Annotated in this window: 100 protein-coding genes (1 of these 100 cut by a window edge); 51 read left to right on the forward strand and 49 right to left on the reverse strand. The window is 49.5% G+C overall.

Annotation, left to right across the window (positions count from 1 at the left end; genetic code table 11):
• On the reverse strand, window positions 1–37 hold the 5' portion of the coding sequence (gene rne / locus AC6R03_RS04860) for a ribonuclease E (RefSeq protein ID WP_500630308.1). The gene continues 3008 nt to the left of window position 1, outside the view; only the first 37 of its 3045 coding nucleotides appear in the window; the start codon lies at window positions 35–37; its stop codon lies beyond the left edge, outside the window.
• Window positions 38–608: 571 nt separating this feature from the next.
• Between rne and rluC the strand changes: the two genes are divergently transcribed.
• Window positions 609–1550: a 23S rRNA pseudouridine(955/2504/2580) synthase RluC gene (gene rluC / locus AC6R03_RS04865; protein ID WP_500630307.1), complete on the forward strand. Its 942-nt coding sequence runs from the start codon at window positions 609–611 to the stop codon at window positions 1548–1550.
• A 46-nt stretch (window positions 1551–1596) separates the two neighbouring features.
• On the opposite strand, the gene AC6R03_RS04870 is transcribed toward rluC, so the two are convergent.
• A complete protein-coding gene (locus AC6R03_RS04870; RefSeq protein WP_500630306.1) occupies window positions 1597–2178 on the reverse strand; it encodes a Maf family protein in 582 nt (193 codons plus the stop codon).
• Window positions 2179–2327: 149 nt separating this feature from the next.
• On the opposite strand from AC6R03_RS04870, the gene yceD reads away from it, so the two are divergent.
• The 14 genes from yceD (at window position 2328) to ptsG (ending at window position 14922) form a co-directional block, all read left to right on the forward strand.
• Window positions 2328–2852 (forward strand): 23S rRNA accumulation protein YceD, encoded by a 525-nt coding sequence (gene yceD, locus AC6R03_RS04875; protein WP_500630305.1) that lies wholly within the window; start codon window positions 2328–2330, stop codon window positions 2850–2852.
• A gap of 48 nt (window positions 2853–2900) precedes the next feature.
• Window positions 2901–3071 carry a 50S ribosomal protein L32 gene (gene rpmF / locus AC6R03_RS04880; protein ID WP_014232495.1) on the forward strand — a complete coding sequence of 57 codons (171 nt, stop codon included), beginning with the start codon at window positions 2901–2903 and terminating at the stop codon, window positions 3069–3071.
• A 9-nt stretch (window positions 3072–3080) separates the two neighbouring features.
• Window positions 3081–4121 carry a phosphate acyltransferase PlsX gene (gene plsX / locus AC6R03_RS04885; RefSeq protein WP_334552536.1) on the forward strand — a complete coding sequence of 347 codons (1041 nt, stop codon included), beginning with the start codon at window positions 3081–3083 and terminating at the stop codon, window positions 4119–4121.
• Between the two features lie 5 nt (window positions 4122–4126).
• On the forward strand, window positions 4127–5107 hold the full coding sequence (locus tag AC6R03_RS04890) for a beta-ketoacyl-ACP synthase III (protein WP_500630304.1): 981 nt from the start codon (window positions 4127–4129) through the stop codon (window positions 5105–5107).
• Between the two features lie 107 nt (window positions 5108–5214).
• Window positions 5215–6141: an ACP S-malonyltransferase gene (fabD, locus tag AC6R03_RS04895; RefSeq protein WP_487901115.1), complete on the forward strand. Its 927-nt coding sequence runs from the start codon at window positions 5215–5217 to the stop codon at window positions 6139–6141.
• Between the two features lie 26 nt (window positions 6142–6167).
• Window positions 6168–6902 carry a 3-oxoacyl-ACP reductase FabG gene (gene fabG / locus AC6R03_RS04900; protein WP_334552782.1) on the forward strand — a complete coding sequence of 245 codons (735 nt, stop codon included), beginning with the start codon at window positions 6168–6170 and terminating at the stop codon, window positions 6900–6902.
• 305 nt (window positions 6903–7207) lie between these two features.
• The gene (acpP, locus tag AC6R03_RS04905) at window positions 7208–7441 is read left to right on the forward strand and encodes an acyl carrier protein (protein ID WP_004406112.1); all 234 of its coding nucleotides are present in this window, start codon (window positions 7208–7210) and stop codon (window positions 7439–7441) included.
• A gap of 91 nt (window positions 7442–7532) precedes the next feature.
• Window positions 7533–8777 (forward strand): beta-ketoacyl-ACP synthase II, encoded by a 1245-nt coding sequence (gene fabF / locus AC6R03_RS04910; RefSeq protein WP_500630303.1) that lies wholly within the window; start codon window positions 7533–7535, stop codon window positions 8775–8777.
• Window positions 8778–8861: 84 nt separating this feature from the next.
• Window positions 8862–9665, forward strand: coding sequence for an aminodeoxychorismate lyase (gene pabC, locus AC6R03_RS04915; protein WP_500630302.1), 804 nt, complete (start codon window positions 8862–8864; stop codon window positions 9663–9665).
• Window positions 9662–10678, forward strand: coding sequence for an endolytic transglycosylase MltG (mltG, locus tag AC6R03_RS04920; protein WP_500630301.1), 1017 nt, complete (start codon window positions 9662–9664; stop codon window positions 10676–10678). Before pabC ends, mltG begins: the two co-directional genes overlap by 4 nt.
• Window positions 10675–11325 (forward strand): dTMP kinase, encoded by a 651-nt coding sequence (gene tmk / locus AC6R03_RS04925; RefSeq protein ID WP_500626108.1) that lies wholly within the window; start codon window positions 10675–10677, stop codon window positions 11323–11325. Before mltG ends, tmk begins: the two co-directional genes overlap by 4 nt.
• A gap of 1 nt (window position 11326) precedes the next feature.
• Complete coding sequence (gene holB, locus AC6R03_RS04930) at window positions 11327–12289, forward strand: DNA polymerase III subunit delta' (RefSeq protein WP_500630300.1); 963 nt, start codon at window positions 11327–11329, stop codon at window positions 12287–12289.
• Window positions 12280–13047, forward strand: coding sequence for a TatD family hydrolase (locus AC6R03_RS04935; RefSeq protein ID WP_500630299.1), 768 nt, complete (start codon window positions 12280–12282; stop codon window positions 13045–13047). Before holB ends, AC6R03_RS04935 begins: the two co-directional genes overlap by 10 nt.
• A gap of 444 nt (window positions 13048–13491) precedes the next feature.
• Window positions 13492–14922 carry a PTS glucose transporter subunit IIBC gene (gene ptsG, locus AC6R03_RS04940; RefSeq protein WP_500630298.1) on the forward strand — a complete coding sequence of 477 codons (1431 nt, stop codon included), beginning with the start codon at window positions 13492–13494 and terminating at the stop codon, window positions 14920–14922.
• 88 nt (window positions 14923–15010) lie between these two features.
• Here the strand turns inward: ptsG and AC6R03_RS04945 are convergent, their stop codons facing one another.
• Window positions 15011–15796 carry a hypothetical protein gene (locus AC6R03_RS04945; RefSeq protein ID WP_500630297.1) on the reverse strand — a complete coding sequence of 262 codons (786 nt, stop codon included), beginning with the start codon at window positions 15794–15796 and terminating at the stop codon, window positions 15011–15013.
• A gap of 409 nt (window positions 15797–16205) precedes the next feature.
• On the opposite strand from AC6R03_RS04945, the gene AC6R03_RS04950 reads away from it, so the two are divergent.
• Together AC6R03_RS04950 and AC6R03_RS04955 are read left to right on the forward strand one after the other, a co-directional pair.
• Window positions 16206–17156: a glutathione S-transferase family protein gene (locus AC6R03_RS04950; protein WP_500630296.1), complete on the forward strand. Its 951-nt coding sequence runs from the start codon at window positions 16206–16208 to the stop codon at window positions 17154–17156.
• A gap of 101 nt (window positions 17157–17257) precedes the next feature.
• Window positions 17258–18529, forward strand: coding sequence for an MgtC/SapB family protein (locus AC6R03_RS04955; protein ID WP_500630295.1), 1272 nt, complete (start codon window positions 17258–17260; stop codon window positions 18527–18529).
• 62 nt (window positions 18530–18591) lie between these two features.
• Here AC6R03_RS04955 and pta read toward each other — a convergent pair whose 3' ends face one another.
• Window positions 18592–20736 carry a phosphate acetyltransferase gene (pta, locus tag AC6R03_RS04960; RefSeq protein WP_500630294.1) on the reverse strand — a complete coding sequence of 715 codons (2145 nt, stop codon included), beginning with the start codon at window positions 20734–20736 and terminating at the stop codon, window positions 18592–18594.
• A 157-nt stretch (window positions 20737–20893) separates the two neighbouring features.
• Window positions 20894–22090, reverse strand: a complete 1197-nt coding sequence (locus tag AC6R03_RS04965) for an acetate kinase (RefSeq protein ID WP_334552522.1) — start codon at window positions 22088–22090, stop codon at window positions 20894–20896.
• Window positions 22091–22435: 345 nt separating this feature from the next.
• On the opposite strand from AC6R03_RS04965, the gene yfbV reads away from it, so the two are divergent.
• The gene (gene yfbV, locus AC6R03_RS04970; protein ID WP_500626114.1) at window positions 22436–22888 is read left to right on the forward strand and encodes a terminus macrodomain insulation protein YfbV; all 453 of its coding nucleotides are present in this window, start codon (window positions 22436–22438) and stop codon (window positions 22886–22888) included.
• A gap of 114 nt (window positions 22889–23002) precedes the next feature.
• Here the strand turns inward: yfbV and ald are convergent, their stop codons facing one another.
• Window positions 23003–24127: an alanine dehydrogenase gene (gene ald, locus AC6R03_RS04975; RefSeq protein ID WP_500630293.1), complete on the reverse strand. Its 1125-nt coding sequence runs from the start codon at window positions 24125–24127 to the stop codon at window positions 23003–23005.
• A 156-nt stretch (window positions 24128–24283) separates the two neighbouring features.
• On the opposite strand from ald, the gene lrp reads away from it, so the two are divergent.
• Both lrp and AC6R03_RS04985 read left to right on the forward strand, forming a co-directional pair.
• Window positions 24284–24778: a leucine-responsive transcriptional regulator Lrp gene (gene lrp / locus AC6R03_RS04980; RefSeq protein ID WP_284190498.1), complete on the forward strand. Its 495-nt coding sequence runs from the start codon at window positions 24284–24286 to the stop codon at window positions 24776–24778.
• Between the two features lie 170 nt (window positions 24779–24948).
• Window positions 24949–27822, forward strand: a complete 2874-nt coding sequence (locus tag AC6R03_RS04985; RefSeq protein ID WP_500630292.1) for a DNA translocase FtsK — start codon at window positions 24949–24951, stop codon at window positions 27820–27822.
• 185 nt (window positions 27823–28007) lie between these two features.
• On the opposite strand, the gene dsbB is transcribed toward AC6R03_RS04985, so the two are convergent.
• Window positions 28008–28520, reverse strand: a complete 513-nt coding sequence (gene dsbB / locus AC6R03_RS04990) for a disulfide bond formation protein DsbB (RefSeq protein ID WP_500630291.1) — start codon at window positions 28518–28520, stop codon at window positions 28008–28010.
• Window positions 28521–28630: 110 nt separating this feature from the next.
• Entirely contained in the window at window positions 28631–30220 is a 1590-nt protein-coding gene (gene nhaB / locus AC6R03_RS04995) for a Na(+)/H(+) antiporter NhaB (protein ID WP_500630290.1), read from the reverse strand.
• A 674-nt stretch (window positions 30221–30894) separates the two neighbouring features.
• Here nhaB and fadR point away from each other — a divergent pair.
• Window positions 30895–31734 carry a fatty acid metabolism transcriptional regulator FadR gene (gene fadR, locus AC6R03_RS05000; protein ID WP_334552516.1) on the forward strand — a complete coding sequence of 280 codons (840 nt, stop codon included), beginning with the start codon at window positions 30895–30897 and terminating at the stop codon, window positions 31732–31734.
• 78 nt (window positions 31735–31812) lie between these two features.
• Here the strand turns inward: fadR and AC6R03_RS05005 are convergent, their stop codons facing one another.
• Together AC6R03_RS05005 and AC6R03_RS05010 are read right to left on the reverse strand one after the other, a co-directional pair.
• Entirely contained in the window at window positions 31813–33009 is a 1197-nt protein-coding gene (locus AC6R03_RS05005; protein ID WP_500630289.1) for a DUF1887 family protein, read from the reverse strand.
• 139 nt (window positions 33010–33148) lie between these two features.
• On the reverse strand, window positions 33149–35140 hold the full coding sequence (locus AC6R03_RS05010; RefSeq protein ID WP_500626118.1) for a HAMP domain-containing methyl-accepting chemotaxis protein: 1992 nt from the start codon (window positions 35138–35140) through the stop codon (window positions 33149–33151).
• Window positions 35141–35372: 232 nt separating this feature from the next.
• Here AC6R03_RS05010 and hinT point away from each other — a divergent pair, with 232 nt between their 5' ends.
• The 7 genes from hinT (at window position 35373) to AC6R03_RS05045 (ending at window position 41468) form a co-directional block, all read left to right on the forward strand.
• Window positions 35373–35723, forward strand: a complete 351-nt coding sequence (gene hinT / locus AC6R03_RS05015; protein WP_500626119.1) for a purine nucleoside phosphoramidase — start codon at window positions 35373–35375, stop codon at window positions 35721–35723.
• Between the two features lie 204 nt (window positions 35724–35927).
• Complete coding sequence (locus tag AC6R03_RS05020) at window positions 35928–37256, forward strand: COG3014 family protein (protein WP_500630362.1); 1329 nt, start codon at window positions 35928–35930, stop codon at window positions 37254–37256.
• Window positions 37253–37642: a YcfL family putative periplasmic lipoprotein gene (locus AC6R03_RS05025; RefSeq protein WP_334552512.1), complete on the forward strand. Its 390-nt coding sequence runs from the start codon at window positions 37253–37255 to the stop codon at window positions 37640–37642. Before AC6R03_RS05020 ends, AC6R03_RS05025 begins: the two co-directional genes overlap by 4 nt.
• Window positions 37643–37678: 36 nt before the next feature.
• Entirely contained in the window at window positions 37679–38269 is a 591-nt protein-coding gene (gene lpoB, locus AC6R03_RS05030) for a penicillin-binding protein activator LpoB (protein ID WP_334552511.1), read from the forward strand.
• 21 nt (window positions 38270–38290) lie between these two features.
• Complete coding sequence (locus AC6R03_RS05035) at window positions 38291–39142, forward strand: phosphotransferase (RefSeq protein WP_500630288.1); 852 nt, start codon at window positions 38291–38293, stop codon at window positions 39140–39142.
• Between the two features lie 106 nt (window positions 39143–39248).
• Window positions 39249–39788 carry an alpha/beta hydrolase YcfP gene (gene ycfP, locus AC6R03_RS05040; RefSeq protein ID WP_500626121.1) on the forward strand — a complete coding sequence of 180 codons (540 nt, stop codon included), beginning with the start codon at window positions 39249–39251 and terminating at the stop codon, window positions 39786–39788.
• A 390-nt stretch (window positions 39789–40178) separates the two neighbouring features.
• Window positions 40179–41468: an NAD(P)/FAD-dependent oxidoreductase gene (locus tag AC6R03_RS05045; protein WP_334552508.1), complete on the forward strand. Its 1290-nt coding sequence runs from the start codon at window positions 40179–40181 to the stop codon at window positions 41466–41468.
• Window positions 41469–41533: 65 nt separating this feature from the next.
• On the opposite strand, the gene AC6R03_RS05050 is transcribed toward AC6R03_RS05045, so the two are convergent.
• The 5 genes from AC6R03_RS05050 to AC6R03_RS05070 form a co-directional block, all read right to left on the reverse strand.
• The gene (locus AC6R03_RS05050; protein WP_500630287.1) at window positions 41534–41806 is read right to left on the reverse strand and encodes a DUF4282 domain-containing protein; all 273 of its coding nucleotides are present in this window, start codon (window positions 41804–41806) and stop codon (window positions 41534–41536) included.
• Between the two features lie 144 nt (window positions 41807–41950).
• The gene (locus AC6R03_RS05055; protein WP_500630286.1) at window positions 41951–42490 is read right to left on the reverse strand and encodes a GNAT family N-acetyltransferase; all 540 of its coding nucleotides are present in this window, start codon (window positions 42488–42490) and stop codon (window positions 41951–41953) included.
• Window positions 42491–42523: 33 nt separating this feature from the next.
• Window positions 42524–43324: a peptidoglycan binding protein CsiV gene (locus AC6R03_RS05060; protein ID WP_500630285.1), complete on the reverse strand. Its 801-nt coding sequence runs from the start codon at window positions 43322–43324 to the stop codon at window positions 42524–42526.
• Between the two features lie 99 nt (window positions 43325–43423).
• Window positions 43424–46879 (reverse strand): transcription-repair coupling factor, encoded by a 3456-nt coding sequence (gene mfd / locus AC6R03_RS05065; protein ID WP_500630284.1) that lies wholly within the window; start codon window positions 46877–46879, stop codon window positions 43424–43426.
• 8 nt (window positions 46880–46887) lie between these two features.
• A complete protein-coding gene (locus AC6R03_RS05070; RefSeq protein ID WP_500630283.1) occupies window positions 46888–47454 on the reverse strand; it encodes a PilZ domain-containing protein in 567 nt (188 codons plus the stop codon).
• A 163-nt stretch (window positions 47455–47617) separates the two neighbouring features.
• Here AC6R03_RS05070 and lolC point away from each other — a divergent pair, with 163 nt between their 5' ends.
• Genes lolC through lolE form a run of 3 tightly spaced genes read left to right on the forward strand, consistent with a single transcriptional unit; the run spans window position 47618 to window position 50750 of the window.
• Window positions 47618–48826, forward strand: a complete 1209-nt coding sequence (gene lolC / locus AC6R03_RS05075) for a lipoprotein-releasing ABC transporter permease subunit LolC (protein ID WP_500630282.1) — start codon at window positions 47618–47620, stop codon at window positions 48824–48826.
• A complete protein-coding gene (lolD, locus tag AC6R03_RS05080) occupies window positions 48819–49505 on the forward strand; it encodes a lipoprotein-releasing ABC transporter ATP-binding protein LolD (protein ID WP_500630281.1) in 687 nt (228 codons plus the stop codon). The genes lolC and lolD overlap by 8 nt, the downstream gene beginning before the upstream one ends.
• Window positions 49506–50750, forward strand: a complete 1245-nt coding sequence (gene lolE, locus AC6R03_RS05085) for a lipoprotein-releasing ABC transporter permease subunit LolE (RefSeq protein WP_500630280.1) — start codon at window positions 49506–49508, stop codon at window positions 50748–50750.
• A gap of 135 nt (window positions 50751–50885) precedes the next feature.
• Here lolE and AC6R03_RS05090 read toward each other — a convergent pair whose 3' ends face one another.
• Window positions 50886–51416, reverse strand: coding sequence for a DUF2062 domain-containing protein (locus tag AC6R03_RS05090; RefSeq protein ID WP_334552499.1), 531 nt, complete (start codon window positions 51414–51416; stop codon window positions 50886–50888).
• Window positions 51417–51478: 62 nt separating this feature from the next.
• Between AC6R03_RS05090 and AC6R03_RS05095 the strand changes: the two genes are divergently transcribed.
• From AC6R03_RS05095 to kdsB, 5 genes are read left to right on the forward strand one after another with little or no spacing between them, the layout of a single operon-like run.
• A complete protein-coding gene (locus tag AC6R03_RS05095) occupies window positions 51479–53653 on the forward strand; it encodes a DNA internalization-related competence protein ComEC/Rec2 (protein ID WP_500630279.1) in 2175 nt (724 codons plus the stop codon).
• A 32-nt stretch (window positions 53654–53685) separates the two neighbouring features.
• Complete coding sequence (gene msbA, locus AC6R03_RS05100; protein WP_500630278.1) at window positions 53686–55434, forward strand: lipid A ABC transporter ATP-binding protein/permease MsbA; 1749 nt, start codon at window positions 53686–53688, stop codon at window positions 55432–55434.
• Window positions 55435–55437: 3 nt separating this feature from the next.
• Window positions 55438–56445 (forward strand): tetraacyldisaccharide 4'-kinase, encoded by a 1008-nt coding sequence (lpxK, locus tag AC6R03_RS05105; RefSeq protein ID WP_500630277.1) that lies wholly within the window; start codon window positions 55438–55440, stop codon window positions 56443–56445.
• On the forward strand, window positions 56426–56605 hold the full coding sequence (locus AC6R03_RS05110) for a Trm112 family protein (protein WP_005474972.1): 180 nt from the start codon (window positions 56426–56428) through the stop codon (window positions 56603–56605). Before lpxK ends, AC6R03_RS05110 begins: the two co-directional genes overlap by 20 nt.
• Entirely contained in the window at window positions 56605–57354 is a 750-nt protein-coding gene (kdsB, locus tag AC6R03_RS05115) for a 3-deoxy-manno-octulosonate cytidylyltransferase (RefSeq protein ID WP_487901149.1), read from the forward strand. The genes AC6R03_RS05110 and kdsB overlap by 1 nt, the downstream gene beginning before the upstream one ends.
• A gap of 118 nt (window positions 57355–57472) precedes the next feature.
• On the opposite strand, the gene AC6R03_RS05120 is transcribed toward kdsB, so the two are convergent.
• The 3 genes from AC6R03_RS05120 to AC6R03_RS05130 all read right to left on the reverse strand — a co-directional run bounded on the left by AC6R03_RS05120 (window position 57473) and on the right by AC6R03_RS05130 (window position 62302).
• Window positions 57473–59017 (reverse strand): SpoVR family protein, encoded by a 1545-nt coding sequence (locus AC6R03_RS05120; RefSeq protein WP_500630276.1) that lies wholly within the window; start codon window positions 59015–59017, stop codon window positions 57473–57475.
• A gap of 9 nt (window positions 59018–59026) precedes the next feature.
• Window positions 59027–60298, reverse strand: coding sequence for a YeaH/YhbH family protein (locus AC6R03_RS05125; RefSeq protein ID WP_500630275.1), 1272 nt, complete (start codon window positions 60296–60298; stop codon window positions 59027–59029).
• Between the two features lie 69 nt (window positions 60299–60367).
• Window positions 60368–62302 carry a PrkA family serine protein kinase gene (locus AC6R03_RS05130; protein ID WP_334552492.1) on the reverse strand — a complete coding sequence of 645 codons (1935 nt, stop codon included), beginning with the start codon at window positions 62300–62302 and terminating at the stop codon, window positions 60368–60370.
• 460 nt (window positions 62303–62762) lie between these two features.
• On the opposite strand from AC6R03_RS05130, the gene AC6R03_RS05135 reads away from it, so the two are divergent.
• Window positions 62763–64649, forward strand: coding sequence for a methyl-accepting chemotaxis protein (locus AC6R03_RS05135; protein ID WP_500627972.1), 1887 nt, complete (start codon window positions 62763–62765; stop codon window positions 64647–64649).
• Between the two features lie 110 nt (window positions 64650–64759).
• On the opposite strand, the gene AC6R03_RS05140 is transcribed toward AC6R03_RS05135, so the two are convergent.
• The 3 genes from AC6R03_RS05140 to pflA all read right to left on the reverse strand — a co-directional run bounded on the left by AC6R03_RS05140 (window position 64760) and on the right by pflA (window position 66877).
• Window positions 64760–65260, reverse strand: a complete 501-nt coding sequence (locus AC6R03_RS05140; protein WP_500626135.1) for a YfbU family protein — start codon at window positions 65258–65260, stop codon at window positions 64760–64762.
• A 137-nt stretch (window positions 65261–65397) separates the two neighbouring features.
• Window positions 65398–66063, reverse strand: coding sequence for a hypothetical protein (locus AC6R03_RS05145; protein ID WP_500630274.1), 666 nt, complete (start codon window positions 66061–66063; stop codon window positions 65398–65400).
• A 73-nt stretch (window positions 66064–66136) separates the two neighbouring features.
• Window positions 66137–66877, reverse strand: coding sequence for a pyruvate formate lyase 1-activating protein (pflA, locus tag AC6R03_RS05150; protein WP_500630273.1), 741 nt, complete (start codon window positions 66875–66877; stop codon window positions 66137–66139).
• Window positions 66878–67102: 225 nt separating this feature from the next.
• On the opposite strand from pflA, the gene AC6R03_RS05155 reads away from it, so the two are divergent.
• A complete protein-coding gene (locus AC6R03_RS05155) occupies window positions 67103–68983 on the forward strand; it encodes a methyl-accepting chemotaxis protein (protein WP_500630272.1) in 1881 nt (626 codons plus the stop codon).
• 2 nt (window positions 68984–68985) lie between these two features.
• Here the strand turns inward: AC6R03_RS05155 and AC6R03_RS05160 are convergent, their stop codons facing one another.
• From AC6R03_RS05160 to AC6R03_RS05170, 3 genes are all read right to left on the reverse strand, one after another.
• Entirely contained in the window at window positions 68986–69987 is a 1002-nt protein-coding gene (locus AC6R03_RS05160; RefSeq protein ID WP_500630271.1) for a lipid A deacylase LpxR family protein, read from the reverse strand.
• Between the two features lie 180 nt (window positions 69988–70167).
• Entirely contained in the window at window positions 70168–72444 is a 2277-nt protein-coding gene (gene pflB / locus AC6R03_RS05165) for a formate C-acetyltransferase (protein WP_500630270.1), read from the reverse strand.
• A gap of 313 nt (window positions 72445–72757) precedes the next feature.
• Window positions 72758–74305: a DUF3360 family protein gene (locus AC6R03_RS05170; protein ID WP_334552484.1), complete on the reverse strand. Its 1548-nt coding sequence runs from the start codon at window positions 74303–74305 to the stop codon at window positions 72758–72760.
• A gap of 780 nt (window positions 74306–75085) precedes the next feature.
• On the opposite strand from AC6R03_RS05170, the gene AC6R03_RS05175 reads away from it, so the two are divergent.
• From AC6R03_RS05175 to AC6R03_RS05190, 4 genes are all read left to right on the forward strand, one after another.
• Window positions 75086–75856 (forward strand): ABC transporter ATP-binding protein, encoded by a 771-nt coding sequence (locus tag AC6R03_RS05175; protein ID WP_500626141.1) that lies wholly within the window; start codon window positions 75086–75088, stop codon window positions 75854–75856.
• A gap of 77 nt (window positions 75857–75933) precedes the next feature.
• Entirely contained in the window at window positions 75934–76704 is a 771-nt protein-coding gene (locus tag AC6R03_RS05180; RefSeq protein WP_334552482.1) for an ABC transporter substrate-binding protein, read from the forward strand.
• Between the two features lie 118 nt (window positions 76705–76822).
• Entirely contained in the window at window positions 76823–77563 is a 741-nt protein-coding gene (locus AC6R03_RS05185; protein ID WP_334552481.1) for an ABC transporter permease, read from the forward strand.
• Window positions 77564–77566: 3 nt separating this feature from the next.
• Complete coding sequence (locus tag AC6R03_RS05190) at window positions 77567–78244, forward strand: ABC transporter permease (RefSeq protein WP_334552480.1); 678 nt, start codon at window positions 77567–77569, stop codon at window positions 78242–78244.
• Window positions 78245–78319: 75 nt separating this feature from the next.
• Here the strand turns inward: AC6R03_RS05190 and AC6R03_RS05195 are convergent, their stop codons facing one another.
• Both AC6R03_RS05195 and AC6R03_RS05200 read right to left on the reverse strand, forming a co-directional pair.
• On the reverse strand, window positions 78320–80002 hold the full coding sequence (locus AC6R03_RS05195; protein ID WP_334552479.1) for an aspartate:alanine antiporter: 1683 nt from the start codon (window positions 80000–80002) through the stop codon (window positions 78320–78322).
• Between the two features lie 185 nt (window positions 80003–80187).
• Window positions 80188–80454, reverse strand: a complete 267-nt coding sequence (locus AC6R03_RS05200; RefSeq protein WP_334552478.1) for a GrxA family glutaredoxin — start codon at window positions 80452–80454, stop codon at window positions 80188–80190.
• Between the two features lie 263 nt (window positions 80455–80717).
• On the opposite strand from AC6R03_RS05200, the gene AC6R03_RS05205 reads away from it, so the two are divergent.
• A complete protein-coding gene (locus AC6R03_RS05205; RefSeq protein WP_334552477.1) occupies window positions 80718–81968 on the forward strand; it encodes an iron-containing alcohol dehydrogenase in 1251 nt (416 codons plus the stop codon).
• 52 nt (window positions 81969–82020) lie between these two features.
• On the opposite strand, the gene AC6R03_RS05210 is transcribed toward AC6R03_RS05205, so the two are convergent.
• The 5 genes from AC6R03_RS05210 to AC6R03_RS05230 all read right to left on the reverse strand — a co-directional run bounded on the left by AC6R03_RS05210 (window position 82021) and on the right by AC6R03_RS05230 (window position 87477).
• Window positions 82021–82875 (reverse strand): MurR/RpiR family transcriptional regulator, encoded by an 855-nt coding sequence (locus AC6R03_RS05210; RefSeq protein WP_334552476.1) that lies wholly within the window; start codon window positions 82873–82875, stop codon window positions 82021–82023.
• 282 nt (window positions 82876–83157) lie between these two features.
• Entirely contained in the window at window positions 83158–84804 is a 1647-nt protein-coding gene (panP, locus tag AC6R03_RS05215) for a pyridoxal-dependent aspartate 1-decarboxylase PanP (RefSeq protein WP_500653642.1), read from the reverse strand.
• A gap of 160 nt (window positions 84805–84964) precedes the next feature.
• Window positions 84965–85477, reverse strand: a complete 513-nt coding sequence (locus AC6R03_RS05220; protein ID WP_334552474.1) for a hypothetical protein — start codon at window positions 85475–85477, stop codon at window positions 84965–84967.
• 153 nt (window positions 85478–85630) lie between these two features.
• Complete coding sequence (locus tag AC6R03_RS05225) at window positions 85631–86536, reverse strand: LysO family transporter (RefSeq protein WP_500630379.1); 906 nt, start codon at window positions 86534–86536, stop codon at window positions 85631–85633.
• A 20-nt stretch (window positions 86537–86556) separates the two neighbouring features.
• Window positions 86557–87477, reverse strand: a complete 921-nt coding sequence (locus AC6R03_RS05230; protein ID WP_500626146.1) for an HDOD domain-containing protein — start codon at window positions 87475–87477, stop codon at window positions 86557–86559.
• Window positions 87478–87851: 374 nt separating this feature from the next.
• Between AC6R03_RS05230 and AC6R03_RS05235 the strand changes: the two genes are divergently transcribed.
• Window positions 87852–88439, forward strand: coding sequence for a TfoX/Sxy family DNA transformation protein (locus AC6R03_RS05235; RefSeq protein WP_487901165.1), 588 nt, complete (start codon window positions 87852–87854; stop codon window positions 88437–88439).
• Window positions 88440–88561: 122 nt separating this feature from the next.
• Here AC6R03_RS05235 and AC6R03_RS05240 read toward each other — a convergent pair whose 3' ends face one another.
• Entirely contained in the window at window positions 88562–89008 is a 447-nt protein-coding gene (locus AC6R03_RS05240) for an META domain-containing protein (protein WP_500630380.1), read from the reverse strand.
• A gap of 171 nt (window positions 89009–89179) precedes the next feature.
• Between AC6R03_RS05240 and AC6R03_RS05245 the strand changes: the two genes are divergently transcribed.
• A complete protein-coding gene (locus AC6R03_RS05245) occupies window positions 89180–89428 on the forward strand; it encodes a DUF1289 domain-containing protein (RefSeq protein ID WP_500628533.1) in 249 nt (82 codons plus the stop codon).
• Here AC6R03_RS05245 and AC6R03_RS05250 read toward each other — a convergent pair.
• From AC6R03_RS05250 to AC6R03_RS05295, 10 genes are all read right to left on the reverse strand, one after another.
• On the reverse strand, window positions 89420–89641 hold the full coding sequence (locus tag AC6R03_RS05250; protein WP_500626149.1) for a hypothetical protein: 222 nt from the start codon (window positions 89639–89641) through the stop codon (window positions 89420–89422). The genes AC6R03_RS05245 and AC6R03_RS05250 overlap by 9 nt on opposite strands.
• Window positions 89642–89939: 298 nt before the next feature.
• Window positions 89940–90338: a GspS/AspS pilotin family protein gene (locus AC6R03_RS05255; protein ID WP_487901245.1), complete on the reverse strand. Its 399-nt coding sequence runs from the start codon at window positions 90336–90338 to the stop codon at window positions 89940–89942.
• A 5-nt stretch (window positions 90339–90343) separates the two neighbouring features.
• A complete protein-coding gene (locus AC6R03_RS05260) occupies window positions 90344–90640 on the reverse strand; it encodes a YciI family protein (protein WP_500628535.1) in 297 nt (98 codons plus the stop codon).
• A gap of 90 nt (window positions 90641–90730) precedes the next feature.
• On the reverse strand, window positions 90731–91126 hold the full coding sequence (gene yciA / locus AC6R03_RS05265; protein WP_334552465.1) for an acyl-CoA thioester hydrolase YciA: 396 nt from the start codon (window positions 91124–91126) through the stop codon (window positions 90731–90733).
• A gap of 95 nt (window positions 91127–91221) precedes the next feature.
• Window positions 91222–91770: a septation protein A gene (locus AC6R03_RS05270; RefSeq protein ID WP_487901170.1), complete on the reverse strand. Its 549-nt coding sequence runs from the start codon at window positions 91768–91770 to the stop codon at window positions 91222–91224.
• An 87-nt stretch (window positions 91771–91857) separates the two neighbouring features.
• Entirely contained in the window at window positions 91858–92085 is a 228-nt protein-coding gene (locus AC6R03_RS05275) for a hypothetical protein (protein WP_334552463.1), read from the reverse strand.
• 188 nt (window positions 92086–92273) lie between these two features.
• Window positions 92274–92960, reverse strand: coding sequence for a DNA-3-methyladenine glycosylase I (locus AC6R03_RS05280; protein WP_500630381.1), 687 nt, complete (start codon window positions 92958–92960; stop codon window positions 92274–92276).
• A gap of 45 nt (window positions 92961–93005) precedes the next feature.
• Window positions 93006–95825 (reverse strand): Hsp70 family protein, encoded by a 2820-nt coding sequence (locus AC6R03_RS05285; RefSeq protein WP_500630382.1) that lies wholly within the window; start codon window positions 95823–95825, stop codon window positions 93006–93008.
• 74 nt (window positions 95826–95899) lie between these two features.
• Window positions 95900–97771 (reverse strand): Hsp70 family protein, encoded by a 1872-nt coding sequence (locus AC6R03_RS05290; protein WP_500630383.1) that lies wholly within the window; start codon window positions 97769–97771, stop codon window positions 95900–95902.
• On the reverse strand, window positions 97771–98403 hold the full coding sequence (locus AC6R03_RS05295) for a DUF2760 domain-containing protein (protein WP_500630384.1): 633 nt from the start codon (window positions 98401–98403) through the stop codon (window positions 97771–97773). Before AC6R03_RS05295 ends, AC6R03_RS05290 begins: the two co-directional genes overlap by 1 nt.
• 349 nt (window positions 98404–98752) lie before the next feature.
• On the opposite strand from AC6R03_RS05295, the gene AC6R03_RS05300 reads away from it, so the two are divergent.
• Window positions 98753–99283, forward strand: coding sequence for a 3'-5' exonuclease (locus AC6R03_RS05300; protein ID WP_500630385.1), 531 nt, complete (start codon window positions 98753–98755; stop codon window positions 99281–99283).
• Between the two features lie 80 nt (window positions 99284–99363).
• Here the strand turns inward: AC6R03_RS05300 and AC6R03_RS05305 are convergent, their stop codons facing one another.
• From AC6R03_RS05305 to dctP, 3 genes are all read right to left on the reverse strand, one after another.
• Window positions 99364–100773, reverse strand: coding sequence for a TRAP transporter large permease (locus tag AC6R03_RS05305; RefSeq protein WP_334552457.1), 1410 nt, complete (start codon window positions 100771–100773; stop codon window positions 99364–99366).
• Window positions 100774–100783: 10 nt separating this feature from the next.
• The gene (locus AC6R03_RS05310; protein WP_500630386.1) at window positions 100784–101398 is read right to left on the reverse strand and encodes a TRAP transporter small permease subunit; all 615 of its coding nucleotides are present in this window, start codon (window positions 101396–101398) and stop codon (window positions 100784–100786) included.
• Window positions 101399–101514: 116 nt separating this feature from the next.
• A complete protein-coding gene (gene dctP, locus AC6R03_RS05315) occupies window positions 101515–102522 on the reverse strand; it encodes a TRAP transporter substrate-binding protein DctP (RefSeq protein ID WP_500630387.1) in 1008 nt (335 codons plus the stop codon).
• Between the two features lie 460 nt (window positions 102523–102982).
• Between dctP and AC6R03_RS05320 the strand changes: the two genes are divergently transcribed.
• Entirely contained in the window at window positions 102983–104869 is a 1887-nt protein-coding gene (locus AC6R03_RS05320) for a sensor histidine kinase (RefSeq protein ID WP_500630388.1), read from the forward strand.
• Window positions 104866–106275, forward strand: coding sequence for a sigma-54-dependent transcriptional regulator (locus AC6R03_RS05325; RefSeq protein ID WP_500630389.1), 1410 nt, complete (start codon window positions 104866–104868; stop codon window positions 106273–106275). The genes AC6R03_RS05320 and AC6R03_RS05325 overlap by 4 nt, the downstream gene beginning before the upstream one ends.
• Window positions 106276–106290: 15 nt before the next feature.
• On the opposite strand, the gene AC6R03_RS05330 is transcribed toward AC6R03_RS05325, so the two are convergent.
• The 3 genes from AC6R03_RS05330 to AC6R03_RS05340 all read right to left on the reverse strand — a co-directional run bounded on the left by AC6R03_RS05330 (window position 106291) and on the right by AC6R03_RS05340 (window position 109153).
• Window positions 106291–106749, reverse strand: a complete 459-nt coding sequence (locus AC6R03_RS05330; RefSeq protein WP_500630390.1) for a tellurite resistance TerB family protein — start codon at window positions 106747–106749, stop codon at window positions 106291–106293.
• 123 nt (window positions 106750–106872) lie between these two features.
• A complete protein-coding gene (locus tag AC6R03_RS05335; RefSeq protein WP_500630391.1) occupies window positions 106873–108777 on the reverse strand; it encodes a metallophosphoesterase family protein in 1905 nt (634 codons plus the stop codon).
• Window positions 108770–109153 (reverse strand): VC1380 family protein, encoded by a 384-nt coding sequence (locus AC6R03_RS05340; RefSeq protein WP_500630392.1) that lies wholly within the window; start codon window positions 109151–109153, stop codon window positions 108770–108772. The genes AC6R03_RS05335 and AC6R03_RS05340 overlap by 8 nt, the downstream gene beginning before the upstream one ends.
• Window positions 109154–109269: 116 nt before the next feature.
• Here AC6R03_RS05340 and AC6R03_RS05345 point away from each other — a divergent pair, with 116 nt between their 5' ends.
• From AC6R03_RS05345 to AC6R03_RS05355, 3 genes are all read left to right on the forward strand, one after another.
• On the forward strand, window positions 109270–110613 hold the full coding sequence (locus tag AC6R03_RS05345; protein WP_500630393.1) for a MipA/OmpV family protein: 1344 nt from the start codon (window positions 109270–109272) through the stop codon (window positions 110611–110613).
• Window positions 110614–110738: 125 nt separating this feature from the next.
• Window positions 110739–114662 (forward strand): ATP-dependent RNA helicase HrpA, encoded by a 3924-nt coding sequence (gene hrpA / locus AC6R03_RS05350; RefSeq protein ID WP_500630394.1) that lies wholly within the window; start codon window positions 110739–110741, stop codon window positions 114660–114662.
• A 147-nt stretch (window positions 114663–114809) separates the two neighbouring features.
• Window positions 114810–115292, forward strand: coding sequence for an outer membrane beta-barrel protein (locus AC6R03_RS05355; RefSeq protein ID WP_487901182.1), 483 nt, complete (start codon window positions 114810–114812; stop codon window positions 115290–115292).
• Window positions 115293–115343 lie beyond the last annotated feature (51 nt).

A 115343-nucleotide genomic window follows, 5' to 3' on the forward strand; every position in this document is an offset into this window, starting at 1 on the left:
CTTCTTTTTGAGTTGCGTTAATTAACATTCTTTTCATTGATAAATCTCGTTGTCATTCTTTTGTATATTGTTGCCTTTTTTCTCTATCACGGTGCCTGATCCCATGGCTTATGTCGTTGCAGCCTCCCGGCTGGAGGGATGCTCTCAGGGCACTTCAGTCTTACACGCGCTGGCGTGTAAGCCGCTATCATTAGCGGTCGATACTCAAACATGATGGAGCAGTAAGCAGGGCAACAATTTTACTAATGTCGAAAATGTCTTACGCCGTATGCTGCATTTTGCTAAATTAGCTGGCTACTTACCGTCTTGCGCTAAGATGATTGGGTTTGTGTAAAATGCAACCAAATCATTTATTGCAGGTGTGAACTATAGCAGTACCCAGTAAACACAGCAATCTGCTTTATAATAAAACGCTAAAAAATCAAATTTTGTTTTTTATAAAACCTTGTATTTAAAGTTATTAGTTTGGTTTTAATACAGATTTGCAAATGCCACGGTTAAAAAGTATCCGTAGCAGAACTGAGACTCATTGTTTGAGATAAAACCGCGTTTAAATTGCAGAGGAAATGTGATTTCAAGCACGGTTATGAGAGTGTTAGAATAGCCCGATGAGCGAAATTAGAACGAAAGTCCAATTCGTCGATATAGATGACGACATGGCTGGTCAGCGCATTGATAACTTTTTGCGCAACCAACTCAAAAGCCTGCCGAAAAGTGTGGTTTACCGCATTTTGCGCAAAGGCGAAGTACGAGTGAACAAAAAACGCGTCAAAGCTGAGTACAAACTGCAAGCGGGTGACTTGGTTCGAATTCCGCCGGTGACGGTCGAAGAAAAAACCGACGATATTGCCCCAAGCACAAAGCTGAGTAAGGTGGCGGAGCTAGAGCAGATGATCATTTTCGAAGATGATCACTTACTCATTCTCAATAAACCCTCGGGTACCGCAGTCCATGGTGGCAGTGGCTTGAAGTTCGGTGCGATTGAAGCGTTGAGAGCATTGAGGCCCCAAGCTCGATTTTTGGAATTGGTGCACCGTATCGACCGCGACACATCTGGGATTTTACTTGTGGCTAAAAAACGCTCAGCACTGCGTCACCTGCAAGCGCAATTTAGAGAGAAAACCGTCAAAAAGCGTTACTTTGCTCTCGTGATGGGGAAATGGAAGCGCAGTTGCAAAGTGGTCAATGCGCCACTGTTGAAAAACGAAGTAAACAGCATTGTGCGCGTCAACCCCAATGGCAAAGCGTCTGAGACGCGCTTTAAAATAATCGAAGAGTTTGAACAGGCGACCTTAATTCAGGCCAGTCCAATTACAGGGCGCACTCACCAGATCCGTGTGCACACCCAATATGCAGGTCATCCTATCGCATGGGATGACCGATATGGAGATCGCCGGTTTGATGCCTATACCGGGCAAGTCGGTTTGGATCGCCTGTTTTTACATGCGGCGACGATCCAATTTGTCCATCCGCAGACGCAAGATTGGATGGAGATTAGCGCGCCGATGGAGCCAAAGCTTGAAAAGGCGTTAGCCGGGCTAAGGTCCTAACCCCAGTGGTTCCTGCGTGTGATGAGTAACAAGAGTGCGTGTCAGTCTAAAGGACGGATACGCCCTCTTGCTCAAGCATGTCAACCAAATCAATCAAGGGTAATCCGACCAAGGTGTTGGGGTCCTTGCCTTCTAAGCGCTCAAACAGCGCAATACCTAACCCTTCACTTTTAAAGCTCCCTGCGCAATAAAAGGGCTGCTCTTTATCGACATAGCGTTCAATTTGCTGCTCGGTGAGCGTGCGAAAATGTACGGTAAACGTATCGACGCGGGTGTGCAGCGCTTGGGTGGCACTGTTGAATAAGGCAACGCCTGTGTAAAAACAGATCGCACGGCCGCTTTGCCGACGCAATTGTTCAATGGCGCGCTCACGTGTATGGGGCTTACCAACAATTTCGCCGTCAATCACACACACTTGATCGCTACCGATGACAAGGCTCGGCTGCGATAGTGAACAACCTTGCGCTTTACCCACTGCGAGACGTTCCACTAACGCTTGAGGTGATTCGTTTCTTAGTGGCGTTTCGTCACAGTCTGGTGCGATGGCGCTAAACGTGAGACCGAGTTTTTCCAACAATAGTTTACGGTAGGGAGAGGTGGACGCTAAGACGAGTGGGTAAGAGTACATTTTAAATCATCAGTGTTTTGTTTGATTTAGGTGAGCTTAAAGGATCTTTTTGCTAAGATCATTGCTCTGGTGGAGCAAAGGAAAAAAAGTCCAACTTTTTCTCCTTTTTCTTTGACTCAAAATGAATTGGAAGATAGAATTCGCGCCCTATGCAAAAGGTAAAAATACCGCGAACGGTTGATCCCGCAAGAGCGGCTCAAAAGCGTCTTGATTATGATGGTATCATTCAAGAAAGTCTTTTTAAGCGCTTAAGCGAATCAGTCGAAGGCGTTAAACGCGACGCTCAAGTGTCATTGTCATTTGAGTTGGATGAACAGCGACTTGTTGTTATCTCTGGTAAAGCTAACATCGAAGTCGATTTAGAGTGTCAACGCTGTAATGAGGTTTTCGCACATGAGTGCGAAGTCGAATTCACTTACACGCCATACTATAGCGAGAAGAGTGAAGAAGACGCACCGGAAGAGTACGATTTGGTAGATCTGAACGAGTACGGTGAAGTCGACCTAATACAGTTAGTTGAAGACGAGTTCATTCTCAACTTGCCTCAAGTAGCAATGCATGATGAAGCGGATTGTAGCGTTGATTCAGATAGCATGGTGTTTGGTGACCTTCCAGAAGAGGTAGTGGAAGAGAAGCCGAATCCATTCGATGTTTTGAAAAGCTTAAAGCGTTAACTTTTTAGTAAGCAAGACACTTTAAGAACTAACATAGGAGTAGGGTCAATGGCCGTACAAAAAAACCGTAAAACACGTTCTAAGCGTGGTATGCGTCGTTCACACGATGCCCTAACTACAGCTGCACTTTCTGTTGACGCAACTTCAGGTGAAACTCACCTACGTCACAACGTGACTGCTGAAGGTTACTACCGCGGCAAGAAGGTTATCAACAAGTAAGGTTGACCTTTGCAAAATATAACCGTTGCACTTGATGCAATGGGCGGGGATTTCGGTCCTCGCGTTACAGTGCCTGCCGCCGTGCAGGCACTGTCGCATTTCCCAGAGCTAAAAGTGATCATCTTGGGTGATCAGCACATGATCACAACCCAACTCTCCCAACTTGGTGTTCAGTCCAACGCACGGTTACGCGTTGTGCACAGTGACCGAGTCATTTCTAACTCAGAAAAACCTTCTCTAGCGCTGCGCAATAGTGCGAATACGTCCATGGCGATGGCAATCGATGCGGTATCCAACGCTGAAGCGGATGCGTGTGTCAGCGGTGGCAACACCGGCGCGTTAATGGCATTGTCACGCTTCAAGCTTAAGCTTTTACCGGGTATTGAACGTCCTGCATTAATTTCTGCGTTGCCAACGGCATCCGGCGGTAAAACCTGGATGTTGGATTTAGGGGCCAATGTCTCGAGTGACGCCGATTCGCTGTTTCAATTTGCGGTAATGGGCAGTGCGTTAGTCGAACAATACTTGGGTAAACCGCCACGAGTCGCTATTCTCAATATCGGCGCTGAAGAGATCAAAGGTAATGATCTCGTTAAACGCTGCGCTGAAATGCTTTCTCAGACTCAGTCGGTCAATTTTGTCGGCTATATTGAAGGCAACCAATTGTTACGCGATGCCGCTGATGTCGTCGTTTGTGATGGTTTTGTGGGCAATATCTGCCTCAAAACCTGTGAAGGGACAGCGCAACTCTTTATCGATAAGTTGAAATCACACATGATGGCCTCATCTATAAAGGGTTGGATTGCAAGAAAATTATTTTCTGGCTTATTTAATGAGCTAAAAACCCTGAACCCCGACCAGTATAACGGCGCAAGTTTGCTAGGATTGCGCGGCATTGTCATAAAAAGCCATGGAAGTGCTGATGTAGACGCGGTCATCAATGCCATTGGTGAAGCACTACACGAGGTCAAACGACAAGTACCAAGCCGTATTAGTGATCGTTTGGAAACGGTTCTGTTCGATCAGCAACCCCAAGAGAGGCATTACTAGTCTTCATGTATAGCAAAATTTTAGGTACTGGCAGCTACCTGCCATCTCAGGTGCGTTCAAACGCAGACTTAGAGAAAATGGTAGATACAAGTGATGAGTGGATTGTTGCTCGCACGGGTATTAAAGAGCGTCGTATTGCTGCGGAAAATGAAACCGTTGCAGATATGGGTTACCAAGCGGCGAAAAATGCTATCGAGATGGCAGGCATTGACAAGAACGACATCGACATGATTCTTGTTGCGACCACCAGTGGTTCACATGCATTTCCATCAGCGGCCTGTCAGGTGCAAGCCTTGCTTGGCATTAAACACTGCCCAGCGTTTGACATGGCTGCGGCGTGTTCCGGCTTTGTTTACGCACTGTCGGTGGCCGATCAGTACATCAAAACCGGTCATTGCAAACACATCTTGGTGATCGGCGCTGATGCGTTATCAAAAACCTGTGACCCGAGTGATCGCTCGACCGTGATCTTGTTTGGTGATGCCGCTGGTGCGGTTATTGTAGGCGCGAGTAATGAGCCGGGTATTTTGTCGACCACCATTAATGCCGACGGTCGCTTTGGCGACCTACTGAGCTTGAAATACCCTAATCGCCGTGAAGAAATCAGCAGTGACTTTGAGCACAGTGATGACATCAATAGCTGGTTGCACATGGCGGGTAATGAAGTCTTCAAAGTAGCGGTGACTCAGTTGTCTCGCCTTGTGACGGAAACTCTCAAGCAAAACGGCATGGATAAAACCGAGCTGGATTGGTTGGTGCCACATCAGGCAAACCTTCGCATTATTTCTGCGACCGCGAAGAAGTTGGCGATGTCAATGGATCAAGTCGTGGTCACACTGGATAGGCACGGTAACACCTCTGCGGCGACAGTACCGACTGCACTTGATGAAGCCGTACGTGATGGGCGTATTCAGCGTGGGCAAACCTTGCTGCTTGAAGCCTTTGGCGGTGGCTTCACATGGGGTTCAGCCCTAGTGAAGTTTTAATCACGCAAGAATTCAAATTGAAGATGCCGCAGTGGCATCTTTTCTTTCTGACAGCAGAAAGAGCAACCGAATCAAGTCTTAAAAGAAATTGAGTTAAGGAAAAGAGTATGAGCAAGTTTGCTATCGTATTTCCAGGTCAAGGATCGCAAGCCGTTGGCATGTTGGCTGAACTTGGCGAGCAATACCCAGTAGTGAAAGCGACGTTTGCTGAGGCTTCAGAAGCACTCGGTTACGATCTTTGGGCGTTGGTGCAAGATGGGCCAGTGGAAGATCTTAACCAGACATTTCGCACCCAGCCTGCGCTGCTAGCGTCTTCGGTTGCGGTATGGCGTGTGTGGCAAGAGCTAGGACAAGAGCTGCCAGCCAACCTAGCGGGTCACAGCTTAGGTGAGTACTCTGCACTTGTGTGTGCAGGTGTGATTGATTTCCAGCAGGCGATCAAGCTAGTTGAATTGCGCGGCCGCTTAATGCAAGAAGCGGTACCAGCGGGCACGGGCGCTATGTATGCAATTATCGGTCTTGACGATGCCGCGATTGCTCAAGCGTGTGAAGACGCAGCGCAAGGCGAGGTTGTCTCTCCTGTTAACTTTAACTCGCCAGGTCAAGTTGTTATCGCCGGCAGTAAAGCGGCGGTGGAACGTGCGGGCGCCTTATGTAAAGAAGCGGGCGCAAAGCGCGCGTTGCCTTTACCTGTCTCTGTGCCTTCTCACTGCGCTCTGATGAAGCCTGCGGCGGATAAACTGGCGGTTGCACTAGAAGAGATCGAGTTCAACACGCCTTCTTTACCCGTCATCAACAACGTGGACGTCGTGGCAGAGACCGATCCTGCGAAAATCAAAGAAGCACTGGTGCGTCAGCTTTACAGCCCGGTGCGTTGGACGGAAAGTGTTCAGCTCATGAGCGAGCAAGGCGTCGAATCACTGTTAGAATTTGGCCCAGGTAAAGTATTGACTGGCTTGACGAAACGTATTGTAAAAACGCTTAGCGGCGCAGCCGTTAACGATGTCGCTTCACTCGAAGCAGCTAAGTCATAAGCGACTCAAAGGAAACAACAAACATGATGAATCTTGAAGGTAAAATCGCACTGGTTACCGGTGCTAGCCGTGGTATCGGCCGTGCTATCGCTGAACTATTGGTTGAGCGTGGTGCGACAGTGATCGGTACTGCAACCTCTGAAGGCGGTGCGGCAGCGATCAGCGAATACCTAGGGGACAAAGGTAAAGGACTCGCGTTAAACGTCACAGACGTGAACTCCATCGAGTCAACCCTGAAAACCATTAATGACGAGTTTGGTGCGATTGACATCCTAGTGAATAACGCAGGTATCACACGTGACAACTTGCTGATGCGTATGAAAGACGATGAGTGGAACGACATCATCGATACCAACCTCACGCCGATTTTCCGTATGTCAAAAGCGGTATTGCGCGGCATGATGAAAAAGCGTCATGGCCGTATCATCAACGTAGGTTCTGTGGTTGGCACTATGGGTAACGCAGGTCAGGCTAACTACGCGGCAGCGAAAGCTGGCGTGATTGGTTTTACTAAATCAATGGCACGTGAAGTTGCGTCTCGCGGCATCACAGTGAATACTGTGGCGCCTGGCTTTATTGAGACAGACATGACCAAAGCATTGAACGACGATCAGCGTGCGGCAACACTATCGAACGTCCCAGCGGGTCGTCTTGGTGACCCACGTGAGATTGCGTCGGCAGTGGTATTTCTGGCTTCCCCAGAAGCGGCATACATCACCGGCGAAACTTTGCACGTAAATGGCGGGATGTACATGGTTTAAATTGGGCTTTAGCAAGTGAAAGTGAACTTTTACATCAAATATCACTCGAAACTTTGCTGAATCTTCAATTTGTACCCAATGTCGCCAAATTGGCTATTTAATGTCATAAAAATAGCCTATAGTCAGTGTTTATTGGCAGTGAAGTGCACAAGATTTGTGCATGATTTAAGTCAAAAATGTATTGAATTTCGGTTAAAATCGCTAAAATTGTGGTTTGACCAGCAAGGTCCCACTTGCAACTTTCAATAGTTCGAATAAACTACGGAATCATCGCATTGAGCGAAATCTGTAAAGGAAAAGAAAAAATGAGCAACATCGAAGAACGCGTAAAGAAAATCATTGTTGAACAGCTAGGTGTAGACGAAGCAGAAGTGAAAAACGAAGCTTCTTTCGTTGATGACCTAGGTGCCGATTCTCTAGACACTGTTGAACTAGTAATGGCTCTAGAAGAAGAATTCGACACTGAGATTCCAGACGAAGAAGCTGAGAAGATCACTACTGTTCAAGCTGCAATCGACTACGTAAACAGCGCTCAGTAAACCCCTCTCTCAGGCGGCCAACTGGCCGCCTGTGTTTTACCAACTCTTCTATACCTCCCATAGAATCATTTCAAACCCGGAGAATAAAATCGTGTCCAAGCGTCGTGTTGTTGTCACTGGCATGGGTATGTTGTCACCGGTAGGCAACACTGTAGAATCCTCTTGGAAAGCCCTGCTAGCTGGTCAAAGTGGTATCGTCAATATCGAGCACTTTGATACTGAAAATTTCTCAACTCGTTTTGCAGGCCTAGTCAAAGATTTTGATTGCACAGAATACATGTCAAAGAAAGATGCACGTAAGATGGACTTGTTCATCCAGTACGGTATCGCAGCGGGTATTCAGGCTCTTGATGACTCTGGCTTAGAAATTAACGAAGAAAACGCCGCACGAGTGGGCGTCGCTATCGGTTCAGGCATTGGTGGCCTTGACTTGATTGAAGCGGGTCACTCAGCATTGGTCGAGAAAGGTCCACGTAAAGTGAGTCCGTTCTTCGTCCCATCGACCATTGTTAACATGGTGGCGGGTAACTTATCAATTATGCGTGGTCTACGTGGTCCAAATATTGCGATCTCGACGGCGTGTACAACTGGTCTGCACAACATCGGCCATGCAGCGCGTATGATCGCGTATGGCGATTGCGAAGCGATGGTGGCGGGTGGCTCAGAAAAAGCGTCCACCCCACTTGGTATGGCAGGTTTTGGTGCAGCGAAAGCACTGTCTACTCGTAATGATGCGCCTCAAAAAGCCTCTCGCCCTTGGGACAAAGACCGTGACGGTTTTGTTCTTGGTGATGGCGCAGGCATGATGGTGCTAGAAGAGTACGAACACGCGAAAGCGCGTGGCGCGAAAATTTACGCTGAAGTGGTTGGCTTTGGTATGTCAGGTGACGCTTACCACATGACTTCGCCAAGTGAAGATGGCTCAGGCGGTGCATTGGCAATGGAAGCGGCCATGCGTGACGCGGATATCGAAGGCACACAAGTTGGCTACGTGAATGCACACGGTACATCGACGCCAGCAGGCGACGTCGCGGAAGTGAAAGGCATCCGCCGTGCACTGGGTGAATCGGGCGCGAAACAAGTCAAAGTGTCATCAACCAAGTCGATGACAGGTCACTTGTTGGGTGCTGCGGGCTCAGTAGAAGCCATCATTACCGTACTCTCTTTGCGCGATCAAATTGTGCCGCCGACGATCAACCTTGATAACCCGGAAGAAGGGTTAGAGGATATCGATCTTGTGCCGCACACTGCGAAAGAAGTATCGATGGATTACGCGATTTGTAACTCATTCGGCTTTGGTGGTACGAACGGCTCGTTGGTGTTCAAAAAGATCTAAACCGTGCTACGTGTAGTGGGATGATTTGTGTTAAAACGGCTTAATGCTTCGGTATTAAGCCGTTTTGTTTTCTAAGGTGGATGGATGTTTTGGGTCAATGGACAGAGAGCGGACTCAATCGCGCTAAGTGATCGATCGTTTCAATATGGTGATGGCTGCTTTACGACCATACTGACTCGCCATGGTCAGATTGAGGGGTGGTCAGCCCATGTGTCGAGAATGGAAGCGTGCTTGCGTTTGCTGGGTATTGAGTTCCCAGATTGGCAGCAAGTGCGCCAATGGCTAGAGACGGCGTCACTGCCTGCAGCGAATGCCGGTCTCAAGCTGCATGTCAGCCGAGGAGAAGGTGGGCGCGGATATAGCCCTGCGCACGTCACGACACCCAATGTTACTATTAGCCACTTTGCATTTCCCGCCCATTATGAACAATGGCAACAGAATGGCGTAGCACTTGGCGTGTGCGAGCGGCGTTTAGGCCACAACCCACTCCTTGCCGGTCACAAACACAACAACCGACTTGAGCAAGTGTTGCTCAAACAAGAGTTAGACGAGCAAGGCTATGCAGATGGCTTGGCACTCGACATTGATGGCTTCGTGATAGAAACCACGATGGCGAACCTGTTTTGGTGTCGCGAAGACACGCTATTTACCCCCGACCTTACTCTTGCGGGGGTCGCGGGGACAATGAGAGAGCGCGTGCTTCAATGCGCATTGACAATGGGATTGCACATTGAAGTGGGGCAATTCACGCTCTGCGATATTGAACAGGCCGACGAGGTCTTCATCTGCAACGCTTTGTTAGGTGTCGCACCGGTCAGCGCTATTTCGCATAAAATGTTCACCATTGGACCACAAACTCGACGATTTCAGGAGAACCTTTCCTCGTGATTAAGAAAATCACCTATTTATTGATTGCTATATTGTTGATTGCTTTTGCGGGTTACCGCTACATCACTAACCAAGTGAATGAGTACGTCAATCAACCCCTATCGATGACACAAGAACTCATTTTTACCCTTAAAACCGGTACCAGCTTTCAGCGAGTGTTAAGTGACCTTACTCAGAGCGACCTTATCGAACCGAGCGATTTAACGCCGCTGGTTCGACGCTTTTATCCCGAGCTTACTCAAGTAAAAGCGGGTACCTATCTGTTGGAACCTGGCCTGACGCTACGTCAGGCGTTGCTGCTTTTTAAGTCGGGTAAAGAGCACCAGTTTTCGATCACCTTTGTTGAAGGGTCGACGTTCAAAGAGTGGCGTGAAGCGCTGTCTCAAGCGCCGCATCTGACGCATGATACGACAGAGATGACGGAAGCGGAGATTGCCCGAGCGCTAGAGCTCGATGTGGAGAAGTTAGAAGGCATGTTCTTAGCCGAAACCTACCACTATACCTTCGGAGCGTCAGAGTTGGATATTCTTGAGCGAGCATCGCGTAAGCTCACTCAGGTGCTCGATTATCACTGGGCAGAACGTCAGCGTGATTTACCATTGAAATCGTCGTATGAAGCCCTCATTCTTGCTTCTATCATTGAAAAAGAGACCTCAGTGGAAGAAGAGCGAGAGCGAGTCGCGTCAGTGTTTGTTAATCGCCTCAACAAAGGTATGCGTTTGCAAACCGATCCGACGGTTATTTATGGTATGGGCGACAGCTACGACGGCAACATACGTAAGAAAGACCTTCGTACGCCCACGCCTTATAACACCTATGTCATTTTTGGTCTGCCACCTACGCCGATCGCGATGCCGGGTGAAGCCTCTATTGCAGCGGCGACCAACCCTGAGAATGGGGATTACTACTACTTTGTCGCCAGTGGAACCGGCGGTCATGTGTTTTCAAAAACATTGGCTGAGCACAACCGCGCGGTCCGAGCCTATTTAAAACAGTTAAGAAGTAAACAATGACACAAGCAAAATTTATTGTTATCGAAGGATTAGAAGGCGCGGGTAAAAGCACCGCGATTCAAGCCGTATTGACCACGTTACAAGCGGCGGGCATCACTTCGATTCAACAAACTCGCGAACCCGGTGGCACCACGTTGGCTGAAAAGTTACGTGACTTGGTCAAGCAAGAGCATGAGGGTGAAGTGCTGCAAGACATGACGGAGCTACTGTTGATGTATGCCGCGCGTGTCCAACTGGTGGAAAATGTCATTAAGCCTGCCTTGGAAAAAGGTGAGTGGGTGGTGGGCGATCGTCATGATATGTCCTCGCAAGCCTATCAGGGTGGCGGCCGACAGATTACCGCTGAGACGATGTCAACACTCAAACAGACGACGCTTGGCGACTTTAAGCCCGACTTGACCTTGTACTTAGACATCGACCCTCGAGTTGGCCTTGAGCGAGCGCGTGGTCGAGGTGAACTCGACAGAATTGAAAAAATGGACATGAGTTTTTTCGATCGTACTCGCGCACGCTATCTTGAGATCGCGCGCCATGATGCAACGGTTCTGATCATCAATGCTGAGCAATCTATAGAGCAAGTGGCTGCCGATATCTCTGCGGCGTTGAAAGGCTGGCTAGAGGCTCAGACTGAGCAAGGCGTCGCCTAGTATGAATGAGCTGTACCCTTGGTTAACACCGCTTTGGGCGGAGTGGAAATCGAGCCTCGAACACCAGCGTTTTGCCAACGCCTCGATGTTGATTGCACAGAGTGGCATGGGGGCAGAGCAGTTGGTGGACAGACTCTCAAGAGCAGTGATGTGCCAACACGACCACTCTGAGCCGTGTGGGTTTTGTCATGGTTGCCAGTTGATGCAATCGCAAAGCCATCCCGATTTTCATCGAGTGGTGCCTGAAAAAGAGGGCAAAGCGATCACTGTTGAACAGGTGCGGCAGTGCAACCGGTTAGCACAAGAATCGTCCCAACTTGGTGGCTATCGACTGTTTGTGATTGAGCCGGCTGAGGCAATGAACACGTCCGCCTCGAACGCTTTGCTCAAAACCTTGGAAGAGCCAGGGGAAAACTGTCTGTTCCTTTTGGTGACGCACCGTCAGAATCATCTGCTTGCCACCATCACCAGTCGCTGCCAGCAATGGTATCTCAATACGCCGAGTGCCACCGACGTCGCAGAGTGGTTGTCACATCACACACAAAAGGCGGTGCCGGCCTTTGCCGCCCATATTCATGCGAACTCCCCGCTCGATACGTTGGCGTTTATTGAACAGGGGGGGGAATCTCAGTATCAGCAGCTAGAGTCCGCCTTGCTTGCGTTTTTGGTCAGCCAAGACGATGGGGTGAAGCTTGCTAAGGAATTGGCGAAAGCGCCCGATGAGTCTATACCCTGGTTATGGACCTTGCTGACTGATGCACAAAAAGTTCATTTTTCAGTGAGGGATGAGGCGATGACACCTGGCTGTCAGCGTGTAGCTGAGACAGTGTCTTACGCGCAGCTCTACCAACATACACAATCACTGACTAAACTTATTAATCAACTGAGTGACCACCCAGGGCTCAACGCAGAGTTACTGATCATGAGTTGGTTGTTCTCATTAAAAGAGGAATTATGTTCGTAGATTCGCACTGTCATCTAGATAAACTTGATTACCAAGAGCGACATAATGATGTGGCTGATGTCATAAAGAAAGCCACCGCTGCTAATGTCACCGAGTTGCTTTCGGTGGGGGTCACGCTTGATTCGTTTCCCGATATGTTGGCTATGATTGAGCCTTATGACAACGTACACGCGTCGTGTGGGGTTCATCCATTGGACGTCGAAAGTGACTTTGCCCTTGATCGCTTACATGAATACGCAAGTCATCCGAAAGTGGTCGCGATTGGTGAAACGGGCCTGGATTATCACTATCAGCCTGAAACCGCTGACCTGCAAAAACTGCGCTTTGAGCAGCAGGTCGAGCTCGCGGTCAATGTGAATAAGCCGCTGATCATTCATACGCGCAACGCACGAGAAGATACTCTGGCTATTTTAAGAGCAGGACAGGCAGAGAAATGCGGTGGTGTCATCCACTGTTTTACGGAAGATCTTACCTTTGCTAAGCAAGCGATGGAGTTAGGCTTTTACATTTCCATCTCTGGTATCGTGACGTTTCGACAAGCAACGGAGTTGAAAGACGTGGTCAAAGCGTTGCCACTTGATCGCTTGTTGATTGAGACCGATTCTCCCTATTTGGCCCCGGTCCCTCATCGCGGCCAACAGAATGAACCTGCTTATGTGGTTGAAGTCGCCGCATACATTGCGAAGCTTAAGTCTTGCGGCCTACATGAGGTGGCCGCAGCCACAACGACGAACTTCAAAAAACTTTTTTTAAGATAGAAATTAATGGCGGTATAAAAAAGGGGCGCTCGCCCTTTTTTTTTGTTACAAGCGTCACGTATCTGACTCATCAAACCAGTGTTCACCAAATCTGTTGAAGATGCGAGACAAAATTTGTTCAAATGTAATTTTGTTACATAAAATAACAATCTATTCTATTTTATTTACGCCATAAAATTAATGTTGTGCAATAAAAACTTCATATTTTTCATGGGGATAAGTTGGTATGAGGGCCTTGTTTGGCGCTTCGTTACTGTGATCTATCTAGTAGTTTGAAACTTATTTTCGTAACGCGCTAGAAAGTTTGTTCACCATCAAGATATATTTAGAGGCAGAAAATATACTGTCATATGTGGTTACATTTTCTTTGGGTGCTAACATTTAAGGCTGCGGGGGTGTGCCGTTAGTGCCCGATAATTCTTATAACTTTTCAGGAGCATAAACATGTTTAAGAATCTTTTTGCTAACCTGCAAAAAGTAGGTAAATCACTGATGCTACCAGTATCAGTATTGCCTGTTGCAGGTATCCTACTTGGTGTTGGTGCTGCCAACCTTGGTTTCATTCCAGAGATTGTATCAAACCTAATGGAACAAGCGGGTGGTTCAGTATTTGGCCAGATGGCACTGCTATTTGCAGTGGGTGTCGCTCTAGGCTTCACTAACAACGACGGCGTAGCGGGCCTTGCTGCTATCGTTGGTTACGGCATCATGACGGCAACACTAAGCGTTATGGCTGGCGTGATGGGCGTTGAGAAAATCGATACGGGTGTTCTCGGTGGTATCCTAGTCGGTGGTGTGGCTGCGTGGGCGTTTAACCGCTTCTTCCGCATTCAATTGCCTGAGTACCTTGGCTTCTTCGCTGGTAAGCGTGCTGTGCCAATCATCACTGGTTTTGCAGCTATCGCACTGGGTATCGTACTGTCTATCATCTGGCCACCAATTGGTTCAGCTATCGGTGCGTTCTCTCACTGGGCTGCAGAGCAAAACCCACAACTTGCATTCGGTATCTACGGTATCGTTGAGCGTTCATTGATCCCATTCGGTCTACACCACGTGTGGAACGTACCTTTCTTCTTCGAAGCAGGTCAATGTGTGAACGCAGCAGGTGAAACTCAAAACGGCGTACTGACATGTTACCTAGTGGCAGATGAAGCGTCTCGCGCAGCAGGTAATGGCTTCGGTCAGCTTGCAGGTGGCTACATGTTCAAGATGTTCGGTCTACCAGCAGCGGCTATCGCGATTGCACACTCTGCTAAGCCAGAGAACCGCGTTAAAGTTATGGGTATCATGGCGTCAGCAGCGTTGACTTCATTCCTAACAGGTATTACTGAGCCAATCGAATTCTCATTCCTATTCGTTGCGCCACTACTTTACGGAATCCACGCTCTACTTGCTGGTTCTGCATACGTTGTTGCTAACACTATCGGCTTCGTACACGGTACATCATTCTCTCACGGCTTGATCGACTTCCTAGTACTTTCTGGCAACGCTCAGAAGATGGGTATCATGATCGCGACTGGTCTTGTTTACGCAGCAATCTACTACGTAGTATTCCGTGCAGTGATCAAAGCGATGGACCTAAAAACTCCTGGTCGTGAAGACGAAACTCAAGCTGAAGCGGCGGCGTCTGGTTCAGACATGGCTGGTGAGCTTGTTGCAGCGTTCGGCGGTAAAGCAAACATTACAGGTCTTGACGCGTGTATCACTCGTCTACGTGTTGCGGTTGCTGACACAGAAGTGGTTGACCAAGACAAACTTAAGAAATTGGGTGCAGCAGGCGTTGTAGTCGTCGCAGGTGGTGTTCAAGCTATCTTCGGTACTAAGTCTGACAACCTTAAAACAGATATGGATGAGTGGATTCGTAACAACGGATAATCCCTACCCTCATCGATAGATAGAAAATGCCAGTCAAGTGACTGGCATTTTTTATGGCTTAGCGTTACTAAATGTGCACGGCTGACACTCAGAAACGCCAATCGATCCCCAATGAAATTTTCGCATCTTCGCTGCGCTTTTTCGGGCCTAGGACTTCGGTCTCAATGTTGTGATAGCGGCCTTCCACAAAGATATTAATGTTCTGACCATTCACATAAGCTTGCATCCCTTGAACCCACATCAAATCGACAAAGTTGAGGTCATCAATACCGTCGACAGCTTGTCCAGCCATCGCTTGAATGACGGTGTAGTGGGTGTCATTCCAAGGCTGCAAGGCATAAAGGTTGACCGATGCTAAGTGGGCATCTTTCGCCCCCAAAGAGTGCAGCACAGATTGAATCTCATCAACGCTACCGCCACTGTTTTTGGCGATGCGGCCTGCCGCTTTATTGAGGTCGACATCCACATAAGTGTAATTCACTGAAGGGAAGAACTTTGTGGTGCCGTTGGCGGCTTCCAGAGGCAGCATGTAGCCTGCGGTGTAGGAGTCTGCCAGCTTAGTGCCATACAAGTCGATATAAACCCCGCCCACACGACTGTCAAAATGCGCCATGCGTGCACGCATGTTATCTGTATCCGTGAAGTATTCACCAAAGAGCACGGTTTGAGTTTTGCCTTCTGGTCCCGCATCGTAAAGGTTGGCAGCGCCATAGCCGGCAAACAGCTTTAACTCACCGCTGTCTGTGTTGACCATAGTACCAATGCGGGATTGGGTATTTCGTGGATCGAACGCGTGCAACTCATCCGAGTCCGCAGCAAAAATTGTGCTAGAAGCGAGGGCCAGAGCCACTGCACAAATCGTGGTGTTTTTCATCGTTATACCTTTTTCGTTGTTGTGCGCCAGCGAAGGGAGAGGGCGCTTACGACGTATCCTAATGAGATCAAAAAATGAGAAACATAGAGAGGGGGTTATTAAACACATAACAATCGAAGATGTATGTCTTGATTGAAATGTGATGTTCTCCGTGACGTTAGCAAGAGGTATGGAAATTGTTGCGATTTACTGGAAGGTATATCAAGTTTCAGCGCTCATAGTGGAGAGGCTAGGAATAGATGAGACAAAGGATTTCTTTCATTTATCTCTACTGGTTATGAGTAAGTTTGCTGGCAGTTATTCAAATATGTTGACCAAGTTCGTCTAATTTCCCTTACTGCCATTTTGAATCAACTCGCTATAGTAAAAGCAAGGTTTTTACAGTGAACGAGAATAACGAAGGTGAATTATGGGCAAGCTAGTTGAAGGCGTGTGGCACGATGTGTGGTACGACACTAAATCAAACGGCGGTCAATTTGTGCGCGAAGACGCCGGGTTTCGTGATTGGGTCGTCAATGAAGAGGGCGCGCGTTTTGCGCCGGAATCCGGGCGCTATCATCTTTATGTCTCGCTCGCGTGTCCTTGGGCTCACCGAACTCTAATTTTTCGCCGCCTAAAAGGGCTGGAGTCTCATATTGATGTCACTGTGGTCTGCCCAGATATGATGAGTGAAGGCTGGCAAATGGGGCTGCCTGAGCCGCTGTTTGGTCATACGCGATTGCACCAAATCTACACTCAGGCTAAGTCCGACTACACAGGGCGCGTTACGGTGCCTGTCTTGTGGGATAAAAAGCACAACACCATTGTCAGCAATGAGTCGTCAGAAATCATCCGTATGTTTAATCATGCGTTCAACGACTTGACGGGCAATACTCTCGATTACTATCCAGACCACCTCCGCGAAGTGATTGATGAGTGGAACGATTTTATCTACCCCAACGTCAATAATGGTGTCTACCGCTGCGGTTTTGCGACGACGCAAGAAGCGTACGAAGAAGCATACGATAAGCTGTTCTCTGCGTTGGATAAGCTTGATACTCATCTCGCGAGTCATCGCTACCTAGCGGGCGGTCAGGTAACGGAGGCCGATTGGCGTTTGTTTACCACCTTGATTCGTTTTGATGCGGTGTATGTGGGCCACTTTAAATGCAATAAGCAGCGTATTGAAGATTACCCGAACTTGCACGGTTATCTAAAAGAGTTGTACCAAGTGGAAGGGGTCAAAGAGACCACAGATTTTTATCATATTAAGCGCCATTACTATTTCAGTCACACCGGGATCAACCCCACACAAGTGGTACCTAAAGGACCAGAATTAGACCTCGATTCTCCCCACGGACGAGAGGTCATCAGCGCTTAACTTAATCCCCCGCACTTCGCGGGGTTTTTTATGCCCTATCACAGAATTATCTGCGTTAGTTCCTACACTTAACATTGGACAGTTAGCAAGTGGGAGGGCGTATGGAGTTACAACATCTCGTCAGCGATGAGCAGCTCTTTTGGCATCTTTTGATTGCGTTGATGCTTGGGGCGATTGTTGGGACACAGCGTGGCTGGGTGATGCGCAATAATGCGGAAGGCACGCGCGTTGCAGGGATCCGAACCTTCTCTCTCGTAGCGGTACTCGGCGCGCTGGTCGCGATTTTAGCCAAAGTCTATTCCCCTTTGCTGCTGGGTTTTGCTTTTGTCGCCTTGGTGATTCTTGCTTGTGTGGCGTTTGTCGCGCAGCAAAAAAACAGCACCAGCATCAGTATTACCGGTGTGGTCAGCTTGCTGATGACCTTTGTTCTCGGCGCGCTCACGGTCTCGGGGTACGCTGTCTTGGCTGCGTCAGCGGCGGTGATTACGGCAGTGGTGCTTGATAACAAACGCGAACTGCACCAAGCCCTGCAACGTCTACAAGAGTACGAATTGGACGCGGCACTGCGGCTATTGATGATCTCCATCGTCTTATTGCCATTGCTACCAAATCAAACCTTTGGGCCTTGGAATGCGCTCAATCCATATGAAATTTGGTGGATGGTGGTGTTGATCGCAAGCATCTCTTTTGTGGGCTATTTTGCGATCAAAATTGGCGGTACCAAACGGGGTATCTTGTTCACTTCGCTATTTGCTGGATTGAGCTCATCGACGGCGCTGACATTGCAATTTTCTCATCTATCACGGGAACAGCCGCATTTGAGCGGTTTACTCGCTACGGGCATATTAGTCAGTTGTGGCACCATGTTTCCGCGTTTACTGATTGTGCTAAGCGTGATTAACCCCTTACTGGTCGAGCAAATCGCTTACCCAGCGTTAGTGACGATGGCAGCACTCTATCTGCCCGCATGGTGGATTTGGCGCCGCTGTCATATCGAGCCTGTCGAACCCAATAGCAAGCAAAGTAACCCACTTGCGTTGCAATCGGCCTTGCTGTTTGGTTTGGTGCTCGCGGGGATCATTTTACTTTCGCATGCCTTGACTGAGTGGTTTGGTGAGTCGGGTGTGCTGATCCTAGCGGGGATCTCTGGCATGACAGATGTCGATGCAATTTCTCTCGCGCTGGGCAGACAAAGCGTGACCATATTAAGCGTAGAGGTGGCATCGCTGGCGATCTTAATTGCGGCGGCGGTGAATACGTTAGTAAAAATGTCGATGGTGGCCATCATTGGTGGCCGGGCGCTATGGCACAAAGTGGTGCCGGTTATGAGCTCCGCCGTTATGCTCGGCGCCGTTATGTATGGCTTGCAATAATAGGGAAATAAAAAAGCCCTCCAGTAGTCGGAGGGCTTAAAAGAGTCTCGCAAGAGCGGTGATTACTTCTGCTCTTGGTCTGCTTGAATCGCTGTCAGCGCGATGGTGTAGACGATGTCATCAACCAAGGCACCACGAGATAGGTCGTTCACCGGCTTGCGCATACCTTGCAGCATTGGACCGATAGAAACAAGGTCAGCACTACGCTGTACCGCTTTATACGTCGTGTTACCTGTGTTTAAGTCTGGGAAGACAAATACCGTCGCTTTACCTGCAACAGGCGAGTTCGGAGCTTTAGACGCTGCCACATTCTCCATGATCGCCGCGTCGTACTGTAGCGGACCGTCAATCACTAGATCAGGACGTTTTTCCTTAGCAATGCGTGTTGCTTCACGCACTTTATCGACGTCTGCACCTTTACCAGACTCACCGGTAGAGTAAGAGATCATCGCAACGCGAGGATCAATACCAAAGGCCGCAGCAGAGTCTGCAGATTGAATCGCGATTTCCGCCAATTGTTCCGCCGTTGGGTCTGGGTTGATCGCACAGTCGCCGTAAACCAGTACTTGGTCTGGCAGTAGCATGAAGAACACAGACGAAACGATAGACGCATTCGGCGCAGTCTTAATGATTTGGAACGGAGGAACGATGGTGTTCGCCGTAGTGTGAACCGCACCTGAAACTAGGCCATCGACTTCGTTGTTTTCAAGCATCATGGTGCCAAGGAATACGGAGTCTTCAAGCTTCTCACGCGCAACCACTTCAGTCATGCCTTTCGCACCACGAAGCTCAACTAGACGAGCAACGTAGTTTTCACGGATAGCGTCTGAGTCGATGATCTGCACACCAGCGCCAAGCTCAACACCTTGCTGCTCCGCGACGCGGCGGATTTCAGCGGGGTTACCTAGCAACACACACTCAGCAATGCCGCGCTCTGCACAGATGGCAGCCGCTTTCACTGTACGTGGTTCGTCGCCTTCTGGAAGTACGATACGCTTGCCTGCTTTACGGGCCAGTTCAGTCAACTGGTAACGGAACGCGGGTGGACTTAGGCGACGTGATTTTTGCGTGCCTTCAGTCATAGACTCAATCCAGTTACCGTCGATGTGGCCAGCAACGTGTTCATTGATGAACTCGATACGCTCTTTATCATCTGCGGGAACTTCGATGCTGAAGCTTTGCAGGTTCAATGATGTTTGCCACGTGTTACCTTGTGCTTTAAAGATAGGTAGACCAGTGTCAAACGCTGGCTGACAGAGACCTGAGATTTCCTTAGGAATGTCGTAGCCGCCGGTCAGCAAAATAGCACCGATGTCGACGCCGTTCATTGCCGCCAGTGATGCGGCAACGATAACGTCAGGACGGTCTGCTGAAGTCACAAGCAGTGAACCCGGTTTAAAGTGCTCGATCATGTTTGGCAAAGAGCGCGCACAGAAAGTGATGCTCTTAATGCGGCGAGTGTTGATGTCACCGGCGTTAATGATGTCTGCTTTTAGGTGCTCTGCCATGTCGATAGCGCGTGTCGCGATGAGATCGATGCTCCAAGGCACACAACCTAGTACACGGATAGGAGAAGTGTTGAAGATCTCCATCACTTTTAGCTCGCTTTGCTTCGCGCTGTCTGCGTCATCAAAGATCTCAGACAGATCAGGGCGAGTACGACCCGCTTCGTCAACCGGTGCGTTGAGCTTGTTGATGATCACGCCAGAGATGTTTTTGTTCTTAGTGCCACCAAAGTTTGAACACGCAACTTCAATACGCTCTTTCAGTTGCGCAGGGTTATCGGTACCCGGTGTGGCGACAAGCACGATTTCTGCGCCCAATGTGGCCGCGATTTCCGCGTTCACTTGGTTGGCAAATGGGTGCTTACGCGTTGGCACAAGACCTTCGATCAGGGTTACGTCTGCATCTTTGTTGATCTGGTTGTAACGTTCAACGACGGTTTCTAGCAACTCGTCCATGTTGTCGTTACCGATCAAGCTTTCCGCGACAGACATCGGCATTGGCTGGCCGATTTTCACATCGCTGTTACGGCCCACAATCGTCGAGGTGAGATCCGGTTGATCGCCACCGCTACGAGGTTGACAGATTGGCTTGTAGAAAGAAACTTTAACGCCTTTACGCTCCATAGCGCGAAGAACACCCATACTCACGCTGGTCAGACCGACGCCAGCACTGGTAGGGATAAGCATAATAGTACGAGACATTCGTAGAGTACCTTTAGCTATTAGGGGGAGTTAAGCACAGTGACATAAACGATAGAGAGGGAGAATGCCAGTTGTGCCCCTTGGTCATCACAGTTAGCTGTAATTGACCGACTTCAGTTAGAAAACCGGCTAGCACTTGGCTAGCCGGTGAATCTGATTAAAGACCTGCTAGGCGAGCAGTGTCTTCGGCAATGACAAGCTCTTCGTTGGTCGAAATCACCATTGCTGGGATGCGGCTGTCTGCAGTTGTGATGGTGCCTTCACCGCCAAAACGTGCTTTCAGGTTTGCTTCACCATCTACTTCGATACCGAATACGCCTAGACGGTTCAATACCATCTCACGGATTGGGCCAGAGTTTTCACCGATACCGCCAGTAAAGACGATCGCGTCTAGACGGCCTTCCAGTGTCGCAGTGTAACCCGCTACGTATTTCGCTAAGCGGTGACAGAAGACGTCCATCGCACGCGTTGCTTCTTCTTTTTGACCGTAGTTGTCTTCAACGAAACGACAGTCAGACGTCACTTCAGTTAGACCTTGTAGGCCAGACTCTTTGGTTAGCATGGTGTTGATTTGCTCAACAGAGTAACCTAGTGCGTCGTGTAGGTGGAAGATGATTGCAGGGTCGATATCACCACAGCGTGTACCCATCACCAAACCTTCAAGCGGTGTCAGACCCATAGAGGTGTCTACTGATTTACCGTTCTTGATTGCACACACAGATGCGCCGTTACCTAGGTGACAGTTGATGATGTTCAATTCGTCAGCCGGTTTACCTAGACGCTCAGCTGCTTCGCGAGCGATGAATAGGTGTGATGTGCCGTGCATGCCGTAGCGACGGATACCGTGCTCTTTGTACAGGTTGTATGGCAGTGCGTATAGGTACGCTTCTTCAGGCATAGACTGGTGGAAAGCCGTATCAAATACCGCAGACATTGGTAGGCCAGGGAACGCTTTTTGAGCCGCTTTAATACCAATGATCGCTGCTGGGTTGTGAAGAGGCGCCAATGTTGCACAGTCTTCGATACCTTTCAGTACGTCGTCAGTGATAAGCGCAGATTGCGTGAATTTCTCGCCGCCGTGTACCACACGGTGACCGATCGCTTTCAGTTGCTGTGCAAGTTCTGGCTTAGAAGCAAGAATAGTTTCAACGATGAAAGAAAGAGCTTCATCGTGCGCAGCGCCTTCACCAAGTTGTGCTTCGTGTTTGCCATCTAGCTTCCATTTGATACGCGCTTCTGGAAGATGAAGACATTCAGCAAGACCGGTTAGGTGCTCGTCGCCGTTTGCTGCATCAACAATAGCGAACTTAAGAGAAGAACTACCGCAGTTTAAAACTAAAACTAGCTTTGACATGAGTGACTACCTGTAATAATCAGTTAGGATAAAAATTAATCACAAGAATAGACGATACGAGGTTCGCTGCGTACTAATCTTGGTCAAAAAAACGTCGAATTCCGTATAAAGAGACAGTAACGTCTCCCGAACGTTACCATTGCATCCTTGCAGATAGGTCCCATAGAGTTGCGTAAATTGTAAATAACAGCAACAATGAGATTGTGGGTCCGCGAAGGATAACGATAATAGAGAATAATAACAAAAAATTTTGAAAGAATATTAACTTTTATCAATTTTTTACTTAGAAAGTTTAATTCTTCAACTAAATTTTAATTTGGTCGCCTAAACCAGTGAGAGAGTCGTATGAGTAATAAAGTCGGTTTGATTCATAGCCTACGTGACGGTCAAAAATACATGGAAATCTGGCCGATGCGCAAAGAGCTTAACATGCTGTTTCCAGAGCAACGCATCATTAAGGCGACTCGGTTTGGTGTGAAGGTCATGCCTGCGATTGCAGCCATCAGTGTGCTGACTCAAATGGCGTTCAACAACTATCAGGCTATGCCGCAGGCGGTGATCATCGCCTTGTTTGCCATCAGTATGCCCATTCAAGGCATGTGGTGGCTCGGCAATCGTTCGAACACTGTACTTCCTCCTGCGTTGGCCGGCTGGTATCGAGAAATCCATCAGAAAATTGTCGACAGTGGAGGCGCGCTAGAGCCGATGAAATCTCGTCCGCGTTATAAAGAGTTGGCGCGTCTACTTAACCGAGCGTTTAAACAGCTAGATCGTGCGTCATTAGAGCGCTGGTTTTAAGCGTTCTCGGATTGATCCTTACGGCTTGGTCAGAGCCAATTCTTAGAATCAATAGAATAAAGAAAGCGCTTGTGTTTCGGCACAAGCGCTTTTGTTTGTTGTTGCTGTTAAAGCTTAGTTGAACATCGCGATCGCTTGTTCTGGAACGACGTACTCAAGGTCAAAGCTTTCCGCCACTTCTTGGCAAGTTACTTTACCGTGAATAACGTTCAATCCTTCCAGGAAGCCTTTGTCTTCGAGTAGCGCTTGGCGATAGCCTTTATTGGCCAGTTTGACAATGTACGGCAAGGTCGCGTTGTTAAGAGCGAAGGTTGACGTGCGCGCAACCGCACCCGGCATGTTCGCCACACAGTAGTGGACAACGTCATCAACAATGTAGGTCGGATCGGCGTGCGTGGTCGCGTGAGAGGTTTCAAAACAGCCGCCTTGGTCGATAGCAACATCCACTACCGCCGCGCCCGGTTTCATCTTGGCAATGTGCTCTTTAGTGACCAGCTTCGGCGCCGCAGCACCTGGGATCAATACCGCACCGATGACCAAATCCGCTTCGAGTACGTGTTTTTCAATCGCGTCTTTGGTTGAGTAGACGACTTTTGCACGGCCTTGGAACTCTTCGTCCAAGCGGCGCAAAGTGTCGACATTTCGGTCAAGGATAGTCACATCTGCGCGCAGACCAACGGCCATGCGCGCCGCGTTTGCACCGACCACACCACCACCGATGACCACCACTTTTGCAGGCTCCACACCCGGTACGCCGCCTAGCAGAAGACCACGTCCGCCGTGCGATTTTTCCAAGGTTTGCGCACCGGCTTGGATAGACATTCGACCCGCAACCTCAGACATTGGCGCTAATAGTGGCAAGCGACCCATATTATCTGTTACAGTCTCGTAGGCTATACAGACGGCTTTGCTCTTGATTAGCTCTTCAGTTTGTGGAAAATCTGGTGCGAGGTGTAAATAAGTAAATAAAATTTGCCCTTCGCGGAGCATGGCTCGCTCGACAGCTTGAGGTTCTTTAACCTTTACAATCATCTCTGCCTTCGCAAATACGTCGGCAGCAGTAGGAAGAATGGATGCGCCTACAGCGATGTAATCATCGTCTGAAAAACCGATGCCTGCGCCGGCATTGGTTTCAACCAACACTTGGTGGCCTTGTGAGACTAACTCGCGGACGCTGGCTGGGATCATGCCCACACGGTATTCGTGGTTTTTAATTTCCTTTGGTACGCCAATGATCATCCTGACTCCTTATCGATAAATGGTTGTATCAACTGTATTTAGGGTAATTCTGTCGAATTAATGCCTAGTATAGTTAGGATGTAATAAAATTTGATACCGTATATTAAGAAGTTGTAGTATAAATTTTTGCAAGGAAGTAATAAGGTGGAATAAAAAATGGCAGACAACAATAAGAAGCCGTCCAAGGATCTAGACCGTATCGATCGCAATATTCTGAATGAGTTGCAAAAAGATGGTCGAATTTCGAATGTAGAATTGTCTAAACGAGTCGGTCTTTCGCCCACTCCGTGTTTAGAGCGTGTAAGACGCTTAGAGCGTCAGGGATACATCACTGGGTACACAGCGTTGCTCAACCCTCAGTACCTAGACGCGTCTCTATTGGTGTTTGTGGAGATCACGCTAAACCGTGGTGCTCCAGACGTGTTTGAACAGTTTAATGCAGCCGTACAGAAGCTTGACGACATCCAAGAGTGTCATCTTGTTTCTGGTGATTTCGACTATCTTTTGAAAACACGTGTTTCGGATATGAGTGCTTATCGTAAACTGCTAGGGGATACACTACTTCGTCTACCCGGTGTTAATGACACACGTACTTACGTGGTTATGGAAGAAGTGAAACAAACCAATCAATTGGTGATCAAAACTCGTTAATCCCTAAGCCTAGTATGGGAATGACTATGCAGGGCGAAGGCGAGACAAAGTGAGAATCCCTTTCGATATTCTGACTTTTCATAATTGGGTTTTGTAGGCCGATGTGGTTAAATCAATAGTCCGTGCAGCTTGGCTGTTCGGGCTATTTTTTTCAGTATGTTAGAGTGGTTATGTTCCGAGAAACCAAAAACAAAGTCGAAACCATCGTCGACACTGGGGACCATCGTCAAAAGACGCGCCTTTCCGGTTCCGAGCGTTTACAAGAATGCAGCCTAATCGTGGTTTTCCTCGCCGCTATTTTACTGTCTGTTGCTCTGCTGACCTTCAGCGCGGCCGATCCATCATGGTCGCAAACCGCCTGGGGTATGGAGATTGAAAATGCCGGTGGTATTGTCGGGGCTTGGCTCGCGGACACACTGTTTTTTACGTTTGGCTCACTGGCGTACACTATTCCAGTGGTCATCGCACTGACCGCCTGGGTTCTGTTTCGTAAACGAGGCGAAGATGAGCCGCTCGATTTTATGCTTTGGGGCACACGCTTACTCGGCTTAACTATATTGATTCTCACCAGTTGCGGTCTTGCCGACATCAACTTCGACGATATCTGGTACTTTTCATCGGGCGGCGTTATCGGTGATGTGCTGACCAGTCTCGCTCTGCCGACACTCAACGTGCTAGGCACCACGCTAGTGCTGCTGTTTTTGTGGGGCGCGGGTTTTACGCTGTTGACCGGGATTTCTTGGCTAACGATCGTGGATTGGATTGGCGAGCAGGCGATTGGTGCCATCACTTGGGTGATCAATAAGCTGCGCGGTGAGAAGGATCAGGTGTTTGCGCCGACCTTGACCGAACCGGATGCGACGCAATCTGACTCATTAGAGCATAAGTCGCGAGAAGGTATGAACACGTCGCCTGCCATCCAAGCGGATTCAGAGCGTGAGGAGCCAGTCAGCGAGGCAGTATCTCCTCAGTCCGCGACACGTCGCTACAATATTCATATGCCGGACAATAGTGCCACTCAAGCGTCCACCTCTGCGCCAGAGACGCCGCTTTATCACTACGACGAGCAAGAGGATGACGAGCAGAGTAACCTGCGTGTTAAGCAGCTTGGTGCCACTATAGAGGAGCTCGATGCGGCGGCCAATAGTGCCAACGATTACGCCCCTGAACCGATTTTGACTCAAGCGTCCAGCGAGTTGCAGTCGCAAGAGCGCGAGCAAGAGCTTACTCCGCCTTGGCAAGATGAGCCTGTTTTCCACGATCGTGATGATTCGCCACTCCCTGATATTGAAGAGGATGAGCAACCTCGTATCTCCAGTTTTGATGTGGTCGAAGACAACCCTGAGCCAAGCTTTACGCCACAGGAACCCGTCGCGTTTATTGATGAACAGGGCGGCTCAACAGATGATGACGAGGGCGACGTCGATGTAGCACAAGACGAAGATGCGGCCGCGCTGCAAAACTTGGTAGCGGAAGCGCAAGCCAAAGTGGTCGCGTCTCAGAACCCGTTTTTGGTTCAGCAAGATCAAAACTTACCGAAACCGACCGAGCCTATGCCAACGCTCGAGCTCTTATACCACCCAGAGAAGCGAGAAAACTTTATTGACCGCGATGCGTTAGAGGAGATAGCTCGTCTGGTGGAATCTAAGTTAGCGGACTATAAAATCACCGCATCGGTGGTGGATATATTCCCAGGACCAGTGATTACTCGTTTTGAATTGGATTTGGCACCAGGGGTGAAAGTAAGCCGCATCTCAAGCTTATCGATGGACTTAGCACGCTCACTCTCAGCGATGGCGGTGCGTGTGGTGGAGGTGATCCCTGGTAAGCCTTATGTTGGCCTTGAACTGCCGAATATGAGCCGCCAGACGGTCTATTTCTCCGACGTGGTCGGCAGCCAAGCGTTCGTCAATGCCAAATCACCGACGACCGTCGTCCTTGGTCAAGATATTGCGGGCGAAGCCGTGGTGGCGGATCTGTCGAAAATGCCTCACGTGCTGGTGGCGGGTACCACAGGCTCAGGTAAATCGGTCGGGGTGAACGTCATGATTTTGAGTATCCTCTATAAAGCGACCCCAGAAGATGTCCGCTTTATCATGATTGACCCGAAAATGCTTGAGCTGTCGGTGTATGAAGGGATTCCTCACTTGTTGTCTGAAGTGGTGACCGACATGAAGGATGCGTCCAATGCATTGCGTTGGTGTGTTGGCGAGATGGAGCGGCGTTACAAGCTGATGTCTGCACTGGGCGTTAGGAACATCAAAGGATTCAACGACAAGCTGAAAATGGCCGCAGATGCGGGCCACCCAATCCACGATCCGCTCTGGCAACCGGGTGACAGTATGGATGAGCATCCACCGCTGCTCGAAAAGCTGCCTTATATTGTAGTGATCGTGGATGAATTTGCCGATCTGATGATGGTGGTCGGGAAGAAAGTCGAAGAGTTGATCGCGCGTTTAGCACAAAAAGCGCGCGCCGCGGGTATCCACCTCATTTTGGCGACGCAGCGACCTTCAGTAGACGTTATTACCGGTTTGATCAAAGCGAACATTCCTACGCGGGTTGCATTTACCGTTTCAACCAAAACGGACTCTCGAACCATTCTCGATCAAGGTGGTGCAGAGTCACTGCTGGGTATGGGTGATATGTTGTATCTTCCTTCCGGATCGAGTCACACCATTCGCGTCCATGGGGCATTTGCTTCAGATGATGATGTGCATGCGGTGGTCAACAACTGGAAGGCACGCGGCAAGCCAAACTATATTGATGAGATCACTAACGGAGACCAAGGGCCAGAAGCGTTGCTACCGGGCGAGAAACCCGAAGGTGATGAAGAGATGGACCCTCTGTTTGATCAAGTGGTCGAGCACGTAGTGCAATCTCGTCGTGGTTCAGTCTCTGGCGTTCAGCGCCGATTTAAAATCGGTTACAACCGTGCGGCGCGAATTGTCGAGCAGCTTGAGGCTCAAGGTATTGTCAGCGCGCCAGGTCACAACGGTAACCGAGAGGTCTTGGCGCCAGAGCCGGGTCGAGAGATGAACTGATAGCAGGTAATATGCGTTGTTACTTTACATAGGGTCACTTTACATATTGTTACTTTACATTTGGTAACTTTGCATATTGTTTCTCGAGGCATAGTCAGCGTCGCGCCGGCAAAGACGACTCATAAAAAATGGCTTCCGTTTGGAAGCCATTTTTTTAATCGTGTACTCAGAGTGAGTGATGGGTGTTATTTATCTTTGGCAAATTGAGAGAGAACAATGACACCAAGCGCGAGCAGGTTTGCAGCAAAGATAACCACGAGCCACTGTGGCATGGAGAGCGTCAAAAACTGCCATACGATTTTGCTGCAATCCCCATAAGCTTCAAACATCCAAGGCGCCCATTGATTGAGCGGTGCCCAGTCAGGGAATTGAACAAACAGATCACAGGTGTAGAACGGCGAAGGGTTAAACTGGTAATCCACGTGTTCTAGTGACAGCATGAGTCCTTTATAAGCACTGCCGCCCCACGCTGCGAGCCCTAACCAACGCAATACAGCAACACGTGGATTGATGGCACCAATCAGCGCTGCGGCCGCGACGCCAAGCATGGCGATGCGCTCATAAATACACATCACACACGGCGCCAAGCCCATTCCGTGCTGGAAGAGCAGTGCACACAACTCTAGCGCGACAATCAAGCCAAACAGCAGTAGCCAAGCAAATCGTCCCTGAGAAAACTGTTTAATCGAAGAAAGCATAAGTAATGAAATATCCCTAACAAAGAAAAGAAAAAAGCTCTGACTAATCAGAGCTTTTTAGCGTGTAAAAGTTTCTATCGCAATAAAAAATTATTCAAACGTGATGCCGATTAGTGACCTTTGGTCACCGCATGCATGATTTCTGCTGAGTGATGCGTGATCCAGCCTGCTTCATAGAACCACGCGGTCATTGGTTCAAGCAGGAAGACAATACCGGCAAAGCCAACTAAAGCCAGCACTATCGTGTAAGGCAGTGCCATGATAACCATGCGACCGTAGGACAAACGAATCAAAGGTGCCAGCGTTGAGGTCAACAAGAACAAGAAGGCAGCTTGACCGTTCGGGGTGGCAACCGATGGCAAGTTGGTGCCCGTATTGATCGCTACTGCGAGCAGGTCAAACTGGTCACGATTGATCACGCCTTCCATCAACGCCGTACTAACCTCGGTAATGTAGACCGTGCCGACGAATACGTTATCAGATACCATCGAAAGCAGTCCATTGGCGACATAGAAGAGCGCCAATTGGGTGCCTTTATCTTCGACGTGCAATACCGCATCAATCACTGGCTTGAATAGCTCTTGGTCGATGATGACAGCAACAATTGAGAAGAACACCGTCAAAAGCGCGGTAAAGGGCAGGGCCTCTTCGAAGGCTTTACCTAGCGAGTGCTCTTCAATCACGCCCGTAAACGCAGTAGCCAGAATGATGACAGACAAGCCGATGAGGCCGACTGCCGCGAGGTGGAGCGCAAGGCCGACAATCAGCCATACCGCGATAACACCCTGAACCCAAAGCTTGGCCACATCTTGTTTGGTGCGCTTTTTACGCTCTTCGTTGTCGTAATCAACCAGAATCTGACGCACCGTGTCAGGCAGGCGGGCGCCATAGCCGAAGACTTTCATTTTTTCGACGAGCACACACGTTGCGAGACCACAAATCAATACGGGTAGAGTAACGGGTAACATGCGAACAATGAACTCACCAAACTGCCAGCCAGCCTGATCAGCAATGATCAAGTTTTGCGGCTCACCCACCATGGTCATCACGCCACCGAGTGCCGTACCCACCCCTGCGTGCATGAGCAGCGAACGCAAGAAGGCGCGGTAGTTCTCTAAGTCATCACGCGTCAGATCGTTAAGATGATCATCTGACGTATGGTCATGGGTCGCGTGACCTCCCTGACCGGAGGCAACTTTGTGGTAGATCGCGTAGAAGCCAACTGCGACACTGATGACAACAGCGATCACCGTTAATGCATCTAAGAAAGCAGATAAGAACGCTGCGGCAAAACAGAACGCCAGCGATAACATGCTTTTAGACTGAATACCGAGCAGAATTTTGGTAAAGATAAACAGCAAAAGCTGCTTCATGAAGTAGATACCTGCGACCATAAAGACCAGCAGTAGCAACACTTCGATATTCGCGACAAGCTCATGCTTGACTTGATCCGCACTGGTCATGCCAATGGCGATGGCTTCAATGGCCAATAAACCACCGGGTTGCAGCGGGTAACACTTCAGTGCCATCGCAAGGGTGAAAATAAACTCTGCGACCAACAACCAGCCTGCGACAAAAGGATCGATGAAAAAGAACACAAGCGGGTTGATGATGAGGAAGGCTATGATGGCAACTTTGTACCAATCCGGTGCCTTACCAAGAAAGTTCTTGATGAAGGCGTTTCCGAGTGACATCGGCATGACATTAATACTCTTTATTGTTGTACTGAATTAACACAGACGTGCCCGAATTCAATGTAAGCGTCGCAGCGGGTCATGCGCAGATGGCTCATGCGCAGATAGTCCAGCCGTGTAACGCCAAATCAACAGCGACTTAGAAAAACAACATCCTGAGTATCAATATGTGGTCTTGCCAAGTCACTCCCTGAGAAAGACAAGCACTCCTTACTTCGGTCGCCACTCTACCGTTGATAACTTGTTAGTCAATGATTAAGTGATATCTGATAAATGTATCCGTCCACTTTTATTCAAAAACGCGATCAAAGTTACGTAACGCTTGCATAATAGTTGTGAAAATCAGCAATTGATGGCAGTTAGCCATTTAGTTGAATTGATAAGCAACAATATGGGATTATATTGCATCAAAATAACAATGTTAGTTTCAAAAATAAAAACTCATATTGTGTGATTAATGCAGTACTCATAAGGCCTCAGAGAAAGTGAGGTTAGGTAAAGTTAAAATTTATTGGTTTTGACAATCCCCACACCACTTAAAACCGCCAAAACAAATTAGAGTTAATGCTCTATATGACATCCATGCCATGTTTACTGGTGGTTTGTTTTCGCTAGGCAAAAACTAGTGGTATGATGAGTTCCATTCGACCCAGATAAATATAAAATTGGAACAGTAATTAATGGTCATCAAGGCAAAGAGTCCCGCAGGATTTGCAGAGAAATACATTATCGAAAGTATTTGGAAAGGGCGCTTCCCTCCGGGTTCGATTCTCCCAGCCGAACGAGAGCTCTCTGAACTCATTGGTGTAACACGTACGACGTTGCGTGAGGTATTACAAAGATTGGCTCGTGATGGTTGGTTAACCATTCAGCATGGTAAGCCGACTAAAGTAAACCAGTTTATGGAAACGTCCGGGTTACACATTCTTGATACATTGATGACGCTCGATGCTGAAAACGCAACCTCTATCGTAGAAGATTTGCTTGCGGCACGTACAAACATCTCACCTATCTTCATGCGCTATGCGTTCAAAGTAAACAAAGAGAGTTCAGAGCGTACCATTCACAATGTGATCGACTCTTGTGAAGCCTTGCTCGCGGCCGACTCTTGGGATGCTTTTATTGCCTCCTCGCCGTATTCAGACAAGATTCTGCAACACGTGAAAGACGATGGTGAAAAAGATGAGCAGAAACGCCAAGCGACGTTGATTGCGAAAACGTTTAATTACTACGATTACATGCTTTTCCAGCGTCTCGCTTTCCACTCAGGTAACCAGATTTACGGCTTGATCTTTAATGGATTGAAGAAGCTTTACGATCGTGTGGGTAGCTACTACTTCTCAAGTGCTCAGGCGCGTGGTTTAGCGCTCAAGTTCTACCGTGATTTGTTGGAGGTATGCGAAACGGGCAACCGCGAACAAATTTTGGTGGTTGTGCGTCATTACGGGATGGAGAGCGCGCAGATCTGGAATCAGATGAAGCAAACCCTACCGACCAATTTTACCGAAGACGACAGCTAATCTCGCTGCCGACCTTAAGTAAGCCAAAAGCCGCGATTGTCATCGCGGCTTTTGTGTCATTGGTATCAAGAACCCTGCTTAACGAGCCGCAGGGCTGTTTGCTCCTGTCTTAAGGTCGAGTCCGTCAATGCCTCCAGCGGCTTGAAACCATGTCGTAAGATGGGTTTTCAAGTCCTTGAGCTCATCAGGGCCGATTAACGCGAGACCCAAATCTTCTGCTCGAGTGATGTCGTTGTAGCGCAGTGGTCTGAAGCTGACGAGCATGGCGCGTGCCTGTAAGCCGCCGAGCAAATCTCTTAACGATTCGAGTTTGTATAAGGTGTCATCGCCATCATCACGCATACCTTTGGTCTTACACTCAATGATATGGAGCTTGTTGTTGACCACGCAGGCGACATCCAGCTCATTGCGCACTTCACGCTCACCGAGCTCACGATACACCTGCACATTAAGTGAGTGATCTTGAATCGTTGGCATGCTGTGTTGAATCTGGCGCACCGTGCTGTGGACTAGGGTTTCCAGCCACTCCCCGTTGGAGAAGCGTCTTGCATCTTCATTGGCAAAGGTAAGCACACCGTTCTCATACGTCGCGATGTCGGCATCCACCAAATCATCGATCAGCATCTTGAGCTCACGATAGCCTTGCTGCTTCTCCGACAACTCTACACTGAGGATCTGTTCTTTGCGGCATGTCGTGGCGAGATAATTGAGTGTCGCAAGGCCTGGGCCAAGTTCTAAGGCGTTACTCGCCCAACGCTCACCCAACTCATAGAGTTTTTGGTCCAACTGAGGAGGCAACGTTTGTTGGCTAAATTCGCCGCGCGCGCCAAATACCGTAAGGTAATCGTCAATGGTGATCCAATCCTGCAGCTGCGTGTCTTCTACGCCATCAGGGTAGAGCCAGCAGACGCGATCACTGTTGGGCTCAACCACAAAAATTGGCCAATGAAAGGTGCGAAACACTTCGTAAATCGACAGGAGTCGATGACGCAGACCACAACTGGCGTTAAGGCGCACATCTTCACCACTTTGCTTAAGGCGCTCTGCCAGTTCCGCAACGATGTTCTTTATCTCAGAAGGATTAGTAACGTCAGGAATTTCATAGAACTCTGAGTGAATCTCACGCTTAGCCAAGACACGACTCAGTCTGTCGAATAGGGTGCGCTGGGCATTGACGCCAATAAAGACGATGTGGTTACTGATGCTGCGGTTATCTAATAGGGGGGTGACCAAGCGAATCGGGTCTTGGTCGATGATGCCAACATGAACTGTCATAGTTATTCCTCATGTCAGGCCCACAAAAAGGAGAGTAAAAGGGTGAGGCCTAATCACGATATAATGACAATCTGCCGAAAAAACAAGGGCAACCGTTATAATTGGTCGCCCTCTGTCAATAATTTACCGTATCTTTACGTTACAGCTTGAATCGATGCACCAGTTCGCCTTGCTGACCAGCAAGCTGACTTAAGTCATGACTGGTTTGAGCGATTTGCGCCATCGCCTGATAGCTGGTGTCGGCGATAAGGTTAATCTCTTCAATGTTTCTTGCAATGTCTGAGGTGGTTTCACTTTGCTCTGCTGCGGCTTGAGAAATGTGTCCACTCATCTGGCTGATCTCCATGATCAAGCCCTGAATTTCTTCCATTGCACTGTTGGCGTTGGACGCTTGTTCAACCGACAGCTCCATATCGTCCATGCAGCTTTGAATGACTTGGTTGGCTGAAGCAGAACTCGATTGCAAGTTACTGATCATGTTTTCAATTTCGCTGGTGGATTCAGTAGTGCGCTGCGCAAGCACGCGAACCTCGTCCGCCACCACCGCAAAGCCTCGGCCTTGGTCGCCCGCGCGCGCAGCTTCAATCGCCGCGTTGAGCGCAAGTAAGTTGGTTTGCTCAGCAATGTTGCGAATCACATCCAAAATACTGCCAATCTGGCTACTCATGGTTTGCAGATCTTTGACCGCATCAACGGATTCCGTTAGACGTGTCTCAAGCTGATTGATGGTGGTGATGTTAGTGCCCATGATTTGACGACCAGATTCCGACGCCGACTCCACTTGCTCAACCATCTTCTGCGAGCTTTGCGCACTTTGGGCCACTTCCTGAACGGAGTGGGCCATTTCAGTCATCGCGGTGGCGACGTTGGCCGTTTGTTCACGCTGCTGATTAAGCTGCGATTGCGCTTGAGAAGAGGTCTCTTGGTTGGTGCGAGCGGTATTGGTTAAGTTATCCGAGGCATCATTGAGCTTCACCAAGATATTGTGCAGGTTGTCCGCCAACGAGTTGATGTGACCGCTGACGCGGCTGAACTCATTGTTGTAACGGATTTCGATACGGTGTGTCATGTCGCCTTTGGTGAGGTATTCCAAGGTGCTAAGAATACGCGTGAGTGGCTCGCGGACACTGTGGGCGATGTGGTAACCGATGCCCAATGCCAGTGCAATCACGATGGCACCAATCAACAGTGAACGAATCTTGCCTTGATTGTAGACTTGCTCTGCTTCAACCAGTGAGGCATTGAGACCCGCTTGGGCCGCTTCGCTGTAGGTAGCCAGCAGCGCCATGGTCGCATCCACTTGCTCAGTCAGGCTCGCAATGTTGGCGTAGAGCGCGTCTTTTGCCACAAGGTAATTGCTGTGTTGATCAAGGACACCGCCTTTTTGACCGATGTCGAGCGTGAACTGCTTGACCGACTCATCAAAGGCTTTTTTCAACTCAGGCATTTGATTGGATAGGCCGTTGTAGGCGTAGTTCAAGTGCGTTACGGCTTTTTTGTTTTTCGCAACGGCTTCTGCTACGAACGCAGTGTCTGAACTTGCGAGCGCGTCAGAGGTGATCACTTCGGCGTCTTTCAGCTTAATGAAGTAGCTTTTCGCCATCACTTTGACGGAAATGCTGCTTTGGTCATCGACGTACTCTTTCATCCCGACACTTAACTCAGAGTGCAAGCGTTGGAAACGGCGAGAAGATTGTTGTACTTGCGCTTGAGATTCAAACATCGAGCGATAGTTTTCCATCGCTTGCTTGGCTTCTCCGAAGTAACTGCTCTCTTTCTCTTTAAGATCCGCCATGCTGGCGACCAATTCTGGCTTGCTTGCACTGGCCTTTTCAAGGGCAGCTAAGGTTTGATTATATTCAACACGTGCTTGATCGAATTGGCTTTCGATTTGTTCCATGCGCTCAAAGCTCTGAGTGGTCAGAAAATCTTTGAAAAGCTTATCCGCAGAAAGCAGAGAGACACTGGTTTCGTTGGCTTTGGAAACAAGAGGTAGTGAGGTGTTGGAGACACTCTCGAAATTGGATTGGATTTGCTGCATTCCGTTCAACGTCATCATGGTGGATACGATGAACATCACAATGATCAGTGCAAAGCCAGCGTACATTCTTCTTATCACTGAGCCTTTCATAGATCTCTCCCTAACTATGGCAAAAATTCAAACTATAACGCTATAAATAGCAAAAAGAGTTTGATTGTATGGAGAGTGAGACACACATTTTATGACGCACAATACAAAAATGAAAATGTGTATCAATAAAATGCTCACAACATGATGTGAACACTGTTTTTATTGTGATCTCGATTTGCTTGACGCATACTCGATGGCATTGAAAATTCAACGATACCTTCTGGAGAGTTTCATGGCTGAAGAAACCATTTTCAGTAAAATCATTCGTAAAGAGATCCCGGCCGATGTGGTTTATCAAGATGATTTGGTTACCGCGTTTCGTGATATCAACCCTCGCGCGCCGAGCCATATTTTGATCATTCCTAATACTCTTATCCCAACGGTGAACGATGTCACAGAGGCCGATGAAGCGGTCATGGGGCGCCTATTTACTGTGGCTCGCAAGTTGGCCAAAGAAGAGGGGATTGATGAAGAGGGTTACCGCCTGATCGTTAACTGTAACGCGCACGGTGGCCAAGAGGTCTACCACATTCACATGCACTTAGTCGGCGGCCGTCCACTTGGCCCGATGTTGATGGGTTAATCGACGCGATACAGTCATGACACAAAGCGAACTTTTTGCGTCGCTTTGTGTCAGAGAGCAGGTCTCACTGATATTTATGTCGGTGAGATCGGTATCTGAAATTCTGATTTGAGGCTTGGAGTGCGTTTTACGAATCAACTCACCATCCACATTCAACGTTGTGCATTACTCGCCAGTACCCTTGTTATCACGGCGTGTGCCAATATGTCGGCTGGCAATCTGTTTAGTCATTACAGCGCACAAAATGCTGATGTGTACCAAGCGGTGCAGCGAGGGGATTATCAGCGCGCACAAGAAGCGCTGCCTGACTCTGTGGCGGGCGATATTCTCGATAACCTTGAAAAGGGGCGCGTGCACTTTCTCAATCAAACCTACAGCGATAGTAAAGCGGCGTTTGAGTTGAGTGACCAAGCCGTTCGCGCTCAGCAAGATAGAGCCACGGTGTCGGTCAGTGAAACTCTGACTAGCGTTAGTTCACTCGCGGTGAACGACAATCTCAACGAATATCAGCCCGCAGATTATGAGTTGGGCTTTCTTCACCTCTATCTTGGTCTCAATTATCTACAGCAAAACCAACTGGAAGGGGCGTTGATTGAGATGCGACGCGCCAATCAAGTCCAAGAGCGTGCCAAGCAAGAGCGTGAAAAAGAGTTAGCGAAAGCGCAAAGCAATATGCAAGCGCAGGGCTTATCTCCCAATTTAGGCAGCGTGCTGTCGAACTACCCTGATGCCGGAAAAACCTTGGCGGCGGTGCAAAATGCCTATTTGTTGTATCTGTCGGCACTGCTTTATGAAGCAGACAATGACCTCAATGCCGCCTATGTGGACTATCGACGCGCGCTCGCGGTGGCGCCAGACAATCAGCAAATCATAGATGGCACCATGCGCGTTGCGACGAGCCTTAGCATGAAAGAAGACCTGATTAAATTAGAGCAGCGATACGGTAAAGCCAGTTTGTTAGAGAGCGACAAAGCGCGCGTCATCGTGCTCGATGAACAAGGCATAGTGACGGCGTTGCAAGGTTGGAAGCAATCTTTGCCTTTGTATGACAGTCGCAACAATGTGGCCTTCTATACTATCGCTCTGCCATATTACCCGCCTGCTTCGCCAGAGCGATTTACACCGCTTACATTGAATCAAGCGCCGCTCAAGGAATCGCGCTTGACCGATGTCAATGCGATGGCCCAACGTGATTTATCGGAACGTATTACTGCGATGGTGATCCGTCAAGCATTGCGGGTTTGGGCAAAAGATCAATTGCGAAAAGAGGCCACACAAGGCGATGACGTCGGCAATCTCGTATTTAATATTTGGAACACGCTCACCGAGCAACCCGATACCCGCAGTTGGTTAACGTTACCGGGTCATGTTGCGAGCAGCAGCCGTGTGGTCGAGCCCGGAACGCAGATTATTCGGGTGAATAACCAAGACTACCCGTTTGATGTCGCGGCGGGGCGCACCGCACTGGTGTGGATATCTCGTCAGGGAGAGAATGCTACAATATGGCATAAACAACTAGGAAGTATACGATGAAAAAATGGCTTATAGCGGCCCTCGCGGCCACGGCGCTGATCGGATGCGCAGACAACACAGCAGGTCTTAGAATCGATGGAGAGACACACAAAGTGCTCTTTGGCGATAACGTCTTAGCCGGCAATCTAAAAATTGAAGACATCGCCACAACAGAGGTAGAAGGGCATGCACGTGGGGTTGTGCGCATGACCAACCAGTCGAAAGGTGACCTCAATGTACTGTATCGCTTTTATTGGTATGACGACAATGGCTTGGAGGTCAACACTAAGCTTAGCCCTTGGCGTCAATCCATCTTACGCGGGACGGAAACGGTGGCCTTGTCTGAGGTGTCGGTGAACCCGAATGGCAAACATTTCCGTTTACAAATTCGTGAAAATAATCAATAAATTAATGACAATTCAAGGTTTATGAGGAACCAAGAAATGAAGAAAAGTGTAATAGCATTACTTGGCTTGGCTGTGATTCTCGGCGGTTGTTCGAACAAAGTGAGTTATGGTGACGCGCAAGCGGTTGAAACCACCACGATTGATTTTGGTTCCACTGACTTGCAAAAAATTGCCGGTGAAATGGTCGATAGCATGATGATGTCAGGCTCGGTGGCGGCCATCACGCGTGATGCGCGCCCTATTGTTTTTGTTGAGCGCATCAAAAACAAAACCAGTGAGCACATCGATACTGAATCCATTACCGATACCATCAGCACTAAGATGCTCAACTCAGGTAAATTCCGCTTTGTGGATATGGATCGCGTGGAATCGGTGCGTGAACAGTTGAACTTCCAAAACAACGACGAACTCGTTAACCAAAGTACCGCCATCCAGTTCGGTAAAATGGTTGGGGCGCAATACATGTTGTACGGTAACCTATCGAGCATCGCCAAAAATGCCGGTAGTGATAAAGACGTCTACTACAAAATGACCATGCGCCTGATGGATCTGGAAACGGGTTTGATTGAGTGGGCAGACGAGACTGAGATCCGCAAACAAGAGTCAAAAAGCTTTCTAGGTATGTAATGACAAGGGAAGAGGTGATCTATGGCCAGGATGTCTTGGCATGAAGCGTGTCAACTTGATCGCTCTTTGACTGCGCTCAATCCGTTCTTCCCTGAGCCCGCCCAATACGCTCAAACGTTGACAGGCGGGCTGACCAACCGTTGTTGGAAAGTGGTCACTAATCGCGGCGCCTACGTATGGCGCCCGAATACGCCCATCACCAAAGCGTTTTCCATTTCGCGCTTTCAAGAGTATCAAATCCTCTCTGCACTCGAACACAATCCCATCGCACCTAAGCCGCATTACATTTGCGAACAAGGGCTATTGGTGGATTGGATCGAGGGTATTCCGCTGAGAGACGGCCTGTCGTTTGATGATCTGCTCGATACCATGGTGAGCGTTCATCAAGCCAACACACAACGTATTCCCGTCGCGCCGTTTAACTATACGGCCCGGGTTGATCATTACTGGATATTGATTGACGACACGCTCAAATCGGACTCGATTCGTGGTGTGTACGAAACGTGGCGCCGTGCGCCCAGTTTGGCGGATGTCGGCCATGTACTGTGTCATTTTGATTTGGCTGGGTACAACATGGTACGCACCACGCAAGGCATCACGGTGATCGATTGGGAATACGCATGCATCGCTGATCCTAGGCTGGATCTGACACTCAGTATCGACGTGTGTCAGCACGACCCTCAAGACGCGGTTTTTCGTTACTGTCAAAAACGAGGGGTAGAAGGTATTGATGATTGGGTCGAAGGCGTCATGGCTTGGCAGCCCAGAGCAAAAATGATGGCCATGCTTTGGTATCTTCTCGCTTACCAGTTGTGGGGGGAAGAGCAATATTTGACCGAGGCGACCCGGCTTGAAGGCTTATTTTGTAGCTAAGATCACTGTTTAGTGGTTTTGCAACGATAAAGTAAAATTTAACCCTACTATTTCTGGTAGATTTGGTCGTGGTAGAGTTGGAAGTATTAGGTTCGAGGGAATTAGAATGATTATTTATTTGCATGGCTTTGACTCCACAAGCCCAGGTAACCACGAAAAAGTCTTACAGTTGCAGTTTATTGATGACGATGTTCGTTTCATTAACTACAGCACATTGCACCCGAAACACGATATGCAGCATCTACTCAAAGAAGTGCACAAAGTGATTGAACAGTCGGAGGATACCTCTCCACTGATCTGCGGTGTGGGTCTTGGTGCCTATTGGTCAGAGCGTATTGGATTTTTGTGTGGCATCAAGCAGGTGATGTTTAATCCTAATCTTCATCCTGAGCGCACCATGCAGGGCCGGATCGACCGCCCTGAAGAGTATGAAGACATTGCGACCAAATGTGTGTCAGAGTTTCGCAGTAAAAATGCGGGCCAGTGTTTGGTGATCCTCTCTAAAGAGGATGAAATTCACGACAACAGTCAAACCGCCGAGGCGTTAGCGCCGTATTACGAAATCATTTGGGACGACACCCAGAGCCACAAATTCAAAAAGATCTCTCAACACCTTCAGACGATGAAAGCGTTCAAACAACGCTAATCATCGCGAGCACTTAACCATCAAGAGCGACAGGGTTTATGCCTGTCGCTCTGTTTGTCACCACTTGTCATTAATCCCTACAAAGTTAAGTGAGATAATCACATTCTCCTGTTGCGTGGCGGATTTTGCCCTATATAATGACTTCACTATAAATTTTTTGATAAATATCAAAAAAAATTGAGAGCAAGTAAAAAACTTGCCCCAAAAAACGAGTTGAGCGGCAAAAATGCCCGCTATTGAACGCCAATAACAAGCCTCATATCCGAAAACGTCATGCCAGAGTGCGAATCACGCACCGGTTAGGGTGAGTAACCGCATGGCAAGAGAGAATTTTCTCGAGCTGAGTAATCGGCTCGAATCATGATTATTTATATTTAGAGGAACGTTATTGTGACACGAATTATCGTTGTAGGCGGTGGTGCAGGCGGCCTGGAGCTTGCTACCAAACTGGGTCGTACATTGGGCCGTAAAGGCCGTGCGCAAGTCACCTTGGTTGACCGTAAGGCAAGCCACTTGTGGAAACCCTTGCTGCATGAAGTTGCGACAGGTTCACTGGATGAAGGTGTGGACGCGCTAAGCTACCGTGCGCACGCCAAAAATCACCACTTTGATTTCCAAATGGGTGCGCTCAAAGACATTGACCGCGAGCGTAAAGTGATCACACTGCACGAGCTGAAAGATGAGCATGGCGAACTGCTGATGCCAACGCGTGAGCTTGAGTACGATCTTCTGGTGATGGCCATTGGTTCTACCTCCAATGACTTTAACACGCCGGGCGTGCGTGACAACTGCATCTTCCTCGATAGCCCAGAGCAAGCGCACCGTTTCCGCACCGAAATGAACAATGAATTCTTAAAGCTGCACGCGAAAAATGGTCAAGGCACCGTGGATATCGCGATCGTAGGTGCAGGTGCAACCGGTGTTGAACTTTCTGCTGAGCTGCACAATGCAGTGAAAGAGTTGCGCACTTATGGTTTTGGTGACTTGGACTCAAGCAAGCTCAACGTCAACCTTGTTGAAGCGGGTGAGCGTATTCTTCCGGCTCTACCGCCACGCATTTCAAGTGCTGCCCATCAAGAGTTGACTAAGCTTGGCGTCAACGTGCGCACCGCGACTATGGTGACCAAAGCGGAAAAAGATGGCCTAGTGACCAAAGAGGGCGACAAAATCCCAGCGCAAATCATGGTTTGGGCTGCGGGTATCAAAGCGCCAGATTTCATTAAAGACATTGCAGGCTTAGAGACTAACCGCATCAACCAATTGGTGGTGAAAAGCACCTTGCAAACGACGCGTGACGATGACATTTTCGTGATTGGCGATCTCGCGCAATGCACGCAAGAAGACGGCTCGTTTGTGCCACCTCGTGCCCAGGCTGCACACCAAATGGCAAGCTGTGCGTTTTCCAATATTGTGGCGAAGATGAACGGCCGAGAGCTCAAGCCTTATGTCTACAAAGACAAAGGTTCACTGGTCTCTCTCAGCCGCTTCTCGACCGTTGGTAGCCTAATGGGCAACCTAACCAAAGGCTCAATGATGGTGGAAGGCCGTATCGCTCGCGTAGTTTACATTTCGCTCTACCGCCTACACCAAATGGCACTACACGGGATGTTCAAAACCGCGCTCATCATCCTCATGGGCCGCATCAACCGCGTGTTGAGACCCAACCTTAAGCTTCATTGATCAAAACAAGAAGAGCGCCGATTGGCGCTCTTCTCTTATACGGTTTTGAACTCAACGAATCAGTGTTAGACGTTTGATTCGTCTTTTGCCTCTTTTAGTGCCTGCAAATTTTCGTTGATCTTGAAGATAACAATCATCAATTCACACCAAATGCGAGCGCCAATCGCCCCACCAACCATCGTTAGCAATCCCAGCATAAAGGTTTGAAAGGTCACACCGCCGTATCCACTAAACATGGTTCCAATGCCAGAGATAATCGCAATGAGAAGCAGCAACCAGTAAAGTCCGGTGACTAGCTTTGGAGTGAGCATAGATTTAAACGAAAATATCGATTCCATTCTTAGATTTCCTTTCATAGATAAAGGGAGTAATCATGCCACAGTTTATGGCTCAACCTAGGACAAAGAGTCTGACGCCTGACACGAATTTGGCGTAAGTTATTGGCTAATCAGTAATTAACTGCTTTTATGATGAGGTTAAACTCAACCTGGAATCATTGAAAACACCAACCCCTCTTTAGGCTGGCCTTGGAAGACAAAGCGATTTTTCGACCGAGCTTCCAGTGTTGCGCCGCATTTAATGGCGAGGTGTTGACTGGGGAGGTTGTCTGGGTCGCAGACGATTTCGACACGGGTCAGTTTGAGTTGGGCAAAGCAGAACTCCACCAGCGCATTGAGCGCTTCTTGGCCGATGCCTTTGCCTTGGAACTCATCGGCTATCCAATAACCGATACTCGCCATGTTGAAGGTGTGGTAGAGCTCATTGATGGCGACCATGCCCACCAAAGCACCGGTTGCGCGTTGGAACACGCCAAAACCGTAGGCTTGAGATTTCACCCAGTTGAGTCGGGTTTGCAACAAGAAGGCTTCTGCGTCCTCTAGGGAGAACTCGGGGTGGCACCAGTCAATCCATTGGTGCAGGCTGGCAGAGTGCACAATCAGATGTTGAAACACCTCAGCATGCTCAGCGTCAATCAAGCCAAGTCGCAGGTTCGGGGTGATGATTTGGTAATCGGGTGACATAAACAACAGCCCTCGCGAGGAGGGCTGACAAGATTACTGCGCGACGCGGCGAACTTGGATAATCACGCCCATGAGAGGGTGATCTAAGTAGTGTGTTTCGGTACTGCGCATGCGGCGCTTTTGGTCGAAACGGTAAGACTTCAAGAAAGCCTGGGTTTCGACGGTTGGCGTGATGTCTTCCATCAAGCCGGCTTGGACCACCGCATTATCTTGCATACTATCTTGTGTGGCTTCTTGTGTGGCATCTTGTGTGGCAACGTTGGTTTGGATCGGTGCATCAAGAACCACTTCACGTACGCTTGGCGCTTTTAAATCAAGCTCGACATCGGCGTAAAGGTAATGCTCAACATACACTTGAAATGTACCGTCGAGTTCAAACAGCGGCGCTGGAATGCTCTCTTCGGTTACTCCATCAATGACACTGGAGGTGGCATTACTGCCCGCAGGTGAGCCATCCACATTAAACTGATTGGAGTAATCTTTTCCTGCTTGAATGTGAAACACCGGCGCACCGAAACGGCCTTGGTCGCCTTGACGCCAAGCGGTGTGCATCAGTACATCAAAGCCCGCGTGACGTTTCAGCTTTTGCACTTGCTCACCAAGTTCATACTGTGAGTAAGGCAGTAACGTGACCTGCTTACTGGCTCTGTAACTGGCATCAGAAAATTTGCCCGCGCGCTCAAGACTGATCTCTGGCGGGTTATTCGGCCAAGATTCCGCAGTCATTTCTGGGTTGACAGCACGTTTAAAGATGATCACTTCAATATCAAATTGACGCTCGGCCCAAGAAGGCATCGCGACGAAAAAAAGCAGCAGGGTAATCAGCTTTTTCATTCCAACTCCATTGAAGAGGTAGCGTGTACCTCAAAATTGTTCATAGTCCGCAAGCGGCGCGCATTGCTGTTTCTTAATTCAAGCCCTGATGCCGAATGCTTAGGGCAGTCGATTTTGCTTGAATTCGCCTAGCATATCACTAACAAACTGAATTCGCTTGCGTCTGTCGACTAATGGTAGCGTAAACTTGAATTTGGTTGGGCCATCCATTGCGAATTTCTGCGGTTGTGATTGCAGTAGTTTAACCAGATAAACGGGGTTAATGTCAGCATCCGGATAGAACTCGATAAAACCACCTTTTTCATGCGCTTCGATCTTCTTCACTTTGAGCTGCGCTGCTTCAATTTTTAACGCGGCTACTGAAAGCAGGTTTTTGGTGGCATCGGGCAGTGGACCAAAACGGTCTATCAGCTCAACTTTTAGCTCATCTAACTCATCTTGACTGCTGACGCTGGCGATCTGTTTGTACATCGACAGGCGCGTATTAACGTCAGGCAAGTAATCATCCGGCAGCAAGGCGGGTAGACGCATTTCCACTTCGGTTTGCTCGCGCAGTAGATCATCTAACGAAGGCTCTTTACCCTCCTTGAGCGCCTCGACCGCTTGTTCGAGCATTTCCATGTAGAGAGTAAAGCCAACCGATTGAATTTGGCCACTTTGCTCATCACCCAGCAATTCACCTGCACCGCGGATCTCTAGGTCATGGGTGGCAAGGGTGAAGCCTGCGCCTAAATCTTCCAGCGAGGCGATGGCTTCAAGACGTTTGACGGCGTCCTTGGTCATGGCTTTAGGGTGAGGGGTTAGCAAGTAGGCGTACGCTTGGTGATGCGAACGTCCGACACGGCCGCGTAATTGGTGCAACTGCGCAAGACCTAGGTTGTCCGCGCGGTCCATGATGATGGTGTTGGCTGTCGGGACGTCGATACCAGTTTCAATGATGGTGGTACAGACTAAAACGTTGAAGCGCTGATGGTAGAAGTCATTCATGATGCGCTCAAGCTCGCGCTCACGCATTTGACCGTGTGCAGTAGTAATACGCGCTTCCGGGATGAGCTTTTCAAGATCCGCCGCCACTTTATCGATGGTCTCGACTTGGTTGTGCAAGAAGTACACCTGACCACCACGCATGATTTCACGCAGCACGGCCTCTCGAATCGTGGCGTCGTCGCTTTGACGGACGAAGGTTTTGATCGCTAACCGTCTAGCAGGTGGCGTGGCAATGATTGACAGATCGCGCATGCCACTCATCGCCATGTTCAAGGTGCGAGGGATAGGCGTTGCGGTCAGCGTTAGGATGTCGACATCCGCGCGCATCGCTTTCATTTTCTCTTTTTGACGCACACCAAAGCGGTGCTCTTCATCGACAATCAATAGGCCTAAATCGTTGAAGACAATATCATTTGAGAGCAATTTGTGCGTTCCGACTACAATGTCCACTTTGCCAACTTTGACATCTTGTAGCACTTGCTTTTGCTCTTTGGCGGTTTTAAAGCGCGACAGCACTTCAACGCGAATCGGCAGGTTGGCAAAGCGGTCACGGAAGTTTTCAAAATGCTGCTGCGCCAGTAGGGTGGTTGGTACGAGCACCGCAACTTGCTTGGCGTTGTCCGTGGCAACAAACGCCGCACGCATGGCGACTTCGGTTTTACCAAAGCCAACGTCACCACAGACCAAACGATCCATCGCTTTGGCTTGGCACATGTCAGACAGTACCGCGTTAATCGCCATCGCTTGATCGTCGGTTTCCTCAAATGGGAAGCCCGCTTTAAACGTTGCGTATTGTTCACGGTCAAGGGCAAACTTATGCCCGGGTTTGAGCTCGCGCTTGGCATAAACATCCAGCAATTCGGCGGCAACATCACGCACTTTCTCTGCGGCTTTACGCCGTGCTTTGCTCCAAGCATCGCCACCGAGTTTATGCAGCGGCGCTCCGTCCTCGGCACCGCCAGAGTAGCGGCTAATAAGGTTAAGCGAGGCAACGGGGACGTAAAGTTTGGCTTCGTTTTGGTACTCTAGCGTCACGTATTCAGTGACCATCCCACCTGCTTCAAGGGTTTGCAGACCGATGTAGCGGCCGATCCCGTGGTCGATGTGTACCACAGGTTGACCCTCTTTCAATTCGGCTAGGTTGCGAATGACCGCATCGCTGTTGGTGACTTTGCGATCTTTTCGGCGGCGCTGTATGACGCGATCGCCCAATAAGTCGCTTTCACAGACGAGAGCGACTTGCTCATCGCCAAACAAAAAGCCATGTTCAGAGGCGCCGATGACTAAGGTGTGTTTGTCCTTACTCTCTAGCGCGTCGGAAAAACTGTGCTTAAGTTCAGGGCGCAACTTGATACGTTGCAATAACTCAAGCAGTGCCTCGCGGCGACCTTCTGACTCCACCGAAAAGACAATCTTACCGCGATAGTGTTCGACGAAATGCCTCAATGCGGCTAAAGGTTCTTTGTGCTGATGCTGCACAAAGAGATCGGGTAAAGGCTCAATGTCTACATTGGCTCGGCCTTGCTTGGCGGTGATGGGCTCGACAGAGAGCTCGACTTGGGCAAGGGGTTTAAATTGGCTAAACAGTTCGTCTTTTTTCAGCCACAACTCTTGTGGCGGCAATAACGGACGCAAAGGATCGACTTTGCGCTGTTCATAACGGTAGTCGACATCGGTTAAGAAGGTATCGATGGCTTGCTCAATATTGCCCACCGTCAACAGTTGGCTACCCTCTGGTAGGTAGTCAAACAGGGTTTCGGTGTGATCGAAAAAGAGTGGCTGCCAATACTCTATCCCCGCTGGCCAAGTACCTTTAGAGACTTGCATGTAGACAGACTCGGGCTCGCGGCGCGCTTCAAAGCGCTGACGCCATCGGATGCGAAAATCTTCAATCGCGGCTTCGGTAGTGGGGAACTCATGCGCTGGTAGCAGGCGGATCTCTTTGCGTTCTTCAATCGAGCGTTGGTTCTCCGGATCGAAGGTGCGGATGGTGTCGATTTCATCATCAAAGAAATCAATCCGGTAAGGATCGCTTGAGCCCATTGGGAAGAGGTCTAAAATCGAACCACGACTGGCGTATTCGCCGGGGCCAAACACTTGCTCAACGTGGCGATAGCCGGACTTCTCCAGTTGCAGGCGCAGTTTGTCGAGTGAGTACAAGTCTCCAGTTTTGACCATCAAGGTGTGGGCAAGCAAAAACTCACGCGGCGATTGGCGCTGCAGCAAGGTGTTCACCGGCACTATGGTGATGCCCGCGTTCAGCGTTGGCATTTGGTACAGGTGCGCTATGCGATCCGAGATGATTTCTTGATGGGGCGAGAAGCTGTCGTAAGGCAAGGTTTCCCAATCAGGGAAGAGGGCGACCGACTCGCGAGTAAACTGCTCGATTTCTTGTAGCAGTCTCAGCGCCGTTTGTGGATCGGGCACGGCTAACAGTGTGTGGCCTGAGTGTTGATTCGCCAACTCAGCAATCGCAAGTGGTAAGCTGGCGCCCTTGAGGTTACCAATCCGTTTCTTGTCCCCAGCACCTTGTGCTGATGCTAAGTTCAATAAAGATAGTTGTGGCATAGCAGTCGTTATTTTTCTCGATTGATGGAGCGTAGGCGCAGCAGCTTTTGTTGCTGCAACAAGGCGGCTTTAATCAGCAGATCTTGGTCGCTATCACGCAATAAGTCGTATTTGACCGTAATGAGGTAGCCATTATTGTCTGCCTCGCATTGAGTGACGTGCCCGTAGCAGTAGATGGCCGCCGCTGGGCTATCTAAAAAGAGTTTCAGACGTAACTTGCTGTTGAGCGCAAGCGCGGTTTGGGCTTGATAGCTCAACTGGCTGGCACCAAATGCGCTGGTGTGAAAACGCAGTGCTTGATCATCTTGCTGAGAGAGCATAAAGGTCAACAGTAGGTTGAGCTTTGAGTTCTGCGTGTCGAGTAGTTCAATGACATGTTTGAAATCGCTGTTTTTTAGCTCACTGCGCGCGTGATCGTTGAGTAAATCCAGATGGCTAAATTCACTCGCCACTAAAAAGGGGGCGGGAATCTCGCGCTCAAACTGGTCAAAGCAAGGAAAGTCAGCACCTGCCTCTAGAGCCTCGACATTGATGGCGAGCGCGTGATTGACGGTGAAATATTCTTGTTCTGACATGCGTTTTCCTTGCGAGTTTTTTCTGATTATCGTCATACCAGAGCGTTTATCAAGGTATGCCTTTGTTTATTCCACATTTTCACCGCCATTTTGCAATTAAACACTACAACCCACGCAGATTAATGGGTAGAGTAAACGCCATCAAACATTGATGGTTGGTTTTATGTTTCATCCAGTCTCGACCTTTATCGGGCTTCGTTATTTACGTGGACGATCGGGTGACCGGTTCAGTCGCTTCGTCTCTTATATGTCAACCGCGGGCATTACTATTGGCGTGATGTCGCTGGTGACGGTGTTGTCGGTGATGAACGGTTTTGAGTCGCAGCTTAAAAGTCGCATCCTTGGTGTTCTGCCGCAAGCCATCGTCTCGAATAGTGATGGTCATACTGTTCGTTCGGATACGCCGCCTGAGTTTGTTCGTGCGCTTTCTCCGTCTTCTACGCCGACGCCGATCGTTCAGAGTGAGGCGGTGATTCAAAGCGCAGAAAGTTTGAGTGCTGGCTTGATGGTAGGCATCGACCCGAATCTTGACCGTTCGATTGCCACGCACCTGTACGCGGGTTCGGCAGGGGAGCTGCAAACCGGGGCTTACCGCATCCTGATTGGCCAAACCTTGGCGCGAGGGTTGGATGTCTCGGTGGGTGACAAAGTGCGTCTGATGGTCACTGGCGCCAGTCAGTTTACGCCGCTTGGTCGTATTCCTAGCCAGCGTCTGTTTACGGTGGCAGGGATCTTTAACACAGGATCAGACATCGATGGCCAACTGATGATGGTGCACATTGACGATGCCGCCAAACTGCTGCGCATGAAAAGTGATGAGATGTCAGGCTGGCGACTCTATTTCGACGACCCATTTATCGTCAGTGAGCTTGGGCAAAAGTCTCTACCAGAGCTGTGGCAGTGGCAAGATTGGCGTGATCAGCGTGGGGAACTGTTCCAAGCGGTACGAATGGAAAAAAACATGATGGGGCTGATGCTAGGCCTAATCGTTGGTGTGGCAGCATTTAACATTATTTCCGCCCTTATCATGGTGGTGATGGAAAAACAGTCGGAAGTGGCCATCTTAAAAACGCAAGGCATGCAAAATCATCACATTTTGGCTGTTTTCATGGTGCAAGGTGCAAGCAGCGGCATCATTGGCGCATTCATTGGTGGTGGCCTTGGTGTGCTGCTGGCGACGAATTTAAATGCGTTGCTTGATGCTGCGGGTATCGCGTTATTTGCGGTGGGCGGCGAGTTGCCGATCGTTATCTCCTGGCCGCAAATTCTCTTAGTGGTTTTGCTTGCGATCGCGCTTAGCCTAGCGGCGACCTTGTATCCTTCTTACCGAGCATCCTCGGTCAAACCTGCTGAGGCATTAAGATATGAGTAATCTCTTACGTTGTGAACATGTGTGTAAAACTTACCAAGAAGGCGAGTTAAGCACGCAGGTGTTAAAAGGGGTCAGCTTCGATATTGAGCGCGGCGAATTAGTGTCAATCATTGGCACATCGGGCTCGGGGAAAAGCACCTTGCTGCACATTCTGGGTGCGCTCGATGACGCCAGTGAAGGCCATGTGACATTTTTGGATCAGCCGCTCGCCGAGCTGAGCTCTAACAAACAAGCGAAATTACGCAACCAGCATTTAGGGTTTGTTTACCAATTTCATCATCTGTTGGCCGATTTCAGCGCATTAGAAAATGTCGCTATGCCACTGCTGATTGGCGGCATGCCCGTGTCAGAAGCCAAACAGAAAGCGGCCGCGCTGCTGGACAAAGTGGGGTTGACCCATCGCATCGACCATCGTCCATCGGAGTTATCCGGTGGTGAACGCCAGCGGGTGGCGATTGCGCGCGCCTTAGTCAATAGCCCCGATTTGGTCTTGGCGGATGAACCGACCGGTAACCTTGACCACAAAACGGCGCTGGCGATTTACGATTTAATGCGCGAGCTCAATCGTGAATCAGGAACGGCTTTTTTAGTCGTGACCCACGATGGTGAGCTGGCGGAAAAAATGGATCGTCAACTGCATATGCAAGATGGTCTGCTGATCGATATTAAGGAGTCGTAAGTGTTGTCTTCTTTGTCACTGTTTATCGGTGGTCGATTCAGTCGCGCAAAACAGCGCAACAAAATGGTGTCGTTCATTTCCATCTCCTCGACCATTGGTATTGCTGTTGGCGTTGCGGTGATCATCATTGGTTTGTCTGCAATGAATGGTTTTGAACGCGAGCTAAAAAATCGCGTCTTGTCGGTGATTTCTCACGGCGAGTTCGAAGGTGTGCGCGGCCCACTCAACGAGTGGCCAAACGTGATTGAGCGCGCTCAGCGACATCCGAAAGTGGAAGCAGCTGCGCCGTTTGTCAAAATGACAGCGTTGGCGGAAAAAGGCAGTGCATTAAAAGCTCTTGAGGTGCGAGGCATCGACCCCGAAGCGGAAGCGCGGATTTCCAGTTTGGCGGAATTTATTGACCCGCAAGTCTGGGCAGAGTTTAAACCTGGACAACAGCAAGCCATTATTGGGCAAGGTGTGGCGGATGCGCTCGGCGCAAAGACGGGTGACGCCATTACACTGATGATTCCTACGGGTGGTGCGAGTCGACAGGTTCAGACCCCACGTCGAGTGCGAGTGACCATCGCAGGGATGTTGCAACTGAATGGTCAAATTGACCACAGTCTGATTTTAGTTCCGCTTCAGGATGCGCAGGAATATGGCCGTTTAGATAATGCCGTGACTGGGGTAGCGCTCAAAGTGAGCGATGTCCTAGACGCAACGGCGATTGTGCGTGAAGTGGGAAATACGCTAGATGTGTATGTTTACTTGCGCAGTTGGCAGCAAAAATACGGCTTTTTGTACCGAGATATTCAATTGGTGCGCACCATTATGTATTTGGTGATGGTACTGGTGATTGGTGTAGCGAGCTTTAATATCGTCTCGACCCTGATGATGGCCGTTAAAGATCGCGCAGCCGAGATCGCGATTTTACGCACCATGGGAGCCACCGATGGATTGGTTCGTCGGATTTTTGTCTGGCAAGGTGTCTTCTCAGGCGTGCTTGGCAGTGTGATTGGCAGTATTTTTGGCGTACTCGTGGCGTGGAATTTGACCTCTCTCATCCAGGGGCTGGAGTCGCTAACGGGGCACCAATTTCTTTCTGGCGACATTTACTTTGTCGATTTCCTTCCCTCTGAACTTCACGGCTTTGATGTGGCTTTGGTCTCTTTGACGGCCATCACCCTAAGCTTACTCGCCACTTGGTATCCCGCTTCTCGGGCGGTCAAACTGCACCCTGCGAGCGTTCTCAGTGCTAAGTAGCGATGGTGTTGTGTTTGTCCTGCAAAGCGAACAGTGAGAACAGAAAAAGGACCCGCGGGTCCTTTTTTCATCTTGATTTAACACGCCTTGCATCAGAATGTGTGAATAGGGTGGGTATGCGTTGGTCTCTATCTGCTATTTTTTCAGCATTCTCGGTATTCTGAACTTTCGTTTTTGCCAACTACGGACAACCGAGTAGCGCCACAGCGCTTTGATGCCAAAATAGCCCAACATGGCGGAGACAATCCCGCAGATCAAGCAGCCGAGCAGGAATGGCGGGCCAATGGTGCTCATCTGTTGCAAGATGAACTCCCAAGAGAGTTCAAAGTGAAAGCGCTGCGGTGGGGTATGCATTACCCAAGTGCCCACTTTGTAGGCGAAGTAAAACATCACCGGCATGGTGATTGGGTTGCTGATCCAGACAAGCGCAACGGAGAGTGGCAGGTTAACGCCGCAAGCAATCGCTAACCCAGCAGACATGATCATCTGACTAGGCAGTGGGACAAAAGCCATAAACAACCCCACGGCGAAAGCACCTGCCGCTGAACGGCGATTCAAACACCACAAATTCGGGTTGTACAACACGTTGCCAAAAACCTTTAGTGCCTTTTGACGCTTGATTAACTCATGGTCAGGCATAAAGCGTTTGATAAATTTTCTTGGCATAGGGGACTATGGCTCACTATCTAATCAGTTGTTGGACTCTTGCTTCTTTTTCGGCGACCGTCATGAGCGCCGCAATTTGGCCAGCTATGCCAGATTGGATTTGGAGTGGCCTTAATGTCGGCCTCCTCGTGGTCTCTATTTGGATTCGTATGCTTCGAATCGGGTGGGGAATCAATGCCGGTCTGTTGTTAGTGATGCTTCATGGTCACTTAATTCACCAGCAAATAGAAACGCTCTTCCGTGCAGGGCCAGATATTACCATAAACGCGAAAGCTGACAGCTTTTTTAAACAAATAAGTCACGGCTTTAGAGGCGAAATTGTAGTTAGATCAATCAATGGCCAAACATTGCGCAGTTTGATGCCACTGAAAGTTCAGTTTATATCGCCAATTGCTCTGCTGCCGGGCGATGAAATCGACGTTAAAGTGCGCTTAGAGCCTGTCGTCGGCTTACTTAATGAGGTGGGGTTTGATGCTGAAAAGCAGGCGTTGTCACGCCGATGGTTAGCCACCGCGGTAGCGCCTGCGAAGACGCATTTTATCGTGCGCAGCCTACCCACTCTTCGTGCGCATTACTATCTTCTTCTCGAGCGTGCCATAGCGCCATACTCGCAGCGCGGTTTGATTGAAGCGTTGACCTTTGGCGCTCGGCATCATTTAAGTACGGCGCAATCTGCTCAGTTGGCTCGCAGCGGGCTTGGCCACCTGATTGCCATTTCTGGCCTGCATATCGGCATCGCGTTTGGACTAGGGTGGTGGTTGGGGCGGGGTGTATTCATGCTATGGCCTAGGGCAAACGTGGCGCCGCTCATTTTGGGGCTTATCGTCGCCACTTGCTACGCTTGGCTCGCCGGTTTAACGCTACCCACTCAGCGCGCGTTACTGGCGTGTTTGTTGACCGTTGGACTGCTGCTGGTCAAACGCTATTGGCCGCTGCGGCTCAAGTGGTGTCTGGTGACTGCGATCTTGTTACTTTTTGACCCTTTCGCACCCTTGTCTCTCAGCTTTTGGATGTCGATTCTGGCGGTGGCGATCATCTTCGTGTTTGTTTCCAGCCGCTACGCACAAACCGGCGCGCTTAGCAGTATGCTGCGCTTACAGGTTTTCTTTCTGCTTTTCATGACACCGCTGACGATACTATTTTTTGATGGCGTCAGTCGCATCGCGTTTCTCACTAATCTGGTCTGTGTGCCGCTGTTTTCGTTCATTATCATTCCTCTCACTCTGCTCGCATTGCTGGCCCAGTTGCTATTCGATTGTTCGTTGTTGTGGCCGTTAATCAATAGGTTGTTGCAATGGGTGTCGAATGCTTTGGGTCATTGGGACTTGTGGTGGTGGGTCGAAGATGATTGGGCAATGCTGTTCGGAGTGAGCGCTCTGCTAGCGCTGGCTTCTGTCTGGGTACGCAAGCGGGTGTTGTTGCTGATTTTTGCTGTGACGGCGATGGGGCGGATAGAATTTGCTCCCAAGCCATTATGGGAGATGTGGATACTCGATGTCGGGCATGGTCTCGCCGTTGTGATTCGACAAGGCGAGACCGCGCTGGTTTATGACACGGGCAGCGCTTGGCAAGACTCGAGCTATGCGGAGCAGATCATCACGCCATTGCTTTACAAGCGGGGAATTCGCCGTGTTGACTATCTTATTCTCAGCCATATGGACTGGGATCATGCCGGTGGTTGGCAGCCATTAGTGGCAGAGTGGCAACCGACACTCATCAGCAGTCAACATGGCGTAGGCGATGTGCCCTGTCGTCAAGGTCAAACCCTACAGTGGCAGCGTTTGACGCTTGAGGTCTTATGGCCGCCAACACGAGTCTCTCGAGCGTTCAATCCGCACTCTTGTGTTATTCGAGTGAGCTCGCCAAAGGCGTCGGTATTACTGACCGGAGACATTGATGCCATTGCTGAGTGGCTATTGCTCCGAGAGCCGCAATATCTGAAGGCCGACATCCTCATAGTGCCCCATCATGGCAGCCGGACCTCGTCTTTGCCCGCGTTTATCGACGCCGTTTCACCGAGGTTGGCTTTAGCGTCGTCAGCGTATCGAGGGCGCTGGACACTGCCACACCCATTGGTGGTGGAGCGCTATCAAATTCGTGGTATTGATTGGCGTGATACCGGTACCTTTGGCCAGTTGACGGTGAAATTTTATCCAAACGAGTGGTTTGTCCGTGGGATTCGAGAGGTCAAAGGCCGGGCATGGTATAGGCAGATGCTGCGTAACGGAGTAGAATGACCGCAATATTGTAAGAAAAATAAAGCCTTTCTATGTCACAACACCAAGATGAAACCACCTGGACCACGTTTAAACGATTGTGGACATACATTCGCCTGTACAAAGCGGGTCTCGTGGTCGCGATCATTGCGCTTGTCATTAATGCCTTTGCGGACACCTACATGATCTCCTTGCTCAAGCCTTTGCTCGATGAAGGGTTTGGTGATGCAGACTCCAACTTTTTGCGCACGCTACCGTTTATCATTTTGGGGATGATGGTGCTCAGGGGCTTGAGTGGATTCGTCTCAACCTACTGTTTGAGTTGGGTATCGGGCAATGTGGTGATGCTGATGCGTCGCCGTATCTTTGCTCAGTTTATGCATATGCCGGTGTCGTTTTTTGATAAAGAGTCGACCGGTGGTTTACTGTCTCGTATTACCTATGACTCCGAGCAGGTGGCAGGTGCAACCAGCCGTGCGTTAGTCAGTATCGTGCGTGAAGGCGCGAGTATTATTGGTTTACTTGTCCTAATGTTTTGGAACAGTTGGCAGTTATCTTTAGTCTTGTTTGTCGTCGCTCCCGTGGTGGCATGGGGGATTGGCGTGGTCTCCAAACGTTTTCGCCGTATTTCAAAAAATATGCAAGATGCGATGGGCAACGTTACCTCTTCGGCGGAGCAGATGCTGAAAGGCCACAAAGTCGTATTGAGTTATGGCGGTCAGGATGTGGAAACCAAGCGTTTTGACGAAGTGAGTAATCGCATGCGCCAACAGACGATGAAGCTTGTCGCTGCTCAAGCGATCGCCAATCCGGTGATCCAAGTGATCGCGTCGATGGCATTGGTGGTGGTGCTGTTTTTGGCTAGCGTCGATTCGATTCGTGCTGACCTGACGCCGGGCACCTTTACGGTCATCTTCTCTGCCATGTTTGGCTTGATGCGCCCTCTGAAATCTCTCACTAACGTCACCTCAGAATTTCAGCGCGGTATGGCGGCAAGCCAAACCTTGTTTGGCCTGATGGATCTTGAGACTGAGAAAGATACCGGTCAATACAGCACGGACAAAGTCCGTGGTGATATTGAAGTGAAAGACGTCACCTTCACCTACGGTGGCAAAGAGAAACCGGCACTCAGCCAAGTGAGCTTTTCTATCCCGCAGGGTAAGACGGTGGCGCTGGTGGGCCGCTCGGGTTCAGGCAAAAGTACCATTGCCAATCTCTTTACCCGTTTTTACGACGTTGATTCAGGCACCATCTTGCTCGATGAACACGACATCCGCGATTACAGCCTAAGCAATCTGCGCAGTCACTTTGCCCTTGTGTCGCAAAATGTGCACTTGTTCAATGACACCATTGCCAACAACATTGCTTATGCGGCGAAAGACAAATACAGCCGCGAGCAAATCGAAGAAGCCGCGCGTTTGGCGTACGCGATGGATTTCATTGAAGGCATGGATGACGGATTAGATACTGTGATTGGTGAAAACGGAACTAGCTTGTCAGGCGGTCAACGTCAACGTATCGCGATTGCGCGAGCGTTGCTGCGTGATGCCCCTGTACTGATCTTGGATGAGGCCACATCGGCGCTAGATACTGAGTCTGAGAAGGCAATCCAGTCCGCACTCGATGAACTGCAGAAAAACAAAACGGTGTTGGTGATTGCGCACCGACTGTCGACCATTGAAAATGCGGATGAAATCCTGGTTGTTGATGAGGGTGAAATTGTTGAGCGTGGCTCACACGCTGAGCTGTTGTCCCAAGACGGTGCGTATGCGCAGCTTCACCGTATTCAATTTGGTGCTTAATCGGTGATTGAGCAGATTTGGTTTGGTCAACACCCCCTTCGTTGGTTAGCCTGGCCGCTTCTATGGCCGCTAAGTCGTTTGTTTGCGGTTATCAGTCAGCGCCGACGTCAGCAGTTCGAGTCTGGCGTTAAACAGAGCTATCGAGCGCCAGTGCCTGTAGTGGTGGTGGGTAATATCACCGCCGGTGGCAATGGCAAAACGCCGGTCGTGATCTGGCTGGTTGAGACCTTACAAGCGCTCGGTTTCACGCCGGGTGTGGTGTCACGGGGCTACGGCGCGAAAGCGCCGTCTTATCCGTTGATGGTGGACGCTTCAACGCTAACCCTGCATTGTGGTGATGAACCTAAGCTTATTTATCAGCGCACCGGTGCGCCGGTTGCTGTGTCACCGGTTCGGTCTGAGGCAGTAAAAGCCTTAATACCACAAGGCGTGGATATCATCATTACCGACGATGGGTTGCAGCATTACGCCTTACAAAGAGACATAGAGTTGGTGGTTGTGGATGGTGCTCGCCGTTTTGGTAACGAACAACTTTTGCCGTTAGGGCCGCTGCGCGAATCGACCGCTCGATTGCAAAGTGTTGATGCCATCATTACCAACGGGGGCAATGCTCACCCGGGTGAAGCATCGATGCAATTGGTGCCAGACCTTGCCGTCAACCTAACAACCGGAGAGCGTCGCGCAGTCGGCGAACTTGGGCGCTTAATCGCGATGGCTGGAATTGGTCATCCACCACGATTTTTCAATACCTTAGCCCAGCTCGGTGCGCAGGTGACCATGAGCCAAGGCTTTGCCGATCACAAAGATTTCTCCGCCGATGAATTAATCGCGTTGGCTGCAAAAGGCGACGCTTTGATCATGACAGAAAAAGATGCCGTAAAATGTACGCAATTTGCGCAGGACAACTGGTGGTATTTGCCCGTGTCTGCCAAATTTGAGCCACAGGATGCCGCGTACATCATCAATAAAATTAAAGAGGTGAAAGAGCAGTATGGACCATCGTCTTCTTGAAATCGTTGCTTGCCCAGTGTGCAAAGGAAAGCTGACGTTCGACAAAGATAAACAAGAGCTAATTTGTAAATTGGATCGACTTGCTTACCCAATTAAAGAGGGCATTCCTGTCCTGCTCGAACCTGAAGCTCGCCAAATGAGCATGGATGAGGGTCGCTAATGGCTTTTACTGTCGTTATACCTGCGCGCTATCAATCTAGCCGCTTACCGGGTAAGCCTCTTGCCGATATCGCTGGTAAGCCTATGGTGCAACGCGTTTACGAGCAAGCCATTCAAGCGGGTGCCGAGCGAGTGATCGTTGCGACCGATGATGAACGAGTTGAGCAAGCCGTGCGAGCCTTTGGTGGTGATGTGTGCATGACGTCAGACAAGCACGAATCAGGCACCGAGCGCTTAGCGGAAGTGGTTGAACAGATGGGCATTGCTGACGATCACATTATCGTCAATGTTCAAGGTGATGAGCCTTTGATACCGCCATCGATCATTTCTCAAGTGGCCGATAACCTTGCCCGTTGCAACGCGCCAATGGCCACGTTGGCGGTAGAGATCCGTGATGAAGAGGAAGTGTTCAATCCCAATGCGGTGAAAGTGGTGGTAGACCAGCAAGGTTTTGCCCTTTACTTTAGCCGGGCGACGATTCCTTGGGATCGTGACCACTTTGCTAGCGGTAATGCCGATGCCAAACAGCCTCTACTGCGTCATATCGGTATTTATGCCTATCGTGCGGGATTCATCAATACCTATGTCAATTGGCAGCCTACGCCACTAGAGCGTATTGAGTGCTTAGAGCAGCTTCGTGTGCTCTGGTATGGAGAAAAAATCCATGTCGATGTTGCCAAAGAAGCGCCGGCCGCTGGAGTGGATACACCACACGATCTTGATGTCGTCAGACGTCATTTTAGTGCTTAAGTGCGCATCCAACTAACACCATAGAATATTAAGGCCCAGAAACGGACAGGTTTCTGGGCCTTTTGCTTTATGCGTGGCAGGTTGCTTTTATACGTAACAGGATGTCAGCGCACAGCGTTTAGATTTTCGTGTCGTAGTCGTTACGCTTAGGGCAGGTGCCGAGAATCTCACGTCGCCCAGTCTCCTTCACCTCTTCGAGTACCACATCGAATCCCCATAGACGGTAGACATGTTTGAGCACTTCCTCGTAGCTCTCATCGAGTGGAATACGGTCATGAGGCACGTATTGCAGGGTTAATGAGCGGTCCCCACGCACGTCAACGTTATACACTTGGATATTGGGCTCAAGGTTGCTCAAGTTGTATTGCGCCGCGAGCTTTTCACGAATGGCACGGTAGCCAATATCGTTGTGAATCGCGGTGACTTCAATAAAGTTTTTCCTATCATCATCGGTGATGGAGAACAGCTTAAAGTCGCGGATCACTTTCGGCGATAGGTATTGGCTGATGAAGCTTTCGTCTTTAAAGTTGTGCATCGCAAAGTGCACCGCTTCTAGCCAATCGCTGCCAGCTAACTCTGGGAACCACTCTTTGTCCTCATCCGTAGGCTCTTGACAAATGCGACGTATATCCCTAAACATCGCAAAGCCGAGTGCGTAGGGATTGATACCACTAAAATAGGGGCTGTTATAGGGCGGCTGAGCCACCACACTGGTGTGGCTATGAAGAAACTCTAAGATAAAGCGTTCGCTGACCAAACCTTCATCGTACATGTGGTTGAGAATGGTGTAGTGCCAGAAGGTTGCCCAGCCTTCGTTCATCACTTGGGTTTGCTTTTGCGGGTAGAAGTATTGGCTAATTTTACGCACGATGCGCACGATCTCACGTTGCCATGGCTCCAGCAACGGGGCGTGCTTTTCAATGAAATAGAGAATGTTCTCTTGTGGCTCTGTCGGGAAGAGCAGTTTGCTTTTCTCTTGCTCTACCTTGTTTTTGGGTACTGTGCGCCATAGGTCATTGACTTGAGATTGCAGGTACGCTTCACGCTCTTCTTGGCGCATTTTTTCTTCGGCAATCGAGATCTTTTCCGGACGTTTGTAGCGATCTACGCCAAAATTCATCAAGGCGTGGCACGAGTCGATAAGCTCTTCAACTTCTTTGACGCCATACTTTTGTTCGCACTCGGCAATGTAGTTTTTCGCAAACAGCAAATAGTCAATGATCGAACTGGCATCAGTCCAAGTTTGGAACAGATAATTGCCTTTAAAAAAGGAGTTGTGCCCGTAGCAGGCGTGCGCCATCACTAGGGCTTGCATGGTAACGGTATTTTCCTCCATCAAGTAGGCGATACATGGGTCAGAGTTGATCACGATTTCGTACGCCAGCCCCATTTGACCGTGTTTATAGCCTTGCTCGGTTTGAATGAACTTTTTACCAAACGACCAGTGGTTATAATTGATGGGCATACCAATACTCGAATAGGCGTCCATCATCTGCTCTGAGGTGATCACTTCAATCTGATTGGGGTAGGTGTCGAGTCGATAATGCTCGGCGACGCGTTTGATCTCCATGTGATAACGTTCAATGAGATCGAATGTCCAATCAGGACCATCGGGCAGTCTATTTGCGTTTGATTTGGCAGACTTTTTTGTTTTCGTAGTCATAGCGCCTCCCTATGCATGCTCTTTGCGAAACAACTCTCTAAACACCGGGAAGATATCTTCGACGCTGCGAATGTGCTTCATCGCAAAGTTGTCAAAGCTGTTTTCCAGCTTCTCATATTCGTGCCAAAGCGTTTGGTGTGAACGGCGAGTTATTTCAATGTACGAATAGTACTGACACTCAGGTAATAACTGTTTGGTGAGCAATTCTCGACAGCGAGGTGAGTCGTCTGCCCAGTTATCGCCATCCGATGCTTGCGCGGCATAAATGTTCCATTCAGCGGTTGGGAATCGATCTTTGATGATCTCGTCCATCAGTTTCAACGCACTGGAGACGATGGTGCCGCCGGTCTCTTGCGAATAGAAAAACTCGTGCTCATCGACTTCTTTGGCTTGGGTGTGGTGACGGATAAAGACCACTTCGACGTTTTCATAGGTGCGAGTCAAGAACAGGTAGAGCAGCACATAAAAGCGTTTGGCAATGTCTTTGGTGGCTTGGTCCATCGAGCCTGACACATCCATCAAACAGAACATCACCGCTTGGCTAGATGGAATCGCGCGTCGTTCGTAATTTTTGAAGCGAAGATCAAAGGTATCGATAAAGGGCACGGTGTCGATTTTTTTACGCAGTGCCGCGATTTCGTCCTGTAGGCGCTTCTCTTCAAGCAGTTGGGCAGGCTCACTCATCTTGACTTCATCGAGCGCCGCTTCGAGCTCTCGTAGCATGCGACGTTTGCCCGCGGTCATGGCTGTGCGGCGAGCAAGGGATTGCTGCAAAGATTTCACAATCGCGATGTTGGCGGGAACACCAGCGGTTTGATAGCCTGCGCGATGGGTTTTCCATTCAGTGATTTTGTTGATTTGGTTTTTTTCAAGGTTTGGTAGTTCCAAATCCTCAAACAGAATATCAAGATACTCATCTTTGGATATTTGAAACACAAAATCGTCTTGGCCTTCGCCGTCGGGACTGGCTTCACCTTCTCCTGAACCGCCGCCTTGCCCCCCCCCTTTCGGGCGCTCGATTTTATCGCCGGTGATAAATTGATCGTTACCTGGGTGAACGCGTTCTTTCAATCCCCCTTTACCTTGATGAAACACAGGTTCGCTGATGTCTTTGTGTGGAATAGAGACGTCTTCACCAGAGTCCGTATTCGTAATAGAACGTCGATTCACGGCATCTGCTACGGACTCTTTGATCTGCTCTTTATGACGGCGAATAAAGCGCTGGCGGTTTACCGCGCTTTTATTCTTACCGTTCAGTCGTCGGTCAATAAATTGCGCCATGAGTTCCCCCTCAATTGCGTTAACGTCGTCAATACGCCCCTTGGATTGAATCACCAAGGGGCGATGTGCTTAAGACGATTTACGTACGCGTAGATACCACTCAGAAAGCAAACGAACTTGGCGTTCGGTATAGCCTTTTTCCATCATACGAGCGACAAAGTCGTCGTGTTTCTTCTGATCTTCAGAAGAGGTTTTAGCGTTAAACGAAATGACTGGGAGCAACTCTTCGGTGTTAGAGAACATTTTCTTCTCGATAACGGTGCGAAGTTTCTCGTAGCTCGTCCAGACCGGATTTTTACCTTCGTTGTTGGCGCGAGCGCGGAGCACGAAGTTCACGATCTCATTACGGAAATCTTTTGGATTACTGATGCCTGCCGTCTTCTCAATTTTCTCCAGTTCGTTATTGAGCGCTGAGCGGTCAAACAATTGGCCGGTTTCAGGGTCGCGGTACTCTTGGTCTTGAATCCAGAAATCAGCATAGGTCACGTAGCGATCAAAGATGTTTTGACCGTACTCCGAGTAAGACTCGAGATAGGCGGTCTGGATCTCTTTGCCGATAAATTCGACGTAGCGTGGTACTAAGTAACCTTTCAAGAACTCAAGGTATCGCTCAGCGGTCTCTTGAGGGAACTGCTCACGCTCAATTTGCTGCTCAATCACATAGAAGAGGTGAACAGGGTTCGCAGCGACTTCCGCGCTGTCGAAGTTGAACACGCGCGAGAGGATCTTGAAGGCAAAACGGGTCGAGAGACCAGACATCCCCTCATCAACACCGGCGAAGTCACGGTATTCCTGATAGCTTTTTGCTTTCGGATCAGTGTCTTTAAGGGTTTCCCCGTCGTAGACGCGCATTTTTGAGAAAATAGACGAGTTCTCTGGCTCTTTGAGGCGCGATAGAATACTGAACTGTGATAGCAATTCGAGCGTGCTGGGTGAGCACGGTGCTTTGGCAAGCTCGGAGTGATCAAGCAGTTTCTGGTAGATTTTCACCTCTTCAGACACGCGCAGACAGTAAGGAACTTTGACAATGTAGACACGGTCTAAGAACGCCTCATTGTTTTTGTTATTGCGGAAGGTCTGCCATTCGGATTCGTTGGAGTGCGCGAGAATCATGCCATCAAACGGCAGCGCAGATAGCCCCTCAGTACCGTTATAGTTGCCTTCTTGCGTTGCGGTAAGCAGCGGGTGAAGCACTTTGATTGGCGCTTTAAACATCTCAACGAATTCCATTAAGCCTTGGTTTGCACGACACAAGGCACCGGAATAGCTGTAAGCATCGGGATCGTCTTGGGAGAAGTGTTCTAACTGACGAATATCGACTTTACCGACCAGTGATGAAATGTCTTGGTTGTTTTCATCGCCGGGCTCAGTTTTGGCAATCGCACGTTGGTCCAAAATGGATGGGCGCACTTTCACAACTTTAAATTTGGAGATGTCACCGCCGAATTCATGTAGGCGCTTGGCTGCCCAAGGCGACATGATGGAGCGTAGGTAGCGGTTTTCGATGCCATACTCTTTTTTCAGAAGCTCACCATCTTCATTGACGTCAAACAGACAGAATGGATGGTCGTTGACTGGGCTACGGACACCGTTGGCAGAGAGCACGTAAATGGGCATCTGTTGCATCAAGGCTTTGAGTTTCTCCGCGAGTGACGATTTACCACCGCCCACAGGGCCGAGTAGGTAAAGAATCTGTTTGCGCTCTTCGAGACCTTGCGCCGCATGCTTGAGGTAGGAGACGATTTGCTCGATGGCTTCCTCCATACCGTAAAAATCTTTGAATGTTTCATAACGAGAAATCATCCGGTTGGAGAAGATACGGCTGAGACGGGGGTCTTTCGCTGTATCGATTACTTGTGGCTCACCAATAGCCATCAATAGACGTTCAGCCGCGTTTGCGTAAGCACTTTTGTCGTCCTTACACAGGCTAAGGAATTCTTGCAGTGATAACTCCTCATCCTTGGAGGCTTCGTAGCGTGCTTGGAAATGGTCGAAAATACTCATAATGAAATCCCCTCTGAACCTGTCAAAATGACATTAAACCCGCATTGAAAAGCGTTTCCTCTCTTCCTATAAGACTAGCCCGTATTTGGAATTCTGCTTAAAAAATATGTGTTTAATTGCAAATTGTGATTTTGGGCAGATTCAGCCGCTCTCTTTTCCGACAAGTTCAAAGTGGTGAAATAATCAAGGCGTGAATCATTAATATTTACGACCTATCGATGAGGGGAATGCGTCAGGAAAAGCGCTGGTAAAACTCACCATCTAAACAGAGCGTTAGCCGCTCTTGAGTGTCACCCTTGTGATGAAGGCAGCAAATTAAAACAAAAAGAGTGCGCTCGCTTCCACAAACAAAACACTTTTTTCAAGGCTTTCGACGTGCGTCATGATTTATTTCTATGCGCAAAATATAATGACTGAGATGATCCCATCGCAATCACATTAGAATGAAAGTAACTGCTATATGTTCAATAAAATTTCGTTAAAAAATAAACTCGCGATTTCAGCGAGTGTTGCCATTGTAGTCGGGGGGCTCTTGGTGGAAGCGATCTCTTTTCGTTCCTCATTGGAACGGTTGGATTTTGAGGTCGAGCAGCGCCTAGAGAGTACCGTCTCATCTTACAATCAGTACGTGACAGACTGGATAGGGTCGAAGGGGCGAGCCCTGACGTCTTTATCTCAAGAGTCGGAGAAGGGCGCCATTGTGACCCATCTCAAGCAGTTGCGTGACTCAGCGGCGTTTGACAATGTTTTTCTCGCCTACGCCGATGGTTCGCAGGACAACGCCAATGGAGTGGTACTGCCGCCGGGTAATAATGACCCGCGCAAATGGGGCTGGTACCAGAACGCAGTAAAGCAGCCGTCGAAAGTGTTTATGGATAATCCTACCGTCGCTGCGGCAACGGGCGCTAACGTGGTGTCGCTAGGTAAAGCGTTGACGCTGCATGGCGAACAAGTGGTGTTGGGCGCGGATGTTGAAATCACCGATATCCTCACCAGTATGGAGCATGTCATTTTGCCGGGTGAAGGCTACATGTTTATTGCCAACGCGCAAGGCAACGTCTTTGTCCACGCTGATACCAAACTGCTCAATAAACCTATTTCTCAGCTAGGCCTTAATATCGATGCGGTTAAGCAAGCAACGCAACGTAGCCAAGTTTCGATGCAAGTCATCAACGGTCAAGAATCGGTCTTGTTTGCACGCAATATTCAAGGCACTGAGTTGTCGACGGTAGTCGTGCTCAATTACGATTCCCTTGTTGCGCCACTGACTAGCGCAGTTTGGGGGCAGCTATTGGTGACCTTAGTGGTCGTGATTGTCTGTGTTGCGCTGTTTAACTGGTTGTGCAACATCTTATTCCGCCCTCTCAACAACGTTTCTAACGCACTCGAGCAAATTGCAAACGGGAGTGGTGACCTTACCCAGCGTATCAAGGTGGAGTCACAAGACGAGGTGGGTCGCTTAGCGAATAACTTTAATACCTTTGTTGGTAGCTTGCAGTCGCTTATTGGCCACATCCGTGAGCAGTCACACCAGCTCAAAGATCAATCAGAGCAAAGTGCGTTGCGTGGTCAAGATGCGGTGAAAGATATTCACCTGCAACAGCAAGAGATCACCATGGTGGCCACTGCGGTCACTCAGCTCGCCAGTGCGACCCACGAAATTGCGTCTCATGCAGAGCAAACCGCTCAGGCAGCTCACGAATCGACGCAAAGTACCGATAACGGTTATGCGCTGGTGGCGGATACCAAAGGTTCAATCAACAAACTGGCGGCGGAACTCGATAGCGCAGGACTGGTTGTCAGTGAACTGGATAGGCACGCACAAGAGATTTCCACTGTGTTGCAAACCATTCAGGGCATTGCTGAGCAGACCAACTTACTTGCGTTGAACGCGGCGATTGAAGCGGCGCGTGCAGGTGAACAAGGTCGCGGTTTTGCCGTTGTTGCCGATGAAGTCCGTGTGTTGTCTCAACGTACACACTCCTCGACAGAAGAGATCAAACACACCATCGATGTACTGCAAGGTACAACGAATAAAGCGGTTTCGATTATGAAGAGCAGCGCAGCGCTCGCCGCTCACTCGGTACAAGACGCGGATCGCGCTGCGAGTGCGTTGGAAGAAATCAAAACCGCGGGTGCACTCATCAGTGATATGGCGACGCAAATCGCCACTGCGGCAGAAGAGCAAACGCATGTGACGAGTGAGATTACGCAAAATATCACCTCCATCAAGAACGTGGCGGATCAGTTAGTGGCAGGTGCGGATACCAGCTCGAAAGAGGCGTATCAGGTGAAAGCCAATGCGGAAGCGCTCACCTCGAAAGTGGCCATGTTTAAGCTGAGCTAATTGGCTAACCAACTAAAAAGGGGCGTACACGCCCCTTTTCTGTTTCTCTATGTCTCTATGTCTCGCTATGCTCTAGTCGCAAGCTGCGCGAGAGCGGTATCGTGCTTGTCTTACGCGCGGAAGATCTGTTTTAGCTCGTTAGCGCAGAGATGGTACTGACGAGGACAGTTGCGCCAAGTGGTCAACATGCGGCGATATTTCTCTAGCATCGGCATCTGAGCATTAAAGTAGTGATCACCTTTATCAAACTGTGGGTAGAGACCTTCAGAGTCCGTTAGGAAACGCACATAGTTGACGAGCTGCGCTTCTGAAGCGATGTCAAAGCCTAGGAACGTAAGACGGCGTTGGTCGACATCTTTTTGCTCTTGCGCCTCTAGCATGCGGTAGGATTCCTGCATGGCATGGTACATTTCCATGATGTCGATAATCTCACGACAGTGTGCTTCGCTCAAACAGCCAAAGTTCTTGTTCAGCTCGTTCATTTGTAGCTCGTAGCCACGTTCAACGATCACCTGCAAACGCTGGTATTTCGCGGCGTTTTCTGGGTCCATTTGTGACATCAAGTAGTATTGGTTTGAAAGAATCAAACGTTGAGCGTTTGTCATTTCCATGCTGGCCTCACTTAAAGAATCTAATACATTTTTAATGTGCTTAGGTTATCCGTTCATTACAGGATGAAACATGATCTCAACACAGGTTTGTGATGAAAAATGATCAGATTTAAACAAAAACGGGGCTTTTTTACCGATTACTTTTTGTGGTGGTGATTATAAATGTAGTCACTATCGGAGAAGACGCGTAGCCACTCAGGTTTGAATACCGCGAACATTGCCGCGGCCATACCGTTTAATAGCCCTTCTGGAAAAGCGAGGAGAGGTAGGAAGACCAAATAGTGATCGACGATGGTCGGCCAATCGTGAGGGCCAAGCCACCAATGATGTACGGCGTTGATGAGTAGGTGAGCGCTGCCTGTGACGGCGCCGTTTAGAAAGCCAGCAACGAAAATAAAGACAAAGATATTACGTGGCAAAAAGCGATAACTGACTAAAAACACCCCGTGGCTTATCACGATTGGACACAATACCGAGAAGAGCAAATAGCTAGGGAGCATCGTGAGGGGTAATTCGCCAAACAGAGTCACGGCAAGGGCGGCGAACAGGCCGATGGCGTAAGCACTTCGCCATCCGTAGAGTAGCGATAATGTGGTTAAGCCCAGAAAGTGAATGGAGAGACCTGCTTTAACGCCTGCTTGCGCAGACCACAGCAAGGCCAGCGCGGCGACCACCGCAAAGGTAAAGTGTTGGAAGCCTGATTCATTGCGCAGTTTGGGCAGCAGTACAGTGCGAACATCTCGCCATATCAGCCCGAAACTGGCGAGAGCGATAAACCAAAGATAGAGTTCACTGAGTGCCACATTATCCCCAAAAAAATACCAACCATGCCTGCGTTATGGTTGGTATTTTTTCTGAATTGGGAAACAAATAAAACTAATATTTTACATTTGAGTGATATTGCTCAAGGATGCCAACAATCTTATCCATGGTTTCCTTTGATGGCGGGTTGACACCTTCAAGGGGGTAATCAAGACCGAGCGCTTCCCATTTGTGCGCGCCAAGTTTGTGGTATGGCAGCAGTTCGATTTTCTCGATGTTGTCCATATCCTTGATAAAGTCACCGAGCATGTGTGCGGCTTCTTCATCGTCGGTATAACCCGGGACAATCACGTAACGAATCCAGGTTTTCTGGCCGATTTGGTGTAGGTAACGAGCAAAGTCGAGGGTACGTTTGTTGGAGACGCCGATGAAATCATGGTGAATTTCATCTTTCATGTGTTTCAGATCGAGCATCACCAAATCGGTCGCATCGAGTACCTCATCAATCACCTCTGTGTGCTTACGGATGTAGCCATTGGTATCCAGGCAGGTATGAATGCCTTCGGCTTGTGCGGCACGGAAGAAATCGCGCACAAACTCAGGCTGAAGCATGGCTTCACCACCTGAACAGGTGACGCCACCACCCGATGCGTTCATAAAGTGACGATAGCTTTTCGCTTCTTTGATGATCTCTTCAACGGTCACTTCTTTCCCATCATGGGTATCCCAAGTATCTCGGTTGTGGCAATACATGCAGCGCATTAGGCAGCCTTGCATAAACACAATGAAACGAATACCGGGACCATCAACAGTACCACATGATTCGAAAGAATGAATTCGACCAGTTGTAGACATGAGCTCATCTCTTATAAGTGATTTGTTCGTTATTTTATTACAAATGGTAGGGTTTATATAGTGAATTAGCCATTTAATAGAGAGTTTTTATAAATAGCGAAATTGTGCTTTTTTCGTCTAAAATGTATGTTATAAAAAAGTAAATAATGATAATAAAATAAAAATAAGTAGTGGAATTCAACAGGTCAGTGCTCTACACATTCACCTGATGTTAAAGGACTTTTTATGGACAGGCTTGCACTATCACAAAAGCAGAAAGGGATTCTCTTTCTCGCGGTGTTGACGATTGGATTTGTTGCACTGGCACTCTTTACTTCTTCCAGGTTGAGCGAAATGAGCCGCCAATACCACTCCAGTGGTGATATTGCGGTTGGCTCGCTTTCGATTTATCAAACTCAAGCAAAAATATTGACGCTGAGTAGCAACTTAGACAATTTGAGCGGTGCTCAAGTCGACAGCGTGAAAGGGGATATTCAGACTATCGTTCAGGATGTGGAGGCCAACATTGGCTTTCTTCAATCCCTCGGCTTTCGCCAAGAGAGCCAACAGCTTGAGCATGACATTACCGATTTTGAAGCCGCCGTCACGCCTTGGTTAACCATCAAACAAGAGCTGGGGTTCACTATTGATGAAGGCAAATTGGGTGAGCTTGGGCAATTGGCCACCATCATAGAACAAAAAATCGCCGAGACAGGTATGGTGACGCTCAACTCGGACTTTCAGGCGATGATCAAATCGCAGCAGAACTATTTGCTGCAACCCAATGAAGAGAACTTAAAGCTGTTCAATCGCGCGATGGGCAGCTTTGAAAGTATGTCGAACGTTTATGCGATGTTGGACTTGTATGAAAAAGAGATTGAACAATATAAAGAGACCTTTATTCGTGTCGCCGAGCTATCCCAGCAAGCCGGTGCGATTGAGCAGCAGTTACTGACCACAAAAGAACGCCTCGCTGACTTGATTGCCGCCATTACATCGCAACTTGGCGGAGTGAGTATGAGGTATCAAAGCAGCGCGGAAAAAACCTCTGACCAAACCTTGTGGTCGATTATGGCGGCGTGCGTGGTATTGGCGTTATTTACCATTCTTATCTTTGTCTTGCAGAGCTCGTCGCAATCTCGCTTGGTGAATACGACACAGAAGATTTTGCGCAAGCTTTCTAAAGGGGATTTGTCGAGTCGAATGGCTCTCACGAATAACCCAAAAGATGAATTCAACCAACTGGCGAGCAGTATCAATGAAAGTTGTGAAAATCTCGGCTCGTTGGTGAAGGCGGTGCAAAGTAACAGTGATGCGTTATCCGGTAACGCTGCTGAGTTGAACCAAGGGTTGGATTTACTCGCCCACCACCAAAGCGAAGTATTGGGCCAGACACAGCTGCTCGCCTCAGCCACGGAAGAAGTAAGCGTGACGACCCACGAAGTGTCCAATTCATTGGAGTTTGTCTCGGATTTAAGTCGTCAGTCCAATCAAGCGGCCGAAGAAGGGGCGCAGGTCATTCGAGCCGCGATTGGGTCCCTAGAGGAGGTCGGCGGCATTTTGACCTCGGCGGCTAGCCATATTAAACAACTTGAGGAAGCCTCCTCGAAAGTCGACTCTGTAATGGTGATCATTAATGGTATCGCGGAGCAAACTAACCTCTTGGCGCTTAATGCAGCGATAGAAGCGGCTCGAGCGGGCGAGCAAGGTCGCGGCTTTGCGGTGGTCGCCGATGAAGTGCGCAGCTTAGCTGTGCGAACTGTGGACGCGGTGGGTGAGATCTCGGAAACCATCGATACGATGAAAAAAGAGAGCGCAGAGGTGATTCAATACATAGGGAAATCGGAAGTGACGATGCAGTCGGGCCAACAGCGAGGTCATGAAGCGATGACAGCACTGCGCACCATTACCGAAAAAGCCGACGAAGCATCGCATCAAACAGAGGTGATTTTTTCATCCATCAAAGAGTTGGCGACCACCAGTCAATCGATGGCCGACAGCATGACGCAAATCTCTTCGGCGATGAAAGAGTTAGAAGAAAACAACGCCCAGCTCAAATCCGTCAGTCAGGTGGTAGAAGAGCGCGCCAGCAGCCTAAACCAAGACTGCCAACGCTTTACCGTCTAACGCTAGAAAAACGCGTAGAGATTGATGCCCCCGGCGCCGTAGACGGAATCGGGGGCTTCTTTATAATCGGGGGTTTTGACGGTAGTCGCTAAGGTTGCGCCAAAGCTCTGATTATACCAGGCAACGCCAGCAACGGCGGTCGCTTGCACCTTGTCTAAGGTGACATCGTATAGAGATGGATCGCTAACATCGGGATTATGACGGATGCCTGGTCTGTCCCCTTCAATGGTGATGTCATTGAAGCGGTAGCGAGCTTCAATGCCGGCAAAAACAAACCAGCCCTGCTTTGACCCACCCAGCATACCAGCGCGAAATGGATTCTCATTGTCAATATTGGCAGCCCCTAAGCTGCCCGATAGATCTTGTCCCCAACGCAGCATGACACCGGTTGACACATCACTACGAAAATTACCGACGTTGGCTTCAGAAACGCTCGACACTTCCCACTCGGTATTCGCCAACAGCGGCTCGCGCCATAGGTTGATGTGGGTCAGGTAACCGACACTCCCAGCAAACCCTTCATCCACTTGGTTTGCCCAACCGTTAGGATCATCAGAGCCCGTGATGCTGTGGACGAATTTTTGTGCCTCTTCCGACAGTGAGTTTTCACCCACGGTGCCCAAGGTCAGGTTAAAGCGCTGAGCTTGCATTGGATGGAGACTGATATAATTGAACTCGGTGTGAAGATAACCCGCATAAGGGCGATCGTTTTGCAGGGGCTCTACGGCTTCAATATCCGATGGCGTATACATTTTGTGAGCTAGGGTAACTTCCCATTTGTCCAAAGAGGCGGCGCCCCAAAAAGACAAACTTAGCGGCCCGACCCACGAAGGCGGGCGAATCCCTGCGGAGGTGTAAGTGAGGAAAATGCCATTGGTATAGTCTTGATCAACACCAAATACCCCGTCGTTGTCGAGTGAAAAGGCGAGGGTTGACTGCTCTGAAGCCAGTGCAGTGGTGGAGAGAAGAAGCAACGAAAAAGGGAGATAGGAAGAGCGAGCCATAGTGTTCTGTTTTGACGAATAGTGCAGATGATAGTACCGCAATTCGCTAAGGCCACTATAGGAATTCACTGATTGATGTGGGGAAATGTGCGCAAACTCTAAAGCTTACCGAGGAACGATAAGTACAAAAAATGCAGCCCCGCACTAGGCGGGGCTGCATCAATCATTCAACAGCGTCTCTTATAGAGATTCTGTAAATGTACGTGCGATTACGTCAGCTTGTTGCTCTGCAGTTAGAGAGTTAAAGCGTACAGCGTAACCAGAAACACGGATAGTTAGCTGAGGGTATTTCTCAGGGTGCTTAACTGCGTCTTCTAGAGTGTCACGGTTAAGAACGTTCACGTTCAAGTGCTGACCACCTTCGATGCCCGCTTCATGGTGGAAGTAACCATCCATTAGACCTGCAAGGTTAGCGCGCTGTGAACCTTCGTCTTTACCTAGTGCGTTAGGCACGATAGAGAAGGTGTAAGAGATACCATCTTTCGCGTGAGCAAACGGCAGTTTACCTACAGATGTTAGAGATGCGACCGCACCTTTCTCATCACGACCATGCATTGGGTTTGCACCTGGAGCAAACGGAGCACCTGCGCGACGACCATCTGGCGTGTTACCTGTCTTCTTACCGTACACAACGTTAGATGTGATAGTAAGTATAGACTGAGTAGGAACGGCATCACGGTAAGTCTTAAGCTTACGGATCTTGTTCATGAACACTTCAACAAGTTCACAAGCGATGTCATCTACGCGTGAATCGTTGTTACCGAATTTAGGGTAGTCGCCTTCGATTTCGAAGTCGATCGCTACGCCATCTTCGTCACGGATTGGTTTCACTTTCGCGTACTTGATTGCAGATAGTGAGTCAGCCGCGATAGATAGACCCGCGATACCACAAGCCATAGTACGGTACACGTCACGATCGTGTAGCGCCATCAGTGCAGACTCGTAAGAGTACTTGTCGTGCATGAAGTGGATTGCGTTTAGTGCAGCTACATACTGCTTAGCTAGCCAATCCATGAAGTGGTCTAGGCTGTTCCACACTTCGTCGAAGCTTAGGACTTCTGAAGTGATCTTCGGCATTACTGGACCAACTTGCATTTTCAGCTTCTCATCAACACCACCGTTGATTGCGTAAAGCATGGTTTTTGCAAGGTTTGCACGAGCGCCGAAGAACTGCATTTGCTTACCAACAACCATTGGAGATACACAACATGCGATTGCGTAGTCATCTGATTCCATGTCTGGGCGCATTAGGTCGTCGTTTTCGTACTGGATTGAAGAGGTATCGATAGACACTTTCGCACAGAACTTCTTGAAGCCTTCAGGTAGCTGCTCAGACCAAAGAACCGTGATGTTTGGCTCTGGAGAAGGACCCATAGTGTATAGAGAGTTAAGGAAACGGAAGTTCGTACGTGTTACTAGCGTACGGCCGTCAAGACCCATACCACCCATAGATTCTGTTGCCCAGATTGGGTCGCCAGAGAATAGGTCATCGTACTCAGGAGTACGTAGGAAACGAACCATACGTAGTTTCATTACGAAGTGGTCGATCATTTCCTGAGCTTGTTCTTCAGTGATCTTACCTGCAGCAATATCACGCTCAATGAAGATGTCTAGGAACGTCGAAGTACGACCTAGAGACATCGCTGCGCCGTTTTGAGACTTAACCGCTGCTAGGTAGCCGAAGTAAGTCCACTGTACCGCTTCTTGTGCAGTTTCTGCTGGGCGAGAGATATCGTAACCGTACTTAGCAGCCATTTCTTTCATTTGGCCAAGTGCACGGTGTTGCTCTGCGATCTCTTCGCGAAGCTGCATTGTCATTTGAAGATCTTCGCCATTCTCGAACTTCTCTTGTAGAGAAGCAAATTGAGCCAGCTTGTCTTTCATTAGGAAGTCGATACCGTATAGCGCAACGCGACGGTAGTCACCGATGATACGACCACGACCGTATGCGTCAGGAAGACCAGTCAGAACACCTGATTTACGACATTTTAGGATGTCAGGAGTGTAGATATCGAAAACACCTGCGTTGTGTGTTTTACGGTATTCAGTGTAGATTTTTGAGATTGCTGGATCGAGTTCACGACCGTAAACTTTACAAGAACCTTCAACCATGCGGATACCACCGTTAGGGATGATAGCGCGCTTAAGAGGAGCGTCAGTTTGAAGACCAACGATAGTTTCAAGATCTTTTTCGATGTAGCCTGCGTCGTGAGCAGTGATGGTAGAGATAACGTCAGTATCGAAATCAACAGGAGCGTGCGTTGAGTTTTCGATCTTGATACCTTCCATTACTTTAGCCCAAAGCTTGTTTGTCGCTTCAGTACCTTCAGAAACTAGGAAAGATTCGTCGCCTTCGTATGGGGCATAGTTTTTCTGAATGAAATCACGAACGTTTACTTCGTTTTGCCAGTCACCCGCTGCAAAACCTTCCCAAGCTTTAGCAAATTGCTCTGCCATGACATACCTACCTTTTTAGTAGTAAAAACACGTACTGTACTGAACTTATAGTCAACGTGTTGACCATTCAGCATCCTCATTACTGAGGCAGTACACTCTAATGAATAACAATAGGTATAGTCTTAAACCAAAGGAACGCAAAGGACAGGAAAAACTATAACTATTGTCACTAAAAATAATATGGTTATTTCTTACTGTAGTTTCAAGGTTAACTTAAAAAAATCTTACAAACCTTAAACTAAATCAATAAATGCTAAAAAAAGTTGATAAAAATGGGGTGGCTATTTAAGCCACCCACACAAATGTTGAATCTTTATAGCCAGGCTGGAATGCCGTACTGAGCTTCCAGCATACCTACTGCTAGCATAGCAACAAGACAGATAACAAACACGCCTACTGGGATAATGATTTTGTCTGCGAACGACAAACGAGACGCGCGCTCTTTATCACCAATGAGACCGTTGTTATCTAGGAACATAGTCAGTGCCCATGCCAACACAGGGTTAGCGACAACAGATGCAAAGATACAGATACCTGCTGCTTGTGAATCTTTAGTGTCCTTAACCATCTGCATGCCTGCTTCAAGAAGTGGCAAGAATACGCCCACTAATAGTGCAACACGCATCACCGGTGGCCACACCGCGACGTCCATTGGGAAACCAAGAATCGCAACGATGATACACAGTGAACCAAGCAAGATGGCACCCGCTGGGATAGGACGCTTAGCGATCGCTGCTGGGATCATGTAGGTACCCCAAGAAGAGGTAATGTTACCACCACCAACGGCAGTACCAACCATTTGGCGGACTGAACACATGGTCATGGTGTCGTCCACATCCATTAAGACTTTTTCTGTCTTACGAGGGTAGTTCAGCTCTTGGAAGATACGGTGGCCAAGGAAGTCAGGCGACCACATCGCGACAGCCAAAATCGCAAAAGGTAGAGACGCGATAAAGTGTTCAAGATTTGGTAGACCTAGCATCCAACCTTGCTCAGTGCTTCCCCACCAGTAAACAGGGTTAAGGTTTGGCAGACCCATCTCGGTTTCGAAGGTTAAGTCGAAGCCCGCACCCAGACCTAGGGCAATCAAAAGCCCGGTAAAGGCACACACGGGAATCGCCAACCAGCGCATGTTGATTTTTGCTAGGAAAGCGTAAATACCGATGGTGATACCCAATACAATCAGACCCACATAGCCCATGCTACCTGCTGCAACATCAGCAGATTGGAGCCCTGTTGCCCACGATTGAATGGAACCGATCTGGCTCATGGTACCGGTAAAGCCCAAGAAGATAAGCAAGCCGCCGGCGGTGCCTTCTGAGGTGAGATTGACGAGCTTGGAGCCACCTTTGAAGTAGCTGAGTAGCAAGCCGAATACACCTAAAAGAATCGCAAGTGCAAGAGGGTGAGCACCGGCAAGGGCAATCGAACCGATCAATGGAATCATCGGACCGTGGTTACCCGCAAGGTTCGCTCGTGGGTTTAAGAAGCCGGATGAAATAATACAGAACAGTAGGGCTGGGATGAGCATTTCCACACGAGCCACTTCGATGGCGAACTCTTTACCGAGGTTCACGTGCTCCCATGCGGCGGATAGGCCGTCTGCCCAAGACATCATTACCGCTGAGTACATTGCAATAATGCCAATGGTACCTGCAAGTGCAGGGACTAAGTCTTCCAGCTCGAAACGGAAGTCGCGACCCGGAAGGTTAAGACCAAAACGACGAGGCTTCATAATTTGAAGCTCGTGGTCTAGATAATCTGAACGGGTTGCAAACTCAGAGGCAGGGCGGTGCAGCTCCTGGTAGCTCTTGTTTTCGATATCCGAATCAGAGTGCGGTTTGTTCACTGCGTCTGACATAGATTCCTCATATTTCAAAATGTTGATAATTCCAGAAGCTACTCGATAGTGATGATTGTCGATAGCTCATAATCTTGCAATTTGGCTTGCTGCGCTGCTCTTACCTTGTAGCTCGAACATTATGTGCCTAAGCATAGACAAAAGAAAAGGCAGTAAGTCAGTCAAATTAGGCTTTTATGGATGAGGCGAGTTTAACGTGCTAACCCCTTAGAGTGATTGATTTAGATCACTTTAAGAAAGAATGTGAAAGAAAACTACACAACGCCGCATATGCACGTAAGTTACTGTTCATACGCCTGAAAATTAATTTCACATTGCTATTTTTACTAGATATACAACCATTTGCGGCGTGTATGTTTCAGATAAAATTATCAATTACTTGAAGTGGATCTTCTTTTTATAAAATTGTTAAAGGGTCGGGTTGGATATAGTGATGGCGAGATATTTCATTTATGCGCATAAACAAGGTGAATAATCTAAAAGTTGAATAAAAAGTCATATTTTGTAACTTAATATCCCACAATGTTAGGTTAATAATTTGTTGCATGTTGTCCGGACTAGTGCTAGTTTGTAGCGAATGTGGGCCATAGCCCAAGCAGTCAACCGGATTGACGTGAACGTTTTCGTTTATGGGGCACAGTTTTTGCTATCACAGAGGCAAGTGTCGTTCTCAATTTCGCCGCTAGATGGTTTTTGTCAACACAGATGAGCCATAGCTGCACGAGCGCCGACTCGGAATCGTCATTCGGACAAGAAAAAGAATACAGGGAGTTTGCGCGCATGAAAGATGTACCCGCGCTGGATATTAAAGAACTGCATAAAACATTTGGACAAAATGAGGTCCTAAAAGGCATTTCGCTTGAGGCACACAAAGGGGATGTGATTTCCATCATTGGCTCTTCCGGTTCAGGAAAGAGTACCTTCCTACGTTGTATCAACCTGTTAGAAACGCCTACCGCTGGCGAGATATGGGTAAATGGTGAACTGATTCAGATGAAGCACAATCGTCAGGGGGAAGCCGTTCCCGCCAACGAAAAGCAAGTGCAACGTATTCGATCTCGTCTCGCCATGGTCTTCCAAGGGTTCAATCTGTGGTCTCATATGACGGTACTGGAAAACGTGATTGAAGCGCCAGTGCACGTCCTTGGCGTCCCTAAAGCGCAAGCGATTGAAAACGCAGAAATGCTGCTAAAGAAAGTGGGCCTTTACGAGCGAAAGGACTATTACCCAGGTCACTTGTCGGGTGGCCAGCAGCAACGTGCCGCGATTGCCCGTGCGTTGGCCGTTGACCCGGAAGTGATGCTATTTGACGAACCGACGTCAGCGCTCGATCCAGAGCTTGTCGGTGAAGTACTCGGGGTTATGAGAGATTTGGCAGAAGAAGGGCGCACCATGTTAGTTGTTACTCACGAAATGGCGTTTGCGCGCGATGTCTCAAATCATGTCATGTTTTTGCATCAAGGATTGGTGGAAGAACAAGGAGACCCAGCTAAACTGTTTACCAACCCAGACTCAAAACGTCTAAAGCAGTTTATCTCGTCTATCTATTAAGGCTTCTTTAATCAAAACAGTCTTTATTATAAGGACACAACAATAAACACAACATACAAAATCACAGGAGTATGGAAATGAAAAAGTGGTTAGTCGTTGCAGCATTGGCTGCGACAGCAGCAACTGGTGTGGCTCAGGCAAAAGAATGGAAAACCGTTCGTTTTGGTATTGAGGGTGCGTATCCTCCGTTTAGCTGGACAGAATCTGATGGTTCTCTCAAAGGCTTCGACGTTGATATGGCCAACGCGCTGTGTGAAGAGATGAAAGTTGAGTGTAAGATCGTACCGCAAGACTGGGACGGCATTATCCCATCTCTGCTAGCACGTAAATACGATGCGATCATCGCTGCGATGTCGATTACAGAAGAGCGTAAAAAGAAAGTGGACTTCACTGGCAAATACGCACAAATCCCAAACAAATTTATCGCTAAGAAAGGCGCAGGTCTTGATTTCGATAGCCTAAGCGGCGCTAAAATCGGTGTTCAGCGTGCAACAACGCACGACAAGTATCTGACAGACAACTACGGTGACCAAGTCGAAATCGTGCGTTACGGTTCATTTGATGAAGCGTACCTTGATCTTGCCAACGGCCGTATCGTTGCAGTACTAGGTGATGCTTCAGCATTGGAAGAAGGCGTTCTGAATAAAGCGGGTGGCGAAGGCTACGAGTTCGTTGGTCCTTCTTTGACTGATCCAAAATGGTTTGGTGACGGCATGGGCATTGCCGTTCGTAAACAAGATAAAGATCTAACGCAAAAACTCGACGCAGCTATCCTGTCTCTACGTGAGAAAGGTGTGTACCAAGAGATTGCGGCTAAGTACTTTAACTACGACGTTTACGGTCAGTAATTCTCCTTCGACCGCTGGTGCTCGTTCCTTGATGTAGCCAGCGGTCGATCTCTTTCTATAGCCAGCTCAATGATTCTATTGATGTAGGAAATTGAGTTTAGGGATCAGGAACTCACCTATGCTGGATTTACAAGGATACGAAGCCTCTATATTGAAAGGGGCCGTGGTGACCATCGAGGTTGCCTTATTGTCACTGCTTCTTGCCATGATTTTAGGCATGCTGGGTGCTTTGGCGAAACTCGCCCCTTATCGCTGGGCAAGAGCTATCGCCACTCTTTATACAACGGTTATCCGTGGTATTCCCGATTTAGTCTTAATGATGCTGATTTTCTTCGGCGGACAGATACTATTAAACAACAGTCTCTACTCGATCAACGAAACCTTGAATGGTTGGTTTGCCGCTAGTGATCCAAACCACGAGTGGACGTCTTATTTACCTGATTACATCGACGTTAGCCCGTTTATCGCTGGCGTGATGACCATAGGCTTCATCTTCGGTGCTTACATGGCGGAGACATTTCGTGGCGCCATCATGGCGGTAGATAAGGGCGAGATGGAAGCGGCAAAAGCATACGGCATGAGCTCGGTGCTCGCCTTTCGTCGGATCTTACTCCCTCAGATGATACGCCACGCTTTACCGGGCTTTGGTAATAACTGGCTGGTATTGCTTAAAACCACAGCCCTGGTTTCTATTATCGGGCTAGAAGATATGGTGCGCGTGAGCTCGCTCGCCGCAGGCTCAACCAAAATGCCGTTCACTTTTTACATGGCGGTCGCGGTGATTTTTCTCTTTTTCACCAGTGTGTCGACTGGGCTACTTAAAGTCGTCGAGCGCAAATTCAGTATTCATACGAGGTAGGGCATGGATTTTTCATTGATTATTGATAGCTTGCCAATCTACCTAGATGGTTTGTGGACGACAACGTGGTTGGTGGGACTCGCTCTCGTGATTGGTTTGTGTGTCGCTATCCCGCTTGGTATTGCGCGAAATAGCCAACATTATTGGTTGGTAGGGCCAAGTTGGGCGTTTATTTATTTCTTCCGTGGCACGCCGCTGTTGGTTCAGCTCTACCTAATTTATTACGGTATGGATCAGTTTTTCCCAGTGAAAGATACTCTATGGGAAAATGCTTGGTTTTGTGCGTTGGTTGCCTTTGTGCTCAATACTTCGGCGTACACCGCTGAAATCATTCGCGGTGCAATTAACGGGCTACCGAAAGGCGAGGTGGAAGCGGCTAAAGCGTATGGTATGGGCACCTTTTTGACTTACCGTCGTATCATTCTGCCGAGCGCATTGCGCCGAGCTCTGCCAGCCTACAGTAACGAAGTGATCTTTATGCTGCATGGAAGCGCGGTGGCCGGTATTGTCACCATCTTGGATTTGACGGGCGCTGCGCGTCTGGTGAATTCTCGCTACTACGCGCCGTTTGAATCCTTCCTCACGGCTGGTCTGTTCTATATGGCGCTGACCTTCGTGATTCTCTGGGTTTTCAAAGGGGCAGAAAAACGTTTCTTAGCGTACCTGAGACCGCTGAGTTAACCTATCTTGTGAAAGAAAAAATGGCTTCCATCGGGAAGCCATTTTTCTATTCAACGCAAAATCAAACTCTGGGCACTAAGACAAAATGATGAGCACCGTACCGGCCAGCGTCATCAAGATATTGGCGATGGCGTAGGTACCTGCGTAGCCCAGTGCAGGGATAGTTGATTTGGCGTAGTCATTCACGATGTCCATCGCTGGCGCACAGGTACGCGCGCCGATGATGGCGCCAAACAGCAGCGCACGGTTCATTTTCAAGATATAGGCGCCAACCAGATACGCCAGAGCCACCGGCACTACGCTGACTAAAAACGCCAAACCGAGCACTTGAGGACCCACTTGCGTGAGGTGATCAAACATTTTGCTACCGGCACTGAGGCCAATCCCCACCATAAAGATCATTAGTCCCAAGTCTTTGACCATGTTGAGTGCGCCTTGCGGAACGTAGCCAAACGTTGGGTGGTTGGCACGCAAAAAGCCGAGAGTGATCCCCGAAAGCAGCAAGCCAACGGCATTACCCAAGCCGAACGACACTTGGCCAAAGGTCATGGTAACTAAACCAAACATAATGCCAAGAATGAAGAAGCTACAAAACGCGAGCAAATCCGCCATTTGGCTATGAATAGAGATAAAGCCGATTTTTTCCGCCAGCCCTTGGACGCGGCTGCGCTCACCACTGACTTGGATAATGTCACCCTTGGCAAGCACAATATCCAAGTCCATCGGCATCTCAATTTGAGCGCGAACCACTCGGTTTAGGAAACAGCCATACTCAGAAAGATTGAGGTCGGAGAGACGTTTCCCCGCAATCGCATCGCTTTTGACTACGATCTCCTCTTCAACGATGCGCAGATCGAGCAAGTTACGATCAAACACTTCTTTACCGTGGCGGAAACTAGGATCAAGACGTGCGTGACTATCGGGAAAGCCAACCAGTGCAATCTCATCGCCCTCTTGCAGAATCGCATCCCCATCAGGGTGGGCAAGGATGCCATTGCGACGAATGCGCTCGATGTAACAACCCGTTTGGCGATAGATACCCAACTCACGCAAGTTCTTGCCATCGGTCCAATCAATCAGCTCCGGGCCGACTCGGTAGGCGCGAATAATCGGCAGGTAAACTTTTCGTTGCCCAGAACCGCCCAATCCGCGCTCTTGTGCGATTTGCTGAGCAGAGTCAGATAGGTTCTGTTTTTGCAGTTTCGGCAGGAGTTTGGCAAAGAAAATCATGCTGATAAGGCCAATCAAATAGGCCATCGCATAACCGACAGAGAGGTTTTCTAGCACCAAGGCGAAATCCATATTCTTGGGCAATTCCGCCAATCCTGAATTGAGCGCATCTTGCGCACCGACCAATACGGGTGTTGAGGTCAGCGCTCCTGCCATCATGCCGGCGGCCAAGCCATAGTTGAGGCCCATATAGTGGCTAGCAAAATAGGTAATACTGAGCGCGGCTGACAACACCACCATACTCAAGATGAAGTAGTGCTTGCCGTCGCGAAAGAATATGCCGAAGAAGTTGGGGCCTGCCTCAATACCTACACAGTAGATAAACAACATAAAGCCGATGGTCAGTGCGTCAGCATTAAACATGAAACCTAAATGACCCATGATCAAAGAGGTAATCAAAACGCCAATCGAGTTACCAAGGTGGAAGTTGCCAAATCGAATTTTACCAATCGCTAAACCGATCGCTAATACGACGAAAATCAATAAGATAGGGTTTTGTTCTAACAAGAGTACGACGTCAATGTTCACGGGCTATATCTGTGCGCTGCCGAGGAGTAAGTTAAGTGTGCGAATTGTAGCGAAATATTTCAAAAAGATAAGTGAATTTTTTGAGAGTTTACTCATCGTTGACATTAGACAAAGTAATGTAAAACGCAAGCACAAAAAAACCGCGATATTCGCGGTTTTCGTACAACAGTGTGAGTGGGTGACGTTTAAGCGTCAAACAAACCCAAGTGCTCTTTTGCGTATGCTTCGAAATCATCGCAACCACCGATGTGCTCTTGATCGATAAAGATCTGTGGCACTGTTTCCACTGGCTTGCCGACGGTTTTCTCTAGGTCAGCTTTGGAAATGCCTTCTGCGTGAATATCCACGTAGCGGTAGTTGAAGTCGTCGCGCTTTGCTTTTAGCGTTTCTGCGTGTTCTTTTGCACGAACACAGTATGGGCAAGCTGGGCGACCAAAAATAACGACGAACATATCTTTCTCCTTTGATTTTAATAGTGCCACTATGCCCGAATCGTTATAGGAAATAAAGTGGCATTTACCTCTTGGGTTAATAGGGCAGACCTATTGATTGTGTTTTAAACATTTTACTTTTTGCGACGTACAAGGTGAGGTCTTTATCGAGAAAACCATGATTAATTTAAGGTTAAATAAGCAAGTTTGCACTAGCTCAACGTTATTTCTTGGGAGACGGTGCACTCTGTATCCAGTAATGGAATGAATCAAGGAGTCGGCCAATGTTTCAGTTTATGACTTCAACACGGATCGTGTTTGGTGAAGGGGCGTTTGAGTCGTCGCTTTCGCTTATCAACCAGTTTGGCTACAGCGTGCTTCTGGTCACCGGTAAAAACCTCAATCGGTGCGGACCGCTACTGCATCACCTCAAAAGTCAAAAACTTCGCTACCAACACGTTGCCGTGAGCGGCGAACCCAACATCACCATGATTGAAGAAACCGCGACGGTCGGCCGCCGTTTTAAACCTGATTTGGTGGTGGCGATGGGCGGTGGCAGTGTGATTGATGTCGGCAAAGCGCTGGCGGCGGTGATTCCAAATCAAGGCGATGTGTATGATTATGTCGAGGTGGTGGGCCGAAACGTTCCGCTCAAAACCAAGCCTTTACCTTTTATTGCGATCCCAACCACAGCGAGTACCGGCTCTGAAGTGACGCGTAATGCCGTACTGCGCTCAGGTCAAGAACAAGTGAAAGTGAGTCTACGCAGCCCCGATATGCTGGCGGATGTCGCGATTGTCGATCCGACTTTAACCTATGGGATGGACCCTTACCGCTCTGGGCGAGGTGCAATGGATGCGTTCACGCATCTGATGGAAGCCTATGTGTGTGGTATGCCTAACCCGCTCACCGATATGATCTGTGAAGAGGGGTTAAGACGGTTGAGCCACTCTGTGCTGCCAGCGTGCTTGGAGGACGACCATAAAGCGCGGGCCGACATCTCGTTTGCCGCTATGCTCGGCGGTATGGCCAGTACCAATGCCAAGCTCGGTGCAGCGCACGGATTGGCGTCAGCGCTTGGAGGCAAACTGGATGCGCCACACAGCGTGATCACCGCGCGCTTGGCTCCTTATGTGATGGCGGAAAACATTCAAGCCGCGATGGAATCCCAGCGTACAGACGTACTCGAAAGGTTCACCAAAGTCGCGCAATTGCTGACGGGGCGAGTGAATGCGCATCGAGAAGACGCGATCTTATGGGTCAATATGATGCTCGAAAAATTGAACATCCCAGAGTTGAGTCAATTTGGGGTTTGCTCGACAGCGTTTGATGTGGTCGCGGCGGATGCGCTGAAATCAACGTCAATCAAAGGCAATCCGCTACCACTGACCAAAGAGCGACTGATGGCGATTTTAGGCCAAGTGTGCCAATGCCAAGGTGAGTGTACCGAGCACAGTTCGGTGGGCGAGGACGCGCGGGCTTCTATCGTCTTTACCAGTCATGATATAGAACCATCGCGGCTACAAAAATCCTAATAATAACGGCGCTCATTGAGCGCCGTTATGGATTCTTGCCAGTGGAAGATCTCTAGAACTGAGAAAGCTTGTCGTAGCGAGAGTCTTTCAATACGTCTTTGACGCGACGTAGGTTTTCTCTAAATCCGGTACCGCGGCGTAACGTAAAGCCAGTCGCAAGGACGTCAATCACAGTCATTTGAACCACGCGGCTAGCCATTGGCATGTACACGTCGGTGTCTTCAGGGATGTCGAGCGTGATAGAGAGTGAGCTGGCTTTATCAAGCGGGGAGTCTTTCGCGGTAATCGCGATGACCGTCGCACCGTTTTCGCGCGCTAGGTTGGCGATCTCTACCTGACTTTTTGTACGGCCAGTGTGTGAAATCAACACGATGACGTCGTTGTCTGTACAGTTGATGCAGCTCATGCGTTGCATCACGATATCTTCAAAGCAGGTGATCGGGATGTTGAAACGGATGAATTTGTTTTGAGCATCTTTCGCCACAGCAGACGATGCCCCTAAACCAAAGAAAGAGATGCGCTTCGCTTGTGTCAGAAGGTCGACGGCACGATTGACCTGCATAGCGTCAAGGCTGTTTTTAGCGACATCCAAACAGGCCATCGTGGACTCAAAAATTTTGTGCGTGTAGGCATCTGGGCCGTCGTCTTCTTCGACGTTGCGATTGACATAAGGTGTACCGTTCGCAAGGCTCTGAGCCAAGTGCAGTTTAAAGTCGGGGAAACCTTTGGTGTCCAGGCGGCGGCAGAAGCGGTTGACGGTCGGCTCACTGACATCGGCCATTTTGGCCAACGTCGCGATGCTGGAATGAATCGCTGTCTGAGGGGAAGCCATGATGACTTCGGCGACTTTGCGTTCAGACTTGCTAAAATTTTCCAGGTTCTTCTGAATTTTTTCTAATGTGTTCATAGTGTTCACGAGGGTATGTAGAACATCTAACTGGATATACCTGATTTTCGTAGTGTAGAGAACAACTTGTTCGCTAAAGGTAATGACAATCCAGCGCCATAAGCTCAGTATAAACCTAAGCCGAACGTTTAAGGCAGTGTTTCCGTCATACAAATGATGAGAATATGACAAGCCTCAAACTAAATTTTGTTTAAACTACGGAAATACGCTTAAACCCCGACCAAAAATCGCATTTTCGATCGGGTGTTGATAAATGAATTACAGCTTTTCAGAAAGAAAATTTCATCTGGTGAGAATGTTTTCGGCAAGGGCATCGATTTGCGCCATTAAGTTTGGCGCTTGTGTTGCGATATGACGCTGCTCTTCCAACACGGATTTCAGAATATCACAATGCGTGAGCGGGTTCGCCAGAACCACACGAAATACGATGGTGTGCTCACGATTCCAACGCTCAGGATTGAGTCGTGTTCGTGAAACGAAGGATTTGCCGGTTTCACGCTGGCGCTTCTGGATAAACTTAGTGAGCTCGTTAAGCAAATTATTCAGCTCATGGGTTTGAGCGTCATTGGCTTGTTCTAGCGCCGCGCGCACCTTCTCAGGTAGATAACGGTAGGTGAGTAAGCACAGCTCAGGTTCAGAGACTAATTCGAAATCACGTTGCTGCTGAATTAAGTCCGCAAAGAATTTCGCTTTCTCGATGCTTTGATCGATCAGCAGTTCATAACCGGGACGGCTGATAATATGCATAGCCGCATAAACGAGCATGGCCATACCTGAGCGTGAACCTTCTAATGTATGGCTACCGAGATCTTTGGAGCCCTTGCGCAGTATGTACTGTGCGTGGTGCTCGATGGATTTCATCGCATCTGGCTGCTTAAACAGCACCATGCCCGCGCCCATTGGAATGTAGAGCTGTTTATGTGCATCTATGGTGACTGAGTCGGCCAACTCAATACCATCGAGTAGGTGACGATGGTTGTTCGACATCAATGTTGCACCGCCCCAAGCGGCATCGACATGGAAATGACAGCCTTCTTCTTGGCAGATCAGCGCCACTTCACGTAGAGGATCGATATTGCCCGTTTCTGTGGTGCCTGCAACGCCGACAACGGCAAATGGCTTGATGCGTTTAGCTTTGAGCTCAGCAATTTGATGTTTCAAATCTTGTGGGCAGATCTTGTTATCCGGCCCAGTCTTCACCGAGACCAAACCATCTTGACCAATCCCGAGGACATCCGCCGCTTTTTTCAACGAGTAGTGGCCTCGTTCAGAAACCAAAATTGCGAGCCCTTCATAGCCATAGTGCTTCATGGCTTTAAATAGGCCTTCTTTTTCGACGCCAGTGAAGGCACCGTCAGGGCGTAGCGCATTGTTTCTCGCCACCCACAGCGCGGTGATGTTCGCGACGGTGCCGCCCGAGCAAAACGCTCCTAGAGAGTGGTTTGCGCTGTGCATCCAAGTCGCATAAAAGTCGTCACTGCGATGGTAAATCAGGCGATGGAGCATGCCGAGCACTTGCCTCTCAAGGGGCGTAAATGCTTTGGACGTCTCGATTTTGACCAAGTTCTGATTGAGTGCAATCATGATCTTGGAGAGTGGCATCAGGAAATAGGGCAGAGCAGAGGTCATATGACCAATAAAGCTCGGTGCTGATGTATGAACAGATTGAGAGACGAGCGTGTCGAGCAAATGCTGTGTGTGGTCTGAGACAAACTCAGGTTGCTCTGGGATAGAGGCGTTGGAGAAGTCTTTCTCTATGTCGAGTAGAGGTTTTTCTTCCGCAACGATGTGCTCTCGCAAAAACTTGTTCAAGTTTCGCGATAGTTCCTCTTCTATCTTGGTGAGTGTTGAGTCTGGCCCTTCAGGTACTGTAAAGATTCGAAGTAAGCTTTCGAAACTCACATCTGCCGTTTTGTGTTCCGATACCATACAGCTACATTGCTCTAATATTTTTTGTTGCAAGCGCGACAATCTAAACGAAAACGGGCACAAAGTCCCGTTTTAATTGATGGATCTCAGTTTGCATCACTCAGTCACAGATGCCAGTAATAGCGTGAATGTTAACGAGTGAGTACAGACGAGATTCGGTTTACTGACAATCAATCGATTCAAGCGCTTGAATCGATTGATTGTAGCGCTTGAGCGCTGCATCAATTTTGGTTGGGTGGCTCAGTAAATCGGCAAACGCAGAGCGTAGCTCGTAGTTTTTCTCGTGCGGCTTGGCTTGGCGATCATTAAACGTCACGCTCGCTAATTGGCCTAGCTCGTCACTGCGCGAGGTCAGTACCTTGATGTCTTTTTGATCAAGCTGCAACCACGCTTCTACTGGCTGCGCAGTCGCCACTTTTGAGGCGTCATGCTCTAGATAGTATTTCACCGCAGCGCGATTAAGCTCAAAGTGATGCTGGCGCCCTTGTAGGAACCACTCACTGACTTCGGTCAACTCTGGGTATTGCTCTGAGGTAAGCTGAGACAAATCTTCATACCAATGCAAAGACGCATCGATATAAGCGTCGTATTTTTTTTCTAGGCAAGCGTTGTCTGCTGCCAACGCGAAATGGGAGGTAGCAGCGAGTGCGAGGGCGACAATGGTGCGTTTCATAAGCATTCCTTTAAAGACGTATTCTTTGGGCCAACTTCTTTGATTGGCCTTTCATCTCGGCATCGTCATCATTAGGTGCCGAACGGGTTTCCTTCACTCGGATGGACGAAGCAAAGGGACAATATAGTGGATTGTTTCTGGCATTCCTGCGATCTAACCTGCAAGTGAGACAAAGAACAGCATCATGACCGGGACTAATAGGCTAAGAATAAAGCCACTGACAATAGCTACAGGCACGCAGCGCACGCCGCCGGTGGTTTGGATGACTGGCAAGGTGAAGTCCATCGCCGTTGCACCCGCGTAGCCGATTGCCGTACAAGGTTTAGTACGAATAAAGAGGGGGATCAGCACCAATGCAATCAATTCTCGCAGCAACTCAATCATAAAGGACGCGCCGCCGTAGATAGGGCCAAAGGCGTCCCCCATCAAGATGCCGGCTAAAGAGTACCAGCCAAAGCCAGACGCCATAGCGAGACCTCGATACCAATCAATCTCGAGAATCCAAGCGGCAATCAGACCGCCCACCATAGAGCTGGAGATGATGGCACAAGCGATCAACATGCCGTGCTTGTTCAACAGGATTTGGCGCAGGGTCAAGCCGCTATTGCGCAGTTGAATGCCAATAAAAAACAGCAGCAAAAAGAGGATCCACTCGCTTGCGGTATCCACCCAGCTGAGATCCATCGACACCACTAATCCAACTAATAGTCCACCCCCCACTACAAGGATCAACTTTGCGGATTCGAGCGCCATTTGCAGCAGCGGCACTTTATGCGATGCGCTGTCTGTTTTTAGTGGCATCAGTTTATCGATCAATGGCAACACGCAAAGATTAGCGGCGCTCAGGCTACAAAAAAAGACCGCAGTGAATTTCAGGATAATTTGTAGATTGGTTCCCAAATTATCCAGCGCTGCTAAGCTCAGCCCCATCAGACTTAATATGACGTAAATCAGATTGGACGTAGTGGTATTAATGGTTTGCAGTCGAGCAGGATTAGAAATAGAAATGAAATACCCCACAAAAAGTGGGGTAAAAATAAACAACATCCCTGAGAACATGGTACTTCCTGTGTTGAACTTTATAAGCCGCTGGCGTTCATCAATTCGCCTATTTGAGTATTGAACTCACTATCACTCATATTAGTCAACTTGTACAGTATATCTGCGCCGGTAATATCAAATTCGACCACATGTTCATCTAGGTTTTCATCTTGCCTGCGGAACATTAATATATGATTGGCCATTCTCGCTACATCGAGATAACTCACGGCATGAGTCACTTGAGCGATTTTATGATTAGCTGAGACTTCGAGGAAGTCGTTGTCAAACCCCCAAGTCTCGAGCACCAATTTACTGGCATTGGCGCACTGGTTGTCGAAAATCTGAAATGCGATCTGCTCGTTAAGGTAGTTGCCTTGCTCAAGGTAGTGATGGTACTCATTTACGATGCAGAACAGGCCAATGTCTGCAAGCAAACCGGCCAGAAGTGCTTTGTCGCTCTCTAAGTGGGCGTAGTAGTTTTCGCCTGATTCCTGAAAGCCTTTAACGACCATGACCATAGTCGCGGCTAATTCACGGGAGTTGGCGGCGCTATTGACCAACATGCGCTTACAGTTTTTACTTAGGTTGACGTTGTGCTTGAGTTGTTCAATGGCTTGTGCAGTGACAATATCGCGAACGCGAAATATCCCTAAACGTGACACGGCGGTAACAATATCGGTGCACGTGATGTTACGCCGATTAAAGATCACAGAGTTGGCCACGCGGATAACCACAGCGGCAAGGCCTGGGTCTTCGAGTAGTGCGTCGGCGATATTGAGTACCGTTGTGGTGTCTGACGTACAGAGCTTCTGAATTTTGAGCACAACGTCTGGGATCGGAGGCAGAGCAATTTTGCGCGATTTGATCGCTTTTTCGATCATCTCAGAAAACTCAGATTCAATCCCTTGAATGAGGAGCTCTTTATTTTCTGGAAGCCAATAGAAAGATAAGTGGTTCATACGTTGTCATTATTTTTGTTCGCTCGTCACAGTTTACCGTTGATGCGTCTGGATTAGCAATTGCTGAACTGCGTTTTTCTATTGAACTGGGAGCGCGGTTTGTTTTCGCTGCGCAGTGATCTTGCACAAAAAGCGATGTTGCCCTCACTCTGAATAGCTTTTGACCACCCCAAAACCGATTATGCGCCTAGTTACATTTAAAAAATGTGAACTGGGCACGGACTTATTTTGCGTCGTTAACTATCATCTGATTAAGTGTCGTGAGTCAAACAAATACAAATATAGCTCTAACGTTTGATTGACACTCCTTTTTTCGCTTTCTTCTGCTGCTATCTGGTGATCACTACTAATCGGGGTTTTTAGATTAAGGATCAATGGATATGACAGAGCAATTGTTCATTCAATATATCGCTAAGTTTGGCGACTACTATAAGCGTGCAATGTTTGGCGGCGTAGGGCTGTTTAAAGATGACGCCATGTTCGTGCTGATCAGCGATAACACCATCTATTTGCGTGGTGGTTCATCACTTGACCAACGTCTCATGTCATTGGGCTGTGAAAAATACGTTCATGTGAAAAAGCAAACCACCGCGACGGTCAATTATTACGACATCACTGGATTGTTCGAGAGCGAGCACCCTCAGCTTGACCGATTAATTCATCGTTCACTCGACGGTGCGCTGGCGGCAAGAAAATTGAGATTGTCTCCCACCAATAAACGCTTGCGTGATTTGCCCAACATGCAATTGACGTTGGAGCGAATGGTGAAAAAAGCCGGCATCGATGATGTGGATACTTTCGTCAAGCTCGGCGCGCCGACGGTCTACGCCAAAGTGAAGAAAGCGTACGGCAGCGATGTGGATGTTAAACTGCTGTGGAAGTTTGCTGGCGCTATCGACGGCATTCATTGGAAACTCATTCAAGAGCCGCGCAAACAGCAACTGTTGGAGAGTTGCCGTTAGCGCATGATGCCTTGAAGAGCGGATAGCAGTCAGTTTCAGACATTAGCCAAACAAAACGCCCCTCCTAATTGGAGGGGCGTTCATGTATCTGCTGTTCAAACGATGTCTAGACCGACACTCGGTCAGTTTTTCCAGTCATTGAGCTTGAATGTGAGCGTATGCGCAGCCCCTTTTAACTCCAGTCCTTGGTTGGTGAGAGTCATTTCACTCCAATCCGACAGTGTTTGTGAGAAGGCTTGCTCAACTTGCATGGCGTCATCACCACACATCTTCATTGTCATCCCCATTTTTTCAATGCGGAACTGGTTGTTTTTTAACTCACCTTGACCAAAGAAGTTGTTACATCCAGCATGGCCGTTCGCTGTCATTTTCTCACCGATTTCAAGACGCGGTGTAGATTCACCTTCTTCAAGGCTGATGGCTTGACCGTCGATAGCGAGCAGTTCCCAGTTGTGGTGCTGAAGATCTTGCGTTGTGATTGGGGTAGGGGCGTCTTGACTGCTTGCACACGCTGTCACGACGAAGGGCAGTGCGGTTGCGGCAAATAGCGTTTTTAGACTAAGCTTCATGATATCAACTCCAAAAATCAAACATGTCGCAAAACGCGACGGTGCTTGGCGAAAGTATAATGCAAACCAAGCGGTTAATGTCAGAAGTGAGTCATAGTTTAGCGGCGGTTGTTCACTATCTTTGCGATCAACAAGCCAAGTTGCAGCGGACAGAGTGAATTAAGGCGTACTATGGAGCAGCTCGAGTTTTTTCAAGTCCCCAGTCCTTGCGTTGGTGTGTGTACCGTGGACGAACGTGGCTATTGTCAGGGGTGCATGAGAAAGCGTGAGGAACGTTTCAACTGGTTGTCGATGTCGCCCGCTCAGCAGTTGCATGTGATCAAGCTCTGCCGTCAGCGCTACCTGCGAAAAATCAAGAAACAGGGCTCAGACGCATCACCACCTGAGCCTCCTGTCGATCCGCAACAATCGTTATTTTAGTCCCCACTGGTCACTCACCCAACCACCAGCATGTTCGTCAAAATGACAGCCGATAAAGCGTCGATTTGTCTCAGGGGAGGCATCGGCTTTGGGTTTTGCATCTAACATGTGCTGGATATGGTTCACCATGGGATCGCCGCTGTGTAAGCGTTCTTGCCGAGTTGCGACTTCTTTAATCAGTTGCAGACGGTACGAGTTACTAGCACGTTTCATTTGGGCGATCCTCCACGGTTATGACACTAATATGAAAAATTAGTTACTGGTTAAAAAAACGTCAATTCGCCGAAGGGATGAATCGAGGAAATTTCTCAAAAAAAATGTGTTTTAGAGTGGGTCAAAAGAGAGACATCATGAGGTAACCATCGGGAATAGTTAGCCTTCTGTTTCTCGCTTGAGTCTCCGTGATTGAAATAAAAAGTTCATAATTTATTTTGCTTAACGCAATCAACTTTTGGGTGAGGGGCAATCAAAAACGCCTTGCGATAAGCAAGGCGTTGGATAGGCGTTGTTGTTAGGATTGGCAACGCTGCGACGTAATCAATTCATCGATCATTAACTGACCGCGAGTATTACGAATCTTGATGCGATAACTCAGTCCGACTTCCATATTGGCTTTGGTGTCTGGGTTAGTGCAGTAGACATTGATACTTTGGTTGAGCAGTTGTGAAGCGGGTTTTGCGCCTCGAGCATCCGTATTGTAGACCATCATGATTTCAATCGTCGTCCCACTTGCGCTTGCTCGCAAGATGGAGAGTGGCCCCGCCTCAAGTGGTAGTTCGGCAGAGAGCACGCTCGCGCGGTTCTCTGCAAGCAATTCGAGGTTACGTTGCTTTTCCGCATTGGATGAACAGCCCGCGAGCGTCATTACCATTAGCCCGAGCAAAGCCGCCGAGCGGCGCAGGATAGCCATGACCACTAAAACACTTTTTTAAAGGGTTTAACGATAACAGACTGATAGACCCCAGCGGTAACGTAAGGGTCGGCATCCGCCCAGGATTGCGCTTGCTCTAAACTGTCAAATTCGGCGATGACGGTTGAACCTGTAAAGCCAGCTTCACCTGGATTCTCTGAATCGATGGCAGGCATAGGGCCGGCGGTTAACAGTCGGCCTTCGTCTTGCAGCGCTTGCAAGCGTTCTAAATGCGCAGGACGGACACTTAAGCGTTTTTCGAGTGAATCTTCAACGTCTTGAGAAAAAATGACGTACCACATAGTCAAAATCCTTATCGTGTGGAATAGGGAATTAATGTACCTTAAGTGTGGCGAAAACGACGCGCCGACACTAACAATTTGTGAAGCGAATCATCGCTCTATTGCACGAGGTCGCCCTTCGCTATCAATCGCTACATAGTTGAATGTGGCATCACAGACCATGTATCTGTCTTCAACGCCGTGCTCTTTGACGGGCTTGACCCACACTTGCAAATCAATGCTCATCGAACTGCGGCCAATCTTTTTACATTCGCCGTAGCAGCAGACCACGTCACCGACGCGGACGGGCTTTTTAAAGGTAATGCTAGAGACCGAGACTGTCACAATTCGGCCACTGGAAATCTCTTTTGCTAGGATCCCACCAGCAAGGTCGAGTTGAGACATGATCCAACCGCCAAAAATATCACCGTTGGCGTTGGTGTCGGCTGGCATAGCTAACGTTCTTAGGAGTAGTTGGCCCTTTGGGGCATTGTAGGTGTTGTTCATATTTTGTGGACATCGACAAACAAAACAGCGACCGGGGAGGCCGCTGTTAAATTGGAAAGTCAACAGTTTAGCAAACTTTGCGCTGTGAAGTCAGCTTATGAGTTGCTGGTGTTTGACTCATCTTTAGGCATTTGTTTGTAGATGTAGACGCCTGTAAGCAGCGTAAAGCCAAAGGTGGCCGCCAAAAGGCCGAACACCTTGAAGTTAACCCAGACATCAAGCGGCAGCTCATAGGCGACGTAGATATTGAGTGCGGCGCAGAACGTAAAGAAGCCAACCCAAGCCCATGTGACTTTAGCCCACACACTGTCAGGCAGAGTGATCTCTTTACCAAGCATGCCTTTGATCGCCGATTTGCCCATGGCGTGGCTCACCGCGAGTCCAATCGCGAAAACGGCGTAGACAATCGTCACCTTCCACTTAATAAAATTGTCATCGTGCAGGAAGATGGTCATGCCGCCGAATACCGCAACCATCACAAAGGTGATCAACTGCATTTTCTCGACTTTTTTGTAGACGAAATAAGTAATGGCAATCTGGATAGCGGTCGCGACTATCAAAGCGCCGGTGGCAGCGTAGATGTCGACCATTTTATACAGCGCGAAAAAGATGATCAGCGGAATGAAGTCGAGCAATTGTTTCATATCTAAATTCTATGATTGGGTAAAATTGCCCTAAGTCTAACCAAATTCAAGCGTCGGACATAGGGCTTAGTGACAATCTGAAACAACTCAGTGGGGTAGCTGTCGTTTGAAGTCCTCTAAATAGCCCTCTTCGCGCAGGCTCTCAACCGTAAACAGCAACTCCTCGTCACTCATGGCAAAGCAGCTCGATTTACCGGTCATCACATTAAGGTACTCGTGATATTCGAGTTCGCTGTAGTGGCCGAATCGGTCTTGAACTAGGGTCTTAATACCGTGGTGGATTAAGCGATAATAGGTGTGGCGATGATGTTCCATAACAGACCTCGTTTTTCACTCTGGTCACAGTGTGGCTATGCCTCACTCAACCTTGTCTAGAACTAGTAGAGACGAAGCATAGAGAGTGCCAACTTGTCGATGAGGTCTATCTCTTTGAATTATAAGATGAGTGCCAGAGTGCATATGTCATAAAACTGGCACGTCTCAAATTACGAACCAAATTGAGATTAAATTCGGTTGTCGCCGGTGCTGAATGCGATGATCTGACTGATTTGTGTGAGGCTGCGTCCGCTCTCTTGCTGCCATTGAGTGAATGCGTCACTGGCGGCCTGTAACGAGCGCTTAGTGTCTTTGCCACCTTCAATGATTTTGCATTGGCGCAAATAGGCTTCTACATCGCTGGAGAGAATGAAGGTGTCGACCCCCATTTGGCGCAGGGTGTAAGGACCAGTGTTGCCGCCTAGACGCTGTCCATGAGTTTTTAGATAACCCCAAAGCTCGGTGATACGCTCACTTGGCCACTGCGCGACCATCTGACCAAACGATCCGTGTTGTAATGAAGCCTCGTAGATCATTTGTGCGTTGGCTTGTATCGATTTCACTTTCGCGTGATGGCGAATGATACGCGCATCCTCAGACTTGGCATCCCAATGCTCATCACCTAGCATCAATAGCCGTTCTATGTTGAACCCAAAGAAGACCTCTTCAAAGTTTGGCCACTTGTTGCGCACGACTTTCCAACTGATGCCACTTTGAAACACCTTCATGCTAAAGGCGGAAAGCCAACGATCGTTGGGTATCGCGGCGATTTCGTCACGAGAAAGCGGGTCAGAGAGCAGAGATTCCAACTGCGCGATGCCGCCTTTTCGCGCTGCTGCTCGCGCCTCAATGTGGGTGAATTTTTCAATCGTCATACCATGATTCCTTGTGTTTAGCGCTGGGCCAATGACGCTCAGCGATCACGATTTAATCAGCGTTAACCCGTGCGGCAGTGCGTCACCAAACACGCGTTTTGACTCCGTGTCTGACAGTTCGCTAACGTGCTCAACCAGGGTTATCCAAGCTTCAGGCAGCTTACTTTGTTTGAGTTTCGCGACGACCTCGGCGCGAAATTCGTCTGAGATGTCGATCTGGCGATCGCCGGTTTTACGGCACATCATCACGGCTGCAAAGGCCACCATGCGGTCTTGTTGCCACGGCTGGTCAAGCAAGGTGGGCAGCCATTGTTGAATCTGCTCCCGAGCAATCACATTGTGCGCACTGCCATAGAGCGGAGTACGAGAAGCAAGGCGGCCAAGCGCCCACCAGTGGGCATCGTTGAATTGGCTCTGATTGAGCGCTTTGCTTAAAAACCAGCTGGCCAGCAGCGTCTTATCTTCCACCTCTAAATGTTCCAAAGAGGCGGCCAGTCTCACCATCGACTCATACCCCATCTCTTGCGCGGTTTTGGCCGATTGCGGGTTTTTCATCGCACCGGGATGCAGGTACTTAGCAATATCGGCGAGCAGTTGCTCTTGCTGCTCTTGATTGAGTCCGCCAGCCACTCGGCGCCAGAACACCCACCAATCCGTCCAGCCTTGGTGATTTTTAAATTGAATCGCTTGCGAGTAGAGCCCCCACACTTGCTCGATCCGCCAATCATCGGTGACATCGCCAAAGCCGGGGCGTAGCGTATAGCCAGCCAAACGTAACCACTGTTTCTCGTGTGTTTCTGAGCGGCGGCGACGCTTTCTTCCTTGAGCCAAGGTGTCAAACAGCTGCCGAAGCGTGGTGAAGTCCCACTCATCGCGTTTGCCCAGTTGACGTTCAAGGGATTTACTCAAGGTGCGAATGTCCACCTCCTCCGCACTTTTTTTATTCGCGCTGTAGAGTTTGCTGATCAGTGCTTGGCAGTGCGGTAAGTTCGGGTGCAGGCTGTGTGATTTCTGTTCTTCTTTTTGATGACGAACTTCAAATTCCACTGCCCACCGTTGCTGCTCGTCTGCGACGCTCACACACTCCATCTTCAATGTACCGACTTCGGTCAGTTGGCACGCCAGTTGAACTTCGACCCGCTCTTTTTGATTGGCGTGCAACTGTGCCCCTTGACTGTCCAGTGTCACGACATAAGGAGGCAAAGGCGAAAGCTTGTCAGGGTCAACGTCAACCATCACTCCATTTTGCAACGCTTGATCGTCGCGAATGCGATCATGGGTTGAAGTCAGAAGATTGAAGCGTACCGGCTCGCCAAGAGTCAGGGAAAAGCGACGTCCTGTGAGTCGGATTTCCTGGCCTTCCTCTGAGCCCTTGGCCAATAAGCACAGTGCATGGCCCAAACGTTGTTTGTCTGGTAAATGGAGGAAATAGGAACGTGCGACTCCGCCGCCGATCTTAAGTTGTGCACCGCGGCGCGCTTTACCAAATGCCACGGCGCCCAGCGCCACTGCCCAATCGGGGTGTGGGTTGTCCAGCAGTCGGACAGGCTCGCCTCGCCATTGGCTAAGCAGAGTCTCTAATCGTTCGCTGATAAGTTCACTGTTAAAAACACCGCCATTGAGTAGCAAGCCAACCGGGACGACCGGCGTGTTGTCTGGTGCTGTGCTGGATGTGTGCTTGAGTGCGTCAAGAGCGACACTTTGATGTTGCTGCAAGAAAGCGGCGACATGTTTACTCACTGCAGGATCGGAAACATAGGGCAGGCCGAACTCGACGACAGCGCTGCGGCGTTTGTCTGGGCCCTCGTTGATGTCACTGAGTGGAAAAAAACCTTCCAGCGCAATTTGGTGTACTTCATCTTTGCCAAGCGCCACACTTTTAGTGCCGCCAAGCAGCTTAGAGCCACTGCCTAGCATGGTGATTTTGACATCATTGGGCGCTTGGCGACTCAGCAACTGCTCTTTGGCGCTGCGCGTCTGCTGAATTAATTTGGACAGCGACGCCGCATTGAGTTTTTTACCGCTGTTTAGACGCTGCTCCGCCAAATGGGCTAGGGCGAGATCGAGGTTATCTCCGCCGAGCATCAAGTGCTCGCCCACACCAATGCGGTTTAATGTCAGCGCATGGTCGTCACTGACTTGTGCGGAGATTAAACTCAAATCCGTGGTGCCACCACCGACATCACAGACGAGAATCAAAGGTACGTTCGATAGCGCGTCGGCGGCGTTTTCTTTATGACGTGCATACCAGTCATAGCAGACCGCTTGCGGCTCTTCGAGGAGTACCACCTTGTCTAACCCTGCGAGTTCGGCGGCTTCGAGAGTCAATTTCCGCGCAGTTTCATCAAAGGAAGCCGGTACGGTGATCACCACATCTTGCGCTTCAAGCGGGTCACTCGGATGGCGGTGATTCCAAGCTTGACGTATATGATTGAGGTAACTGGCGCTGGCAATTAAGGGGGACACTTTGGTGACGTCACTGGCGCCCGCCCAAGGTAATATGTCAGAGCGGCGGTCGACGCCTTGATGAGAGAGCCAGCTTTTAGCGCTGGCCACTTGGCGACCTTCCACTTTCGCGCCAAGCTCACGCGCCCATTCGCCAATAATGACCTGATCCATATCGCCAGAGACTGGCTGATGTTCCCATGGCAACGTCAAATCGCGCTCGCCAATCTGCCCCTTCGCAGGATGATAGCGAAAAGAGGGCAGCAACGGTTTACGCACCACCTCACCGGGACCAATCAACTGGTCTATATCGAACAGCGCCACTGGGGAGGCGTTGAGATCCGCGGTGATCTCACAATACGCCACCACAGTATTGGTGGTGCCAAGATCGATACCCACTAAATAACGAGCCGTGGTCATGTTGAAAACCTTTTCAATGTGCAGATAGGTTGAAATCAGAGTAAAAACGGCATCCAAGGGATGCCGTTATGGGATTATTCTTCGCGTACGTCAAATTCAACGTGCCATTTTTGGCCGTTATCATTGGCAATGGCTTCAAGGTACAAAGTACCGAGCTCAGTGACCCGTGAAGAGAGGGTGACGGGCACCACTTCGCCTTCTCTACGACCTTCAGAGACGGGCAGCGTGACCTGAATCTCCGGTAGCTCTTCGAGCTCATCGGGCCCCCAATGGTCAAGGTGAGTACCGGCCAGATCGTCTCGACGCACGGTAGAACCGAAGAACTGGAAGTTGACCGGCTGGCCAATGATCAAACCAAAGGCTTGGCTAGGTACATCCACGCTTGAGCCTTCTTCCATACCAAAAGGTGCCACACACAGTGCTTCCATCGGCGGTGCCATCCCTGGGATAGCTGGCATGGCACTTTCGATACCGACATAAAAGCTTGAGGCGATACCACCGCGAATACGCACGCCTTGACCACGACGCACCGCGCCATAGTAGGCTGCGCCGCTGGCAACCGCCAGATCAAGGTCGACACCAGTCAATCGCTTGGCCGCAGGGGCATTGGCCTCAGTGAGCCAATTATTGAGTGTGCTCTCAAGACGTTCTGCCAAAAGAGGCGACTTCAATACGCCACCGTTGAACAGCAGCGCCGTAGGTTTGATAAAGCTGAGTGGAGCAGGGTCCATACCCGGAATACCAGCAAATGGCATGGCACTCTCTGACTCATGTTGGCCACTTTGTGCGCCTGCTTGTTTGACGAGAAAAGCCGCAATGTGACGAGTGATACCCGCATCTTGGGCGTACGGCAGACCCATTTGGGTCAATGCGCCGCGCGCACGTTGAACCGGGTGCTCATCAATCCCTACTTGCGGGAAGAAGCCATCCACCAGTGTTTGCTGCACTTCTTGCTGAGTGAGTTCTGTTTTGAGTGTCGCGCCCAATAGTTTTGAGCCTCGACTCGGCACGACAATCGGCATGCTCGCCAGATCCGCATCGTTGAGCAACGCTTCTTTCGCATCACGACAGGCGTGAGTCATGGCTTGAACTTGCCAAGGTTGCAGCTCTTTGCCTTCTTGGGCAAGTTTCATCTTTAATCGATAGGCGAGGGCCAGATCCATGTTGTCACCGCCGAGGAGGATATGCTCGCCCACCGCGATGCGGTTTAGCGCGAGGTTACCCTCTTCTTCGGTCACTTCAACCAGAGACAAATCCGTGGTACCGCCGCCAATATCGACCACCAGAACCACATCACCGACTTCGACTTCATCACGCCAAGCGTCTTGGCTGTTGTCTATCCAGTTGTAGAGCGCCGCTTGAGGCTCCTCAAGCAGTGTGAGGTGTGTGAGGCCCACATGACGCGCCGCTTCCGCCGTTAAATCGCGCGCGGCAGGGTCAAACGAGGCGGGCACCGTTAAGGTTACGTCTTGCTCTTCTAGCGGGTACTGAGGATGGCGATGGTTCCACGCCGCTTTGAGGTGCTCAAGGTAGAGCTCAGTCGCACGCAAAGGCGAGACCTTCTCGACCTCTTCCGGGCTACCTGCGGGCAAAAACGCGTCGCGACGGTTTACGCCGCCGTGACAAAGCCAAGATTTGGCACTGGCCACTAAGCGAATCGGGGTTTTGGCACCGAGGTTACGAGCAATAGCACCAACCAAGGCTTTAGGTTCTGAAGACCAAGGAAGAACGCGCGCAGCAGGGTTCATCTCATGCTCATGGGGCTGATAGAGAAACGAACCCAGTTGAGTATGGGATTCTACCGTGCCCGGGGCAGTCAATTGTGGAATGGCCATCACCTCGACACGCGCGTCTTCGATGCGCGTATCAACAAACGACATGACACAGTGAGTCGTGCCTAAGTCAATACCGACACTGAAGGTCGGTGCGTTTGTTGTCTGTTCCATTACAGCTCCACCTCTGCTGGTGCAATGATCGACGCATCATAGTGATCCGCCAACTTAGGCAGCGTCATCGCGCTGGCTTTCCAGCCTTTGTGGACCAAAGTGCCATGGAACGGCGCTTGGCCGGTCACGTTGCCCGTTAGACGAACCTTTTGCGGATCAAAGCCGTCTTCCACAGTAATACGGCTCTCTTCCTCTTCTTGACGAATCGGCTCAAGCGTCACGTACTCTGTGAGTACTTTTTGCCCGCCGCTATGAATGACGCGCGCAGCAGCGCCAACTTCTTCATCAGAAAACGCACTGACGTCTTCTTTGAGGAAGTCAATTAAACGCGCTTCTTGTTGTAACAATGAAAGCAACTGCATCGCGGAATCGGTTGACGCCGTGGCCAGTTTTGACTCCACTTCCACCACTTTCTCAACGATCTTTTCGACTTCAACGACTTTTTCAACTTCGACGATTTTCTCGACCGGCTTTTCTATCTCGACAATTTTCTCAACGGGCTTTTCAACCACTTTCTCAATCACCTTAGACTTGCGTGAAACCGCAACAAGTAACAGTAGAACGCTTGAGGCGGTTAATCCGGCATGAAGCATGTCGAAGGTTTGAGGAATCATTTGTAAATCGAAAGTCATAATCATTCTCTTGGAAACTAAATTTTGCGCCGAGCTAAACACGGCTGCCTGTGTTGGCTGCCTTGGCAGCGGCACAATCATTTGACATGAAATTGGGGCAAATATAACACATTCAAGTGAAACCGCTTGTGTCAAAGCAAACTCGCACCAGATTTGGCGATGTATTTGCTCTCTTTTTAACCATGCCAACGTAATGAATGGTGAAAACGGGCGCAGAAACGGCAAATAAAATCGCGCCAAATCGGTTTAAGCGATGCAATGCTAGTCAGCGCGAGGTCGAGTTTTGCGCCCAGTTAGGGTAAAATTCGGCGCTTTGTTACTGTCACAATAGCGAACCTAAAGGCGAGTCATGAACCACAACCGAGTAGTCTGTTTCGATTTGGAAATGTGTTGCTGGAATGAGAACGGTGTCGGCACCTCGGGCGAGATCATTGAAATTGGTCTGGCGGAAATCGATTTGGCCAAAGGCGAGGTGGTTAAGCGAGCGCAATACTATGTCAAACCCGAGCGTGATGAAGTTTCACTGTTTTGCGCGGAACTGACAGGCATCACACCGCGCAAAATTGATAAGCAAGGTCGCCCTTTAGCCGAGGTGATCAAGTCGATGATTAAAAACTTTGGCGGTAGCAATAAGATTTATGCCTCATGGGGGCGAGACGACCAGATCCTTGCGAAAGAGTGCGCAGAGAAAGGCATTGAGATGCCGTTTAGAGAGTTCATTAACCTTGCGACCCTGTATCGAATTCAGCATCGCCTGAAAGACAAACGTATTGGGCATCGCGCGGCACAAGAAAGTCAAGGCATTGACTGGGAAGGGCGCCAGCACTCAGGCTATGTCGATGCCTACAACCTTGCCAAATTGGCGTTGACCATGCTCTAGATAGCGAGATTGAGCGTGTGTCGAGATTCAATTCGATAGAGAGAAACAAACAGGGAGCCGAGGCTCCCTGTTTGCGTTGATTACGCGTAGCCAATCAACTCCGGTAACCAAAGAACGATGCTCGGGAAGGCGATCAATACCGCGATGGTAATGACATCGGCGACAAAAAATGGCGTACATCCGCGAAAGACATCTTGTACTGAGCACTCGGGGCGCACGCCAGCCACCACAAAGCAGTTCAAGCCAATCGGTGGAGTAATGAGACACAGCTCTGCCATTTTCACCACGATAATGCCAAACCAGATTGCGCAGCCAATGCCAGACACACCGAAGGCGGAGTCTGCCGCGGCGACATCCATTCCGCCGTTTAAGGCAATAATGGCAGGATAGACCACAGGTAACGTCAGCAAAAGCATGCCGATGGCGTCCATAAACATGCCAAGGACGGCGTAGGCGCAGAGGATAAGCAGCAGTGTCAACATCGGGCTTTGTTCAAGGCTGACAATCCAGTCTGAGAAGGCGCTCGGCAAATCGGCAAAGCCAAGAAAACGCACGTAAATCAACACGCCCCAAATGATGGCGAAGATCATCGCCGACAGTTTCGCGGTCTCCATCATTGAGCTTTTCAGCTCTTGCCAGCGACTGCCGTGATAGAGTGCGACAAACAGAATGGCGGTCGCGCCAAGCGCGCCTGCTTCGGTGGGCGTACCCACACCACCATAGATACAGATCATGATGATGGCGACAACAAAGAAGATCGGTGCAGCCGCAGGCAGTGACTCCATGCGCTGTTTCCAAGTGTAGCCGCGCACTGGTGGACCGAAGTTTTTGCGCGTCATCGCAAGGAAGATGACTAAGCCGCCATAGATGAGTGCCGAGACCAATCCGGGAATAAAGCCCGCCATCAGCAGCGCGCCGACATCTTGCTCAACAATGATGGCGTAAATTACCAAAATAGCCGAAGGGGGGATCAAGGAAGCGAGTGTGCCACCTGCGGCGACCACGCCTGCAGCAAAGCGCTTGTCGTATCCGAGTTTGAGCATTTCAGGGACCGCGATACGCGCAAACACTGCAGAGGTGGCTACAGACGCTCCCGACACCGCGGCAAAACCTGCGGTAGAGAAAACCGTCGCCACCCCCATGCCGCCTGGGAGCCAGCCCACCCAACGCTTCGCCGCCTCAAACAATGATTTGGTGAGACCTGCGTGATACGCGAGAAAACCGATCAGAATAAAGGTTGGGATCAATGAGAGCGCCAGCGATGACACTTTAGAGTGAGGGATGGTGCCAGCCATTTTGATCGCAACCATAAAGCCGCGCTCAAAACCCAGTTTGGCACTAAAGATCCAAACCAGACCTAAAAAACCCGCAATCGCAGCGGCAAAGGCGACGCGCACACCGAGAAGAACAAACAGGAGCATGGCTCCGGACACCCACAGACCGATTTCGATACTGTCCATGTTGCCCATCGTAGTAAATAAATCAGACAAGATAAGGCTCCTAGTTGTCGTGACCGCTGACACTTTCAGCTTCTTTTGCCGCCACTTCCGCAGCGGACTCAATCAAAGGCACGGCTACTGGCGAGTCGCCGCCTTGCCTTAGCGCACGTGCATAACCCCAGAGTTGTAAACAGAGACGCAAGGCGAGAATCGACAGCGCCGCAGTGACGACTAATTTGGCTGGCCACGTGGGGAGATTGATGTCGAGTGAGGAGTCGCCAATCGAGTAAGCGCGCCAGAAATGCAGGTAAGAGCCGTAGATCAGTACGACAGTGACCAACAGCATCAGCGCGGTCGTCAGCAGTTCAGTAAACCACAGCCATCGACCGCGAAACTGGCCGACAACAATATCCATGCGAATGTGGCCACCCATTCGCTGAGTGTAGGCAATGCCAAGAAAGGCAATAAACGCCATCGCTTGTTCCACCCAATCCACATAACCGCTGATAGGGGCACTCAACAGCCAACGGCCCAAGATGTTCACAGTGGCAAGAAAAACCAATAAAAATATGGTGATGCCACCGAGTAAGTTCAGTAGCGATTCAAAACGGAACAACCAGCGATCCACTCGACTGAGCAGAGAGTGATCTTCTCGTACGGACGCAGCAGCCGACATTTCGGCCTCCTTTTGTCTCAGACATTCATCGAATAGCGATTTACGTCATCAAAATAAAATCAAGGTGAAGCAGGAAACGTTGGGCTCAGATTGAGCCCAACGAGCTTAGTGTTCAGTTACTTTTGTGCGAATAACCCGGCGGTGAAATCAAGGACCGCTTGAGAGTCAAACTGATCTTTGTACTGCGCCACCCACTCTTGACGTACGGACTCAGAGAGCGTGTTCAACTGCTCGGTTTGTTCGGCGTTGAACGTCACCATGGTCAAACCTTGCGCTTTAACTGCGGTTTCGTATTTTGCAGTGGTGTTCTGTTCGTAGTTTTGAACGTAGAAATCGAGCGCTTCGTCCACAGAACCAATCAGCGCTTCGCGGTGACTGGGTTTGAGCATCTCTAGCGCTTCGGTGTTGACCACCACCGGACAGTTAGCAGAACCTAAGTTGAGGTTGGTGGTGCCCCACGTCGCCACTTTGTAGGAGTTGGTGGCGAGATGCGCGTGCGGCGCAAATGAAGCCGCATCGATAACATTGGAGTCCATGGACTGACGAACTTCGGCAAACGGAACACCGGTTTTGATCGCGCCCAGTTTACTCAACACACCCATAATACCGCCCGGGCCGCGGACACGCAGACCGTCAAAGTCTTCCAGTGACGTTAGCGGATCGCCTTTACTGGCGATGTTGTATTGCGGCATTGGTGTAGGCATAAGGAGCGTGGCATTCCAGCGAGCGAGGTCCTTAACCACGGCCGGATGCTTGAACAGTTCCATGTAGATTTCGCTCACGCGGCCAAGCGATACATCTTGAGAGAAGGGTAATTCTGCCACCGTGATGGTGGGGTTTTTGTCAGCGTGGTAGAAGGCACAAAACTGCGCCATTTCAAACGCGCCAAAAGAGATGCCATCGAGATTTTCTCTTGCTTTTGATAAGCCACCGTAAGAAATATTGAGCTTGAACTCGCCGTTGGTTTTCGCCTCGACCAGCTCAGCCAGCTTTTCGACGTTTTCGGTAAAAGCGCGGCGTTTGCCCCACAGAGAGACGTTCCACTCGGTAGCGGCTCTGACTTCCGTTGCGACAAACCCACTTAACGCGAGGGCGGTGATTAACGTGGCGTTGAGAGTTTTCATTCTTTCATCCTTGTTGTATTGATTTGACTGGTCACCAGTCGTGTAGGGTTGAAGTGGGCGCGACAGGTTTAGCCTGCTTAACATGGCGCTCCGTTTTTTGTTGTGACCCATTGGGTATAGCAAGGGGTTTGCCAACTTGTTGTGATAATGTTAACTGTTTGCGCCCCGCCCGGTGATGAAAGGGCTGAGCGAGCCGACTTGGCGTGATGAACGGCGCAATTTAGACGCAGCAACAAGAAAATCGGCCAAAATTGGCTCATCCTTGTGGGAGGTGAGTCATTGGATGCGCCAAATTTGGCCGATGGCAGCGAGTGCTATTTGTGTACCTATTAAGAGTCGCGCCGTCGCGCGTCCATCAGGCTTATCGCTAAGCGGTAGAGGGCGCAGGCTGGCGCGGTTTTTGAATTGCTCAAGCTCAGTGAAAGGCACAATCGTCGTCGTACAACAGATAAGGGAAATCATGGTCAGTAAACCGGCGTGGTGGGCGCTGCACCTCGAGAGCAGTAGAAAAGTCACGGTCTGGATCGTGGTGATTGCAACGGTACTGGCTATTGTTATGGCTCGGTTATGGATCGAGAGTATCGAGACACGACATTTTGCGCAGCTTGATACCGTCGGTGAAGAGAGGCTGAATCTCTACGCCTCGACCGTTGAGGCTGAGTATCAACGCTTTCACTATCTTCCGTTTATTGCCGCGCAAGATGATGACGTGCATCAGCTACTGGCAACGCCAGAGAAAACGCCGTTGATTGACGAAGTGAACCAAAAACTGGCTCAGTGGCAAAGTGAATCGGGTGCGGATGCACTGTATCTAATGGACAAATCAGGGCGAGTCCTTGCCAGTAGCAACTGGAACCAAGAGGGCAGCTTTGTCGGCCATGATTACCACTTTCGCCCTTACTTTACCGAGGCGATGGCGGGCCGCAATGGTCGCTTTTTTGCCATCGGCGTGACCACAGGTGAACCGGGTCTGTTTCTCTCTCGTCCTGTTCGCGTCGAAAACCAGATTGTTGGTGTCACTGTCCTCAAAGTGGACATGTCGCAATTGGAAGCGAGTTGGCGTGCAGGTGGCGAAGGGGTTTGGGTCAGTGATGCTGACGGTGTGATCTTTTTGGCCAGTCAGCCGCATTGGCGATACCGCACCTTGGGCGCGATTTCTGACCAAGTCCGAGAGGCATTACGCCAAGCACAAAAGTACGCCAATCACCCGATTGAACCGCTGAGCTATACGGCTTTGCCCAGCTCACCACAAGGAAAAACGGTGTTGGATCTTCGCGGCGAGGAGGGCGTCGCGACACGCTACGTTCTCCATCAACGCGATATTCGTGCGCTCGGTTGGCGATTGGTCTACCTCAGTGATCTGCAAGACCTTACCCAAAGCAAATACAACGCGATGATCGTTGCCGCCTTGCTAGCGATGGTGTTCGCGCTGGTGGCGCTCTATTTGATGAGCCGTTTTCGCCATCAGCAGCAGCTCGAATGGCGGGTGGCGCAGCGCACCAACGCCCTCAGGCAGAGTAACTCGCAACTCAAACGAGAGATCGAAGAGCGTATCCGTACGGAAAATATCTTGCGGCAAACCAACGAAGAGTTGATTCAGGCAGAAAAATTGGCCGCGTTGGGTCAACTGTCTGCGGAGTTGGTGCACGAAATCAGTCAGCCATTGCAAGCCACGTTGACCTATTTGGCCAGTACCCAATTATTGGTTGAGCGCGGTGGCTATGAGATGGCGCAAGAGAATCTTGACGAGATCGACCACCTTATTCGCCGCGTGACAAAAATCATCTCACGCTTGAAGCACTTTGCCAGCAAGTCGGTCAGCGCGCTATCGCCCGTTGATATCGCACAGTCTGTGCGCAACGCGCTGGTGGTGGTTCAACCTAGGTTAGACAAACATCGCATTGTGCTCGATTGGCAGCCGCCAGAGTCAGCGCTGCTTGTGCGCGCGGAGGAGATCAAGTTGGAGCAAGTGTTAGTGAATCTGCTACGCAATGCCGCCGATGCGATTGCTGAAGACGCCAATACCGCAAAAGAAGACGATGCAAACGGGCATCGAGAGCACGGTAAGATTCAGATTCGCACTTGGCAGCAGGGCAGCGAGGTGTTGCTCTCGGTGACCGACAATGGCGCCGGCATCGCGGCGGAACACTTGGCGAGTCTGTTTGAGCCATTTTTTACCACCAAACCGGCAGGGAAGGGGGTGGGCTTAGGGCTCTCCGTCTCTCGCACGATTGTGGAAGAGTTTGGTGGGCGGTTGGAGGTGATTGCCGCCGATAGGGGCTGCGAGTTTCAGTTGAAACTCCAGTGCGCCGAATCGCCTGAAGCAGAATTAAGGAGTTCCTCATGACACACCCTTTTCCCCCGTCAGACGAGTTGGCGACGTTTGGTCACTCTTTGCCGCCCGAAGTCATCTTGGTTGATGATGAAAGTGCAATCCGCCGAGCGACCAAACAGTGGTTGCAGCTGGCCGGATTGAGCGTGCGAGATTTCGCCGATGCGCAGAGCGCCTTGGCCACCATTGATGCTCAAAGCCATTGTGTGGTGGTGTCTGACATCCGAATGCCAAAAATGGATGGCCTAGCGTTTGCCAAGGCAGTACAAACCATCGACAGTGATATTCCGGTGCTGCTGGTGACGGCGCATGGGGATGTCAAAATGGCGGTCGACGCGATGCGCGGTGGTGTGTATGACTTCATTGAAAAACCGGTAGAGCCAGATTTGTTGATTGACAGAATTCAGCGCGCTGGCGAGAAGCGGCGGCTTGTGTTGGAAAACCGGAACTTGCAGCGCTTACTCAGTCAGCGCCCTACGCTTGAAAGCAGAATGATTGGCGAGTCGCCAGTAATGAATGCCCTTCGTCAGCAGATCTTAATGCTCGGCCAAACTCCCGTGGATACAGTGATCAATGGCTCGACCGGGACCGGTAAAGAGCTGGTGGCGCGATGTTTACATGAGGTGAGCGCACGGCGTGATCATCCCTTTGTGGCGGTCAACTGCGGCGCCATACCGGACAATTTGTTTGAAAGTGAGCTGTTTGGTCATGAGAAGGGCGCGTTTACCGGCGCTCAGTCTAAGCGCATCGGGAAAATTGAGCACTCGAACAAAGGGACGCTGTTTCTTGATGAAATAGAGAGTATGCCGATCAGTTTTCAAATTAAGCTGCTGCGTGTGTTGCAAGAGAGGAAAGTGGAAAGAGTCGGTTCTAACCAAGAGATCGCATTGGATTTGTGGGTGATCGCGGCGAGTAAAGTCGATCTCAAACAGGCGTCTGAGCGGGGCGAGTTTCGTGAGGACCTCTATTACCGATTCAATGTCATGGAACTGCATTTGCCAGATTTGGCCGATCGCCGTGAAGACATTCCGCTCTTGTTCGAATTTTTTGCACGCAAAGCCGCGATGCAATACCAACGTGATTATCAGCCACTCAGCGACCAGGAGAGTTTGCTACTGTGTGAACAAGAGTGGCCCGGCAATGTGCGACAGTTGAAAAACAGTGCCGAGCGGTATGTATTGGGTATCGGCCAGGGCGTAAATTTGGCCAGCGTACTGGGGACGGAGCCGCTAACGCCGAGCCTGAGCTCAAACAACCTCGCGGATCGCGTGCACAGCTTTGAACGGCATGTGATTGTTCAAGCGTTTAAACGCCATAAAGGTAACGTGCAAGCAGTGATGGACGAATTGGAACTGCCACGACGCACACTTAACAACAAAATGACGCAATACGATATCCAGCGCCGTGACTTTGTGGATTAAAAACGAGCCGCTAGGTTATTTGCCGTCATTGTCCTCGATGACCGATAATTTGGCGCGGATAAACTCGCTGTGATCCACATACAAGAGTTCAGCGGTTTTTCTGATCACGGCGTCTTCAAGTGGGTCGATGTTGCCGTCGGCGTGTGCGACTTGCCACATGGCTTGAATCAACTCAAAACGCGTCTCTTGGGTGAGTGAACGAAGTTGGGAAGTAAAATCATACAGCGAGGCAGAGTGCTGCGTCGTCTCTTTTGCTCGGGATAGGAGGTGGGTTGCTTGTTGGTGATCAATCCCGACTAGACGCGACAGCAATTGCTGTTTGGCTTGGGCCTCTTCCTCGCTCACTTGGTGATCGGCACCGGCTACTTCGGACAGCAAACAGGCGATCGCCAGATGCGGATCTTGGCTTGATTGCTCTCCTAAGTCTTTGCCTTCCACCAATTGCTTAAAGAGTTTAGATAGCGCATTCATCATCGTTGTGACCTCAATACATTCGATATGATATATACATAGTGATGATTGACGGCGATCACAAGCCTCTTTACACAATCCTTACTTAACGCCACCTAAGAGCACTTAGTGGATGAAGTCGGGTCATTAACGGGATGGCTTTATGGGTGGAAAAGCGATGCGCTTGCCTTCAGACGTCAAAATTTCGATCGATTTGGGGGCACCTTTTTCATCGAGGTGGAGCTCGCCAATCGCGCTGGCATTAATCAGTCTGCGCAGTCCCTGGCTATCAGGATCACGTTTACGAACCTTCAAACGCTTACGTTTGGTAAACCAGTTGAGTGGCGAGCGCGGTGAATAGAGCAGTCTGTCCGCGTGATCGCAGATCGCCAACAAGGGCTCTGGGAACTGGCTCTTAAAGCCACTGCAGGTGAACTGATAAAGGTGTGGGCTATTTTTACGAAAGCGCAACTCTATATCATAAGCGAAAGAGTAGTGCACATCGCCAGAGAGAATAACAAAGTTGGTCGGCGTCTGGGTATGAGTGAAAATACTCAGTAAGGTGTTGGCACTGCCCGGGTGCGCCATCCAGTTTTCCGCATCCACCATCAAAGGTTTACCTAATAGGGTAACAATGCGTTGTAGCGTTTCGATAAATTTAACGCCAAACATAGGTGCAGGAGAAACGATGATCACTTTTTCTTGATGGAGCAAGGCTTGTTGCAGTTCCATCAACGCTTCCCAATCCATCAAACCTGACGGTTTGTTCATCCTAGATTCCGAGCGCCAGCGGCGGGTACGGGTATCGAGCACCACCACCTTAGGCGAGGTGTCAATGGTGTAATGCCACTGCTCAAAGCTGAGCAAATGCGCGATAAAAGCATCGTGATGCTGGGGGACGGGGTCTTCAAAATAGCGCTGCGCTAGACTGATAAACTCGGCGTCAAAATGGTCGGGTTCATTGCCCCACCCCTGACACAACCAGTAGCCGATCAGCGCGTTGCCAATAATCCGTTTGGAAAAGGGGTGCTGATAGACCTGATATTCCCAGCCGACGGTTAAATTCCAATCATCGGTGACATCGTGGTCGTCGAAAATCATGTAAGTGGGAATATGAGCCAACAACCGTGCTACCTTGGGCAAGCCCACCACAAACGCCTCCATGACGTTGGCTTCGTGCTCAAATGTGGTTTGCCGTTGCTCGGGAATGGTCGGTAGTTCCGTCTCAGTGTTAGGCTTGTTGAGGCGTTCTCGATCCACATGTCGCCATAAGACGGGCGACCACACCAATAGATACATCGCGATAAATTCCGCGCAGGCAATCAGGTGGTTCTCTGCCCCCGTGGCGCTGAAAACAGGCTGCTCAGAGGGCTTAAAAAAGGCGTGCCACCAGCGCTCGTCTGGGTGGTAGGCGGGCAAAATGTGCTCTCGGCCATAGAGGTGATGAGTGTGTCGGCGCAGCGCTTTGTCATTGTCAACACAGGCCCCTTCAAACATCTCTCCTCTCAGACCGAGCAGATCGATAACTTGATCAATGGCATCCAATGTCGGCCCTGCAACATGATCGGCGTAGATTTGGTCACCGGCCATCATCAGCAAATCTGGCCGCTCTTCAGGTGATTGGGCAGAGACTTTCGCTTCCATTGCCACCAGTGCATCACCGCTGGGGTGATGTGGGTTGCGGCACGACCCATGCACAACGTAGTTTGCTTGGGTCGACAGGTGAAAGTGTAAGCGGGTCTCACCGGGATAGAGCAAATAAGGCGCCAGTTCAGCCAGGCCACCGTGAGGGGTGACAAAGTCGTAACTCAGTGTTTCGTTGGCTGGGAAATGGCCGCGAAAATGTGCCAAGGTCACGTACGCGTGTTCGCCTATCTGAATCGATGAACACTGACTGAGTGAATCCTTCAATAGCGGTTGCCCTTGCTGGTAGAGCTCAAAAGAGCCGTGCAAAGGGGCAGAGGTGACCAACCAAAACACTAGATGTTCAGGCGTCGCTTTGCGCAGGATAGGGCCTGCAATGAGGTAAGGTAGTGTCGTTTCTTTACTCATCACTCTCTTTGGGGTTTGATGGCTCAAGTGCCAGGTCGGGGCCTTCGAGTCGCTCTATCACTTCTGAACTGGATTGCTCATGCGCCATCAAGACCAAAGCCAGCAGTGCATCGATTTTGCTTTCGCTATCACTAGGCTCATTGAGTAGCGAGCCTAAGCGTTGTCGAATGAGATCAATTTCGTGCTCGACAAAGCCTCGCCCTTCTTCCTCTCCGGAGGATTCATCAGGTGCAGTATCAAAATGCATAAACAGCAGATCACCGTCAACGTGAGTGTCGAGGAGTTGCTCGGGTAACCACTCATCGCCGGTGACGATGTCTGGGTCGTCACCTTGAGGTAACGCGCTTAGAAGTTTCTTTAGTTCAGATGCTTTCACAATGGTTCGATTTAAGAGATCATATAGCTATTCTAGCGGCTAACCGCGCTCAAACATAAGTACTAAGCACACTGATTGGCGACAAATTGTGTGGTTCAATCAATATTGGATACAAAATGGCAACAATCTCATCTCTTCATTGGCGCTCGTTTTCCTGCACCGCAGCGCTCACTTTAGCCGGCGTCAGTACTGCTCACGCAGACGTCTCTCAACCGGTTACGCAAAGTGAGCAGCAGTGGGGCATTGCAGCCATGGTGCGTACTGCGTCCATCCCATTTGATACGACGACTGGCGATCAATCGGTCAACACCTTCATTCCTATGCTGTTTTTTAGCGGCGACACCTTTTACATCGATGGCACTGAAGGCGGGGCGCATCTTTGGCGTGACGACAGCGAACAATGGCAACTTAATGCGTTGATGCGCTTGCGATTTGTCGACGTCCCTGCCTCAAAGCAAAACCAGCTTATCACCGACACGCTAGACGCCGGATTACAAGCACAATATAAGATCAATGATGAATGGCGAATGAATACCGAGTTAATGGCGGATTCGGATTTTCGCTTTCACGCCAACCTGACGTTTAAAGGGGAATATCAGTCGGGTGATTGGCAATGGTCACCGTATGCCAAAGTGCGCTACAAAGACGCGGACTTCAACAGCTACTACTTCGCGATGTCCGAGTTTAGCGGCGAGACAGTCGGGGCAGGCGTTGATGTGAATGTGGGAATGAGTGCCCGTTATCATGTGATCTCGAATCTCTATCTTTTGGGTGAGACCAGTGTGACGCGCCTTGATGACAATGCCTATCAGGCCAACATGGTCCAAGACCGCTATCAAGGCGAGCTGTTTCTCGGCTTTGGCTTTTTTAATGATCAAGCACGCGCGCCAAAGTCTGAGCTGAATAACCATCGTTATCTTCGCGTCGCACACGGTTGGGCGACACCATCGAATATCGGTGAAATCTTCCGTTTTGATGCGGAAAAAGATCCTGATAACAACCAGTTGACGTCGCTGTTCTATGGCCATCCCTTAACGGATGAGTTGTTTGGCTTGCCGCTGGATATTTATTTGACGCCAGGGATCGTTCACCACTGGTCATCGGACGTACAATCGGCGTCAACCGAATACGTCGCGGCGATCAAAGCCTACTACACGTTCAACTGGCCAACGCAATGGCGCTTTGGCGTCGCGGAGGGGATGTCGTACATTGACAGCATCACCCATATTGAGGGGACAGAAATGGAACGTAAAGATAGAGAACCCAGCAAGCTTCTCAACTATCTTGATTTCTCATTTGATGTCAATGTGGGGTCATTGCTCGGCAATACCGACCTGAAACGTCTCTGGTTTGGCTACTCTCTGCATCATCGCAGCGCCATTTTCGAAAAAGCCTCTCAGTATGGTCGTATTAAAGGTGGCAGCAATTACAATACCGTATATCTGCAATACGAGTTCTAATGAGTCGGCGTATTAGCGCCTCCTTTTCCCTGTCACGCGCCCAGTATGTTTGCGACGGGCGCGTCGCCACACAGTTGTGATACAATCCGCGCAGTTTTATCGACAGTAACAAAATAGGACATGCTTTGACCTCGTCACAGCCAGATAAAAAGAGCGCGCCAGCCGCGCAAGTGAATTCACCCGCTCAATTACGTAAGGCGCTGGAGCAGTGTATGCTTCGCGATCGCTTTCGTTTCAGTAAACGCATCAGCGGGGCAAGTAAAATCAAAAAGGACGCGGCGCGTCATGCCGCGTTTGATGACATCGCACTCGATATGGCCAAGTCTATCATGCAGGCCGAGCTGCGAGGGCAACACACGCCGACTATCGACTACCCAGCGCAGCTGCCGGTCAGTCAAAAGAAAGACGACATCGCGAAGGCGATTGCTGAGCATCAGGTCGTGATTGTGGCCGGTGAAACCGGCTCAGGTAAAACGACTCAGTTGCCTAAAATTTGTGCCGAGCTTGGCCGTGGTCAGTATGGCTTGATTGGCCATACCCAGCCCCGTCGTCTTGCAGCGCGCTCAGTAGCGAACCGTATTGCTGAAGAGATGGAAACGCCGCTCGGCGAGTTTGTCGGCTACAAAGTGCGTTTTAACGATCAGATTTCTGACAACACCCAGATCAAGTTGATGACAGACGGTATTTTGCTGGCTGAAATTCAACACGATCGTTTTCTCAATCAATACGACACCATCATTATCGATGAAGCGCACGAGCGCAGTCTGAACATTGATTTCATCCTCGGCTATCTGAAAGAGCTGTTGCCAAAGCGCCCTGATCTGAAAATCATCATTACCTCGGCGACCATCGATCCAGAGCGTTTTTCAAAGCACTTCAACCAGGCTCCGATCATTGAAGTTTCTGGTAGAACCTACCCAGTGGAGACGCGCTATCGCCCACTGAGCGGTGAAGACGAAAGCGATCGTGATCAGCTTGAAGGTATTTTTGATGCGGTGGATGAGCTGTGCGATGAAGGGCTCGGCGACATTTTGATCTTCATGAACGGTGAGCGTGAAATTCGCGACACCGCGGACGCACTCGCTAAGCGCAACCTGAAAAGTACCGAAATTGTGCCTTTGTACGCGCGATTGTCTGCAGGTGAGCAGAACAAAATTTTCCAACCTCACGCAGGGCGTCGAATTGTGCTCGCGACCAACGTCGCGGAAACCTCGCTAACGGTACCGGGAATCAAATACGTGATTGATCCTGGTACGGCGCGCATCAGTCGTTATAGTTACCGCACCAAAGTTCAGCGCTTACCGATTGAGCCCATTTCACAAGCCAGCGCCAATCAGCGTAAAGGTCGCTGTGGACGTGTGGAAGAGGGGATCTGTATTCGCCTCTACTCAGAAGAGGATTTTAACTCTCGCCCAGAGTTTACCGATCCTGAGATCTTGCGCACCAACTTAGCGTCAGTCATTTTGCAGATGACGGCTCTGGGTCTTGGTGATATCGAAGCTTTCCCATTTGTTGAAGCGCCTGATAAGCGAAACATCCAAGACGGTGTGCGTTTGCTCGAAGAACTTGGGGCGATCAACGAAAAAGGCAAAGATCCGAAAAAACGTCTTACTCCAACTGGGCGTCAATTGGCCCGTTTGCCGATTGACCCACGTTTGGCGCGTATGGTGTTGGAAGCGCCGAAGTATGGCGCACTCAAAGAGGTGATGGTGATTGCCTCTGCGCTCTCCATTCAAGATCCGAGGGAGCGCCCAAGCGACAAACAGCAATCGTCTGATGATAAACATCGCCGCTTTTTCCATGAAGAATCGGACTTTCTGACCTTCGTTAACCTGTGGGATTACATCCAAAAGCAGCAGAAAAAATTGACGGGCAACCAGTTCCGAAAGCAGTGTAAAGAGGACTATCTCAACTACTTGCGAATTCGTGAGTGGCAAGATGTCTATTTCCAACTGCATCAGTCAATGCGAGAGATGGATGCCAAACTCAATGATGAGCCTGCGAGTTACCAAGGGGTGCACAGTGCACTGCTAGTGGGGCTATTGTCTCATATCGGTATGAAAGATCAGGAGAAGAATGAGTACCAAGGGGCGCGCAATGCGCGTTTTCATATCTTTCCTGCCTCTGGCCTATTCAAAAAGCAACCTAAGTGGATTGTCTCTGCCGAGCTGGTGGAAACATCCAAACTTTGGGGCCGCATTATTGCCAAGATTCAGCCTGAGTGGGTGGAACCTCTAGCGAAGCACCTAATCAAACGAAGCCACAGTGAGCCTCATTGGTCGAAGAAACGCGCAGCGGTCATGGCGTATGAAAAAGTGATGCTGTATGGCATCCCTATTGTACCCAAGCGCTTAGTCAACTACGGAACGATTGATGCTGCGGTCAGCCGCGAAATCTTCATTCGCAGCGCATTGGTTGAGGGAGAGTGGGAAACCAAACACGCTTTCTTCAAGCAAAACCGTAAGCTACTCCAAGAAGTGGAAGAGCTCGAGCACAAGTCACGTCGACGAGATATTTTGGTCGATGATGATGAGCTGTTTGATTTTTACGATCAGCGTGTGGGGACGGACGTCGTTTCTGGGCGCTATTTCGATACTTGGTGGAAAGCGGCGGCAAAAGAGAATCCTGAGCTGCTCAATTTCGAGAAAGAGATGCTGTTCAAAGGTGATGCGAGCCATGTGACTGAGCTCGATTATCCGAATTTCTGGTATCAAAATGGTCTCAAACTCAAATTGAGCTATCAGTTCGAGCCCGGTGAGAATAGTGACGGTGTCACTGTGCACATTCCACTGCCGATTTTGAACCAAGTGGAACCCGTGGGGTTTGACTGGCAAATTCCTGGCCTGCGCCATGAGTTGGTTGTCAGCCTGATTAAATCCTTGCCCAAAACGGTGCGGAAAAACTTTGTCCCCGCGCCCAACTACGCGGATGCCTTTCTTGCCCGTGTGACGCCGATGGCGCTGCCACTGCTCGATGCATTGGAAAAAGAGCTGCGCCGCATGACGGGTGTGGAAGTGTTACGTGAAGATTGGAATCTTGCTCAGCTCCCTGATCATTTGAAAGTGACGTTCCGCGCGGTTGATCATCGCAACCGTAAGCTGAAAGAGAACAGCGATTTGCATGCGCTCAAAGACAGCCTGAAAGAGCAGGTGCAAGAGACGTTATCGAAAGTGGCCGATGATGATATCGAACAGCAAGGTCTGCACACGTGGAGTTTTGGTGAACTGCCAAAAGTCTACCAGCAGAAGCGGGGTGGGTATGATGTCAAAGCTTACCCTGCCATCATTGATAGCAAAGACAGCGTAGAAATCAAGCTGTTTGAAACGGAGCAAGAGCAGATTCAAGCAATGCAAGCGGGTCAGCGCCGTTTGATTTTGCTCAATGTGCCATCGCCGATTAAGTATCTGCACGCTAATCTGCCTAACAAATCGAAACTCGGTCTCTACTTTAACCCGTATGGCAAAGTGATGGATTTGATTGACGACTGCATCGCGTGTGGCGTCGATAAGCTCATTGAAGAGCAGGGCGGTTTGGTGTGGCAGCCTGAGAAGTTTGAGCAGCTGAAAGAGCATGTACGCGGCGAGCTTGGCGACACGGTCGTGGATATCGCAAAGCAAGTCGAAACAATATTAACGACCGCGTTTAACATCAACAAAAAGCTCAAAGGCAAAATCGACTTTACGATGGCGTTCGCTTTATCAGACATCAAAGCGCAAATCGAAGGGTTGATCTTCAAAGGGTTTGCGACGGAATGCGGCTGGAAGCGATTACCAGACATCTTGCGTTACATGAAAGCGATTGAACGTCGGATGGAAAAACTGCCCATCGACCCGAATAAAGATAGGCTGCATATGCTGAAAATTGAGTCGGTGACCAATGATTACAAGGAGCTGCTCAATAAGATCCCTAAAGGGATGGCCATTCCTGAGTCCGTTAAAGAGATTCGCTGGATGATAGAGGAGCTGCGTGTCAGTTACTTTGCCCAGCAACTGGGTACGCCGTACCCGGTGTCAGACAAACGGGTGAAGAATGCGATAGATGATATCTAAGGTTACTTACCGAGTACGATTAAACAGTGAATAGGTAGGCATAATAATTGCTTAGATTTAATCACGGTACGGTATTTTGACGATTGACAGGTAATGGATTGCCGCTTGCTACTCTCCATTACCTTTTTAAACGAGAGAAGGTTAATTATGAAAAAAACACTACTAGCGCTCGCTTTGATTGGGGCATCAGCGACCGCGTCAGCAGACTCATGGATTTACGGCGGCGCTTCAGTCGGTAACTCGGATTTCTTAGGAGATAGTTCAACGGCGTACAATGTTCATGTCGGTACGGGTATTTTGCCTTTTATTGGCCTTGAGGCGGGCTATAACAATCTTGGTGAGTTTGAGACGGGTACTTCAAAGGTCAAACTAGACAACGTTTACTTTGCGGCAAAACCAAGCATCAATCTTGGTCCACTTCAAGTGTATGGTAAAGCTGGCGTGCACTCTTGGGAGCAATCTTCAAGCAACGCAGCACTAGAAGATGATGGCTACGACATCATGCTTGGTGTGGGTGCGGATTACCAAATCTTTGGCCCGCTCACTGTCGGTGCCAAATATGAGAACTACAAAATGGATAAAGAAGACATGGGTGTGTTCTCGCTAACGGCGTCATTGAACTTCCTGTAATCTTTGTTTACCAAATTTCTTAAGCGGCCAAATTGGCCGCTTTTGGGTTTT

This window comes from Vibrio sp. R10-SG-ISO4 (assembly GCF_059834135.1).

What these genes read in the sequence shown, in the direction of transcription:
- AC6R03_RS05290 (WP_500630383.1), bottom strand. Translation starts at nt 97,771, where the DNA reads ATGGAACAGACAACAAACGCACCGACCTTCAGTGTCGGTATTGACTTA.
- pflA (WP_500630273.1), bottom strand. Translation starts at nt 66,877, where the DNA reads ATGTCTACAACTGGTCGAATTCATTCTTTCGAATCATGTGGTACTGTT.
- AC6R03_RS05005 (WP_500630289.1), bottom strand. Translation starts at nt 33,009, where the DNA reads ATGACAGTTCATGTTGGCATCATCGACCAAGACCCGATTCGCTTGGTC.
- AC6R03_RS05185 (WP_334552481.1), top strand. Translation starts at nt 76,823, where the DNA reads ATGCTGGATTTACAAGGATACGAAGCCTCTATATTGAAAGGGGCCGTG.
- lrp (WP_284190498.1), top strand. Translation starts at nt 24,284, where the DNA reads ATGGCAGACAACAATAAGAAGCCGTCCAAGGATCTAGACCGTATCGAT.
- AC6R03_RS05010 (WP_500626118.1), bottom strand. Translation starts at nt 35,140, where the DNA reads ATGAAAGGCTCAGTGATAAGAAGAATGTACGCTGGCTTTGCACTGATC.
- nhaB (WP_500630290.1), bottom strand. Translation starts at nt 30,220, where the DNA reads ATGCCGATGTCACTCGGAAACGCCTTCATCAAGAACTTTCTTGGTAAG.
- AC6R03_RS05180 (WP_334552482.1), top strand. Translation starts at nt 75,934, where the DNA reads ATGAAAAAGTGGTTAGTCGTTGCAGCATTGGCTGCGACAGCAGCAACT.
- AC6R03_RS05245 (WP_500628533.1), top strand. Translation starts at nt 89,180, where the DNA reads ATGGAGCAGCTCGAGTTTTTTCAAGTCCCCAGTCCTTGCGTTGGTGTG.
- acpP (WP_004406112.1), top strand. Translation starts at nt 7,208, where the DNA reads ATGAGCAACATCGAAGAACGCGTAAAGAAAATCATTGTTGAACAGCTA.
- AC6R03_RS04985 (WP_500630292.1), top strand. Translation starts at nt 24,949, where the DNA reads ATGTTCCGAGAAACCAAAAACAAAGTCGAAACCATCGTCGACACTGGG.
- AC6R03_RS05020 (WP_500630362.1), top strand. Translation starts at nt 35,928, where the DNA reads ATGTCGGCTGGCAATCTGTTTAGTCATTACAGCGCACAAAATGCTGAT.
- AC6R03_RS05275 (WP_334552463.1), bottom strand. Translation starts at nt 92,085, where the DNA reads ATGGAACATCATCGCCACACCTATTATCGCTTAATCCACCACGGTATT.
- AC6R03_RS05025 (WP_334552512.1), top strand. Translation starts at nt 37,253, where the DNA reads ATGAAAAAATGGCTTATAGCGGCCCTCGCGGCCACGGCGCTGATCGGA.
- yceD (WP_500630305.1), top strand. Translation starts at nt 2,328, where the DNA reads ATGCAAAAGGTAAAAATACCGCGAACGGTTGATCCCGCAAGAGCGGCT.
- tmk (WP_500626108.1), top strand. Translation starts at nt 10,675, where the DNA reads ATGACACAAGCAAAATTTATTGTTATCGAAGGATTAGAAGGCGCGGGT.
- AC6R03_RS05095 (WP_500630279.1), top strand. Translation starts at nt 51,479, where the DNA reads ATGAGCGCCGCAATTTGGCCAGCTATGCCAGATTGGATTTGGAGTGGC.
- AC6R03_RS05110 (WP_005474972.1), top strand. Translation starts at nt 56,426, where the DNA reads ATGGACCATCGTCTTCTTGAAATCGTTGCTTGCCCAGTGTGCAAAGGA.
- fabG (WP_334552782.1), top strand. Translation starts at nt 6,168, where the DNA reads ATGAATCTTGAAGGTAAAATCGCACTGGTTACCGGTGCTAGCCGTGGT.
- fabD (WP_487901115.1), top strand. Translation starts at nt 5,215, where the DNA reads ATGAGCAAGTTTGCTATCGTATTTCCAGGTCAAGGATCGCAAGCCGTT.
- AC6R03_RS05240 (WP_500630380.1), bottom strand. Translation starts at nt 89,008, where the DNA reads ATGAAGCTTAGTCTAAAAACGCTATTTGCCGCAACCGCACTGCCCTTC.
- AC6R03_RS05155 (WP_500630272.1), top strand. Translation starts at nt 67,103, where the DNA reads ATGGACAGGCTTGCACTATCACAAAAGCAGAAAGGGATTCTCTTTCTC.
- AC6R03_RS05235 (WP_487901165.1), top strand. Translation starts at nt 87,852, where the DNA reads ATGGATATGACAGAGCAATTGTTCATTCAATATATCGCTAAGTTTGGC.
- AC6R03_RS05300 (WP_500630385.1), top strand. Translation starts at nt 98,753, where the DNA reads ATGAACCACAACCGAGTAGTCTGTTTCGATTTGGAAATGTGTTGCTGG.
- hinT (WP_500626119.1), top strand. Translation starts at nt 35,373, where the DNA reads ATGGCTGAAGAAACCATTTTCAGTAAAATCATTCGTAAAGAGATCCCG.
- AC6R03_RS05125 (WP_500630275.1), bottom strand. Translation starts at nt 60,298, where the DNA reads ATGGCGCAATTTATTGACCGACGACTGAACGGTAAGAATAAAAGCGCG.
- AC6R03_RS05130 (WP_334552492.1), bottom strand. Translation starts at nt 62,302, where the DNA reads ATGAGTATTTTCGACCATTTCCAAGCACGCTACGAAGCCTCCAAGGAT.
- ptsG (WP_500630298.1), top strand. Translation starts at nt 13,492, where the DNA reads ATGTTTAAGAATCTTTTTGCTAACCTGCAAAAAGTAGGTAAATCACTG.
- ald (WP_500630293.1), bottom strand. Translation starts at nt 24,127, where the DNA reads ATGATCATTGGCGTACCAAAGGAAATTAAAAACCACGAATACCGTGTG.
- AC6R03_RS04935 (WP_500630299.1), top strand. Translation starts at nt 12,280, where the DNA reads ATGTTCGTAGATTCGCACTGTCATCTAGATAAACTTGATTACCAAGAG.
- AC6R03_RS05220 (WP_334552474.1), bottom strand. Translation starts at nt 85,477, where the DNA reads ATGAAACGCACCATTGTCGCCCTCGCACTCGCTGCTACCTCCCATTTC.
- lolD (WP_500630281.1), top strand. Translation starts at nt 48,819, where the DNA reads ATGAGTAATCTCTTACGTTGTGAACATGTGTGTAAAACTTACCAAGAA.
- AC6R03_RS05280 (WP_500630381.1), bottom strand. Translation starts at nt 92,960, where the DNA reads ATGACGATTGAAAAATTCACCCACATTGAGGCGCGAGCAGCAGCGCGA.
- AC6R03_RS04950 (WP_500630296.1), top strand. Translation starts at nt 16,206, where the DNA reads ATGGGCAAGCTAGTTGAAGGCGTGTGGCACGATGTGTGGTACGACACT.
- AC6R03_RS05250 (WP_500626149.1), bottom strand. Translation starts at nt 89,641, where the DNA reads ATGAAACGTGCTAGTAACTCGTACCGTCTGCAACTGATTAAAGAAGTC.
- AC6R03_RS05260 (WP_500628535.1), bottom strand. Translation starts at nt 90,640, where the DNA reads ATGTGGTACGTCATTTTTTCTCAAGACGTTGAAGATTCACTCGAAAAA.
- AC6R03_RS05330 (WP_500630390.1), bottom strand. Translation starts at nt 106,749, where the DNA reads ATGATGAATGCGCTATCTAAACTCTTTAAGCAATTGGTGGAAGGCAAA.
- AC6R03_RS05345 (WP_500630393.1), top strand. Translation starts at nt 109,270, where the DNA reads ATGGCAACAATCTCATCTCTTCATTGGCGCTCGTTTTCCTGCACCGCA.
- ycfP (WP_500626121.1), top strand. Translation starts at nt 39,249, where the DNA reads ATGATTATTTATTTGCATGGCTTTGACTCCACAAGCCCAGGTAACCAC.
- holB (WP_500630300.1), top strand. Translation starts at nt 11,327, where the DNA reads ATGAATGAGCTGTACCCTTGGTTAACACCGCTTTGGGCGGAGTGGAAA.
- AC6R03_RS05170 (WP_334552484.1), bottom strand. Translation starts at nt 74,305, where the DNA reads ATGTCAGACGCAGTGAACAAACCGCACTCTGATTCGGATATCGAAAAC.
- AC6R03_RS04955 (WP_500630295.1), top strand. Translation starts at nt 17,258, where the DNA reads ATGGAGTTACAACATCTCGTCAGCGATGAGCAGCTCTTTTGGCATCTT.
- dctP (WP_500630387.1), bottom strand. Translation starts at nt 102,522, where the DNA reads ATGAAAACTCTCAACGCCACGTTAATCACCGCCCTCGCGTTAAGTGGG.
- AC6R03_RS05285 (WP_500630382.1), bottom strand. Translation starts at nt 95,825, where the DNA reads ATGACCACGGCTCGTTATTTAGTGGGTATCGATCTTGGCACCACCAAT.
- AC6R03_RS05200 (WP_334552478.1), bottom strand. Translation starts at nt 80,454, where the DNA reads ATGTTCGTCGTTATTTTTGGTCGCCCAGCTTGCCCATACTGTGTTCGT.
- pabC (WP_500630302.1), top strand. Translation starts at nt 8,862, where the DNA reads ATGTTTTGGGTCAATGGACAGAGAGCGGACTCAATCGCGCTAAGTGAT.
- AC6R03_RS05210 (WP_334552476.1), bottom strand. Translation starts at nt 82,875, where the DNA reads ATGAACACATTAGAAAAAATTCAGAAGAACCTGGAAAATTTTAGCAAG.
- AC6R03_RS05205 (WP_334552477.1), top strand. Translation starts at nt 80,718, where the DNA reads ATGTTTCAGTTTATGACTTCAACACGGATCGTGTTTGGTGAAGGGGCG.
- AC6R03_RS05355 (WP_487901182.1), top strand. Translation starts at nt 114,810, where the DNA reads ATGAAAAAAACACTACTAGCGCTCGCTTTGATTGGGGCATCAGCGACC.
- AC6R03_RS05175 (WP_500626141.1), top strand. Translation starts at nt 75,086, where the DNA reads ATGAAAGATGTACCCGCGCTGGATATTAAAGAACTGCATAAAACATTT.
- rpmF (WP_014232495.1), top strand. Translation starts at nt 2,901, where the DNA reads ATGGCCGTACAAAAAAACCGTAAAACACGTTCTAAGCGTGGTATGCGT.
- yciA (WP_334552465.1), bottom strand. Translation starts at nt 91,126, where the DNA reads ATGAACAACACCTACAATGCCCCAAAGGGCCAACTACTCCTAAGAACG.
- AC6R03_RS05060 (WP_500630285.1), bottom strand. Translation starts at nt 43,324, where the DNA reads ATGAAAAAGCTGATTACCCTGCTGCTTTTTTTCGTCGCGATGCCTTCT.
- pflB (WP_500630270.1), bottom strand. Translation starts at nt 72,444, where the DNA reads ATGGCAGAGCAATTTGCTAAAGCTTGGGAAGGTTTTGCAGCGGGTGAC.
- AC6R03_RS05295 (WP_500630384.1), bottom strand. Translation starts at nt 98,403, where the DNA reads ATGACTTTCGATTTACAAATGATTCCTCAAACCTTCGACATGCTTCAT.
- kdsB (WP_487901149.1), top strand. Translation starts at nt 56,605, where the DNA reads ATGGCTTTTACTGTCGTTATACCTGCGCGCTATCAATCTAGCCGCTTA.
- AC6R03_RS05270 (WP_487901170.1), bottom strand. Translation starts at nt 91,770, where the DNA reads ATGAAACAATTGCTCGACTTCATTCCGCTGATCATCTTTTTCGCGCTG.
- AC6R03_RS05070 (WP_500630283.1), bottom strand. Translation starts at nt 47,454, where the DNA reads ATGTCAGAACAAGAATATTTCACCGTCAATCACGCGCTCGCCATCAAT.
- AC6R03_RS05255 (WP_487901245.1), bottom strand. Translation starts at nt 90,338, where the DNA reads ATGGCTATCCTGCGCCGCTCGGCGGCTTTGCTCGGGCTAATGGTAATG.
- AC6R03_RS05090 (WP_334552499.1), bottom strand. Translation starts at nt 51,416, where the DNA reads ATGCCAAGAAAATTTATCAAACGCTTTATGCCTGACCATGAGTTAATC.
- AC6R03_RS05035 (WP_500630288.1), top strand. Translation starts at nt 38,291, where the DNA reads ATGGCCAGGATGTCTTGGCATGAAGCGTGTCAACTTGATCGCTCTTTG.
- AC6R03_RS05120 (WP_500630276.1), bottom strand. Translation starts at nt 59,017, where the DNA reads ATGACTACGAAAACAAAAAAGTCTGCCAAATCAAACGCAAATAGACTG.
- lpoB (WP_334552511.1), top strand. Translation starts at nt 37,679, where the DNA reads ATGAAGAAAAGTGTAATAGCATTACTTGGCTTGGCTGTGATTCTCGGC.
- AC6R03_RS04945 (WP_500630297.1), bottom strand. Translation starts at nt 15,796, where the DNA reads ATGAAAAACACCACGATTTGTGCAGTGGCTCTGGCCCTCGCTTCTAGC.
- pta (WP_500630294.1), bottom strand. Translation starts at nt 20,736, where the DNA reads ATGTCTCGTACTATTATGCTTATCCCTACCAGTGCTGGCGTCGGTCTG.
- mfd (WP_500630284.1), bottom strand. Translation starts at nt 46,879, where the DNA reads ATGCCACAACTATCTTTATTGAACTTAGCATCAGCACAAGGTGCTGGG.
- dsbB (WP_500630291.1), bottom strand. Translation starts at nt 28,520, where the DNA reads ATGCTTTCTTCGATTAAACAGTTTTCTCAGGGACGATTTGCTTGGCTA.
- rluC (WP_500630307.1), top strand. Translation starts at nt 609, where the DNA reads ATGAGCGAAATTAGAACGAAAGTCCAATTCGTCGATATAGATGACGAC.
- AC6R03_RS05190 (WP_334552480.1), top strand. Translation starts at nt 77,567, where the DNA reads ATGGATTTTTCATTGATTATTGATAGCTTGCCAATCTACCTAGATGGT.
- fadR (WP_334552516.1), top strand. Translation starts at nt 30,895, where the DNA reads ATGGTCATCAAGGCAAAGAGTCCCGCAGGATTTGCAGAGAAATACATT.
- yfbV (WP_500626114.1), top strand. Translation starts at nt 22,436, where the DNA reads ATGAGTAATAAAGTCGGTTTGATTCATAGCCTACGTGACGGTCAAAAA.
- AC6R03_RS05320 (WP_500630388.1), top strand. Translation starts at nt 102,983, where the DNA reads ATGGTCAGTAAACCGGCGTGGTGGGCGCTGCACCTCGAGAGCAGTAGA.
- AC6R03_RS05230 (WP_500626146.1), bottom strand. Translation starts at nt 87,477, where the DNA reads ATGAACCACTTATCTTTCTATTGGCTTCCAGAAAATAAAGAGCTCCTC.
- AC6R03_RS05310 (WP_500630386.1), bottom strand. Translation starts at nt 101,398, where the DNA reads ATGTCGGCTGCTGCGTCCGTACGAGAAGATCACTCTCTGCTCAGTCGA.
- panP (WP_500653642.1), bottom strand. Translation starts at nt 84,804, where the DNA reads ATGGTATCGGAACACAAAACGGCAGATGTGAGTTTCGAAAGCTTACTT.
- AC6R03_RS05160 (WP_500630271.1), bottom strand. Translation starts at nt 69,987, where the DNA reads ATGGCTCGCTCTTCCTATCTCCCTTTTTCGTTGCTTCTTCTCTCCACC.
- AC6R03_RS04890 (WP_500630304.1), top strand. Translation starts at nt 4,127, where the DNA reads ATGTATAGCAAAATTTTAGGTACTGGCAGCTACCTGCCATCTCAGGTG.
- AC6R03_RS05050 (WP_500630287.1), bottom strand. Translation starts at nt 41,806, where the DNA reads ATGGAATCGATATTTTCGTTTAAATCTATGCTCACTCCAAAGCTAGTC.
- AC6R03_RS05225 (WP_500630379.1), bottom strand. Translation starts at nt 86,536, where the DNA reads ATGTTCTCAGGGATGTTGTTTATTTTTACCCCACTTTTTGTGGGGTAT.
- AC6R03_RS05140 (WP_500626135.1), bottom strand. Translation starts at nt 65,260, where the DNA reads ATGGAAATGACAAACGCTCAACGTTTGATTCTTTCAAACCAATACTAC.
- AC6R03_RS05055 (WP_500630286.1), bottom strand. Translation starts at nt 42,490, where the DNA reads ATGTCACCCGATTACCAAATCATCACCCCGAACCTGCGACTTGGCTTG.
- AC6R03_RS05335 (WP_500630391.1), bottom strand. Translation starts at nt 108,777, where the DNA reads ATGAGTAAAGAAACGACACTACCTTACCTCATTGCAGGCCCTATCCTG.
- AC6R03_RS05325 (WP_500630389.1), top strand. Translation starts at nt 104,866, where the DNA reads ATGACACACCCTTTTCCCCCGTCAGACGAGTTGGCGACGTTTGGTCAC.
- AC6R03_RS04870 (WP_500630306.1), bottom strand. Translation starts at nt 2,178, where the DNA reads ATGTACTCTTACCCACTCGTCTTAGCGTCCACCTCTCCCTACCGTAAA.
- AC6R03_RS04965 (WP_334552522.1), bottom strand. Translation starts at nt 22,090, where the DNA reads ATGTCAAAGCTAGTTTTAGTTTTAAACTGCGGTAGTTCTTCTCTTAAG.
- msbA (WP_500630278.1), top strand. Translation starts at nt 53,686, where the DNA reads ATGTCACAACACCAAGATGAAACCACCTGGACCACGTTTAAACGATTG.
- lolC (WP_500630282.1), top strand. Translation starts at nt 47,618, where the DNA reads ATGTTTCATCCAGTCTCGACCTTTATCGGGCTTCGTTATTTACGTGGA.
- AC6R03_RS05135 (WP_500627972.1), top strand. Translation starts at nt 62,763, where the DNA reads ATGTTCAATAAAATTTCGTTAAAAAATAAACTCGCGATTTCAGCGAGT.